The sequence below is a fragment of the Actinomyces minihominis genome (assembly GCF_900187855.1).
In the GTDB taxonomy this organism is placed as follows: domain Bacteria; phylum Actinomycetota; class Actinomycetes; order Actinomycetales; family Actinomycetaceae; genus Scrofimicrobium; species Scrofimicrobium minihominis.
Genome location: NZ_FYEG01000002.1, coordinates 1 through 115,343 on the forward strand (window position 1 = coordinate 1; position 115,343 = coordinate 115,343).

The following is a 115,343-nucleotide window of genomic DNA, read 5'->3' on the forward strand; positions in this document are numbered from 1 at the left end:
CCCACAAGGAGTCCTCCTTGTCAACGACCCACCCCTTATTAACTCTGTGGGAGTTAATAACAGCCACTAACACGCGCCACCACGCCACCAACCCCGATCATAAACACCACGTTCTGGCCTTTATCCCCGAGTTGCGAAACGATTTCGTTACATCTTTGGCGAAGTACAACTGGTCAAAACCGTGGAATGCACCGGGAACGACTTCGATTTCGCAGGGAACACCTGCCTGTCGAAGCCGTCTTGCATACTCGACGTCTTCATTGAGAAAGAGGTCGAGAGTGCCAATCCCGATCCAAGCAGGTGGGAGTCCGCTGAGGGAAACCCGTCGAGCGGGAACTGCGTAAGGTGAGATTTCGGTAGAACCGGAGAGTTCCCCAAGATAGGTGCTCCACCCAAGCCTGTTGCTCGGAGTACTCCACATGCGAAACATTCTTGAGCGATCCTTACTGGGGGATGCTGTCCTATCGTCACGCATCGGATACACCAGCAGCTGAAAGTGGCCCGGACAACATGGAGAGGGGCCGCTATTTCATCGTCTCGTCTTGGTGCGGTTGAAGCATACGACTCAGAAATCGACCAGCTTGTCATTGATGGATCAAAAGTTGGATGGCTCAACCTGCGTGCGTCAAAAATTCAGGACTTACTGGCGCAAAACTGCCATGTTGAGGAACTCGACCTCACCGATGCCACCCTCCGGAGGGTCGCGTTTGAAAACACGTCGGTAGGCACACTGGTGTTACAAGGGGCTCGCAGTCACCACCTCGACCTACGGGGGATGGACTTTGCCACGATCACAGGAGTCGAAGGTCTGAAAGGTGCCCGAATCGGGGAACGTCAACCAGTTGAAATGTTGGCTCTCTTTGCGGATCACTTTGGGATCGAAATCTATGGGCCCTAACCCGGAACTAGGTAGTTGATCAGGTCAATGTGCCACCGAAGCCATTGCAGACCCATTCGAAGGAGAATTGATTTTGAGTCTGTACCCGGCTTCTTCAGTCCACGAAAGTGGCGGGTGTCACCTTATTCGCCGCCAGATCGAAACATTATTGGTATCTTTTCTTTAGACAGAGAAATCACCGTTATCCTACGCTCGATCTACCTGGACCTCGGGATGGCATCTCTAATTCCATGTTTGCAAGGAAGCACTCACAGATCGACATGACTCCAGCGGGGTCGGATTGGGTAATCAGAAATCATGCTTATGTTGGCGCAGTTTGCGGTACTACTAATAGCGATTTTTGTAGGCGCTAGATTTGGTGGCATCGCCATCGGCTTCGCGGGCGGCCTCGGTGTCATTGGTTTGGCGCTTCTCGGGGCATCTCCGGCAGAGCTCCCTCTTGATGTTGTTTCAATCATCATGAGCGTTATCGCTGCAATTGCAGCAATGCAGGTTGCAGGAGGTATGGAGTACCTCATCTACCTGGCCACCAAGATTCTCAAGAAAAATCCCAAGTACCTCAACTTCCTGGCTCCTGCTGTCACTTATGTCATGACCCTTATGGCAGGAACCGGACACACCGCCTACTCGACAATGCCGGTTATTGTCGAGGTTGCCAAGGAAGCAGATATCCCTCCCTCGAGGCCGCTTTCCCTTGGCGTTGTGGCTTCTCAGATGGCGATCACTGCCTCACCAATCTCCGCTGCCGTGGTCGTCTTCTCCACCATGTTGGTTGAGTTCAACACGGGTCTTGAGTACGTCGACCTACTCATGGTTGCAATCCCAGCCACCCTGCTTTCCGTCATGCTAACGCCGCTCATCATGGGGGCTACGGACAAGCTGCGTGGTGCCAAGCCACTCAGCCAAATGCCGATCTACCAGGAACGTCTTGCCGAGGGCTTGGTTCTTCCTCCCCAGCCTGCCGAAGAAAAAGTGATTTCGGGAGGGGCAAAGCTTTCCGTGGGTATCTTCCTAATCGGACTTATCTTTGTCACCACCTATGCCACCTTAATCTCGGACAAACTACAGGTGATCAAGGATCCAATCATGGGACGTGACGGTGCCATCATTGCAACGATGCTCACTGTCGCCATGCTGATTGTCATCTTCTGCAAGCCTGTGGTCGCAGAAATCCTTGAGGCATCCACTTTCAAGTCAGGCATGTCTGCAGCAATCTGTGTTCTCGGTGTTGCCTGGATGGGTATGACCTTTGTCGAGGCCAACATGGGGACAATAGCGATGCTCTCTAGCAACATCCTTCAGGCCACCCCCTGGCTCCTCGCAATCGTACTTATGCTCGGCGCAGCACTGCTGTACTCGCAGGCCGCCACAACCAGGGCTCTCATGCCGCTTGCTCTTGGAGTGGGTGTCTCGGGTGCTGCCGCAATTGCTGCCTTCCCGGCAGTATCTGCGCTCTTTATTCTGCCTACCTACCCCACACTGCTTGCTGCAGTCGAAATGGATGACACCGGCTCAACCAAAATCGGCAAGTACATCTTCAACCATCCATTCATGTTCCCCGGTCTTGTGATGATCGGTGTTGCAGTTGCGATCGGGTTTGGAATCTCTGCGTTCCTTTAGGAAGTACTCTCTTAGCAATACAGGCACCTGACTCTATGTCGGGTGCCTGTATGGTCGAAACATGGAAAATGTGCGGCTAGTTGCCTCTGACCTTGATAGAACCCTGCTGCTGGAGGGCGGCCAGATACCTCCAGGACTCAGTGACTATGTCCGTCGCCTGAATGAGGAAGGTATCGTCTTTGTCCCCGCAAGCGGCCGGCCGCTGGCAACGCTTAAGGCCATGTTCAACTGGCCGGAAGCGGACCTTGCGTTTATCAGCGACAACGGGGCTGTCGTGGCACATGGTGGGGAGATTCTCTACCACTCGGTGCTGTCACCCGAGCACTACCTCGCAATGGTTGAGTCGACGCTGAGGGATACCGATGGGGCACCTGTCCTCTGTGGTTTAGAAAGGACCTACATTCACGAGAGTTTTCGTGCCGATGCCGAATCATTTGAGGTGTATTTCAAAAACATCGTTTACATCGATGATTTCACAGCCATTGATGAGGACGCGGTGAAGTACTCGGTCTACTTCAAGCGTGAGGATGCGCGTGAGGCGATGGAGGAATGTTTCCAACCCAGTTTCGGGGGCGAGCTGGCAGTCACGCTAGGTGGTCCACCCTGGGTCGACATCATGAACAGGGGAATCTCCAAGGGGCACGGAATTGAGATCCTGGGGGAGAAGCTGGGTATCGACCCGTCTCAGATGATGGCTTTCGGAGACACATTTAACGATGTTGAGATGCTTCAGGCCGTAGGGCATTCCTATGCGGTTGCCAATGCGGAGCAAGAGATCAAGGACCTTGCAAATCACCTCACGGCCTCAAATGAGGAGTTCGGTGTCTACAGGGTCCTTGATGATCTTCTTGCGAAGCGCGGTGCCTAGACGAGGTCGAGGTTGGCCGGAAGGTCTGGGAAGGCTTCAGCAACCTTGGGGTGGGTGATTACTCCACCGCTGACATTGACACCGAGAGCCAGGGCTTGGTTCTCAGTGCAGGCCTTCTTCCAACCCTTGTTGGCAAGGTCGAGGACGTAGGGGAGCGTGGCGTTGGTGAGCGCTTGTGTCGATGTCTCTGGGACTGCGCCGGGCATGTTCGCGACACAGTAGTAGAGTGATTGATGAACTGTAAAGGTCGGGTCGTCATGGGTGGTGGGGCGCGTTCCCTCAAAACATCCGCCTTGGTCAACGGCAATATCGACCAGTACTGAACCCGGTTTCATGCCAGCGACCATGGCATCGGTGACCAGCTTGGGTGCCCGCGCACCAGGAATGAGAACCGAACCGATTACCAGGTCTGCGTCACGAATGGCCTCGGTAATGTTGAGGATCGTTGAGGTGCGAGTGCTGATTTGGTGGTTGAAGAGATCTTCGAGTTGCTTGAGGCGCGGCAGGGACACATCCACCACTGTCACCATGGATCCGAGTCCAAGGGCAACACGTGCGGCCTGTTCACCTGCAGCTCCACCACCGATGATGACAGTACGGGCCCGGCGGGTGGCTGTGACACCTCCGAGGAGAACTCCGCGTCCGCCGGAGGGACGCATCAGAAGATAGGAACCGATCTGTGGGGCCAGTCGACCCGCAACCTCTGACATAGGAACCAGGAGCGGCAGGGCTCTGTTAGGCAGCTGCACTGTCTCGTAGGCGATCGCCGTCGCGCCTGAGTTCAAGATAGCTTCGGTGCAGGGGCGGGATGCAGCAAGGTGGAGGTAGGTGAAAAGGACCTGGTCCTTCCGCAGCAGGTGGTACTCGCTGGGAACCGGCTCCTTCACCTTGAGGATCAGATCTGCGTTAGCCCACACGACATCTGCCGAGTCGATGATCGTGGCTCCCGCGGCCGCGTAGCTCTCATCGGTGATTGAAGAGCCCGCGCCGGCTCCGGCCTGGATGAGCACTTCGTGACCCTGGGCGACCAGTTCAACCACACCGTTGGGGGTGATTCCGACACGGTACTCATTGTTCATTACTTCAGTGGGTATACCGACCCGCATGTTGACTCCCTGACTTGGAAACTTCGTAGCTAACTCTAGCCGCTGCGGTGAGAGCCTCTTCACTGGGGGCACTGGTGCCGTTCTTAAGTGCGATCGGGCACCACACCCGGTGGAGGGTGGTGGCGCCCGAACTGCAGCCTTTTGGGTACTAGTCGTCTAGGTCGTAGTACTGTCCGAAGAACTGCGGCTTGAGAAGGTTATCGATCGAGAGAACCTCATCCAGTTGCTCTTCTGAAAGCAATCCACGCTCAAGCACAACCTCTCGGACAGATTTTCCGGTTGCAGCGCATTCCTTGCCGACAATATCGCCCTCATGGTGACCGATGATGTCGTTCAGGTAGGTGACGATACCAATCGAGTTCTCAACATTAGCGCGGCAGATCTCCTCATTGGCGGTGATGCCTTCGATGCACTTGGTGCGAAGGACCTTGGAGCCGGTCTGAAGCATCTCGATCGACTCGAAGAGGCACTGGGCGATGACTGGTTCCATGACGTTCAACTCAAGCTGACCTGCCTCAGAGGCAAAGGTAACCGCCACGTCATTGCCGAACACCTTGAAGCAAACCTGGTTAACGACCTCGGGGATCACCGGGTTGACCTTGGCGGGCATGATGGAAGATCCAGCTTGCATCTCGGGTAGGTTGATTTCGTTCAGGCCCGCTCGGGGTCCCGAAGACAGCAGGCGCAGGTCGTTGCAGATCTGCGAGATCTTGGTTGCTGAGCGCTTCAGAGCAGAGTGAACGGCGACATAGTCGCTGGTGTCCGATGTGGCGGCGATGAGGTTGGCTGACCCCTCAATCCCGAGGCCGGTTACCTCAGCCAGCTTCTCAACCACAACCGGCTGGAAACCGGGGGGAGTGTTCAGACCTGTCCCGATAGCAGTTGCGCCCAGGTTGACCGTGAGCAACAGGTTGGCCTGCTGCGCCAGGTACTCGCATTCTGCGCGGATGATGGAGGCGAAGCCGCTGAACTCTTGCCCGAGAGACATGGGCACAGCATCCTGAAGTTGGGTCCGCCCCATTTTCAACACACGCTTGAACTGGTTGGCCTTGTGGTCGAGCGTGTCCGCCAGGGTCAGTAGTTCTTTGATGAGGTCGTGGACCATGTGGTAGACGGCCAGCCGCAATGCGGTGGGGTAGGCGTCATTGGTTGACTGTGACTTGTTGACATGGTCGTTGGGGTTGATGACGTCATAGTCACCCTTTTCAAGACCAAGGATTTCAAGGGCCAGGTTCGCAATGACCTCGTTCGCATTCATGTTGGTCGAAGTACCCGCGCCACCCTGGAAGAGATCCACTGGGAACTGGTCACGTGCCGTACCCTCGTAGAGTATTTTGTCGCAGGCCTGGGTGATTGCCTTAGCGACCTTCTTGGGGAGGACGCGTGTCTGGCGGTTAGCCAGGGCTTCAGCCTTTTTAACCTCTGCTAGTCCTTTGACAAATGCGGGGTAGTCACTGACGACCCGGCCGCTGATGGGGAAGTTCTCAACAGCTCGTTGAGTGTGGACTCCCCAGTACGCGTCGGCGGGAACTTCCTTGGGACCGAGGAGGTCTACCTCGGTGCGTGTTTCGGACAAATCACTCAGCTCCTTCTGGGTGGAAATGACGCTTTTAGTATTTCAGTCGTCCTGATCTGGGACCCTGGCTTGCCGCCTGTTGAACATCATCGAACATTAGGTCGGCCGGCAGTTTTCTGTTTCGACACAAGCATAGGGAACACCGTCTTTTTTTGGGTCCTGAAAGTACGGGTCCGCCACAGCCAACCCGAAGGTCAGAAGTGGCGGACCAAAGACGCGGCAGTCCGGGAAGGGTTGTCCTGAACTACACGGACGCACCCAGGGTGACAACCACGGAAACCTCAGCTCCCTCTGGCTGCTCCATGATCGGCATCTTTGGGTTCTGCTCAACCCCGTCGACCGTCACGGACGCGACGCCGCGGCTGACATGGTCGGGGTTCCTCACCTCAATGTTGTAGACGGCACCGCGCCACTCACGTCGCACTGAGAAAGCGTCCCACGCCCGGGGGATGGAGGGATCGATGACAAGGCCGTGGAAGCCGGGGCGGATACCGAGAATGTACTTGGTAACCGCGGTGTACATCCAACCGGCGGTGCCTGTAAGCCACGGGTTCTGGGCCTTACCGTAGAGATCGTGGTCGCGACCGTAGATGAATTGGGCGTAAACGTAGGGCTCAGCCCCGCGTACCTCAGCAATATCGTTCTGGTTGTAGGGCGAGATCGCATCGTAAAATGCCACGGCCTCATCACCTCGACCCAGGACGGCCTCCGCAATAATGGGCCATGCGTTGGGATGGCTGAAGATTGAGGAGTTCTCTTTCACCCCGGGATAGACGCGGGTCACGAACCCGACAGAGTCGTCGACCTCGGTGAATGCGGGCCAGTTAAGGTGGGACCCAAACTCGGACCCAAGGAGTTCGCGGACAGAGTCCATTGCCTGTTCGCCATGCTCCTGGGAGGCGATGCCCGCGATGATGGGCCAGGCTTGGTGTTCAAGGAAGATCTTGCCCTCCTTTGCCTCGCTGGTGCCAATCTTCACGCCCTGGTTGGTGTACCCACGGATCCACCAGGCTCCATCCCACAGCAGTGAGTTGGTGACCTCGGTGATGCGATCCAGTTCAGCCTGGTAATGGGCAGCTGCCTGCGCGTCCTGACGTTCCAGAGCCAGCCCTATGAAGTCGCGCAGGGCCCAGGCGTGAAGGAATGTCACCAGAGCGGACTCACCGCCCCCAAGGTTCAGGCAGTCGTTCCAGTCAGCTCGAAGACCAAGGGCCACCCCGTTGTCACCAACGTGCTCAGCAGAGAAGTCAAGAGCAGCCTTGAGGTGCTCGTAGACGGTGGCCGGTGAGCCGTCGGCAAACGGAACAACGAGGTCGAGGAACGAATCATCTCCGGTTTCTTTGACGTACTCGATGACCGTGGGAACGAGCCAAAGGTGGTCATCCGAACAGGCATCATCAAGTCCGTGAATCAGGTCGTCTCCCGACTTGGAAGGAACGATGGTGGGGGACGGGATATCCGGAAGCTCTTCGCGGTCAGGGTCGAAGTCCCGGGGGTCGAACAGGTGCAGTCCGTAGCCCATCGGAGTCTGAGCGCGCAGCAGTTCAATGATCCGCTGTCGTGATTTGGTGGGGTTGGAATGAATCACGCTCATGGCGTCCTGGGCGGTATCTCGGTAACCCAGGCCGTGACGTCCTCCGACCTCGACAAAAGAAGCAAAGCGTGACCAGACGACTGTCGTTTCTGCCTGAAGCAGGGTCCAGGTGTTGATCAGCTCGTTCATTCCCTGGTTCGGGGTGTCAATGCGAAGCCGGTCCCGCTTCTTGGCCCAGTAGTCAAGGAGGCGCTGGAACTCGGCATCGACCTGAGCCGGATCGGAGTACTTCGCCTGGATGTTTCGACCAACTTCATCGCGGGAGCCGTAGCCGGTCATGTAGATGATCCGCTTGCTCTCACCGGGCTGCAGGGTGAACTTGTGCTGTAGCGATGCACAGTGATTCTGGGTGGTCCCGGAAGAGTCGGAGCCCATCCCGCGCTCGACAGCGATGGGGTTGCGCTCTGTGCGGTAGTTACCGATAAAGGGCTCTCGCAACGTGTCGAAGGAGTCGGGTTCCTCCGAGGATGCAAAGTAGTGGAAGGTCCACGGCTCGTAGAAGAAGTCGTACTCAATGATCCCGTCCTCGTATGAGGAGCCGGTCGCATAGAGGGACATCTGCAGGTTTTGGTTGTCGATTTCGATGTGGTGGTAGGAGAACTCGATGTATGAGGCGGTGCTCAGGGTGCGGGGACGGTCACTGTTGTTCTTCAGCGTGACGTCCCAGATCTCGACGGCATCGTCGAGGGGGATGAAGACGGTCTGCTTGGCATCGATCCCCCTGTAGTCCGCTTCGAATCGGGTGTAGCCCATTCCGTGAGCGGCAGTGTATGCGGCCCCGTCCTCATTCATCAGGGTGCGCAGGGGCTTGCCAACCGGCATCCAGGAGATGGACCAAAAGTCACCATCTTCGCTGTCCCGAATGTACACATACTTTCCGGGACCTTCGGGAGAGACCGTGTTCTGGCGGAAACGGGTGACGCGTCCGTGTTCGGGGGACTTGTAATAGGAGTAGCCGCCACCGACGTGGGAAATTACCGTTGCGTAATCCTTGGTTCCCAGGTAGTTGGTCCAGGACTGCGGCGCATCGGGGCGGTCGATGACGTACTCATGGCTGGCGGTGTCAAAATGACCAAAGTGCATGGTGATCTTTCAGAGGTCCAGGTGTTTGGGTTTGCTTTGGTTGGCTAGGCGGTGACGAAACCGCGGAGCCAGGTAAGAAGTTCTTCTGCCTTCTCCGGAGTATCTGCCTCAACGAACATGCGGAGGACGGGCTCGGTGCCGGAGAAACGCAGGAGGGCCCAGTTGTCGTTCTCAAGGAGGATCTTGGTGCCATCGGTGTCGATCACATCGATGACCCTGTAGGGACCGATGTGCGTCAGGGGCTGCGCGTCCAGACGACGCGGAACCTCTAGCCGCATTTCGGGAGTGGCCGGAATGCTCTCTTCTAGGGAGTAGAGACGGCCTGTGATCTCATAGACCAGGTCGAGCAGTTCGGACATCGGCTTTCCGGTTCTGGCCAGCATCTCGGCAACGAGAGCACATGCGAAGATACCGTCCTTGCCGAGGATCCAACCGCGCACTGTGAGGCCACCCGAAGATTCACCCCCGAGGACGGCGTCGATTTCCTGCATGCCTGCTGTGACGTGTTTGAACCCCACCTTGCATTCACGGTGCTCCTCACCGAAGTGATCCGCAAGGCGATCGAGCAGGTGGGTTGTGGCGACATTACGAACGACCCCGCCCTTCTCACCACGGTACTCGTGGAGGTACCAGTAGAGGAGAAGGAGGAGCTCGTTGGAAGTGACGTAGTTACCGTTCTCATCAACGATGCCGATCCGGTCCGAGTCCCCGTCGGTGGCCATTCCGAGGTCGTACTTTCCGTCTCCGGCTTTGATCATCGACATCAGGGTGTGTAGGCGCTCTGAGTCAGGTGCCGGCGCCACACCTCCGAACAGGGGGTTGTGAGCGGAGTGAATGAACTCTGCCTGGACACGCATATCGGAAAGGATGGTGCCAAGAGTCAGCTGGCTGGTGCCATACATGGGGTCAACGGCAACACGCAGGTTTGAACCACGAACGATATCCCAGTCGATGATTTCTTCAATCGCGTCGATGTAGGGATCGGTTAGCGGTGTCTCATCGATGATTCCGGCCGTTCGTGCGAGGTCGAGGTCGAGCGTGACAACGTCCTCGACACGAAGTGCGTTGGCCTCATCTTGATAGCGGTCGGTTTCAGCATCAAGGGGAAGGGAGCCGTCCTCGCGGAACACCTTGACACCGTTCCAGTTCGGTGGGTTATGAGACGAGGTAATGATGATCCCGTATGCGGCATTCTTGTAGGGAGCGGCGAAGGTCACCAGGGGGGTGGGCACATCTTCGGGGAGGAGGTGAACCGGAATGTTGTTCCCTGCGAAGACCTCGGCGGCGGCTTCGGCGGACTCCCGAGAGAGGAACCTCCGGTCGCCCCCGATGACAACACCCTTGGTGTCGATTCCCTGACGTGTCGCCTCATTGGCGATGGCCTGGCAGAGGCGACGAAGGTTACCCAGCGTGTAGCCCTCACCGATAATGGCCCGCCACCCACCGGTACCGAACTTAATGGTGGTGTCAGTGTCCTTCTTGGGGACGAAAAGGCGCTTGAGGACGATGTCAGCGGCCTGCTGCAAACCCTCTTCGGTGTTGATCCCCTGCACCTCATCGGTGTCGTAGATGCGGTAGGTGGCAACACCGTGATCGGCGTTGAGGAAGCTTCGGGCCACTTCCGTGAGGCGGTGTTCACCCCTTGAGGCGAGGGCGTCGATCTTCGCGAGCAGGGTGTCCGGAGCCGCAACGTAGGAACCCACGTTGACCTCGGTGATGGCACGTTCGTCACCCGAGAGGTCCTCGGGTTCGAGGATGGCCTGAATATTGTCGTCCTCGTCCCTTTCGATGCGACCGTAGGGAAGGGGCTGGTTCATCCGTGCTGTGAGGAGGGAGAAGCCGGCGTCTCGAAGGTAGTGGCGGTTCAGCAGACCGCGAAGGGAAGCTGGTCGAAGGAGCGGGGTGTCGGCGTAGGTTACGAGGAGCTGTTCTGTGTCAGCGGGAATGGCCCCACGAGCCGAGGCAACAGCGTGGCCCGTACCGAGCGGCTCGTTCTGGACCACATAGGTGAGGTCGTCACCGAGAATGTTGCGAATCTCGGTATCGTGAGGAGAAACCACGACGATGATTCGTTCCGCCGGAACAACCTGGCGCACGTTCTCTAAGGCCAGCGCAGCAACGGTCGAGTCTGACAGGTTGGCATGGAGCAGTTCTCGAGACTCCTGATCGGCCCCGGCCGCCAAAACAACGGCTGTTGTGTTTGGTCGCTTCCAGTCCTGTTTCGACTCTGTCGCCATCGGCGTCCCCAATCGCTTCTACTCTGATGATGCGGGTATCTCGGCGTGGGGAACGTCGTCATTGGCGATAGGCGTCCTAACCGGTTCCTCACTTAGTTAAGAAGCCTAACAAAAAACTTAGTGGCTTGTCAGTCCGGGAGGACAACACCACCTTCGGGTCCCAGCACGACATCACCGGTGACCCTGGCGCCCGGCTCGAAGCGCCACTTTCCGAGGACCTGGAGTGACGTTGCATCGCGCAGTGAGGGGGCCTGTGGGATGAGGGCCTCAAAGTCGTTAATATGCCCGTAATCACGCTTGTTCAGAGTGATTTCAGGCGTTGAGGTGGTAGTTGCCCGCAGGCTTCCGTCTTCAGAAATGACATAGAGGTCGGAACGTAGCAAAAGAAGCTCGTTGGTTGTTTTCACGGGCAGGAAACGGCTTCGTGGCACCTCGATAGCGGTGGCGTTCTCGAAGACCTCAATGGCAGACCCCATGGCGGTCTCAACCTGGATCACCTGAGGACTGTTTGGATCAGTCACATCAACCGTCTTCGTGTTGCGGATCATCGGTAGTCCCAGAACGGAGCTGCGCTCCTGGAGAGCTGCCTTCAAAGCTGGCAGATTGAGCCAGATGGTGTTGGTGTTGAAGTAGCGGTGGCGGTCGATATCTTCGAACGTCGCAATGTCCTCCGGATCTGTTTGAGCCGACTCGCGAAGAACGAGCGCGCCGTCAGCTATGCGGCGGGCGAGGTGGCCGCCCTTCCGGTCGTTAGGGGTGCGTCGGCAAATCTCCATGGCGAAAGCCGCGCCGGTATCCGCGAACCAGGCCGCTAGGTCAGGGTCCGGTGTGGCGCCAAGGTTGTCCCCGTTGGATACCTGCGCAAACTCAAAACCCTCCCGGATCAGCAGATCAAGCAGACCACTTGTGAGCAGCGAAACGTAGAGGTCGCCGTGCCCCGGGGGACACCACTCAGCCTCTGGATCCGAGGGCCAGGAGACAGGCTCAAGTGTAGAAGCATCAAGGCGGGGTTCTTTGCTCTGCAGGAAGCTCAGGGGAATGCCGTCGATGGCAAGGTCTGCGTACCGGCTCAGGTAGCGAAGAGTGTCGTGGTCGGTGCGATACGAGTTCATAAAGACGAGGGGGAGGCGCGCGTCAAACCTGCTGCGTGCGTAGAGCGTCTGCTTGGCGATGAGGTCAAGAAAGGTCTGGCCCTCAGCGACGGGGAGAAGCGTCTTGGCCCGATCAAGTCCCATGGAGGTGCCGAGACCGCCGTTGAGCTTGATGAGGGCGGTCTTTGCCAGCGCCTCGGCCTGTGCCGAGAAAGGGTAGTGAAGGTCGGTGGATGAGGCCGGGTCCACGTACGGCTCAATGCTCTCCTCTTGGATCAGACCCGCTTCACCCGCCTCTAGAAGCGAGAAGTAGTGGGAGAAAACTTCGATTGCTTCTGCGGCGACGCCCGCATTAGTCATCTTTTGCTGTGCTCTGCGAAGTGATTCAGCGGTCATTGACACCTCCATGCTCAGGGCCAAGGTTAGTTCACTCACTGGACTCCAGCCAGCCTGGGCCCTCAACCTCTTTATGCTCACGGGGTGCCAGGCGGCACCAACGGAAAGTCGAATAACACAGCCGTCTCAATCACTGTCAGGAGAAATGAATGAAGAAGATCGCTTCCCTCGTGTCACTGGGAGTAGCTGGAGCACTGGCGTTGGCTGGGTGCAGCGCATCCCCGTCTGCGAGCTCGGGTCAGTCTGAGTCCCCTGAAGCCACCACCGAGTATGTTGTTGGGATCAGCCAACTTATGGACCACCCCTCGCTGACTGCTGCTGCTGACGGGTTTAAGGCGGCGTTCGAGGACGCGGGTCTGACCGTGAAGTTTGACGAACAGAACGCGAACGGGGACCAGTCGACGGCTGCGTCCATAGCCGGGTCGTTTAAGTCCTCCAAGGTTGATCTCGTCCTGGCGATCGCGACCCCCACCGCACAGGCTGCGGCGCAGGCCATTACGGATATTCCCGTCCTTTTCACAGCGGTGACCGACCCCATTGACGCAGGCCTGGTTGAAACCTGGGAGGCGCCGGGAGGGAACATTACGGGCACCTCGGACGCCAACCCGGTCAGCGAGCAGCTGGCCCTTATCGAAGAGATTGTCCCCGGGGTGAAGACCGTCGGCATCGTTTACTCTCCCGGGGAGGCGAACTCTGTGGTTCAGGTGGGGTGGGCCAAGGATGCTGCAGCCGAACTAGGACTTGAAATCATCGAAGCTCCTGCAATGAGCTCGCAGGATGTGCAGCAGGCGACTGAGTCCCTGGCAGACGTTGACGCCATCTATGTCCCCACGGACAACGTGGTTGTGACCTCCCTCGAGACCGTCCTCCAGGTCGGAGAAACCAAGAAGATCCCGGTGTTCGGAGCGGAGGGCGACTCGGTCGCGCGGGGTGCCATTGCAACCTACGGTCTGGATTACTTCGCGCTCGGGTACCAAACCGGTCAGATGGCAATCTCTATCCTCACGGAAGGTAAAGCTGCCGCGGACATCCCGGTGGCGACCTTGACCGAACCATCCCTTTACCTCAACCTTGGAGCCGCAGAACGCATGGGTGTCGAGGTTCCCGTGAACCTGGTTGAGCAGGCGGATCCGGAAAACATCACCAACTAGCGCAGACTAGAAACAGAGGGCGGGGGACAAACGGTGATAACTGCTGTTGAACTGGGGTTGATCTACGCGATCATGGCGCTGGGGGTCTACTTGACCTTCAGGGTTCTTGAGTTCCCAGACCTGACGGTTGACGGCAGCTTCGCTACGGGTGCCGCGGTCTCAGCGATCCTGATCCTCAATGGAACCAACCCGGTTCTCGCTGTCGCCTCCTCATTCGTGGCCGGGTGCCTAGCCGGAATGGTCACCGGTCTGCTGAACACCAAGGGCAACATTGACGGCCTCCTGGCTGGAATTTTGACGCAGATTGCCCTCTACTCGATCAATCTGCGCATTATGGGAACCTCAAACCTGGGGCTCCTGCGGGCAACGACTCTGTTCACCCCGCTTCGTGAGGGCGGCCAGCTGGGAACCTGGCTTGGACCGCTGATTATTCTGCCGTTTGTCCTGGTGGTCCTTGCCGCCCTGATTTGGTTTCTGCATACCAACGTCGGCCTCGGACTTCGGGCTTCCGGGGATTCACCTGAGATGGTGCGTTCCTTCGGAGTCTCCACCGACCGGCAGAAGATTCTTGGCCTCGCACTTTCCAACGGGATGGTCGCCGTCTCAGGCTCACTTGTCGCCCAGTACCAGGGGTTCGCCGACGTTGGCATGGGAATCGGCATCATTGTGGCGGGCCTGGCCTCCGTCATCATCGGACAGGCCATCGTTGGGCGGGTCACTATTTTTAGGGCTGCCACTGCGGTCGTTATCGGGGCTGTGATCTACCGGGTTGTTATCCAACTGGCGTTGATCCTCGGGTTCAACCCCAACGATATGAAGCTGATCTCTGCCGTCATCGTCGTCCTCGCCCTCCTCATCCCCCAGTGGAGAATCGGTGCCAGGATCCACAGGCTGTTCGGCCTCAAACGTCGTTCTGAGGACGAACGAATGACTGATCGCCTCGTCATGGAAAACGCTGCGTTGAAAGGGGAGGACTGAAATGGTCGCCATGCTGCAACTGGAGTCAATTTCCAAGACGTTCCTGGGGGGAACGGTGAATGAAAGAAGGGCTCTCACCGACATCAACCTCACGCTCGAAGACGGTGAGTTTGTGACGGTGATCGGGTCCAACGGAGCCGGCAAGTCCACCCTTCTGAATGTGGTGGCGGGGTCCATTCGACCCAACTTAGGACGTGTCCAGATCGACGGGAATGATGTGTCCCGGCTCAAGGACTACCAGCGAGCCAAGTATCTGGGACGGGTGTTCCAAAACCCCTCACTCGGAACTGCCCCTCACATGACCATCGAAGAAAACCTCTCGATAGCCCAAAACCGCGGAAAGCACCGCACCTTAGGGGTAGGTGTCACCAAAAAGGACCGTGAGACATATCGGGAGGCGCTCGCGGGACTGCACCAGGGCCTCGAAAACAGGCTGAAGGACTGGGTCGGGTTACTTTCGGGGGGTCAGCGACAGTCCCTTTCACTGCTCATGGCAACTTTCACCAATCCCAAGATCCTCCTCCTTGACGAACACACCGCAGCTCTTGACCCCCAGAGGGCAGAGGTGGTTACCCAGCTCACCGGAGAAATGGTTGCCAAAAACAACCTGACCACCCTGATGGTTACGCACAACATGGAGCAGGCGCTCCGGCTTGGTAACCGGCTGATCATGATGCATGAGGGGCGGATAGTGCTAGATCTGAGCGAATCGGAGAAGGGGAAAACGACCGTCCGCGACCTTCTTGATTGGTTTGAACAGGTCAAGGGAGCGCAGCTTTCGGACAGAACTCTGCTGCAGTGATAATCTGCGGGGTGTCCGTCCGCGATTTTTCGACCGTTACCCTCCGGAGGAAGTCTTTCAATGACGCGCCTCAGCTTTGTTTTCACACTGGCCGCCGTGGCACGGTACCCAATCGCTTCCTCTGAACACCAGAGCTAGTTCGTCAGGACCCAGCGTGGAAGAGTATGTGGAGGTCGCATTCGACCTCGGCTTAGGTGACGAACTTGCTTCTGACACCCCCATGGTCCCGTTGTTTGATCTGGGGGAGGGCGAGGGCGGGCCGACCACTTCGGGCGCAGCACCTTCAAAGCTGATCCAAGAGGTTGAAATCGAAGTGAAGTTTTCCGTCGGCGACAATGTCGGTGCGCTTGACCTTGGGGCAATTGGGCCACTCGGGCATCCCGTCACCAGTGAGCTGAATGCCCTCTACTTTGATACCCCTGATCTGGAGCTTGAGTCAGCGGGGATAGCTTTGCGCCGAAGGTCGGGCGGAAGTGACGCAGGCTGGCATTTGAAGACCGAAGTTTCAAGCTCGGGGCATCGCATTGAGAAGCGATTGCCGATCTCGGGCGCAAGGCCGCCACGCTTCCTGCGCAGTGTGCTTCCCCCTGAGCTACAGTTCAGGCCGCTCATTCCTGTGGCACGTCTCGAGACCCACCGAACTGAGACTCCCGTTCTTTCCTCTCGGCGAAGCATTCTGGCAAATGTCTGTGAGGATCACGTTCGGGTAGATGCCGGCCCCCTTGGCGGGGGTCGTAAGGGGAGCCAGCAGAGCGCCTGGCGTGAAGTCGAGGTCGAACTCGCGGCAGGAGATACTCGTGCCCTCAGCCATATTTCTCGGCTGCTCTTGAATGCCGGCCTCACACCCGCAACTTATGGATCAAAGATCGCGCGAGCCCTGGAAGGCTGGCCTCGAACTTCGGTTTCAGACCTGGGCGGGCACCCCGTTCAGGCAGCTGTTAGACGTTACATAGAGAATCAGGTTGGTGTCATTCAGAGCCTTGAGGAAGGGGTTGCCGAGGGTGAGGGGGAAGCCGTGCATCAGTCACGCGTCGCGGCAAGAAGGCTGAGGTCCACCCTTGACACCTTCTCCACCCTGTTTACCCCAACTGTTGCCGATCACCTCATCGGAGAGTTGCGGTGGTTCGGGCGTGAACTCTCTGCTCTCCGGGATCTTCAGGTTCTTCGAGCGCGCCTGGTCGATGGCACAGCTGCGGCCCTTCCTTCCGATCCCCAGGTGCTTGCATGGCTTCTCTCAGGGGTGGATGCGGCTGCGGATGCGGCTGCAAGTCAGGTTCGAACCGATGTTCTTGGACCTCGCTACGAAATGCTCCAGGACGGACTGGCTGAACTGGTTGATCCGCGCCTGCAAACAGCGAACCTTGGGGGAAGCCGTGCAGATCTCGAAGATATCCTGCGAGCGAGTCCTGCCAAGCCATTGGGCAAAACAATGAAGCGCCTACAGGCTGCTGAAGTTCTGGCCCGGGCACTGCCAAAGAGGCAGACGTTGGATGAGAAGTTACAGCAGGCCCATCTCTGGCATGAGACACGCAAGGCCGCAAAGACTGTCCGCTACGCCTACGAGGCACTTGCCCCAGTTCTTGGGGAGGAGGGGTCCACAAAGGTTCTTCGTTGGCAGGAAGCCACCTCTGCGCTCGGAGAACTGCAGGACACTACTTTTGAGCTGGATGCGATAGGGGAACTGGAACGCGGAGGCGCTATCTCCTCTCCCCAGCTTTCTCCGGAGGGGGTGAGCCGCCTGAAGCAGGTGGCAGAAAAGAACATGGGCGAGCAAATGAGGCTTGGCCGTCGTAGTCTCCTCGCTGCGCTTAGGGCCTAGGGGACCTCGGGGTGATTCGTTGACCGTGAGAAAGTGGAGATGGGCTACGGGACGGGCGTGGGGTGCCGGAGTCTTAGTAGCCGGCTTCAGTCTCTATACCTCCCTGGCTTTTTCAGTGATTCCGCTGCCATCCACAATCATCGAGAGCCAGGAGGGTAGCCCAGAAATCTCCGAAAAGATTGAGGCAGTCTCCCAACCGCGGAAGGTTTCTGCCCTCGACAGGGCCGCGCTTGAGGCCGCTTTGGCGAAGGGTTCAGCTACACGGGAGTCGTACCTTGAGTTTTTTGAGGGCGAAGCAAGGCTGGGATCCCCAAGGAAGCTCCGTGATCTCGAAAGTGCGTTGGAGGAGGCTCAGGAGCTGCTTGATGGTGCTCCGGCTATGCCCGAGGACGTCCTCCAGGTCACCGAAAACATTGAAGTAGCGATTGAGGAGATTCAGAACTACTTCGATAAGCGCAGCCGCCTCCGCTCAGTCATACGCAAGGAGGTGGCTCCCGGGGTCGTAGGGATCTATGCTTCCGACCCACAGTCGAATGAGGTGATCGTGAGTGTGAACCCGGACTTGGAGTTCACTTCTGCCAGCCTTTACAAGCTGTTTGTGGCCTATTCGATGATGCGTGCGGTTGAAACAGGGGAGTGGTCGTGGGCCGACCCGCTGCTCGGATCATGGTCTCTTGAGCGCTGCTTCGATGAAATGATCATCTACTCGGACAATGACTGCCCGGTTGAGTGGCTTGATCGGGTTGGAGTGGAAAGAGTTGACTCTCAAATCAAGGGACTCGGCTTAGAGAACTCGCAGGTGGTTTGGTCCGACATGGTGACAACGGCGCAGGACATGGGCCACTTCCTTGAGCTGATCTATTTCGGGGACATTGTTGACGAAGTCAGCCTTGAGCGGCTTGCAAAAGCAATGGAAAACCAGGAGTATCGCGAGGGCATGCCTGATCAGCTCGATGGTGTCACCGTTCTCAACAAGGTCGGGTTTCTTGAGGATCTGCTTCATGATGCAGGCATAGTTCGATCAAAAAAAGGTGATCTTGTCCTGGTGATTTTGACCTCGGGTAGCTCGTGGGAGACGATTGCGGAGGTCGCCGCAACCATCTACAACTCACTGTAGGTTCCGAGCTTTCGGATGCGGGTGATCTGACACTTCTCAACACCATTCGGGGGACCTTCAGATATGTCGGGCGTTAGCAATCAGTCCCTCGGGGAGACATGGTCACATCGTCGCAGCCTGGCCTACATCCTTGTGCTGGGAGCCCTGACGGCTTTGGGGCCCTTTACAGTCGACATGTACCTTCCTGCCTTTCCCCAGCTTGAAACGGAGTTTGGTGTCGAGGCAGCAGTTGTCCAACTGACCCTGACTGGCACCATGGTGGGCTTCTCGGTCGGTCAGCTTGTCGTAGGACCACTCTCTGACCGATTAGGTAGACGGTACCCGCTGATTCTTGCAACCCTGGTGCACATTGCGGCATCGGTAGGCATTGCCCTTGCTCCCTCCATGGCACTGCTTGGCGTCCTGCGTGTTCTTCAGGGGTTTGGTGCCGCGGCAGGTGGCGTCGTCGCCATGGCTACGGTCCGAGATCTCTTCGCAGGGCGGGCCCTGGTGCGCATGCTCAGTCGAATGGCGTTGGTTAACGGCTTGGCCCCGGTGATTGCTCCGGTTCTTGGTTCCTGGTTACTCACCGTGACCTCTTGGCGAGGAATCTTTTGGGTCCTCGCTGCCTACGGGACGCTGGTTGTGACCGCGGTTGCGGTCTTCATTGTTGAGACACTGCCGCCGCATAGGCGCCAAAGGACAAAAGGCGCCCTGCTTCGTAACTATAAGATTCTCTTCGCGGACCGAACCTACGTGGGAGCCATCTTGATAGCGGCGATGACCTTCACGGGTTTGTTCGCCTACCTGTCAACTGCGCCGTTTCTCTTCCAACAGGTCTACCGGTTCTCGCCAAGTGAGTTTGGCACGCTGTTTGCGGTGAACTCCGTCGCGGTGATTATCGGAGTTCAGACTAGCTCCCGTCTGATGGACTGGTTCCGGATCGGCCCGCAGTGGATCCTTGCTGGGACCACACTTTCCCAGCTTGTCTTGGCACTGACAATCGTTGGCACGAGTGTTGCTGACCTGGGGACGTGGGGCACTGCGATTCCGCTGTGGTTCTTCGTACTGTCCTGCGGGTTTGCATTCCCAGCCCAGCAGGTCATGGCACTGTCCGGTCACGGTGAGCAGGCTGGAACAGCCGCTTCCATCCTGGGAGCGACAAACTTTGGTGTCGCGGGTCTACTCTCACCCATCATCGGCCTCCTCGGCGTAGGAAGCGCCGTACCAATGGGTGCGGTCATGGCCTGTGCAGCGACCCTGGGGACTCTCTTCCTCTGGCTAGTCGTCCGTCCCCGGACAATCTCCGGGCTGCTTGATTAGGAGATGGCCTCGGTCGCGACCTCGACGCGTCCCTCCGCGATAGCCTGGAGATAGTCTCGATAGTCCTTCGCAACCTGCTCAGCGTACTGGGTGCTCCACGACGTGAAAGCTGCATCGATCGCCGCTGAATCTCCCATATAACCACCCACCCAATGGGCGTACGGGCTCTGGGAGTGAGCGCGGGCCAGCATGGTTGCGCAAAGGGAAACGTAGTTCGACAGGCTTTCAAGATCCATTGCCGTGGTGTCAAAACTTCCTTTGGCATCGCGGTACTGACGGCTGTAGAAGGATCGATTTGGCCCTGTGATGTGGCCGAGGAATGGATCGGAAACAGCCTGAAGAATGCGCTGGTGAATCACGATCCTCTGTCCGTCCGTGGCCCCCTCAGGAACAGTCTGAGGCGTGGTGATGTTGGGTTGAGAGAAGTTTTGCACCACTGACTTTCCGGCCTCTTTTACCTGCATGACGAAGCCGTTGCCCTCGGGTGCTGTCAGGGCCACAAGGTAGCAGCGGGTGCCAACGGATCCCACTCCAACCACCCTCATGGCAACGTCCGAAACCTCATAGGTTGACATGAGGAGGCTAATGTCAGGGAGGGTGGTCTCGCGGTACTCAGCAAGGAGCTGCTCAACATAGTGCCGAGGGATGTCGAGGGCATGTGTCAGGATCGGTGGGTTCTCAACAAAACGAATGTAACCCATCTTGTCCGGTTGCATGAGGTGAGCAATGGTCCGGTCGGCATCACGCTTTCGTGCCTTGGCCATGGTCTTGGCGAGTCCCTTGATACCTCCGGTTCGAACCTCATTGGCGATGTCACTTTCATCGACTGAGACGTAGTGCCTCTCAATCGCAGGCAAAGTGAGCATCTCCTGGAACATCTCGCGGTACTGCCGAGCCGCCTTTTCAACCAGCACGCTGGTTGCTTCTGCCGGGAAGCCATTCTCGCGGGCGGCAAGTATTGCTGAGGTCAAGAGACGCTTAACGTCCCATTCCCAGGGTCCCGGGGCGGCCTCATCAAAGTCATTGAGGTCGAACACCAGCCGTCGTTCGGGCGAAGCGTAGAGTCCAAAGTTGCTGATGTGGGCATCGCCGCAAATAACCAGGTGTACATCGGTTTGGGCCTGATGGGACAGATCGTAGGCCATGAGCCCGGCTGACCCACGAAAGAACGCAAACTCGCTGGCGGCCATGCGCTGGTGTCTGATCGGCACCAACTCGGGAATGCGCCCCTCGTCGCGGACCTGGATAGCTTCGGCCGGGTCGCGGTCAACCGGCGTGAACACACCAAGCTCTTTGCGGGGAAACGCCTTCCGGGCCAGTTGACCTCGATTACGTAATGACTGTGCGGACTCGATGGGCATACCCGGGGCTCCTCTATGTGCCAGGGCGGCCAGAGTCGGCCGTTGAGAGAAGTGTAGTCAACCGGCAAATCTGATCAACGGTTTTCCAAGAACTAAGCTATGCCAGACCGAGTCGCTCGATCTCTTGGAAGAGGGGTTGTGTCTCTTCGTTACTTAGAGGTAGGAGCGGGAGCCGAAGTTCGTTCTCAAGTAAGCCGAGCCGGGACATAGCAGCCTTGACCGGAATGGGGCTGACCTGGGCGAAGAGGAGCTTGATCAGAGGGGCAAAGCGCTGGCTCAGCTGAAGGCTCTCACTCCAGTTTCCCTCATCGAAGGTCTGGATAATCTCGCTCATGGCACTGGGTATCAGGTTAGATGCAACAGAGATAATCCCCTGGGAGCCCAGGGTAAGGAATGGGTAGAGCAGGTCGTCGTTTCCTGAGTAAATATCGAGGGTGTCCCCAAAGAGTCTGAAGTCTTCAAGGATTTGGCTCATCGAAGGGTTGGCTTCCTTAAGCGCCACAATCCTCTCGTGTGAAGAGAGTCGGGCAACGGTGGCTGGTTCGAGGTTCAGTCCGGTTCGTGAGGGAACGTTGTAGAGGATGACAGGTCGATCAACCGCATCCGCCACTGCCTCGTAGTGCGCCACCAGGCCGTCCTGGGTTGTCTTGTTGTAGTAGGGCGTGACTGCAAGGAGCCCATTCACTCCCAGGTCACCCATGACGCGACCCGCCTTTATTACCTCGGCGGTGTTGTTACCCCCGATGCCAGCAATGACGCACAGTCCGTCGGCGTTCTTGAGGACAAACTCAACCACTTCACGCTGTTCATCAAATGAAAGTGTTGTGGGCTCTCCGGTGGTGCCACACGCGATAAGGGCTTTAGTGCCGCCTTCGATCTGTGCGCTGAGAGTGCGTTCGAAAGCCTGCCAGTCGATCTTTCCATCACAAAAGGGGGTGACAAGGGCTGTGCCTGATCCTCGAAAAAGCATGGCGCTTCCTTTCGCAGTGGGACTTGCAGGAGCAACTCTAACAACGTGGCCTCGATCGCCCCTACCGTTGTTTAGGATGGCCATCATCCTGTGCGTTACGTAACGGGTTCTCTCGTCGACATTAAGTATGCATATGCATATACTTTAGTCATTGGGGCGCCTCACCTGGCACCCACTTAACCCTGGAGGCCGCAATGCAGTTTGGAATCTTTTCAGTTGGTGATGTCACCCGCGACGCTGTTTCGGGAAAGACCCCCAGTGAGCATGAGCGCATCAAGTCGCTAGTCAACATCGCAAAAAAGACCGAAGAGGTTGGTTTTGAGGTCTTCGGGATCGGGGAGCACCACAACCCACCATTCGCGATCTCCTCACCGGCTGTCTTTATGGCAGCTGTGGGAGCTCAGACGACGAACCTGCAACTGACAACATCAACCACGCTAATTACGACGAATGACCCGGTCCGCATTGCGGAGGAGTACGCCCTTGCGCAGCATCTGGTTGACGGGCGTCTTGACATCATGCTTGGCCGAGGGAACACCGCCCCGGTCTACCCCTGGTTTGGTCAGGATATTCGCCAGGGCCTTCCACTTGCCCTAGAGAACTACAACCTGCTCCACCGCCTGTGGAACGAGGACGTGGTTGATTTTGAGGGGAACTTCAGGACCGGACTACAGGGCTTCACCTCAATTCCACGTCCCATGGATGATGTCGCACCCTTTGTTTGGCATGGCTCTATCCGCACGCCGGAGATCGCGGAACAAGCCGCCTACTACGGTGACGGGTACTTTGCCAACGGCATCTTCTGGCCCATGTCCCACTTCCAGCGCCTCATCGCCCTCTACCGCAACCGTTTTGCGCACTACGGTCACGGCACTCCCGAAGAGGCAATCGTGGGTGTTGGAGCCCAGGTGTTCGTGGGGAAGTCGACCGAACAGGCTCGCCGCGACTACCTGCCCTACTTTGAGGCGTCACCCGTCTACTCAAGTGGACCGTCCCTCGAAGAAATGTCGGCGCAAACTCCGCTCCTCGTCGGTAGCGTGCAGGAGGTTATCGACCGCGTTATGGGCCTTCGAGACTACTTCGGGAACTATCAGCGCCAGATGTTCCTGATTGACCACGGTATGCCCGAGGAACTGGTGCTTGAGCAGCTCGAGATCCTGGGTTCCGAGGTGCTCCCGGTCTTGCGTAAGGAGTACGAGGCCGTGACACCGAAGAACACACCTAGCGCCCCGACCCACGCGTCACTAGTCAAGGCCAAGTACGGTGATGAGCTTCCTCGTCAGCCCCGACCGAACCCCAACCGCGGCGACAATGTTACGGGGACTTCTCCCTACCAGGATAGCGATCCGACCATTCAGGTCAGAATGCCCCGTCTCTAACATTCAATGAGTAAGAAGGAAGCGAGAACCTCTATGGTTGAGAAACTTTCCAGGGACCAGTTGCAGCAGGCATCGGCGACCTGGGAAGCCCTTCTACGGGTCTTTAACAGTCTGAATCGTCAGTTTTCCACGGATGGCTCATTTGATGAACTCCCGATGCGCGAGTACGACATTCTTTACACGCTCGCCAAGGCCGGTGAACCCATGACACAGTCCGAGCTACTCGAGGGGGTTGTCCTCAGCCAGCCAGCAGTTTCTCGAATGCTCAAGAGGCTCGAGTGTCAGGGTTTGCTCGAACGACGTGCTCATCGTGGTGACGGAAGGGCAGCCCTCTTTTCGCTCACCGAGCTGGGCAGGGAAAAGCAAAGAAAGATTGGCAAACTGCACGGCAAAGCCATCGCTCGGCGGCTTTACGAAAATCTAGATGATAGCGAAGCAGTCGAACTTGCCAGGCTGGCACTAAAGCTCCTTGGAAGTCCAAAAGATGAAATGGAAAAGAAGTAATGCAGGCAAGAAAAATCGTCATTGTCAGCGCCGGTACGTCTGAGCAATCAACCACGACCGAACTTGGTGTGATGATTGCTCGTGAGGTTGAACACGAGCTTGAAGCCCAGGGGGTTGCTCCCTCGACTTCTCTCATAAAACTGCGGGACCATGCCCGCGATATTGCGGGCGGCATTGGTTCAGGTATTAGGACAGATAGTCTCAATCAGGCGCTCGACTCACTGATCGATGCAGATGTTGTTATCGCTGCAACGCCTGTCTACAAGGCCGGAATGTCGGGTCTTTTCACGTCATTTTGGGACCTGGTGGACGATGATGCGGTTCTTGGAACGCCCGTCATCTTGGCGGCAACAGCCGGGACACCCCGGCACGGTCTGGTTCCCGATGAACTGATGCGGGGACTGTTTGCCTACCTCCGCTCCATCGCTGTACCAACATCCGTCTTTGCGGCCACCGAAGATCTGGCGGCACCTGCATCGCTACGAAAGAGGTCTCAAAGAGCGGCTGTTGAGGCTGCGGTTCTGGTCTCAGCAAATGTAAGGGAGCAGATTCGGGGCCGATCAGATGGGGGATACAGACGTAGTTTTCGTACCGACGGACATGCTCCGATTGATCCGACTGATTCCCTGGACTTCGACTCCGACCTCATGAAACTTGCTGCCGGTGGTCTAGGATAGAAAAGCATTCGACGAGGGAGAGAGTGACCGGTGGATCCAGCAATCAGACAGGCAATTACGTGGATTACCCTCTGCCTGGCAGTGGTGATGACGCTCTTTACCTGGGTTGATATTTCCGGGGGAGATTCAGGAACAGCAGTGTGGCTCTCTGCTGTTGCCTGGCCGCTGGTGGGTGGACTGAGCGCGTGGGTTCTGGTTAAGAACCCCTACCAGTCACCTGACCGGGAAGACTAGTCCCTACTGCGAACAGCTCAAATTACAATTACAAAGGGAGGAACTTTCACCATGACAATCGTGCGCTACAACCTGAGTGGGTTTTCCAATCTCAGGGATGGTGGGGGAATGTCGGTACCGGGTGGATACATCCGGACCATGCGCCTCTTGCGGTCGGATAACCCAACGGAACTGGACGCGCAGGATGTCTCGTTCCTTCGCGATGCTGACCTTAATGCCGTGATTGACCTGCGAACAGAGTTTGAGGTCCTGTCCGAACCATCGCAGTTCAAGCACCATGGTTTTGCCGTCAAGCACAACTCCATCATGGCCGGCTCTGCTGCATCCATGCTAGAAGGCACCCCGAGCGTAGAGCAGATGTACATGCAGATGATCAAGGACGGTGGTCGCTCTCTCGCCAAGGCTGTGACTGGGGTAGCTTCAGGACTCCGCGGTGGCAGTGTGGTGGTGCACTGCACGGCGGGTAAGGACCGCACGGGAATCGTCATCGCCCTCATTCAAGACCTGCTCGGTGTGGATCGCTCGGAGATTGTTGCTTCCTATGCTTTAACACAGGAAAACCTTCGAGGTCCCTGGGTGGAGAAGATGCAGGCCCAAGTCAAGAAGCTTCTGGGGGAAAAAGAGGCGCAGAAATTGACTCCCCTCATGTCTGACTCACCGCCCCAGGCGATTACGGCAGTCTTTGACCATCTGGACAAGAATTTTGGCGGGTCACTTGGCTACCTGACCCAACATAAGATGGACCCCGCCATTGTGGAGCAACTGAGGGAAGCCTTGGTTCGGCCCTGATCTGACAGCGAAAAGGCCCTCCTGATCACTCAGTGTGGAAGTAGATCAGGAGGGCCCTTTGCCGTGTTAGGAGAGTGCTGCAGCGACCGCAACCTTGAGGGCGGTCTGGAACTTCGTCTCGCGTTCCTCGGCAGTCATGTCTGCGCTGCCGTCGAGGAGGTGATCCGAGACCGTGAGGACCGTGAGGGCCTCTTTGCCATACTGGGCCGCGGTTCCATACATGGCTGCCGCCTCCATTTCGACACCGAGCACACCGTACTGGGCAAGTCCGTCTACCATGCCCGGAACGACGCGATAGAAATGGTCCCGCGAGACGATGGGACCCACGTGAACGGTCTGACCCGCGGGTACTGCGTCATGGGCGGCCTTGACCAGGTTGAAGGATGCCATCGCAGCGTAGTAAATCTCCGGAATACGATTCTGGTTGAAGTTCGAGTCGGTGTGGGCGCCCATTGCAATGACAGTGTCGCCAACTTTGACGTGTTTCGCGATGCCGCCGCAGGTTCCCACCCGAATAATGCGTTCGACGTCAAAGAACTGGAACAACTCGCTGGCATAAAGAGCAGCGGATGGCTGGCCCATACCAGACCCCATAACGGATAGAGGCTTACCATCGACCTCGCCGGTGTATCCGAGCATTCCGCGCACATCGTTGATCAGGCGAGGCTCCTCGAAGAGGAGTTCAGCAATACGCTTTGCTCGCAGCGGGTCACCGGGCATGAGAACCGCGGGGGCAATGTCGCCCTTCTCTGCGCGAATGTGTGGTGTGGCCATAGTTTCCTCCATTGGAAAATCGTGAGCAATGACTGCAGCCATTTCTGCCGCATGCAGTCAGTCTAGTGATGTGTCTGCCGCAGCAAAATGGAACGGTAGCAAGGGTAGGTTAGGTGCATGACAAAATCAGAACGACCCGGCGGCTCTCCCCGCTGGAAACTCGTCGCCTTCGACCTCGATGACACCCTGGCACCCTCGAAGTCTGCACTCCCGGACCGAATGGCTGCGGCGTTACGTCACCTGCTTGATGTGACACAGGTGGCGGTAATCTCCGGGGGAGCTTTTCCGCAGTTTGAGCTGCAGCTGCTCGGCAACTTGAAGGCCAGCCGGGAGCAACTAGAGAACCTCCACTTACTTCCGACGTGTGGAACCAGGTATGCGCGTTTCAGTGGTGGCGAGATTGAAGACGTCTACGATCACCCGCTCAGTGAAGACGATGTGAACAGGGCGATAAGTGCCCTCCAAACCTGTGCACAGGAGCTGGGCCTCTGGGCGGAGAATCCGTGGGGAGACATCATCGAGAACCGCCACTCGCAGATTACGTTCTCCGCCCTCGGTCAAGCGGCCCCGCTTAGTGAGAAGCAGAGCTGGGATCCGGATGGAAGTAAGAGAGCTGCTCTAGCGGCTGCGGTTGCGAAGTTGCTTCCTGATCTCGAGGTGCGTTCCGGAGGTTCGACCTCGGTCGATATCACGGCTCGCGGCATCGACAAGGCTTACGGTATGAACGCCCTCGTCGAGCAAACTGGGATTGCCAAAGAGGACATGCTCTTTATTGGTGACCGTTTGGATGAGGGCGGGAACGACTACCCGGTAAAGGCTGCAGGCTGGGAGACCCTCGCGGTGACCGGTTGGGAAGACACGGCAGAGGTTGTTGAGCAGATTGCGAGCCAGCTGAGCTCCTAGTTGAATGCAGGAACAGAATCGCCCCGGAGAAACCTCCGGGGCGATACTGCACTACTTGGGGAACTCTCCTCGAGCCACCATTGGCTTGGGGGAGCGCCACCTGCGTGCCATCAGCATGCGCGAGTAAAGGTAGAACCATGATCCCCTGGGGATCTGCTCGCCGGGGTACTTCTCAGCGACACGCTTCTTGATCTTGCGCCACACAAAGAAGGACTCGATCAGCGAAATGACCAGCATTCCGTAGAAAAGAACGGTGAGACCGACAATGATGAAGTTTCCTGTGGCGCCGAGCATCGGCAGGAACGAGAACAGAAGCATCCCGCCCAGGAAGATCAACATGGCAGGGAGGAGGAACTCGGCTACCGACCACCGGGCATCGACGTAGTTACGTATATAACGCCTAATGCGTCCCTTATCTCGAACAGGAAGGTAACGTTCATCGCCGGTTTCAAGGGCGATTCGTTCGCGCTCATATGCCTCTGCTCGCTTTTGCTTCGCAATTTGCTTAGCCAACTTGCGGTCATCTGGCACCAGCGGCTTGCGCAGGGCGGCCTCAGCCTCTCGGCGGGTTGGGGTTGGCCGACCTTTTGTACCAGAAGTTGGGCTCGGCTCTAGGTTCTCTTCACTGCTCACGACCCCAAGGCTAACGGAATCTAGCTTTTATTCCCAAGCGGGCGAGCCGGTAGATTACTCCCATGAGTAATTTTGATGAACTAGCCGGTCATGTTGATGCTGGCACATCCGCCCAGATCGACGATCTCTCCAAGATCGTCGCGATTCCTTCCGTTGGGTCCGACCCGAAACACGCCTCAGATCTGCAGCACAGCGCTGAGTTCGTGAAGGATCTTTTTGCTGATCTCGGGTTCGCTGCTCGTGTGTCTCGCTCAGAGATCACGCCCGGCAACTACGGGGCCCCCGCGGTGATAGCGAAGAGCCCCTCGGTGCCGGGACGTCCAACAGTCCTTCTCTACGCCCATCACGATGTTCAACCCGTGAACCCAGACCGTTGGTCATCCTCCCCATTTATCGCTGAGATCAGGGGTGACCGGATGTACGGGAGGGGAACATCGGATGACGGAGCAGGGATCGCCGTTCACCTTGGTGCTATTCGCGCCCTTCAAAGGACTACACCCGACCTCCCCGTGAACATCGTGGTGTTCATTGAGGGAGAGGAGGAGGTCGGTTCGCCCTCGTTCAAGAACTTCCTGGCTGACCACCGTGATGAACTGGCAGCAGACCTAATAATCGTCGCTGACTCGAACAACTGGACCGTTGATGTCCCTGCTATTACCGCGTCATTGCGCGGGGTTGTCACCATTGACGTGAAGGTTGCTGTGCTTGAACATGCGGTCCACTCCGGAATGTTCGGCGGTCCCATTCTCGATGCCGTGACACTCTCAGCACGTTTGATTTCGACCCTGCATGATGCCTCTGGAAACGTCGCTGTACCAGGACTCGGCGGGACACAGAAGGCAGAGGTCGTCTGGGAGGAAGATGATTTCCGCCGCGATGCTTCGGTTCTTCCGGGCTACGAGCTAGCTGGCAGCGCAGATCTCGCTGCGCGTGTGTGGACGATGCCGGCAATAAGTGTGATCGGCATGGATGTCACCTCGGTGTCGGACTCCGCTAACGCGATTATTCCAGAGGCCACATTCAGGCTCAGCGTTCGCACTGTGCCGGGGACGGATTCATCGGAAGTCGCCGCCCTGGTAGAAAAGTACCTGGTTGAGAATGCGCCGTTTGGATGCCGGGTTTCAACAAGTGTTGAAGAGACTGGGCCCTCCTACCTTGCGGATTTGGATAAGGCAGCTGTTCAAGACCTAAGGTGGGCTCTCTCTGAAGCCTGGGGAACAGACGCCGTTGCGATTGGTGTCGGCGGCTCAATTCCGTTCATCGCAGAGTTTGAAGAGGTGTTCCCTGAGGCCGAAGTGCTGGTGACGGGTGTAGAAGATCCCGCCACCAATGCGCACTCCGAGGACGAGTCCCAATCCCTGAAGACCCTTCGCAACGCAACCCTTGCGGAGGCACTTTTGCTCCAGCGTATTGGTAGCAGAGCAATTTGATCTGAGAGCGGAAACACCCCGCTCCCATCCCCTTCCACAGTGACACTCGAAATCGACCCGCGTAAGGTGGATGCAGGGATACCCCTACTTACCACGGAGGTACAGATGTCTGACTTGCTAACAGAGCTGCCAACACACGAGGTCAAGCTCTCAGATAAGGCCGCAGAAAAGGTCAAGATCCTTCTCGAACAGGAGGGCCGACAGGACCTTAGGTTGCGCATTGCTGTTCAGCCGGGCGGATGCTCGGGCCTTATCTACCAGCTCTATTTTGATGAGCGTCTTCTCGATGGGGATGCCGTGGTGGACTTTGACGGCGTCGAGGTCGTTGTCGACCGAATGAGCCTGCCCTACCTTGCCGGTGCCACCATCGACTTCTCCGACACGATCGAGCGGATGGGCTTCACAATCGATAATCCGAATGCAGGAAGCTCCTGCGCCTGCGGCGAATCATTCCACTAGACCGAAAGTTCACTAAGCGGCAAATGATGTCCCCGCATCAAGCGGGGCATCTCTAATTCAGAAGAAGGGTACCGTCAGCATGCGCACGGCACGATTCACCACGCGGGTTGCAGCACTAGCAGTTGCGGCAGCACTTGGCTTGGCAGCCTGTAGCTCCCCGGGCTCAACCGACTCCACCTCTCAGTCCGGACCGGCTTCAGGTAGCGGGGCAGAGTCGGGCTCTGCGAGTGGCCCGGAGGTGGATCGAAACCCCACCGGTGAGCTCCCCGAGATCTCGGGTGCATTTGGTGAGGTGCCTGTGATGACACCCGTCGAAGCTGATCCTCCGAAGGTAATCACCGTTGACACCCTTGAAGAGGGCGACGGTGCGGTTGTGGGCGTTGATGACGTCGTAACCGTGAACTACGCTGGCTTCCTCTGGGATGGCACCCCGTTTGACTCGTCATTCGGGCGCGGCGCTCCCTCCACCTTCTCCCTCAACTCGGTTATCCAAGCTTGGAAGTACGGTTTGGCAGACACAAAGGTCGGGGATCGGGTACTGCTGATTGCTCCACCCGAATGGGGTTACGGCGACCAGGCTAACGGCGATATACCCGCCGGTTCGACCCTGGTTTTCGTAGTCGACATTATCGAGGTGTTTGGATCCGACACCAGCGCTCTCGAGAGCGCGAAGCTAACAGAGACACCCCTCCCTGAAGGTTTGATTGTTGAAGGCGAGCTAGGTGAGGCCCCGGCGGTCTCGTTCGAAGAGGGCGTTGCCTCACCGGAGTCGGAGCAGACCGTTGTGATTGCGGAGGGTGAAGGCCCGGTTATCACGGCGGATGACACCGTGGTCTATCACTACCTAGGAACCTACTGGGGCACGGATGTTGAGGCCGTGTCAACATGGGAAAGTGGTGCGCAGGCTATTCCAGCTCAGGGTTCACTGTTTCTTGGCGAGAAAGTCGGGTCACGGGTTGCCTACGTGTTCCCTAGTACCGGAACCGACCAGCCTGCAATGGTGATGGTGGTCGATATTCTGGCTGGATACAAGCAGTAGCCGTTTACACACCACGGGTGCATCAAGTCAACATGCAGCTGCTTCCATGGGCGGTAGACTGTAATAGGTTTGGATCCGTGCCCAGAAACCTGGGTAGGACGTTGAGGAGAAACTTTTGGACGCTCAGGCAGTGGACGTACTGATCTACTCGGCTAACTCAGAGACCCGCCAGGCAGTAATTGAAGGTACGGGAGTGCGTCCGGGTCGGGACTCAGCACGTCTGAACTGGATCGAAACTGCTACGGCTGCGGGAGCGCTGAAGGCGGTGGCAGATCATCAGCCACCGATCGTTGTGCTCGATGCAGAGACCCCCAAGGTGGGAGGCATGGCTGTTGCACAGGATATTCGCAATGAACTAGAGCTTCCCGTACAGCCGGTGGTAATACTTCTAACTGCTCGTCCCCAGGACCACTGGCTCGCTACCTGGTCAGGTGCTGCTTTCACCATTCAGGCGCCATATGATCCTCTTGAGCTCCAAGAGACGATGGTGGAGGCCCTCAAGTCTACGAGGTAGGCCAATGACGTTATGGCGAGAGTTGGCGCCACGCCTTGCAGGCGGTGAAAGACTTTCCTACGAAGAGAGTCGTCGGGTCATGGCTGAAATCATGGCCGGTGAACTTGGTGAGATTGGTCTGGCCTCATACCTGTCGATGGTTGCGCTCCGGGGAGTGGGGGTGGCTGAGCTGCGCGGACTCGCTGATGAGATGCGAAGTGTGGCAAAGCCGATTGACCTTCCCGAGCGGGTAGTTGACATTGTCGGGACGGGCGGAGATAAGGCCAACACAGTCAACATCTCTACCATGGCAGCCCTGGTCATTGCCGCCGCAGGCTATCCGGTTGTGAAGCATGGCAATAGGGCTTCAACTTCCGCGTGTGGTTCGGCAGACCTTCTCGAAGAACTCGGCGTGGATTTGGACATGCGCAGTTCAGGGATCATCGCCTCGTTTAGGGCGGCGGACATCGCGTTTCTTTTCGCAAACAAGTTCCATCCCAGCATGCGTCACGCAGCCCGAGTGCGCCGTGACCTGGGTTTTCCCACAGCATTCAACATCTTAGGTCCCCTGACTAATCCGGTTCGGCCCGTAGCCTCAGCTGTGGGTGTTGCCCGCCAGGACGCGGCCCCCCTGGTAGCCGGAGTCTTCAGGGAGCGGGGTAGCAGTGCCTTTGTGTTCAGGGGGCTCGAAGTCGGCCTCGACGAACTCAGTCCCGTAGAGAAAGCTCAGGTCTGGGTCGTGGGTGGGGGAGAGATCGCTGAGCTAGTGGTTGACCCCGCCTCTATCCTGGGCCTACCTCGTTGCACCGTGGAAGAACTTCGCGGCGGAGCTGCCGCGCATAACGCCACGGTGGCAAGGGAGGTCTTTAGTGGTGCCGAGGGACCGGTCCGGGACGCTGTTGGTATGAACGCCGCGATCGGGATGATGGCTGGACACGCAGCTGGTCTTCCAGGGCCCCTTGCTGAGATGGGACTTGTTGCCGACTGGTTTTCGGAAGAGAGCTTCGCAGGGGGCCTACGGGCTGCCTACGAAATAGCACAGGTAACCCTGGCCTCGGGAGCCGTAGAGAAGACCCTTAGCAACTGGGTTGAGGTGAGCCGATCGGCCTAGTCGAGGCCGATATGAAAGGCTTCTTCCAGGTCTGTGCTTGAGTAGGCGCGGAACGCCAGGTGGGTCGAGAGAGACGTAATGCCCTTGACCTTTGCTATCCCATCCGAGACAACATCCTCAATATCCTCGTAGTTCGAAACCTTGACCCGGGCGATCAGATCAATGTCTCCGGTAACCGAGTACACCTCAACAACACCCGGTATGTCCGCGATAGTCTGGGCGACTTGGGGGATAGAGTCAACAGCACAGTTCACCATCACAATTGCAGTGATCATGGTGCTCCCTTCTGGTTCATTCGTTCACTTTCTCCAGCCTAATGGGGAACTTGCTGCAACATGACGTAACGTAAGAACCTAGAGTTGTATGTGGTCACCAAACCAATAGAGTGCAGGAGTTGGCGTGGGTTTCTATAACGTGCTTAAAGGTGCTGGCTCGCCTGTCTTGCGTGGGGTTTATCACCCCTGGGTTCGCGGCGCTGAGAACATCCCCAAGACCGGCCCGGCTATCTTGGCTTCGAATCACAATGCAGTCTGGGACTCGATCTTTCTGCCCATGCTCATCGACCGTGAAGTCGTCTTCATGGGTAAGGCCGACTACTTCTCGGGTACTGGCGTGAAAGGCTGGGCAACCAAGAACTTCATGAAGGCGGTCGGGACCATTCCCGTTGACCGCAGCGGTGGAAAGGCTGCTCAGGCAGCGATGAAAGCTGGTCTGGACCGGCTGAACGCCGGAGAGTTGTTTGGAATCTACCCCGAGGGCACTCGCAGTCCGGATGGGCGGTTGTACAAAGGAAAGACAGGCGTGGCACGCCTGGCGCTTGAGTCCGGCGCTCCCGTTATCCCCGTGGCCATGATGGGAACCCACGCCGCCCAACCAATTGGTAAGAAGATCCCTCTCCGAACAGATATCGGGGTGATCATCGGGGAACCTTTGGACTTCTCTCGCTACCGAGGTCTTTCCAAGGATCGCTACATTTTGCGTGCCGTGACTGATGAGATCATGTACAACCTAATGCTGCTGTCAGGGCAGGAGTATGTCGACCTCTATGCAGCCGATGTCAAGGCACAGCTGGCCGCCAGCGGAGAGTTTGACGGACCGGTTCCAAACTCCGCCAAAGTAGAGACCGAGGTCTCTGATGAGAAGTCCGCTGAGTAAAGGACTGTAATCAGGAGCATTGCGGACGTGGTCCCCGACTACGTCCGCTGCTGACCAGCGCCCTTCGACATCGATCCGGTCAGTGTAAAATGAGGGCGATTCAGCATGTAGTTTTCTATGAAAGAGGTTTCAAGGTGAGCGTAAAGCGTGTAGCGATTCTGACAGCCGGAGGTTTCGCACCATGCCTGTCGACCGCAGTTGGCGATTTGATTGAGCGTTACAACGAAATTGATCCCAGCATCGAACTGATCGCGTACCAGCACGGTTACCACGGCCTTTTGACCGGTACCTATGTTGTCGTTGACGAGGACGCACGAAAGAACGCTGCGGTACTCAAGCGTTTCGGTGGCTCACCCATCGGTAACTCAAGGGTAAAGCTTACGAACGCCAAGGACCTGGTCAAGCGTGGTCTGGTTACAGAGGGGCAGAACCCTCTCGAGGTCGCAGCCGACCAGCTCAAGACCGACCATGTGGACGTTCTTCACACCATCGGTGGTGATGACACCAACACCACGGCAGCCGACCTTGCGGCTTACCTTCACGAAAACGGCTATGAGCTGACTGTCGTAGGCCTTCCGAAGACCATCGACAACGACGTGGTCCCCATCCGCCAGTCTCTCGGAGCTGATACGGCGGCCGAAGAAACATCGAAGTTCGCGCAGAACATTATCGGTGAGAACCGAGTTGGACCTCGCACTCTGATTGTCCACGAGATCATGGGACGGAACTGTGGGTGGCTCGCTGCTGCCGCCACCCGAAAGTACCGGGAGTGGCTCGACCAGCAGGCCTGGGTCCCCTCAATTGGACTGTCGCGTGAACGCTGGGATGTTGACGCCCTCTACCTGCCCGAAATGCACTTCAATCTTGACGAGGAAGCGGTTCGCCTGAAGTCAGTGATGGATGAACGCGGCAACGTTAATATCTTCATTTCCGAGGGTGCCGGTGTACCGGAGATTCTTGCTGAAATGGAGGCCAACGGTGAAGAGATTCGCCGGGATGCATTTGGGCATGTCCGCCTTGATGAGATCAACCCGGGCAAGTGGTTCAGCGAGCAGTTCGCAGCTCGCCTCGGAGCCGAGAAGGTCATGGTTCAAAAGTCCGGCTACTTCTCACGTTCTGCCGCATCGAACGAGTACGACCTCCAACTTATCGGTGAAATGGCAGATCTGGCTGTTAAGTCTGCCCTGGAAGGTGTTTCCGGGGTCGTCGGCCATGATGAAGAAGACGGTGACAAGTTGAAGACAATCGAGTTTTCTCGCATCGCCGGCCACAAGGCATTCGATGTCACCTCTCCCTGGTTCGTAGAGATGATGGAAAACATGGGGCAGCCACTGGAAGCTGCTCCGGCAGAGTAGGGCGAACTTGACTAGACCCTGGGAGACGTGGCGCGCCGCAGTGGCGCGCCACCAGCCCGACTATCAGGACTCTGTTGAACTCAACGAGGTCGTCAGTACTCTTCAGCATCGCCCCCCGCTGGTCTTTGCCGGTGAGGTAGACCATCTACGCAAGGAACTGGGTCGAGCAGGACGTCACGAGTCGTTCGTCCTCATCGGGGGTGACTGCGCAGAAACATTCGCTGAGTCCACTGCGAACCAGTTGCGACTCAAGATTCAGACGCTTCTGCAGATGGCTGTGGTGCTCACCTATGGCAGTTCGATGCCCGTGGTGAAAATCGGTAGAATCGCTGGCCAGTACGCGAAGCCACGCTCATCCCCGTTTGAATCGAGGGGTGAGGAGGTTCTGCCTTCCTATCTTGGAGATGCTGTCAACTCTTTCGAGTTCACTGCCGAGTCACGCCTGCATGATCCGAAACGTCTCCTCGATACCTATAATGCATCCGCTGCATCATTGAACCTGATCCGTGCATTCGCCAAGGGTGGTTACGCTGATCTGCGACGTGTTCACGAGTGGAACCGTGGTTTTGCTGCCAACCCTGTCTTTGCGCGCTATGAGCAACTGGCCCAGGAGATTCATCGTGCCGTCCGCTTCATGGAGGCAGCCGGTGCCGACTTTGATTCCCTCAGGCAGGTGGATTTCTACTCATCACACGAGGCCCTGCTACTCGAGTATGAGTCAGCGCTAACCCGTATCGATTCACGTACGGGGCTGCCCTATGACACTTCGGGGCACTTCCTGTGGATTGGGGAGCGTACGCGTGACGCCGATGGCGCCCATGTTGAGCTTCTAAGCCAGGTACGAAACCCCATCGGGGTAAAACTGGGTCCGACCTCGACGGCAGAGGATATCAAGAGGCTGACCGATCGGCTTAATCCCCAGGGTGAAGAGGGGCGGTTGACCTTCATGGCCAGGATGGGTGCCGAAGAGATTGGCTCTGCCCTCCCTCCGCTTCTCGAAGCCACAAAGAGCGATGGACGACCTGTCACATGGATTTCAGATCCCATGCATGGCAACACTATCTCGACTGCGAATGGGTTCAAGACCCGGGACTTCGACACCATTATGAGTGAGGTGAGGTCATTCTTCGACATTCATGATGCCGTAGGGACGGTTCCCGCTGGGCTGCATGTGGAACTGACCGGCGCGGATGTCACCGAGGTCATCGGTGGCTCCGAAGGGCTAGATGATCTGGCACTTGAACAGCGCTATGAGTCCCTGGTTGACCCCCGACTTAATCACCAGCAGTCGCTAGAGATAGCGTTCCAGGTGGCAGAAATGGCCGCCAGGGCAAATGAGGGGCAGACTTCGCAGGCTTCTAGCCCAGATGCCTTTGCTGTCGATGACTGGCATCTTTTTGACACGTCCTCGCAGGCTGGACGCCTACTCTAAACGACGGTAATCGTTACGGTTGAACCGCGTCGCTGAAGCTCCCCTCCACCAGGGCTCTGAGAGCCCACAATGCTGAAGAAGCCGGCGATGCGGTTCACCTCTACCTTGAAGCCAGCCCCCTCGAGGATCTGCCGTGCTTCGTCCTCACTGCGGCCGTACACGTCCGGAACACTAACGTACTCAGGCCCCTTTGAGATGACTATTCGAACGCTGTCCCCACGGAAGAGGGTTTCTCCACCAGCCGGGCTCTGGGTGACGACATTCCCCTCTGCTATGTCGTAGTTGTACTCTTCGGCGACCTCGACCTGGAGGTTGGCAGACTCAATGGCGGCTTCAGCCTCTTCCCTGGGAGTATCGACCACCTGGGGAACCGACATAGGTTGACGGCCCTGGGAAACGATGATGTCGACCGAAGTGTCGTGACGGACGCTTCGTCCGGCTTCGGGGACAGTGCCGATTACAGTCCCGGCGGGAACATCCTCGGACCATTCTTCAATAGTTCGACCAGTCCCTAACCCCTCTTCGCTGAGGGCGCTCTCGGCTTTCCCCGGCTTGAGACCCGACACATCGGGAACATCGAGCATGAGAACGCCCTTGGAGACAGTGATCTGCACATCTTCGCTCTTGTGGACGGATTGGCCTGCGGTCGGGTCCGTCTCGATTACGTACCCTTCGGCCACGGAGTCCGAGTTATCGTAAATTATTATCGAAGCCATGTTGGCATCAGACAGTATCGCCTCGGCATCGACTACGGTCATGCCTGCCACATCGGGAACCTGAAGGTAGGCTCCGGGCCCATACTGCTGCCACCACCACCAGGTACCTAGACCGAGTGCAGCAATCAGCAAGATAATCGTGGTGATGATGAGCCAGCCGCGGGACCTAGCCGTCATATGGGGTGAATCAGGGGCAGCTATCGCACCCGAAGTGTGCACCACGAGTTCCTGCACGGGAAGTACCGAGGTTCTGCCCTGCCTGCTGATCGGCACCGTGATTTCAACCTCGCTGCCAGAATCTTCAGAACCTGCTGTCTGCGGCAGTTCGCGGCGAAGAATCTGGCCGGGAACGGCCTCGCGGGTGTGACGTAGCATCATGATTGCGTCACCTGAACTCGCAGGGCGTTCGACCGGGTTGCGAGAGCAGAATGCGGACACCAGTTCGTCAACTTCGACGGGTAGCCACTCTGTTTTATGTGAGGGGAGGGGTATATCTTCAGATACTCGCGACAGGGCAACCTGGACGGGATTATCGTTCTCACCGGGAAGGTCGGCGGTGAGCATCTCATAGAGCATGACGCCGAGGGCAAAAATGTCAGTCCTCGAGTCCGACCCCCCGTTGAGTGCCACCTCTGGAGCCAGGTAGGCGACAGTACCCATGATGGAGCCGGTGGTGGAGAGGCTAACTTCGGATGCAGCCCGCGCAAGTCCGAAGTCGACGATACGGACCGTCCCATCTGTATCAATGAGGACGTTCTCAGGCTTGAGGTCACGGTGGATTACACCGGCTCGGTGAGCCGCAGAAAGACCTTCGAGGATCTGCTCGGATATATCGAGGGCATCCTCGAGTGTGAGTGGACCGGTCTGCCTAATGAAGGAGCGCAGGTCACCGCCCTCAATTAGCTCCATGACCAGATAGCCCTGGCCCTCGACGACCCCTTGATCGTAGATCGGAACAATGCGGGGATGGGATATCTTGGCTGCCGACCTAGCTTCTCGGCGAAAGCGGGCCGTAAACTGCTCAGACTCTGCAAGGTGGGGGTGCATGACCTTGAGGGCGACGAGGCGGTCGAGCCTTTCATCACGCGCGACGTAGACCGTTGCCATGCCGCCGCGGGCCATGCGTGAGATCACACGATAGCGCTCGTCGATCATCATGTTGATAAGCGGATCGGTGAGCGAGGAGGCGCCCTGGTGGCCAGTGGCTTGCTGATTAGTCATTCACGATCCTTTTCACAGTTGGGATTCTACGTGAACGGGCGATGTATCCGTATCTGGCACACGGGTACTACTCTGGTCCCATGGCTGAAACTCCTGAAGAAATGCTCAAGCGAATCCCGCACATCTCGGTAACCGAAGCTGCTGATCGAATCGGGGTTGAGAAAAGTCGGATAAAGCAACTCGTCAATGAACGGCACATACTCGCACTGAAAAGTCGCGGAGAGCGACGCGTCCTCGAGGAGACACTGCAGGCATTGCCACCAGAGGATCAGTATGTTGCGGAACTACGTCAGCAAGGCAGCAGCGAGCCGCGTTTAGTTCGTGTCACCGATGAACCGCTGGCAACCCTGAGGGGGACCGTTCTACTTCTTGAGGACGGTGGGTACACAAATGAGGAACTTGTGGATTGGCTATGGCGTGACAATCCGTGGTTGCAAGCCCGTCCGATTGACAAACTACGCGAGGGATCACACAAGCAGGTTAACCGCGTAGCGGCAACCGAGTCCTGGTAGACAGGCCCGTCACCGGCTACGAAGAACGGTTTGTCACCGTCCGAATCAGATACCGAACCAGGTCCTTGGCGGAGTCGGGAAGTGCCGCTGCTTCCAGGACCCCCAGGGCTTGAGTTGTCAGCTCACTGATCAGTTGCTCATGCGCTTCATTCCCGAAGTTTCTCAGGGCCCCACGGACCTCCTCGACTTCATCTGGAGAGAGCTCGCTTTGCCCGTAAAGCTCGATGAGACGCTGCGCCACGCTCAGTGGGGCATTCTGCAGTGTGAGGGCTAGGAGTACAGTGCGTTTCCCCTCAACAATGTCTGTCGCGGTGGGCTTTCCGATCTCAGCCTCCTCAGAGAAGGCCCCCAGGGCATCATCACGCAGCTGGAATGCCACCCCGGCTGGCTCAAGCGTCCTCGCTAGGATCTCGAGAACATCCTCACCGGCACCGACGGCCACCGCTCCGAGGACAGCGGGGTGCATGATTGAGTAGCGAGCGGACTTCTGCCGCACGACCTCCATTAGTGTCGCCGTATCGAGGATTTGCAAGCCGTCCTCATTCGCAGATAGCGGAAGGTAGGAGATGCCTGTATCGGCCCACTGGCCCAGAGCCACCTCACCGGTCATGAGGGAGAATCTGCGTGAAAGCTCAAGTCCCTGATTTGTCGTGCTGTATGGCAGTGCACCCGCCAGGGCATTAAATGCCGCTGATAGAAGTAGATCACCTGTCAGCACTGCACCGTCTCGACCGAAGTTCGTTGCGCTTCCCCATAGGTTCTCGCGAGAGTGAAGCTCTGCAAAGTAGACGTGAGGCGTCTTTTGACCGCGCCGCGTATCGGCACCATCGAGCAGATCGTCGTGAACAAGTGCTGATGCCTGGTAGAGCTCAAGTGCGGTTGTCAGAGCTTGGACCCGAGGATCGGAACCGACCGATTCGAGAAGGTGGACCGAGTCGGCATATTCCAGGTGGGAGACCGATGTTGCAGCCGCTGCGCCTATGAGGGCGCATACTGCCCGGAAACGCTTTCCTCCGCTCACGGCTGAGATTGCGGGTTCGTATGCGGAGCCTGCGGCAGAGATGACAACGTCGCGGAAGAAGGCCTCCGCGCTCTCTTCGACGCGTTCGTCGATGTCCGAACGTAGTTGCTCAAGGACCGCGCTGATGGGGGAATCGGTGGTGACAGACATGAATGACACTCTATTAGGGCTGTCAAAACTATGCTGTCTGCAAACCCCAGTGCGCCTTTAGCTCGGTTTGGCAGTATAATTGTAGGAGTCTTCGGCCTCCAGTTGAGGGGCGATCCCATCCGTACACTCTCAGAAAGGCTCCTGCGTGTCTAATACGACCGAAGTAAAGCCAGCAGACACCAAGAAGCCCGCGACCCGTAAGACAGCGGCAGCGGCTAAGGCGACGACCTCAAGCAAGACCACGGTCAAGGCTGCGGGGGAGGAAACTCCTGCCAAGGCTTCAGCGAAGACTACCACTGCCGCAAAGGCCAAGTCTGCAGCCGAGAAGGCACCCATCAAGGCTGCCACGAAGGCTCCCGCGAAGAAGGCTCCTGCAAAGCGGACACCCGCCAAGACTGCCGAGGTAGGCGAGGCCGAGAAGGCTCCCGCCAAGAAGGCACCCGCCAAGGCTGCCACCACGAAGGCACCCGCTAAGAAAGCACCCGCCAAGAAGGCGCCTGCAAAGCGGACACCCGCCAAGGCTGTAAAGGAAGCGATTGAACCCGAAGAGGCTCTTGAGGATGTAGAGCTGGAAGAAGACGAAGAGATCGAAGTTGACGTCGATGACGTTGAGGACGATGAGGGCGAAGAGTCTGACAAGGATAAAGAGGAGCCTGAGGAAGAGGCCCGGGCTGAGAAGCCCAAGGCACCCGTTCGTGGCTTCCTCGTCTCCGACTCAGATGATGCCGATGAGCCGGTTCAACAGGTCACCGTCGCAGGTGCGACCGCGGATCCTGTCAAGGACTACCTGAAGCAGATTGGTAAGGTCTCCCTCTTGAATGCAGAGCAGGAAGTTGACCTAGCACGCCGTATCGAAGCCGGTCTTTACGCTGACTACAAGCTGAAGGAAGACGGAGCCCTGATGAGCTCACGTGAAAGGCGCGAACTCACGCAGCTTTCAGCGGACGGTCAGAATGCAAAGAACCACCTCCTCGAAGCGAACCTGCGCCTGGTCGTGTCGCTTGCCAAGCGTTACACGGGGCGGGGAATGCAGTTCCTTGATTTGATTCAAGAAGGGAATCTGGGTCTGATTCGTGCGGTTGAGAAGTTCGACTACATGAAGGGGTACAAGTTCTCGACCTATGCCACCTGGTGGATCCGTCAGGCTATTACACGGGCGATGGCTGACCAGGCACGAACCATCCGTATCCCAGTCCATATGGTAGAGGTCATCAACAAGCTCGCGAGAGTCCAGCGTCAGATGATGCAGGACCTCGGTCGTGAACCCACACCCGAGGAGCTTGCTCTTGAACTAGACATGACGCCTGAGAAGGTAGTTGAGGTTCAGAAGTACGGACGTGAGCCAATTTCCCTTCACACCCCGCTGGGTGAGGACGGCGACTCTGAGTTCGGCGACCTGATTGAGGACTCCGAGGCCGTTATACCTGCCGATGCTGTTTCCTTCACGCTGCTCCAGGAGCAGTTGCACCAGGTTTTGGACACACTGTCAGAACGCGAGGCGGGGGTTGTGTCTATGCGGTTTGGGCTTGGCGATGGACAGCCTAAGACCCTGGATGAGATTGGAAAGGTTTACGGGGTTACCCGTGAGCGAATTCGCCAGATTGAGTCAAAGACGATGAGCAAGCTTCGTCACCCGTCGCGCTCGCAGGTGCTGCGCGACTACCTCGACTAGAGGGAACTTCAAGTGCAGTAGGGGCCGGTTCGAAACTCGAACCGGCCCCTACTGCAATCGCGGATCGTCCGCCCCAAAGGATCTAAGAGTCCATCTGATCGCGGTCATCCTGAAGGAACAGTGCCACGCCCTCGAGTGCATCGAGGTGCTGGTTGGCGTGGTGGGCGCAGAACAGAAGTTCCGATGCTGGGAGGACAGCCCTAACCCACGCGCGGGCCCCACAGGAATCACAGCGGTCGGTTGCATCGAGCTCTCGCTTGGAGAGGTTTGGCAACAGATCCGGGATAATCGGGTTGATAGTCGTAGCGTTCATATCCACATAGAACCATGATGCGCCGCCTTTTTGAACTGCCGTCCCAACTCTTTCGCCAATGGCACAACGGTGTCAGCCAGTGATTTCATTCCAACGGGACACTTCGCACAGCCCCGCGTTCCGGTGTTGTCGGAGGGACGTCCTATCATCATCTAGTGAGCTCGAACCAGAAGAACAATGAGACCAGCGGATACTCGGCTCGTCACCTGACGGTGCTCGAGGGGCTTGAGGCAGTCCGAAAGAGACCCGGCATGTACATCGGGTCCACAGACCAGCGCGGCCTTATGCACTGTGTCTGGGAAATCGTTGACAACGCGGTTGATGAGGCGCTTCAGGGAGAGTGCAGTCGAATTGAAGTGACGTTGCACAGTGATCGCTCGGTGTCCGTTTCGGATAACGGACGGGGCATCCCGGTTGATCAGGTCCCGGGGGTCGGACTCTCCGGCGTCGAGGTGGTGTTCACGAAGCTGCACGCTGGAGGTAAGTTCGGCGGATCTTCGTATGCATCTTCCGGTGGGCTTCACGGCGTGGGTGCGTCGGTGGTCAATGCATTGTCAGCCCGTCTTGACGTCGAGGTCGATCGTGCCGGAAAGACCCACAAGATGAGTTTCCAGCGGGGTGAACCCGGTAGGTTTACCGACGGTGATGCGCCCCATCCAAACGCGCCTTTCACGGCTTTCCAAGAGGCAGAACCCATCGCGGTGGTGGGAAAGGTCAAGCGTGGGGTCAGTGGGACCAGGGTGAGGTTCTGGCACGACTTTCAGATTTTCCCTGCCTCTGAGACTTTTTCTTGGGAGGCCTTGACGGCCAGGGGAAGACAGACCGCGTTCCTCGTCCCCGGGCTGACGATCGTTCTTCGAGATGAAAGGGAAGCGGAGCCGACAGAGGAAGAGTTCTGCTACAGAGGTGGGATCTCCGACTACGTTGACTTCCTATCGGTTGACCGGGGTGTCACCGATACCTGGCGCATAACCGGATCCGGAACCTACGAAGAGACGGTTCAGCAGCTTGATGAAAATGGTCATCTCCGCCCCGCCACCGTGCAGAGAACCTGTGAGGTCGATGTGGCATTGCGGTGGGGGGTTGGCTATGAGACTGAAATTAGGTCGTTCGTCAACATCATTGCGACTCCAAAAGGGGGGACGCACATTCAAGGATTTGAGCAGGCCCTGCTTAAGGTCCTCCGCGCCAATGTTGAGAAGCAGTCGCGTCGCCTCAAGTTGACGGCCAAGGACGGCAAACTAGAGAAGGACGACATACTGGCCGGCCTTACCGCGGTTGTCACGGTCCGTCTGCCAGAACCACAGTTCGAGGGGCAAACCAAAGAGACCCTGGGAACCCCACAGGTTAGGCCGGTTGTTCTGCGGGTCATCTCCAAGTGGCTTGAAGAGAAGCTTGCCAAGACCGGTCGTGGTGATAAACAGGAGAACCAGGCACTGATCGATAAACTCGCCGGAGAGATGAAGGCAAGGGCATCTGCTCGCCTTCACAAAGAAATCTCCCGACGAAAGAACGCACTGGAGACCTCATCGTTACCGGCCAAACTAGCAGATTGCCGGACCACCGATGTGGCCCGAAGCGAGCTTTTCATCGTCGAGGGTAACTCGGCTCTTGGAACTGCCAAGGCGGCGCGCTCCTCAGATTTCCAGGCTCTGTTTCCCATTCGGGGAAAGATCCTCAACGTCCAGAAGGCTTCTACTTCAGACATGCTGGCCAACATTGAGTGCGCCAACTTGATCCAGGTCATCGGTGCTGGTTCCGGGCGCACCTTCGACGTGGATGCTGCAAGGTACGGCAAGATCATCCTGATGACAGATGCCGATGTCGATGGGGCGCATATCCGCACCCTGTTGCTGACACTGTTCTTCCGCTACATGCGTCCGATGGTGGAAGCAGGGCGTGTCTTTGCGGCAGTTCCTCCGCTCCACCGGATTGATGTTCCGGGGAGGGGACGCGGCAAGACAGAGGTTATCTATACCTACTCCGAAGCTGGCCTCCAAGAAGAGTTGAAAAAACTCTCTGCGCAGCGACGCAAGTACAAGGAGCCAATTCAGCGTTACAAGGGTCTTGGAGAGATGGATGCGGACCAACTCGCAGAAACCACGATGGATCCCGCATCCCGCAGACTGCGCCGCGTCACACTGAAGGATGAAGAGGCCCTGCGGGAAGCTGAAAGTGTGTTTGAGCTACTCATGGGTTCCGTGGTGGCACCGCGCAAGCAATTCATCGTCGATGGAGCACGCTCCATTGTCAGGGATCGGATCGACGCCTAAGCCAGGTTTCGCCATCAGCCCAGAATCACACTATGTGCTGGCGCAGTTGAGGAATGGGCTATTCTGAATTAGTGAATGAAGATCAGGACCACTTGCCGTTGGAACTCCCCGGCGTTGCTTGGGAGCCACTGATTTCAGAACACGCTGCACCCCTGTCTGAGTTGCTCGCTCTCATTGAAGAGTCTGAGGGAGTGCCGTACAGAACCTCCGAAGCTGAGATAGCAGAGATCTTCGCGAAAGGTGGTCAATGGAATGGCGTGGCTGGCTTTGACGTCAATGGCAGCCAGAAGATGGTGGCATTTGGCTATGTTGAGCTGGCGCGAGGAAGTTCCGAGCAGGTGGTTTGCCAGGGCGGAGTTGCCCCTAGGGCTCGGGGCAACGGCATCGGTTCATCACTTCTAAAGTGGCAGACTAAAGCCGGTTCGAAACTCGCTCACGAAGAGTTCAGACAAAATGGTGGACGATTGACGCACACCATCCACGAGGGCGACACCGAGTTCCTCAGCGCGCTCGAGCAGATGGGGTACACCTGGGAGAGTTCTGCTGTCGAACTGCGCTGCGTGGTAGAACGATGGCGACGCGCAGAGGCTGCTCCGACCTACTTTGAAGTCGTTCCCTGGACCCCCGACCTCGACGATGCAACCCGACGAGCATTCAATCAAGCGCAGAGTGAGCTGGGTCTTGAAAACCTTAGGGCAACCCAGGACGACTGGCGCATGATCAATGCCGGTATCCGTCGAGACTGGTCGTTTGTAGCTCTCAGCCGTGAGGGAGACCGGCCGAGGGTGATCGGCTTTATTTCCGTCGGCGGATACGAACAGGACTGGGAGGCTCTTGGCTGGAGAGAGGGCGTCTTGCAGATTGCGGCTGCATTCGGGTCCAAGGACCGCGACAAGCTCCTTAGCGAGCTGGTCAACCATACTGCTGAAGCCCTAGTGGCCGATGGGATCGACAAGATCAGTGTCACGCTAGATCCGGAAGAGGATGAAGCCTCGATGAGGTTCTACCGAGATCACGGATTTGAGATCTCCTCTTGGTTCCACACCTACTCGCTGCGTGTAGCTCCAGAATCCTAAGACAAGCAGAAGTAACACGCAGCGAGTGGAACGCTCGCTTAGGTTAGGGATTCGACGACGGACTGAAGCTGAAGTCCGGAGCCATCTCGTTTGCCCGGTTCTGATGAAAGCGGAACGACAGTTCCCGATGAGGTCGCTGCCACGGGCATGAACGGACCGGCCCAGCCTAACCTCAGGTGGCTCTCATTCCTCAGGAACCTGTGGCAACGCACCCCCATGGTTGCGCGCCCCTTGGCGGGGAACTCCACCAGGGGAGTGAACTTGGCGGAGCCGGGGAATGTCCCAGGAATGCCATCTTTTGGCTCTGTAATCGTGGCGACGACGGCTGTTGCTACCTCTTCGACGGTCGCGAAGAAGATTGCCTCATCACCGGAAGCTAGTTTGATACCCGCAATTCCCCCACCGGCTGGTCCCTGAGGGCGCACCGAGTCAATGGGGAACTTGAGAAGTTGGGCCGACCTGGTAATGAAAACTGCAAAGTCGGTGGAGTTACTGTTGGATGCCCCCACTACGCGGTCACCTCCCTCAAGGGTGATGACCGGCCAGGAGTCGCGGTTAGTGGGCCAGTCGGGGCGCACCCTCTTGACCACACCGAAGCTGGTTCCAAGTGCAAGGACCTGGTCGGTAGCCTGCGAGACAACCCCCACGGGTTCCACGCCGCTCGGCACAGTTTCCTGGATAATTTCGGTGACGGAAACGGTTCCAGCCAGTGACTGTCCGAGGTCGGACCGCACGAGGGCCGGAAGGGTCTCTACCGCAACGCGGCGGGCAATGCCATCGGAGAAGACCACGATCACCTGGCCGCGGGTGGTGGATTCTCCCCACGAACGGAAGTGGTCACTCTCTCCTGCGACAGGTGGGGCCGGAGGTTCACTACCGGGGATCCGCGCGATTCCGCCCTCGGGTGTCAGGACCACGATGCACGGCTCGTCTGGAATCTCCAGGTCGGAGCCGAGGGCGGCCGGGCTAACGGACTGCGCATCCTCGGAAAGGAGGACGGTACGTCGCGGCGACTTCACGGCGGCAGCCGTTGCTTCGAGATCGTCCGCCACCTTCTGTTCGAGGAGCTGACGGGATCCCGCGATCGCCCGAAGCCTGTCGAGTTCATCCTCGAGTTGGTCACGTTCGCTCTCAAGCTCCAGTCGCGAAAACTTGGTGAGGCGTCGCAGACGAAGCTCCAGGATGTAATTTGCCTGAATCTCAGTGAGGTCGAAGGCGATCTGGAGGCGCCCACGGGCCTCGTCGACATCGCCGGAGGATCGGATGATGGCGATGACGTCGTCGATGTCCAGGATGGCCCGCAGGAGGCCTTCAACGAGGTGGAGGCGCTCTTGCTTCCTCTTGATGAGGAACATGGTTCGTCTCAGCGTGACGTCGAGGCGGTGGTCAATGAAGACCCGCAGGATATCGGCCAAGGTCATGGTTTTAGGTTGGCCTTCGACAAGTGCCACCGCGTTGGTCGCGAAGGACTCTTCAAGTGGGGTGTGCTTGTAGAGGAGGGCGAGGACGGACTCCGGGTTGAAACCATTCTTAACGTTGACAACCATTCTCAGACCATGCTCACGGTCGGTCAGGTTGGAAACAGCCGAAATTCCCTTGATTTTGCCGGCGTTGACTCCATCCTTGATCTTCTCGATCACCCTTTCGGGACCGACCATGTAGGGCAGCTCCGTGATGACAATCCCCATGCGACGCGCAGATACTCGTTCAATGGAAGCCTTCGCACGAACCTTGAAGATTCCGCGCCCAGTCTCATAGGCCTCCTCGACGCCCTGGAGGCCCGGGATGATCCCTCCGCCCGGGAAGTCCGGCCCGGGGATGAATCGCATCAACTCACGGTTGGTGGTGTCCGGGTGTCGAAGCATATGCAACGCCCCACGGAGCGCCTCTGCTGGGTTATGGGGGGGAATCGATGTCGCCATGCCGACTGCGATGCCTGAGGCTCCGTTGACCAGAAGCGAGGGGAAGTCAGCAGGAAGCACATCGGGCTGTTGAAACTGGTTGTCGTAGTTGGGTACAAAATCGACTGCGTCCTCATCCAAACCGTCGGTGAGAAGTGCAGCCGAGGGAGCTAAACGTGCCTCCGTGTAGCGTGCTGCCGCGGGACCATCATCAAGTGATCCAAAGTTTCCGTGGCCGTCGACTAGGGGAAGCCTCAGGTTGAAGTCCTGTGCCAGTCTGACCAGGGCGTCGTAGATCGGGGCATCGCCGTGAGGGTGCAGCTTGCCCATCACCTCGCCGACAACACGTTGGGACTTTACGTGGCCACGATCAGGGGTAAGGCCCATCTTATGCATCTGGTAGACGATGCGACGTTGCACCGGTTTTAAGCCGTCGCGCGCGTCAGGAAGCGCCCTCGCATAGATCACCGAGTAGGCGTACTCCAGGAAGGAATCACGCATTTCCACCGAGACATCAATGTCATCGATACTGTCTGCCTCATTTTCACCGACCACGTTAATTGCCATGGGGGCCATTATTGTTGAGTTTGGGCGGTCACCCGACCACCCACGCCTACGAAGGATGAGACAGCCATGACCAGTTTCGAGAAGGTTCGATCTCTAGGCTTCCACGCCGACCTGATCGAACGCCTACTTCGGCAGGTCAATGCTGGCCATCTGCCGGAACACTGTCTGTTCCAACTGGAGACAACCTTTGACGACCAAGCCGTCTTCCGCCACTTTGACCTCATTGGTCTTCGTGACTCACTCCTCACCGCAGTTCACGTCGATGAGCTGGCAGACGGAGTGCGGTGGTATCTGAATCTGATCCACGTCCGGCAGATTACCGGGCTTGAACTGGGAAGTGCGTCCGTTCCGAGCCGAATGCTTCCTGAAGAGGAAGTAGTGCTTCCGGGGCAGCAGATGGAGGCCGTGCTACCGGGTTTGACGGTGGTTCTCTCGTTTGCCACCCATCGAAGTATCGCGATGGAGCCAATGCACTGTGATGATCCTGATTGCATGGCTGATCACGGGATGATTGGTTCACAGAAGGACGACGGACTTGTGATGAGTTTTGGGGTGCAACCCGAGAGCTCAGGTGAGGACGATGCCATGACCTTTGTCGGAGCACTTTCGATGAGGCTCGGTGAGCAGTAATGCAGATCGAGAGCACAGCCTTCACGAAGCCCCTCCCAGAGGGCGTCATCGCACCGATCCCTCCACCCACACCGTGGATCGGTGATGTCCTTGAAGCTGCCGCCTATGCCGGCACGGGGGGAGAGTTTGTCGCGAGTGGACGTGCGGAAGCTTCCGCGGATCAGTTTCGCCTTGAGAAGGGGCTCCCGGTCGTGGTGGTCCTTGCCGACGGGCTCGGCCTCAACCAGCTAATGGACAAACTGGGACACGCCCCAACCCTGCGCAGCCTCCGAAGTGAGCCGGTTCGCGCCCAGACGGTGGCGCCATCAACTACCTCTGCGGCTCTCACGACCCTCGCCACAGGACGGGTGCCGGGCGCAACTCGGATGGTCGGATACTCGGTGCGCCACGGAGACGGCGTGATGAACCTGCTCCAGTTTTCCCCCGGGGTAAGCGGGCGAGAGTGGCAACCCGAACCCACTATTCTCGAGCGAATGACCGCCCGAGGCGTTGACTGTGCGATTGTGACTGACCCCCGTTTTCAGGATTCCGGGCTGACGGGGGCTGCGATGCGAGGAGCCCGTTTTGTGGGGGCCCAGGACCTCGCCTCACGGTTTGGTCGCGCGGTGGGGGAGGCGCGCCGAAAGACGCCGCTCACATACGTCTACTGGTCGGGCATCGATAAGGTCGGCCATGGACACGGGCCGAACTCCCATGCCTGGAGCGCTGCGCTGGAGGACTTTGACATGGAGATCCGCAGCCTGATCAGCTCTGTTGGTGATCGCGCTCAGGTCCTGCTCACGGCTGATCACGGGATGGTCGAGGTCGGTCAACGCGTTGATATCGCAAGCGTTCCCATCCTCGCTGAAGGGGTTGAGCTGGTTACCGGTGAGGGGCGGGCCGCACACATTCACGCATTTCCGGGTCAGTCTGAGTCTGTCGAGCAGCGCTGGCGTGACTACTGGGGAGACCGGGCATGGATCTTCAATCGCCAGCAGGTTCCCCAGATTATCGGGGACGGGCCCGGACTGAGCCTGCTCGGCGACCTCCTGGTCATGCCGGATGGTGATGCTGTAGTGGGTGACTCAAGGACCCAGTCACCGTCGGCTCTGTTTATGCCCGGGGTCCACGGATCGCTTACAGAAACCGAGATGGGGATCCCTGTTTGGCGCCTCTGCTAGTTCCCCCGTGAGCCAAAGACAATTTCGTCCCAGGAAGGCATGGGCTTGCGGCCACGCTTCTTCGAACTCTCAGTTGGCTTCGGGGAAGCATCTTCACCCTCATTTGGGTCCCTATCGGGTGGCGTATTGGCGTTGGTAGAGGAAGCGCTCCGTTCCTCGGGTTCCACCTGATCAACGTGTCCGAGGGCTGCTGGAGCCGGACTGGGTGGTGCCACAACCGGAGAGATGATGGGGACCGTTTCTACCTGCTCATCTTCACCCTCAAAGCCCATCATCACGGGTTGACGACGACCACGGGCGGCACTGAGGCGCTTAAGAAGTTGCTCTTGGCGCTCAAGCAGGATGTCGTCCTCATCGGAGAATGGATCAACCGTTGAGCTCGCGACTGGAGGGAACAGTGCGCGGACGGTTTCGGGCGTCCTAGTCGTTTCCGTGAGCTCTCGAGCTGTGTCATCACTGGCAGTGGCGAGATCTGTCGCTTCTGCTAGTGTCCACATTGCGGACTTTTCGATGTCGTCCTCGACAAAAACAACCGAGACCTCCCATGCCCCTGAGTCGCGCTTGGAGGCAGTCCATCTCAGTTCTTCCGTGTCGACCCCGCGCTCAGCCAGACGGTCAACCACAAGGTCGCCAATGGTCGGGGAGTCGGGCTCATTTCCGACGGGGGAGGACAGGGCACGGTCGATGGCGCGCATGATCTCAGCGCGAACCGGCCCCTCGAAACGCCGGACGCGTTCAATATCGGTTCCGGTTTGCTCGTTGATCTGGATCGCAGTTAAGCCTTCTCTCAAGAGGGCTTGGATTTCCCGAGGGGTGAGTCGTCGCTGAGGTGAATCGGGGACCACCTCAAGGGTCGATCCCCGCAGGATCGACGAGGTCAACATCTCGGTTAGGGGCGCAACAAACTCACGTCCGTCCCCATCCCGAAAGAGAAGAGCATCACTTCCTGCATCGCGTCCCACAAACTCAAGAACAATCATGTGTCCCACCTTTCCCGACTACATGGTGCCAAACTCCCCACCATCCCGATGGATGCTGTGGGGCGTGTTCAGAAAGCGGATGGAACTGAACCACCAATGGTGTTACTATCCCCGCGGTTGCCCATCCTGGTAATCCGAGCCGCAGTTCGAGCGTGAAAGGACACTAATGGCTACCGACTACGATGCCCCGCGTAAGTCTGAAGAGGATATTTCAGAGGACTCTATCGAGGAGCTGAAGTCACGCCGAACCGATATTGGTTCGAATGACGTTGATGAGGACGAGAATGAAGCGGCGGAGAGCTTCGAGCTCCCGGGCGCGGACCTCTCGAAGGAAGAGCTCACCGTGCTGGTTGTCCCAGCGCAAGAAGATGAGTTCACGTGCGTCTCGTGCTTCCTTGTAAAGCACACTTCTCAGCTTTCACCTGAGAGCGAACCCGGCGCCCCGATGTGCCTCGATTGCATGGCCTAGGGAGCGCGCATCATGGCACTGTTCCGGCGTAGGAGCAAGCGAACCGAGGAGGGCTCTGCCCGGGCCCCCGAGGCGTTTGCATCGGACCGTGAAGAACGCCCAGAACTGCCTCGTCGTGGCCCAAGGGATTCGGGTGGAGAGCCCGTACCCGCCGGCTATGTGGACCTGGGAGCGGTCTATGTACCGCGTTTGCCGGGCCTGCAGCTGAGGGGCAAGTTTGAGGCCGATAAGACAACCCTGTTCCGCATGCTGCTCGTCCTCGGAACCTCCGGGGTCACCGTCAGTGTTGCCGCGGCTCCCAAGTCGGGTGGGGCGTGGACAGAACTCTCGGAGCAGATCGAGACTTCGATTGTTGGAGCCGGTGGTTCGGTTGAGAGGGCTGAGGGGCCGTACGGAACTGAGCTTCATGCTCGGGTCGCAGCGGTCCTTCCCGATGGAACCCGAGGTTTCTCTCCGCTTCGAATCATCGGTGTTGAGGGGCCACGCTGGGTGGCGCGTCTCGATATAGCCGGTGCAGCTGCGGCTGGTGACAACGCGCAGACTGAAGCTTGCGAAGCGCTGATTGACCAGTTGATCGTGAACCGTGGGGATTCGCCCCGCATTCGCTTTGAGGTTCTCCCACTCAGTCTTCCTCGCGATGCCGCGGCTCTAGATGAACCTCGCTGATCTTCGCCGCCGCTTCTTCCCCTCCGCTGACGAAGTGAAGCTCTCTGAAGAAGAGTTGCTTCCACTTGAGTCTTGCGACCTCAGCCCCGATCGCCGACCGATCGCCAAGTGCCCGCTTCGCCAAGTTTGTACGATCGCCGGTCTTGTGACAGAGATCAAGGTGGAGCAGACCCCAGCTGGCGGGACTGTTCACCTGATTGTCGAGGACGAGGATGGAGACGAGCTCGTTGCAGTGTGGCACGGCCGCGAGAGCATTCCCGGTGCCACTATCGGTTCGGTACTAGAACTCAAAGGCACACTGACGCGCTCCCATGATTCTCTTCGCATGCTGGAACCGTCCTACACGATCATTTGGCGCCAGGACTTCTGATGACCACGGAAGGTGACAGGTATATGTCCCAGGAAACCTCCTCGTTAGAGGGACCCGCCAATGCCGACTCAGAGGGTGTACAGCCCGCGCCCCTTGGTGGCAATGGCGGTTGGGTCAAGCAGCTTGATCGTGAAGAGTTCTCTGTCGTTGACTCCATAGGGGGGTGGCGGGGGGCCGTAGAGTCCTTGGCTCCCGGTCTAATTTTTGTTGTCGCCTATGTTGCATCGCGTGATCTTTTTTGGCCCCTTGTCCTCTCGGGCGGACTAGCAGCTGTCTTCGTGGTGATTCGCCTGTTCCAGCGTTCCTCCCTTTCACAGGCATTTGCGGGGATGTTTGGTGTCCTGATAGGAGTGGTTTGGGCTGCCCTATCCGGGCAGGCCGAGAACTACTTTGCGTGGGGACTCATCACAAACGCGGCCTTCCTGGTGGCGATGTTGATCTCTCTGATAGTGCGGCGTCCAGCGCTGCTCCTTCTCATGGAGTTTGCCATCGGGCTGCCGGCAGACTGGAAGAGTGCTGAATGGGCGCCTCTTCTGCGGAAGCGGGCAACCTACGCCACCTGGGTGTGGGTGCTTGTCTTCGGACTGCGACTCGGGGTTCAGGCCCCGCTCTACTTCGGTGGTCAGGTCGTGGGCCTGGGGGTCCTGAAACTGGTCATGGGTCTGCCCCTGTTCGCGGTTGCCGGTTGGTTGACCTGGGTTCTCCTGCGCGGTTTTGCTCCGGTTGCCAGCAGAGAGGCCGGGGAGGGGCAGGTGGAGAACCTTGCGGAAGCCGCTGAGAAAGAAGTCGAGGCTGATTGAGGCCGACCTCTTCTAGCGGATCAAGGTCTCTAGGTCTGCCAGGGCAGGCTCACTGTTACGCCCGCATATAACGATCAGTTGGTCACCGACCTCGACCTCGGCAACGTCTTCGGGCGCAACAGTTTCTTCCGCCCGGATGACGGCACCCAAGATCAAGTCGCCAGGAAGCTGGATGCTGCGGGGTTCCATTCCAATCACGGTGGAGTGACGCGGAACCTCAACCCTGTAGACGGAGGCGGTGGAGCTTCCCAGTGCCATGAGCTGAATCATGTCGCCTCCCGATACGGCCTCTTCAACCAGGGCGGTGAGAACTCTCGGAGTTGAGGCCAGGACATCGACACCCCAGCTCTCGTTGTACATCCATTCGTTTGCCGTGTGGTTGGCGCGGGCGATAACCTGCGGAACTCCAAACTCAGTCTTGGACAGTAGTGAGACCACGAGGTTCACCTTGTCGTCTCCGGTGACGGCCGCGACAGCATCGACTTCGCGGGCACCCGCCTCCTCCAGCTCGGTGGGTGAGCAGGCATCTGCGAGGACCCAGTCGGCCTCGGGAACCAGCGTCACTTTGATTGCATCGGGATCGCGGTCAACGATAGTCACGTGGTGGCCGTTCCCAATTAGTTGGTTAGCGGTGGCACGTCCGACTGCCCCGGCTCCGACAACGAGAATCCTCATAGGTGCTCCCTAACTCAGTTAGCCGTATTTGGGTTGTGGGCCAAAATATCTCGGATGCCGGCATTATCGGTACCGTCGGTTCCGAGAATCAGCAGATCATTCTCTTGTACCACGTAGTTCTGACGGGCAGGAACGACCCGGGAGAGACGCGATACGAAAGCCACTCGGGCTCCGGTGAGCTCTTCAACCTTGGAGAACGGCTCCCCGTACCAGGCTTCAGAGGGACGTACAGCCATGAGTAGCACGGCTCCGGTTGGGTCTGTCCAAACAACTTCCGCATTCGGTGGGACCATCCACTTGAGCACCGCGGTTGCTGTGCGTCTTGTAGAAGCGACGGTCGGGATACCGAGCCTTTCGTAGAGCTCGGCTCTTTCCGGGTCGGCGATTCTAGCCACCACCCGATCAATCCCGAACAGTTCGCTAACGGTTCGGGTGGCAATGATATTTGAGTTGTCACCGTTGGACACGGCAGCGAAGGCATAGGCATCCTGGATGTGGGCCTTCTTCAACGTGGCGCGATCAAAGCCGTTGCCGTGGATACGCTGTCCCGAAAAGTCCGGGCCGAGCCGCGTGAAAGCGCTGGTCCTGATGTCGATGATTGCGACTGAATGGCCCTGGGCATCCAGTTCGTCGGCGAGCATCGCTCCGACCCGCCCACAGCCCATAATTACGAAGTGCACAGACCCAAACTACCACCGCCAACCACCCGCATGGCAGGACTGTACTCTTGGAGGAACGGTCTTCTCCCCAATCCGGGTGAAGGCTGAAAGTGATTCTCAGAAGGAGCCCCCATGGAAGCGTCCCAGCCCACGATCGAAACGGTGACCTTGGGGAAGCCCGTGCACGGCGGGGCCTGCCTGGCTCGCTCCGGCGATGGACGGACCCTCTTCGTTCGCGGGGGCCTGCCGGGAGAGACGGTGCGGATTGCTCTGACATCGGAGCATAAGAAGTTCGCCTGGGCCGATGTGACCGAGGTATTGGAGCCATCGGTTCACCGTGTCCCTCACGTGTGGCCGGAGGCCGAGGCCGAAGGGGTCGGCGGAGTTGAACTCGGGCATGTCGCCCCCTCGTACCAGAGGGAGTGGAAGTCCGAGGTCCTTGGTGAGCAGCTGCAACGGATAGGGGGAGACAGGGTCGTTGCGCAGGTGCGCGCGGTGACCGGAGCCTCAGAGGATGAACCCCTGGTGGTCGTTGAGCCGACACCGGGAGACTCAGCCGGCGGAGATCTGCTTGGTCGACGCACCAGGGTACAGCTGGTGATTGACGAACAGGGACGCCCCGGTATGCGTCGCTACCGCTCCCACGATGTGGTCCCACTGACCGAACTTCCCATCGCAACCGGTGGTCTCAAGTCCCTGAAGGTTCTTGAAAAGCCCGCGTGGAAGAAACGCTGGACAGCGGGGGAGCGCATTGCCCTGGAAGATCCCAATGGTTCGGCTCCCGTCCTCGTCAGCTCAACTGGCGTGTTCACGGGGCCGGGAACATTTGGACCGCCAAAGTCCACCTGGATCGTTACCGCTGCCGGTCGCACGCACAGCTTCTCTGTGCGACCAGGTTCCTTTTGGCAGACCCATGTTGAGGCACCGGCCGTTCTGGTGGAAGCTGTTTTAGAGGGCGCCCAGGTGCGCCCCGGTGATGTGGTCGTTGAGCTTTATGCTGGTTCAGGTCTGTTCTCTCGTTTCATTGCCGATGAACTTGAGGGGGGACAGCTATTGACCCTCGAGGGCAACAAGAGTGCGGTCAAGAGCGCAGGGAAGGTCCTTGAGCCTGAGATTGAGTCTGGGCGCGTCCAGGTGTTTCAGGGCCGGATTGACGGCAAGGCCGTTGCCGAACTGGCGGAAGCTTCCGGATCTCCTATCGATACGATCATCCTCGACCCACCGCGTTCCGGAGCTGAAAAGGCGGTTGTGGAAGCACTTTGCGCAACCGAGGCCTCCCGGGTCGTGCTGGTTTCCTGCGATCCGGCATCGGGAGCCAGAGATCTGTCTGACTTTGTGTCAGGCGGGTTCCGCATCGAGTCGATTCGTGCCTGGGACCTCTTCCCCCACACCCACCACTTCGAGATCGTTACGACACTGGTCCGTGACTAACGTCCCAGGGCGGGTTCGAGGACAAAGGATACTGTCCGGACCTTGCTTTTGATCATCACGGGGGCCTTTCCTGCGATATCTTGGTTACGTACCACGACCAAAGGAGGGCCCTGTGGCAAACATGGACTCGTTTAACGCACGTGCAACACTGACCGTAAACGGTAGTGATTACAGTTACTATCGCTTGGATTCGGTCCCCGGAGTTGATCGGCTTCCATACTCACTGAAGGTGCTTGCGGAAAACCTGCTACGTAATGAAGACGGCGAAAACATCACCGCCGACCACGTTCGCGCCATTGCTGGTTGGGATCCAAACGCCCAACCAGAAGATGAGATTCAGTTCACGCCTGCCAGGGTGGTGCTCCAGGACTTCACCGGAGTGCCCTGCGTTGTCGACCTCGCGGTGATGCGTGAGGCTTACGAGGCCATGGGAGGTGACCCGGAGAAGATCAACCCGCAGGTGCCCGCAGAGTTGGTCATCGACCACTCCGTTCAGATAGATGCCTTTGGATCTAACCTTGCCTTCGCCCGTAACGTTGAGCGAGAGTACGAACGCAACGGAGAGCGTTACCAGTTCCTGAAGTGGGGACAGCAGGCCTTCTCAGACTTCAAGGTGGTTCCGCCGGGAACCGGCATTGTCCACCAGGTCAACCTTGAGTACCTCTCACGCGGGATCTTTACTGAAAAGCGTGACGGTGAGGTGCTGGCATACCCGGACACCTGTGTCGGTACCGACTCCCACACCACCATGGTCAACGGCATGGGGGTTCTCGGCTGGGGTGTCGGTGGTATCGAGGCCGAAGCAGCCATGCTGGGACAGCCCATTTCAATGCTCATTCCCCGCGTCGTTGGCTTCAAGCTCACCGGTTCGATCCCAGCGGGCGCAACCGCCACGGACGTCGTCCTCACGATTACCGAGCTTCTTCGTAAGCACGGGGTGGTCGGAAAGTTTGTTGAGTTCTATGGCGACGGCGTGGGGGCTGTTCCCCTCGCGAACCGTGCCACCATCGGTAACATGTCCCCGGAGTTTGGTTCGACCGCTGCCATGTTCCCCATCGATCAGGTCACGCTGGACTACCTGTACCTCACCGGTCGTTCTGAGGAGCAGGTCGCCCTCGTCGAAAGCTATGCCAAGACCCAGGGCCTGTGGCACGATCCCAGCCGGGAAGTGGAGTACTCCGAGTACCTTGAACTGGACCTCTCGACGGTCGTTCCGTCAATCGCCGGACCCAAGCGCCCCCAGGACCGCATCCCGTTGACGGAGGCCAAAGAGTCCTTCCGAGGCAGTGTTCCCTCGTATGTCAGCGAACCTGACCGTATCCATGAGACGGAGTTGGATGAGGCGCTTGAAGGTACATTCCCGGCCTCAGATCCCGTGCAGCCTACCGATAACTCTGATGATGACGGCTCTGCACCGGCCCGGCCGGCCGACAGCGCCAGCCGCCCGCACCGTCGGGTGGAAGTCACCCTTGAGAACGGCAACAGCGTGGAACTTGACCACGGAAAAGTCGTCATTGCATCAATCACTTCGTGTACCAACACCTCCAACCCTTCGGTCATGCTGGCTGCCGGTTTGCTGGCTCGTAAGGCCAATGAGCGTGGACTCAAGGTCAAGCCCTGGGTAAAGACCTCGATGGCCCCGGGTTCCCAGGTTGTTTCGAACTACTACGACCGCGCGGGTCTTTGGCCGGATCTTGAGGCACTCGAGTTTTACCTGGTTGGTTATGGTTGCACCACCTGTATCGGTAACTCCGGCCCTCTGCCAGAACCTGTTTCAGAGGCAGTCAACGAACATGACCTGGCAGTGGCATCAGTGCTTTCAGGCAACCGGAACTTCGAGGGACGCATTAACCCCGATGTAAAGATGAACTACCTGGCCTCACCGCCACTGGTTATCGCCTACGCCCTTGCGGGGACAATGGACTTTGACTTTGCAAGTGAACCGCTTGGTCAGGACCGCCATGGAAAGGATGTCTTCCTCGAAGACATTTGGCCCTCACCCGAAGAGGTCCAGGCAACCATTGACTCCAGCATCGACCGTGACATGTTCCTTCAGGACTACGCCGATGTGTTTGCTGGCGATGAGCACTGGAGAGAACTGAATGCTCCGGAGGGGGCAACCTTTGCCTGGGAAGACGATTCCACCTACGTGCGTCGTGCCCCGTTCTTCGAAGGAATGCCTGATGTCCCCGAACCCATCCAGGACATCCATAATGCCCGGGTTCTTCTGAAGCTGGGGGATTCGGTCACCACTGACCACATCTCGCCAGCGGGGTCCTTCAAGGCCGATTCTCCGGCCGGTCAGTACCTTCTTGACCGCGGAGTGGCAGTTCGGGACTTCAACTCCTATGGTTCCCGACGCGGCAACCATGAGGTCATGATGCGAGGCACCTTCGCCAACATTCGTATTCGCAACGAAATGATCCCGGGCGTTGAGGGCGGATTCACCAAGGACTACACCAGGGAGGACGCTCCCGTTGCCCCGGTGTTCAATGCAGCCCAGAACTACCTTGCCGAAGGGACACCCCTGGTTGTCCTGGCAGGTAAAGAGTACGGTTCGGGTTCATCGCGAGACTGGGCCGCCAAGGGTGTGGCTCTCCTCGGAGTTCGTGCGGTGATCACCGAGTCATTCGAGCGCATTCACCGTTCGAACCTGATTGGCATGGGAGTCCTTCCTCTTGAGTTCCCAACCGGAGAAGATCGCAACTCCCTTGGTCTTGATGGGACCGAGATCTTCAACATTGTTGGGATGGAGAAGTTCAACGAGGGCGTGACTCCCAAGACTGTCGCAGTGACGGCCACCAAGGAGGACGGCTCAGTCATCGAGTTCGATGCTCGCGTTCGTGTCGACACTCCGGCCGAGCGAGATTACTTCCGTAACGGAGGCATTCTGCAGTACGTCCTCCGCAGCCTTAAGGCCAAGGAGCTAGCGGACGCCTAACGCAGTACCTACTAGGAAGGCCTCCCCCTGGAGATCTATCCAGGGGGAGCCCTTCTACTTAGCTTCTTACCAGTCAGCCATCCGTGCAGCTACCTGTTCCAGTTAGCAATCTCAACCTTGATGTCGGAGGTGGTCTGAAAACCCCAAATTTCGCCATAGAAGGCCAGCTCCGTGTCCCAGGCAGTACGGATGGATCGGTCCTGCGCGTAAGAGTGACCTTCCTCTTCAAAGACCACGAGTGCGACCGGCTTACCCTCTTGTTTTAGCGTCTCGACGGCTTTCTCAACCCGTTCAACTGGAGCCAGGTGATCCTTGCCACCGTGCATGAAGAGAACGGGAGCGTTGACCTGTTCGATGTGTTCGAGGGCGTTCGCTTCAGCCCAGGCCGCGTCCTCAAGATTGTACGAACCCACCAGGCGACCGGGGTAGTTCTTTTCAAACTTATGGGCGTTGGCGGCCAAATCTCGAATATCAGGGGTACCCGCAAGCGCGACGGCACCGGAGAACAAGTCCGTCTTCTCGATCGCGTGAAGTACGGTAACCACCCCGAAGGATTCGCCGCGAATCGCAATGCGTCCGGCGTCTACCAGACCCTCTGCTATCAGGTGCTTCACTCCACTGACGATGTCGGCTACATCGCGGGTGCCCCAGTGGCCTGAGATTTGGCTTCGATAGTTTCGGCCAAATCCGGTGGCTCCGCGGGGGTTGGGTTTCAGTACCGCAAACCCCCGGCTGGTCCAGAACTCAACTGCCATGTCGATTCCCGGGTGGGCTGCCATTGTCGGCATCGGGTTGACTGAGACGAGTAGTGGAGGGAGCTCAGTCTCAGGGGCTTTGAAGTTCTGGTTGGTAGGCATGAAAAGGAGCCCGTGACCGCGGGTGTTGTCATCGTTTTTCCATTTCACATTTTCGACTCGGGAAATGAATCCCGGATGTACCTCCACCTCGGTGGAGGGGCGAACGACGACTGGTTCGCCATTCTTCACCTCGATGATCGAGGGTGGTTCAATCGCGGAGTCGCCGAGGAAGATGACCCGCCCGCTGTCTGAGGCCACATTGCCGACCGGCCACCAGCCGAGGGGCCATTCTTCAAGGAGTCCGTTATCGAGGCGAATCGTTCCCAGGTGTCGGGTTCCGTCCTTTGCCCAGGTGCAGACCAGGTGGTCGTTGTCGAGGTTGTCGTAGGTGTGGGAGCCCAGTTTCCAGTGGGGTTGTGAGAAGGCTTGGTTCGCGGGGTGGAGCGCCCTGGTGCGAAGTCGTGTCTGCCAGGCGTCGGAGGGTTCGCCCTCACGAAGCTCAAAGCCTTCGGTTCGGTACAGGTTTGCCCAGCCGGTGGAGTCATCGGCGTGAATGAGGTCGTTGTCAAGGGTCCACCGTGGTTCGTAGACGCAGACGTCCTTGTGGTCGACGAGGACGACGTCGGAGAGGTAGTCACCAAATTCGCTGAGTGCGCCCACGTGAAGTTGGGATTGGGTCCACGGCATCTCCGGGTGGTTCCAGGTGATCCAAACCAGTTTTGAGTTGTCGTGGGAAAGTCCGGGGGAGGATACGAAGTCTGTTCCCTCAAAAATGGTGCGGATGAGGTCGGGGTTGCGAGCGGCAGAACCATCAATGGGGATGGACACCAGTGTGGACACGGGTTCCCGGCCCTCGGCTTCTCCGCTTCGGTCTTCGCGTACCGCGTAGACGAGTCCACGGGAGAGATCAAGCTCAAAGTCTCCGTAGACGCTGTCGGAAAGTGGTGTCAGCGGAACCACGGCGCGTCTGCGGTCAGAGACGCGGAAAGCGTAAACGCGGTTGTCGTTCCCATCGGAGAAAACCAACTGTCCATCGCGGACTGCATAGGCGCGGCCGCCACGTCCGTGTACATCAGTGGAGACGTTGATGAGGCGGGAACCTTCAAGGAGGGGAAGGACCTCCATGGTCTGGCCCATGGCATCGCGACGGAGAAGGACAGACCTGCCTTCCCGTCGTGGGTTGTCTTCCACCCAGTAGATATCTGGCCCATCGAGTCGTAACTGGGTGATTACCACGGTTCGTTCGGTGAATGATTCGGGGGTAACCGGAGAGGTCCACGTCCCGTATGCGGCAGTTTCCTTGGCCATTCGTCCTCGTCCTAAGTGTCGGCTTGGCTGCTCTGGCAGGCAGAAAGATCCAGGCTACGTTGGTTTCGAGCTCTCTGCCTCCCGTCATTCTACTCGGGCACACGCATTCGGTAGAATGTCTGAATGACTGAAATGATGGACCGCTCCGGACAGTCGGACCAGATGCGTTACCCCCTTTTGTCCCGGGTGACTACCCCCGCCGATCTATCGGCTTTTACATCTGCCCAACTGGTGGGGTTGGCACAGGAGATTCGGGCCTATCTGATTGAGTCGATCGCCAAGACCGGTGGTCACCTTGGTCCGAATCTCGGCATTGTTGAGGTGACGCTTGCCATTCACAGGGTGTTTGAGTCTCCGAGGGACACGATCATCTGGGATACGGGGCATCAGGCCTACATCCACAAGCTACTCACCGGACGCCGCGATTTTTCTAACCTACGGCGCCAGGGTGGCCTGTCGGGCTATCCGTCGCGGGCAGAGTCTGACCACGATGTAGTTGAGAACTCGCACGCCACGACTGCTCTGTCGTGGGCTGACGGGGTCTCCAAAGAAAAGCAACGCATGGGTGTTCCCGGGACCACCGTTGCCGTGATAGGTGACGGTGCGCTGACGGGTGGAATGGCCTGGGAGGCTCTCAACAACATCGCCCAGGACCCGCGCCGCCCGCTGGTGATCGTCATGAACGATAACGGGCGTTCCTACGACCCAACCATCGGGGGATTGGCGAAGATTCTTGACGCCATGCGCACCTCTCAGGGGTACGAGGAGACGCTGCGGCGGGGTAAGTCAACCCTGCTCGGCCTCGGAACCATGGGGAAGCGAACCTACGGGGCACTACACGGCCTGAAGGCCGGGCTCAAGGATGTCTTTGCCCCCCAGGCGATGTTTGGGGACCTGGGGTTGAAGTACATCGGCCCGGTTGACGGTCATGATGAGGTCGCCCTTGAGTTGGCCCTGGAACGCGCTAAGTCATTTGGTGAGGCCGTAATTGTCCATGCCATCACCGAAAAAGGTCGAGGTTACAGCCCCGCCGAAGAGGACATTGCCGACCGTTTTCACGCTGTCGGAGTCATTCACCCGGAGACGGGTCTCCCGGTGGCGCCGGCACGCTTTGGCTGGACTAAGATCTTTGCCGAACACCTGCTGAAATCTGCCGAGAAGGACCCAAGAATCATCGGTGTGACTGCAGCCATGATGGCGCCGGTGGGCTTGCAACCCCTGGCGACCAGGTTCCCCGGCAGGGTCATCGACGTCGGCATTGCTGAGCAGCACGGGTTCACCTCTGCTGCTGGAATGGCTTTCGAGGGCGCCCACCCGGTGGTCTGCGTCTACGCCACCTTTATGAACCGAGCATTTGACCAGTTGCTGATGGACATCGCGCTACATCGGGAACCCGTGACCGTCGTCCTCGATCGGGCTGGCATCACCGGCGATGATGGTGCTTCCCACAACGGAATGTGGGACCTGTCCCTGGCCGCGATGGTTCCGGGACTTCGCGTGGCCGCCCCGCGCGACGGAAAGTCCCTTCGGGAAGAACTGACCGAAGCCCTTCAGGATCAAAGTGGCCCAACTCTTCTGCGCTATCCCAAGGGTCAACCACCCGCAGATATTCCAGCTCTTCGCGCAGCTGCCGGAGGCGACGTTGTTTTTGAACGTAGCGAACTCGACCTCCCCGAAGGAGAGGCGGCTGCCTCAATCCTTATCGTCGCTGCTGGTTCTATGGTTCCAGCTGCGATTGAAGCGGCTAAACGCCTGGTCCATGAGGGGTATCCCGTCACGGTGGTCGATCCCCGTTGGGTCCTGCCGGTTCGGGACGAGCTCGTGGAACTTGCTAAACAGTTCGACACGGTTGTTTCTGTTGAGGATGGAATCGAAGTCGGCGGCATGGGCAGTGAACTGAGTCGACTGAGCACTCGCGCCGGGGGCCCGCCAGTCCACGTCCTCGGGGTTCCCCGCAACTTTTTCCAGCACGCGTCGAGGGCTTCAATCATCGAGGAAATCGGCCTGGATGCAGAGGGAATCTACCAGTCTGCTCATCGGGCTGGGGCTATGGTCCTAGGCGTAAATGGAAGGCGACCTAAGGCACAGGGGAAGACCTCAAGAATGGCATGATCCGGCGGAACATGACGCTTGTGAGAGTTTCCATCACCCTGCCTGCTGCCGTTTGATCGAAGGGCAACCTAAGCTGGGAGGCAGAGCGGGAGACCTCCGCCTGCTGTCAAGTTCCAGGAGCAATGAAGACATGACCATTTTTGTCGAGTCAACCGAAACCGCCACAACAGGCGCATGGAGGGGATTCGAACCGGGCCTGTGGCAAGACTTTGTTGATGTTCGCGACTTTGTGCAACTCAATTACACCCCCTACGAAGGGGACGCCACCTTCCTCGTTGGCCCGACCGAGCGTACCACCCGGGTTTGGGACACCCTTTCTGGGATGTTCCCCGAAGAGCGCGAAAAGGGTGTCTACGACATCGACACCAAGACGCCGGGTCGCATCGATAGCCATGCCCCCGGTTACATCAGTGAAGATGACAACCTGGTTGTCGGCCTGCAGACAGACGCACCCCTCAAACGAGCCATGATCCCCAACGGTGGTTGGCGAATGGTTGAGAACTCACTGAAAACTTACGGCTATGACGTCGACCCTTTCGTTCGAGAGATCTTCACTCACTACCGCAAGACCCATAACCAGGGTGTCTTTGACGTCTACCCGGATTCGGTTCGCAAGGCACGCTCGTCCCATATCGTCACCGGTCTTCCTGATGCATACGGCCGAGGCCGAATCATCGGCGACTACCGCCGCGTTCCCCTCTACGGTGTTGACCGTCTGATCCAGGCCAAGAAGGCTGACAAGGCTGAACTCAATGCGCGATTCTCAGAGGACGGCATCATTCAGCAGCGCGAGGAGCTCGCGGAGCAGATCCGTGCCCTCGAAGAGCTCAAGGCCATGGCGCAGTCCTACGGGTTCGATATTTCTGGGCCTGCGACCACTGCAAAGGAAGCCGTTCAGTGGCTCTACTTTGCATACCTCGCTGCGGTCAAGGAGCAGAATGGTGCAGCGATGTCGCTGGGCCGTACCTCCACCTTCCTGGACCCCTACTTCGAGCGGGACCTCGCAGAGGGAACCATCGATGAGGTCGAAGCTCAGGAAATCATCGACGACTTTGTCATCAAGCTGCGAATCGTCCGCTTCCTGCGCACCCCGGAGTACGACGCGCTGTTCTCAGGTGATCCCACCTGGGTCACCGAAACCATCGGTGGTAACGGTGAGGACGGCCGTACCCTGGTCACCAAGAACTCGTTCCGCATGCTCCAGACCCTGAACAACCTGGGGCCTGCGCCCGAACCCAACCTGACGGTTCTCTGGTCGGAGAAGCTGCCGGAGGGATTCAAGGAGTTCTGCGCCAAGGTCTCAATTGAAACTTCAGCGATTCAGTACGAGTCCGACTCGCTGGTGCGTGGATCATGGGGAGATGACGCCGGCATTGCCTGCTGTGTCTCGGCCATGAACATCGGTAAGCAGATGCAGTTCTTCGGAGCACGCGTCAACCTCGCCAAGGCCCTCCTTTACGCCATCAACGGTGGCAAGGATGAGCTGTCAGGTAAGCAGGTCGCCCCACCCACCAGCCCAGTGACCACAGACGTCCTCGAGTATGAGGATGTTATGCAGAAGTTTGACGTGCTGATGGACTGGCTTGCCCGAACCTACGTTGACGCATTGAACTGCATTCACTACATGCACGACAAGTACGCCTATGAGCGCATTGAAATGGCCCTGCATGACAGCGAGATCCTGCGGACCATGGCCTGCGGTATCGCGGGTCTCTCGGTCGCAGTCGACTCTCTGTCCGCCATCAAGTACGCCAGGGTGACCCCGATTCACGACGAGAACGGCATCATCGTTGACTACAACGTCGAGGGCGACTTCCCGCACTTCGGAAACGACGATGACCGCGTTGACGCCATTGCCGTTGAGCTGGTTGAAACGTTCATGGATAAGATCCGTCAGTATCCGACCTACCGCGGGTCAACCCACACCCAGTCGGTCCTGACAATCACATCGAATGTTGTCTATGGCAAGCACACTGGTAACACCCCGGATGGCCGTCGTAAGGGCGAACCATTCGCACCGGGAGCCAACCCGATGAACGGCCGTGACCGCCACGGAATGCTTGCCTCTGCACTGTCGGTAGCGAAGCTTCCCTACGATGCGTCACAGGACGGTATTTCCCTGACCAACACGGTCGTCCCCTCGGGACTGGGACGTACTGAGGACGAGCAGGTCAAGAACCTGGTCGGCCTGCTGGACTCCTACATGGGTGAGGGCGGGTTCCACATGAATGTGAACGTCCTCAACCGGGACACACTTGAGGACGCCATGGAGCACCCGGAGAACTACCCGCAGCTCACAGTGCGTGTTTCGGGTTACGCGGTGAACTTTGTTCGCCTGACCCGCGAGCAGCAGAAGGACATCATCAGCCGTACCTTCCACGATCGCGTCTGATTAGACACTTGGGCCCGGCGTTTCGTCGGGCCCAAGCTTTTTCCACAGAGAGGCCGGTCCAGGCAAGTGGTGAACAGAGTTGCCGACGGAGTTACCGGAGAGTTCGCTCCGGCTCCGGCTGACCACCCGTTCCATCGTCCTTCGGGAAAGGGAATCGGTGGACTCGACCCACTCGGTGAGGTCGAACGGCGCGAACAGGCCGCCATGATTCACGCTGGAGAGTTGCTTTCGGTTCACTCCTGGGAACTGGTGACTGCGGTCGATGGTCCCGGAACCCGCATGACAACCTTCCTTCAGGGCTGCCCGCTGTCATGCCTCTACTGCCATAACCCCGACACAATGGATATGCGCCGCGGGACTCTGGTGCCAACGGATGAACTCTGCGAACGCATCTACCGCTACCGGCGCATCTTCGCCCGAACCGGGGGAGGGATCACCCTGTCCGGTGGAGAACCACTCATGCAACCTCGGGGCCTCAGCAAGATCCTTCAGTTTGCCAGGGACAACGACATTCACACCGCTATTGACACCTCGGGGTACCTGGGCCACCGCTGTAGCGATGAGATGCTGGGGAACCTCAACCTGGTTCTGCTCGACATCAAGTCGGGGCTACCGGAGGTTTACCGCAAGACCACCAATCAGGACCTAGAGCCAACCCTGGTGTTCGCCGATCGACTCGCCCGAGCCGATATTCCCGTTTGGGTGCGCTTCGTGCTGGTTCCCGGACTGACCGATGACCGCGACAACATTGAACGGGTCGCTGAGATTGCCTCAACGATTCCCTCCCTAGAACGCGTCGAAGTGCTTCCCTTCCATCAGATGGGACGCGACAAGTGGGATGTTCTTGGTTTCAAGTATGAGCTGGAAGACACCAAGCCGCCCTCGGTTGAAGTGACCGAGCAGGCCCGCGATATTTTCCGCCGCCGCGGAATCAACACCTTCTAGAACCCCGCTAGAAACTACGGGAAGACTTACGCCGCAGCTGCTGCACGGTCGCCTTCGAGACCGCGGGCATCAACTCACGGACCTGCCAGCTCCGAGCACCGGCCTCGATAAGCGCCGACTCCAAGTCGCCCTCAAGTTCCCACCAGGCAACCTGACGCTGCACCTTTGGTTCGAGGACGACCTCCGGTTGAACCCCAAGCGGCGAGGCGGCGCGCTTGGCCAAGTCACGTAGGGTCTGCAGGCGCTCCCAGGCGACCGGATCGGTCCTCTTCCAGGTTGCGGCTGCAGGAACATGGTCTGGATCTTGCGGAACCCGCATCGAAGGGAGCTCTGACTCAGGGAGGGCGCGAGCTCTCGAGATAGCTCTCCACCACTGATCGGTGTACTTCCGCGCCCTCGTTCTGCGGAACTGCTCTATAGAGGTCAGTCGAGCCTTCGACTGGGGGTTCTCAAGCGCAGCGGCAACGATGCCGGCCGTGGGAAGAATTCTCCCGGGAGCCGTGTCAAGGTCCCGGCCAATCTGATCTCGGGTCGTCCACAGCTCACGGGCTATCGCCAGACCCAGCGGGGTGCGGACCTTACCGAGTCCCTTGGTATCGCGCCAAGTTACCTCACGGGGAACAAGAGGGTGGGCAAGCTCGTGTGCAAACTCTTCTTCAGCCCAACCCAAACGTCCAGCGTCCTCGAGACGCAGAGTCATATCTTCGAGAAGTTCGGGAAGGAGTTCTACGTCGAGGGCGGCATAGCGCAACCAGTCGATGGGGAGGGGACGCAGCGACCAGTCCTCATTCTGGTGGCTCTTTTCAAGGCTGATTCCAAGGACGTGCTCAGTGACTGCGCCGAGCGAGAAATGCTCGAACCCGAGGAGCTTGGCGGCAATTTCCGTGTCAAATATCGCCGGAGCAGTCAGGCCCAACTGCGTCATGCAGAGCAGGTCCTGGTCAGCTGCGTGAAGGATCCAGGGACCGGTCATGGCAGGGGCGAGAATCGAAAGATCTGGGAGCTTGAATGAGTCAATCAGGAACGAACCAACGCCCTCTTTCCTCAACTGGACCAAGTAGGCGCCACCCCCGTAGCGGTACCCCTGGGCACGCTCGGTGTCCACAGCCGTCGGAGCGTCGTTCTGGGAGAGCGCACGGGCTGCCTCAGCGAGGGCTTGAGGTGACTCTATAAGTTCGGGAATGCCCTCTTTGGGTGAGCGCAGCAGGCGTGCAGCAGACTCTGACTCTTCCACTAGCTCAGCTACCTCAGTGCGCACTTGCTGCACGGGCTTGGCAGTGGGGGTCCTCTTCGGTACAGGAACGGGATGAACCGGTTCCTGGAACAGGGGACTACTTGACATGGGGACGTCCAATACGTGTTACTCCGTGAGGCATGGCACCGCAGTTCTGCCTGAGGGCCTCTGACCAACCCTGAAAGTCAGCCGAGAGGTCTGAGGAAGACGCGGTCCAGGAACACCGAAGATCGGCATTCAACTGGGATCCCTTCAACTCTAGGCCGCCGAAGGTCTGAGAGATCTCACGTGTGACTGTTCCAACGCAGGCGAGAGCGTCGGCTCCGGCCTCCTCCAGGCTGTGGATGAGGGTTGCCCAGATAACCTCACCAAGAAGGGGGTCCGTTGCCTGGTCATCATCGATGCTCATTCGGGCCTGGCCAACCAGGCGGAAGCTGCCACCCCACACGTCTTCCTGCGTGGGGTCATAGAGAATCACCATCGTCGCCCTACCTAGAGGTTGCTCGCCGATCTCCTCGGCGGTCTCGACCTCGACCGCAGCGGCCCAGGGGGCCAGGTGTGACGGGGCTGGGACTTCGCGAAATCGTAGGGTTGGATCAACTTCCGAGTCGCGCAGTGAGTGCAGCGCAGCCACAAACTCCTGTGGTGGAACAGTTTGATTCACACTGCTAACTTTACGTTTTCAGAGGAATATTCGACGGAACCACGCCGATAGCTCAGGGTTGAACTGCGGTAACGTTGTTCCTTCAGGAGGTACCATGACCACTTCGCAGGTAGTAATCAGACCAACTACGGCCCAGGAGATGCGAGACCACGCCGTGGCGGCGCAGGTTAACGTCCCTATCGAGCAGACCTGGGTGTGGGCTGAGTTTGAAGAGACCTTCCCCGATCGGCAGCTAGTGGGTTTTTTCTCGATAGCGTTCAACGGCGAGGTCGTCGCGATCCTCGGCATGACAGAGTACCGGTACCACGGTTTCAATTTCCTCTGGTGTAAACATGGGCCCACCTGGCTTGTTGATCCGACTGAAGAGCTAGAGCGTGCGGCACTTCAAGCACTCATCAAGTGGATCAAGAGAAACAATCGCGGGGTGGCATTCTTGCGTCTGCACCTTGAGTTTCCAGGTCCGGACGCGTTTCCTCCCATGCAGATCACCACGTATGACCAGACCGTCGTAGTTAGGTTGTCCGAGGACGAGGACGAACTGATGGCAGGCTTTAAGAAGCGTGCCCGTACCAAGGTACGCGGAGTTATCAGGAAGACTCCGGTGGACCTGGCGGATGAGACGGACCAGGCTGCAGAGGACTTCTCACCTTATTTTGAAATCATGGCTGAGACCGCCGATAGGCAGGGGTTTACGCCGTGGCCGCCCTCGGTTTATGAGAACATGCTGCGAACCTTGAAACGAGAGCATTCACGCCTCTACGCCGCTCGCGTTGACGGCGAGCTTGTAGCGTTCGCTATCTTCACTCTTTCGGGTCAGGAAGCGGTCTACTACTACGCCGCAGCGACTGAGAATGGTCGCGCTCACGAGGCGTCGATCCAGGTCCTGCACCATGCCTTCAAGGAACTCGGCGCGGAAGGTCTCACGACGATGGACCTGATGGGAGTCGGCTCTGAACTGGCACCATCGCTCCACACCCTCACACCTTTCAAAAGTGGCTTCGCTCCGGACATCACCCAGGTGCCTCCGGCTTTTGACGTGCCTGTCAACCGGGCCCGATTCAGGATGCTCGAACTACTTCGAGAGGGAAAATCCAAATTAGACACGCTGAAGGACCGCGTTTCAGAACGTGAAAAAGGCGACTAGCGCTCAGTTTGGCACCCTCGATAAGCGCTGATAGAGTTACTCATGCTTCACCCCCCCAATGGGGCGGAAAAGCAATGCGGACATAGCTCAGCTGGTAGAGCATCACCTTGCCAAGGTGAGGGTCGCGGGTTCGAATCCCGTTGTCCGCTCGGGCCGTTGGCGCAGCGGTAGCGCGCTTCCCTGACACGGAAGAGGTCACTGGTTCGATCCCAGTACGGCCCACTAGAAGGAAGAGGTCCCGTCTCGTGAAAACGAGGTGGGACCTCTTTCGTATCTCCGAGTGGGGGGCGGGCTCCCTTAACGGACTGCCCCGCCCCTCCCAGAATCCGGTCCTACATCACCTCTGAGTGATGTGCCTTGAACTTGCGATAGTAGTTATAGGTCTGGCCCAGAACGATAGCCTTGCGCCTGAGGTTCTTCTCAATCGGGGAGCGAAGTGGGTTCACCACCCGGTGCTGCCTGACAAGGGAGCGAACCCTGGAGAGCAGCCCCCGGTCCGTGACGTACTTCGTGATCAGAGAGACGGGGACGAGGGTGTAGAGGGCTGCCCGCACGGCCTCGACAGCTTCCTGAGGACGCCCCTCAACCAGATCTGTTGCCATGACAGTCATCGGGTTCTGGCCGGCCGCTACGACATAGTAGGAGTTGCGGCCAATACGCGGGTTAACCTCAAGGAAGTAGGCGATACCATCCCTTGGATCAACCTTGATGTCGAAGTTTGCGAACCCGGTGTAGTTGCCCGCCTTGAGGATCTTTTCAGCCTGATCCCACATCTCCGGCAAAGCCTGGGTTATCATGGCGACCGGGTTGCCAATCATCGTGGGGGAGGGGTCCTGGAGGAGGACGTGCGCGGAGCTGCGCAACTTGACCATTCCGGCAGAATCAACATAGAACGTGAGGGAGCGCATCTGCTCATCACCTCCCGGTATCAACTGCTGAACCAGGAACTTATCCCTGAAACCCGCACCCCGCAGGCTGACCCACATTGAATCCAGTTCCTCGGGCGTCTTAATGAACCAGATTTTTTTCTTACCGGGGAAAGAGACCTTCTCGTACTCGCTTCCCGATGAGGCCTTGGCAACCACGGGGAAGGGGATATCGATCGTTGGGGCAACCCAGCCCTCATCCGGGCCGTCGCAGTCAACCACCACTGTTTTCGGGGTGGCTATGTCCAGCTCTTCGCAGACCTTCGCAAAAGAGTCCTTCTCGCAGAGGAGATCAATGGTCTCTAAGGTAGGGGAAGGAATCGTGTAATCGACCTCGAGAAGACTGCGGTGCCTAGCAAAGAACGTTACAGCCCCGTCAGAGTTCGCAAGAAGGAGCAGGTGTCGATCAGGGTGGCGCTGCGCTATCTCACGCAGGTGGTTCAGGCGGATCTCATCACTCGCACCAGGCTCAATGTGTTCAACGTCAAAGAACACCGAATCGGTGATCAACTGAACGGGGTCGTTAGCCAGGCATAGCGCACGTACCCCGAATGCCTCAAAGCACTCCAGTCCCAGGGCGTAGGCACCCGCGTCACCGCCAAGAATCACGGGCAAAACTGAACTCGTTGCGCTGGGGCGCCCCACTCTAGTCATCTGTTTCCTATCTGACAGTACCGGTGTAGATCAACGTGTTGACTCTGCGCCACGTCCTCGACAAACAGTATCCGCCTAACCTTCGCCCCGTGAAATACCCGTACGGCAAGCCCTCCAATTTGCTCCAGAGTGCCGTTTCCGAGTAGTCTCAGACCTCGTGATTAGCTCTCTTTCGGGTGCTAGTTGCGGACGTAGCTCAGCTGGTAGAGCATCACCTTGCCAAGGTGAGGGTCGCGGGTTCGAATCCCGTCGTCCGCTCTCTCAAGAGTTGAACCTGACGGTGTCAGACAGCGAATGAGACCAGGTGGGTTGACCGAGAGGATAGGTAGCGGCCTGCAAAGCCGTCCACACGGGTTCGAATCCCGTACCCACCTCGGGCCATTGGCGCAGGGGTAGCGCGCTTCCTTCACACGGAAGAGGTCACTGGTTCGATCCCAGTATGGCCCACCGCAGTATTGCAATGAAAAGTCCCGGTCGATGAGGCCCAAAATTTGTCTCTGGGGGCCATTATTTCGAGACTTTTTTCGAAGATCTGGTAGAAAAGAATAGGTCTCCAGCGGGCATCCAGGCGAAGTTGAGCGTGCTAGTCGGCGCGGATGTTTACCCAGTTGTCCTCAACTAGCGTCCGTATGCTGAGATTAGACTTGAGACGGCACACCAGTGTGTATGGTCTACTTCACATGGCAAGTTTGTCAAGCACCTCGTCACAGATCGCGCCGTACTCCTCCTCGAACATCCACGCATAGTCGCCCAGCGCGTCCTCGCGGGTGTAGTCGCGGTACTTGGCGACCTCGTCGATGAAGAACAGCAAGAGAACCTTAACGCCCGACACTGGTCGACGGCAGAGAAACCTACCGGTGAATAGGCGAGAGTGCTGGGCATATGTTTTGAACCTCTCGGCGTCCGCCATTGTCACCGCCTGGGAAGAAAAATGAGGACCGGCCCTTCCGGCCAAATATCAAGACTGCGACTTGACCTCGGCTAGACAAATCGTGGAGTTGTCCCACTGGGTGGGGGCAACCTCTCTGGCCTGCCTTCAACCGCTCAATAAGCGGTTTCGAGTTCGGAGACATCGGTGGACCGGTCAAAAACTGGCGTGAAATGTTCGTTCAGGTGCTCGGGGAACTGGTCCGCATCGACCGAGCAAGAGTTTTCGAGCGCGCAAAAACAGGTGCTTGGTATCACTTAGGACCAAACAGCTCTGCCCCGCCCGGATTCTCGGAAGTGACTCCTGATTTGAGTGTGTTTGTTGAGAGTTCAACCCACTCGAAACTCAGCATGTTGCGCAACCTTTTCGAAACCCTCACCATCGATCCGGATGAACTGGTGTTTACAATGCACCGCACGACCGGCGAGGCGAGTGACGAATCTTCTCCACACCCGCAGCCCGAGGACGAGCTAGTGTTACTCGCTACATCAGCGGTTACAGCCAGCACTGAAGGTTTTAGCGATGCGGTAAAACGCATATCGGACGAGTTTGTCAGTCTGTTTGGAGACCGGCGCGTGGCCGATCCTAGAAGCGTCCTCGGCGAGTTCCCAGCTGTATTTGCCGCAGGCCTGGCAGACAGAGAAACCGTCACAGAGGCAGAGGTCAACGCGTTGATCAGTAGCCTGATCGATACATCTGAGTCGGTGGATCCGGCCCATCTGTGGCGAGCACTTAACGATGGCACGGTCTTGAGCTGGTTAGAAAAAATGGCGTAGATCGGCACGTAGACATACAGTCACCACACACAGGCTCGTCACCGCGAAGTGAGCTCCAGTTCGACCAGTGGAACCATTTCCGCGAGCTGATCTCTAATTCAATGATCAGTTGGCTGCTCGGAATGTAGTCTCGACGTAAAAGGGCGGCATGGCTGCCGTCAACCGGATAACGATGAAAGCCGAATAAAGCTCCCCGTCCTCGATCCAAGAAAGGACACTTAACGGAATGGCTGCACCCCTGGGTGTGGGCGACCCTATTGATTTCGACGTTCGGACCTTCGCGAATATCTTGAAGAAATTGCCCACGCGCACCCCCATCTCAGACAAATTCGAAGGTGTGTCTTCTCAGAGAGGTGGGGCAGCGCGTAACTGGCAGCGGGAGAAGATGGTCGGATGGTTTCGCGACCAAGCCACTCTGGGGTTTGGCGCCTATTCCCGTGAAAAACCTAATTATTCTGCGCGTACCACCTGGCAGCGCCTTGCCTACCCCGGGGGAATGATCTGGATAGCTGAAGCACTCGGCGTCCCTGGGGACGTCGTCGAAGCTGCCGTTGCGGGGGTGAATGCGCAAACAGATAAGCGCCGCCGATGCGGGGTGATTCGCTCGGACATCCCGTGGGAAATGATTGCTGAGAGAGCCTATGAACTCCAATAGAATCTCCGCTCACCGATCCGCCCGCTGTGGGTGACTAGGGAACGACAAACGCTATGAAGAAGTGGATCCTAAAAGACCCATCATCGGTCCAAGCCTTGTTTCCCACTGAGCGTCGAGGGATTTACGTCCTGCACTTCGAAAATGGGGAGCAGTACGTGGGTCAGACGGAGAACATCGTGGCGCGTTACGCGCAGCACCGCCACGGCTCTGGCCACCATGCTCCGTGGGAGGACGTGGTCGCCATCGAGTTTCTCCACGTCCCTAAGGGCAAACTGGACCCGATCGAACGGGAGTGGATCCGTAACCGACGGCAGCAGGTGATCTTACGGAATAAAGCGTTCAACTTTGGGCATGCGCAACCGTCGGTCTTAGACCCGTTCGTTCCGATCGAGGCGCAAGAGCACTGGGCTACAGGTCAAGCCAGCTATGACGTTGCCCCCTTTGTCGAAGCGCTCAAGGGAGGCTGGGGGCGCGAGCGTCCCAGGCTCGCGGTCGCCGCTTTCGGCCGACAGAAGCTACCGGATGGTCGGATGGTGTGGGAGGCGGTCGTTGACGAACTGGCCCAAGTGGTTGCGGACGTCATCCCGAACGCGATTGAGACAGAAGGGAAGTTCTGGAGCCTGTCGGACTCCCCAAGTACCAGTGGTGGCAGATTCGCAACGCTCAACGTTGGTGTACTAGAGCTCGCGTTCTTCCCCCGCGTTAAATCCGAGGCTCAAGTTGGAAGCCTAGACGAGAGCAACGGCCTAACGTGGATCCTGAACGCGGAGGAGGAAACTTTCATACCTTATGAGGAAGTGACGCCACGCTTCAAAGACGACGAGGCAATCGGTTACATGGCGGAAATCGCGGGGATGCCGGTGGGGTTCTTCCGTATTCCTGAGTATTATTCGGTGCCAGTTGACCGGGTAGAGATGCCACTTGGTGCTTTCGGCGTCCAGGTGTTAAGCCCGTCCGAACGTGATGGCGTTCGGAGGTTAGCGATCCACATGATGCGGTCCGGCAGTTTGGGAGCGAACCAGCGCTCTCACAGCCGCGCCCTAACACGCCTGGTTTACGAAAGGATTGTTGAACGCGCAATGTCGTCTAGCTGATTTGAGATGTCGGCAAAGTCTTGGCGCAGGTCAAGGGTTTGTACGTGGATCTGGTTGCCATCTAGTTTCCAAGTGACGCTCGGTTGGACCTCGTGTTCCGTCCTCGCATAAAGCAGCATTCCCGCTACGCGCTTGCCAGGTTCGGTAGCTTCCTTGTTCTTAACGTAGGCGAAGATCTGGTACAGGTTCGCAGAGTGGACCGTGCGCTTGTCAAAGCGTTCCTGCGTGCTCTTGGAATAGTACTTCGCACCAATAATTAGGGACCCTTCTGCACCAGTGAGGGTGATATCGCTTCGCATGACGTGAATTGGCCTGGGTTTAGTTCCGACCGGTTTTCCTGTCAGCCGGTTGGTGACAGAAGCGTCTCGGTCTCAGCGTAGTATGCCTGCTCGACTTCGGCCGGGGTGCGCATGTCGAGTTCCCCGTGAAGTCGTTCATGGTTCCACCACCACACGTACTTAAGGGTCGCGAGCTCGACCTGCTCAACGGTCCGCCATGGCCTTTGCTGACGAATAAGCTCGGTTTTGTAGAGATTGTTGACCGCCTCAGCCATCGCGTTGTCGAACGAATCCCCGACGGTTCCGGTCGAGGGAACAGCGCCGAGTTCTTGGATACGGTCGGTATAGACCATGGCGGTGTAGTTAGACCCGTGATCAGCATGATGGATGAGCCCGTCGAGCCGGCCGCCTGACTGCCATGCCGCCATATCGAGTGCTTGCATCGGCAGAATCTCTGACTTCAGTGTCGAAGCAACGTTCCAACCCACGATCCTGCGCGAGTACACACCCGTGACGAACGCGACATACGCGAACCCGGACCAAGTAGCGACGTAGGTCACATCGCACACACAGAGATTGCGCGGCCCATCAGCGATGAATCTCCGGTTCACGAGATCAGCAGGCAATGCCAGCGCCTTGTCGGGGCGCGTGGTGAATACCCGCTTCGATTTCCGCACCCCGCGCACCCCGGCGAGCCGCATCAGACGCTCGGTCTGGTCGCGGCCGATCTCCCACCCCTCACGCTTGAGCAGCGCGTGCATCTTCCGTCGCCCGTACACGCTGTAATGCTTCGCGTGGAGGCGCTGAATCTCGGACACGAGCAACTTGTCACGGAGCCGTCTCACCGAGGTCGGCCGCGACTTGGCTGCCCGGTAACCACGCGAGGTGAGAAACCCACGAACTGCCGTCCTGAGCGTACGGCAGAGGAACTCGACCCCGAAACGATCACGATGCTCGTCGATGAACTGGATCATATCGTTCGTGGCCGGTCGAGTTCCTTCGCGAAAAACACGCTCGCAGCTTTAAGAACCTCGTTGGCCTTCTTCAGCTCGGCGTTCTCGCGTCGCAGACGTCGGTTCTCTTCGGCCATATCGCTCGTGACGCCGGGTCTCACGCCGGTATCGATGTCGTAGCGGCGCTGCCACACTCTCAGCGTCTCCGGGCTCACTCCAAGGAGGCCGCCGACGTGTCGGCAAGCGGCGGTCAGCGATTCATATTCGGGGCGGGCCTCGGCAAGCATGCGGAGCGCACGCTGACGAAGTTCGGGGTCGTATTTGCTTGGCATCGTAGTTCCATCCTTATATACAGATCGGAACTAAACCCAGGCCAATTCACGTTTGGTGTTGCCGTGAACTGACCCCTACTCGCTGGAGATCGCTGTCTATGAAGAGGGAGTTATCCCATGTTGGTGTCGACACTGACGCTAGACGTAACGGTGACAGGGCCAGAGTTGCGTCACGTGAGATTGGTCGTCCGTCTTCTTTTGGGAAAGGCCGGACATGCAACAGCGGGACGCAGTTAAGGGCGAAACAAGTTCCAAACGTTGGTCTTTTAGACGGTCCACTTTTTGGGCGGCCATGCCGGGATCGGACCAGTGACCACTTCTGTGTGAAGGAAGTGCGCGGTAGCTCCGTGTAGAGCTGGGGTTTCACTGGGTGTGCTGTTTCGAGCGATGGGCACGTCCACCACCCTCTTCGGTGTGTGGACGTGCCCATTCGTGTTGCTGCTCCCTCTACTCGGTGACGATACCGGAGGGCTTGACGTACTCCACGTCCTCGGCGCCGTAACCGATGCGTTCGTAGATGGAGGGTCGGTTACGTTTCAGCCACTGTGCCCAGAGGGTGCCAAAGAGGCCGGGGGCGACAACCAGGGCTGGGAGTAGGAAGGTGAGAAGGTCAGGCTTTTCCTGCTCAAGCAGAACGTTGAAGTTGACAACGATCAAGAAGAACACCGCGGCCAAACCCACGAAGGCGATGGCTGGGGCGATGAAACGGGGGAAAAGACCAACGTCAGTCTTGGTCTTCATGAAGAAGCCAATCAGCGACAGCGAAGTCAAGGCCATCAGCATGACGAGGCCGAGGGCGCCCGTGTTGGTCAGCCAAGAGAACAGGGTGACAACAGGGTAGAGGTTACCTAGTTCCGAGCCGTTCCCAGCCACTGCGAAGCCCAGAATGACGACGGTGGCGATCAGGGTCTGACTTAGAGAGCCAGCCCAGGGAGCGTTCGACTTCTCGCCGACCTTGGCAAGCACAGAAGGCAGAACCTGCTCCCGTCCCAAGGAGTAAAGGTAGCGGGCCACCACATTGTGGAAGGCAACCAGGGCAGCGAAAAGGCTGGTGATGAAAAGGACCGAAATGATGTCAACAACAATGACCCCCATGTGGGAGGCGACGAAATCAAAAAGAAGGGGAGGACCGGCCTCTTCAACGGGAATCCCCCCTTCGATCCTGTCGGGACCAACCGCAATCGCCAGAGCCCACGAGGAAATGGCGTAGAACGTACCGGTGATGATGACGGCGATAAAGGTGGCGCGAGTGACGGTACGACGCGGGTCTTTCGCTTCCTCAGAGTAGATGGCGGCCGACTCAAACCCCATGAAGGCAGCAATACCAAAGGCCAGGACAGCGCCAATCCCGGGGCTGAAAAGGGCGGCCGGTTCGATGGGTCGGGCGGTGAAGCCCTCAGCGGGGTTCGCGAAAGCGATGACATCGAAAATGATCACGAGGACGAACTCGAAGAGGACGATAATGCCCAGCACCTTGGCGGAAACATCAACACTGTTAATGCCCAGGTAAGCGACGATGACGATACCAACCAGGATGGGCAGCCACCAGGGGATAGAGATCCCGAACCAACTGTTCACCAGTTCGGAAACCTGGAAACCAAACATGCCGTAGATACCAATCTGCATGAAGTTGTAGGCAACGATAGCGACGAAAGAGACGCCGACACCGAACGGTTTGCCAAGGCCGCGGGCAGCGTAAGCATAGAAGGCACCCGCGTTGGTGATGAAGCGGCTCATCGCCGTATAACCGACTGCGAAAATCGCCAGAATGAGGGCGAGGAGCACGTAGGCGGCAGGCAGGGCCGAGTTAGCAGTGACAGAGTAGGCGGTGGTTGCCCCACCAACAACTACGAGCAGAGGGGCAGAAGCCCCGATAATCATGATGACGATGGGGAAAACGCCGAGACGACGTTCGGGGGCTTTCCTTGCCCCCGTGGCGCTGGTGCCGCTTGCGGGCCGCGCCTTGGTTTCTTGACTCATGTTTGACTTCCTTGTCGAAGCGGCCCGGCCGCTTTGTTACCCACACCTCAGTTGGGTGGCATGACGGAAAGGCTAATGGGGAACAGCTTGGGACTTTTGTCTCACAGCGCACACCTGTTGACTGCCAACGCAGGCTTCCTTGCTGTCCTCCGCAGAAGGTGGGGGTGAGACTGCCCACCATGGCGTATGTTTACGCAGGTCACAACTGGTTTCGCTACTCCGTCCTCGGCAATCTAAGCGTCTGTAGCGGCGTTTCGGAGCCGTTGACCCTCAGCGCAGCCCAGACCTAGCCTGCTTGCAACCCACAGGAACCAATGGAGGTAAACATGGGAAGCAAGAACCTAGAGAAGACGGTAGCCATCGTTGGAGCTGGCTTCGCGGGACTGGTCGCAGCGCGCGAACTGGAAACCGTTGGCATCAAGACAGAGATTTTTGAGGCCCGTGACCGCATCGGCGGTCGGGCTTGGACCGAGGACCGCATGGGACACACCCTGGAAATCGGCGCCACCTGGGTGCACTGGATGCAGCCCTTCATTTGGACAGAGATCAAGCGCTACAAACAGGGCATCTACCCCAGCCCTGTCGCCGAACAGGCACTGTGGCTCACCGGAGGGGAAGTCAAGGAAGGCACCGAAGCGGAACTGGACGCCCTCCTCGAGCGTCCTCAGGCAGCCATCTTTGAAGGTTCCCGCGAGTTCTTCCCCTACCCGCACGACCCGCTCCACATCCTGGAGGGCGACGATGAGGAGTTGATTGCCCGCTTCAAGGCTAAGGACCAGGGCAAGGTGCTCGATGTTCTGCGTGAAGGTGACTTCACCCAGGAGGAGATCGACCTGGCGGATGCCTACTGGTCGGCTGGCTACATTGGTTCCACCGACACCGCCTCGCCCCTGATGGCGATGCACTGGGCGGCTCTGTCGGACCACCGCCTCGGCCTCCTTGACGAGCAGACACTGCGCTTCAAACTTAGCAATGGCATGAAGGGCATTTACGAGGGGATTTACGAGGACGTGCGAGGCGATGTCCACCTCAACTCCCCGGTCAAGAAGATCGACCACGGCGAAGACAGTGTCGAACTCACCCTGGCTGATGGCAGCACCTTCAGAGCAGACGCGGTGATCGTGACGGTTCCCCTGGGTGCCATGAAGACCATCGAGTTCAACCCACCCCTAAACCAGGAGCGTCAGGATCTGGTCGAAGAAGGCTTCAACTCGACCGGCGTCAAAGCGTGGATCAAAGTTGAGGGTCACCACTCCGTCCTCGCCTATGCCCCCTCGGGAAGTCCGCTAGCACTCATTCGTTCGGAGTATTTCCTCGACGATGGAACGACCATCCTGGTAGGTTTTGGTTCAGATCACAGCAAACTCGACCTCAGCAATGTTGCTGCCGCCCAAGAAGTTATCAGCCAGTGGCGCCCCGACCTCAAGGTCGTCGACGTGACCGGCCATGACTGGGTGGCTGACCCCTGGTCAGGACAGGCCTGGTCAACACTGAAGTCCGGACAGTTTATCAACGGTTGGAGCATGTTCCGAGGAAGCGACTCGCGCCTCCGGTTCGCGGGAGCTGACTGGGCGGAAGGCTGGAACGGGGTGGTTGTGGACGGTGCAATTGAAACCGGCATTACCACTGCGCGGGACCTCATCGACGAGTTCCGGGCAGAAGAGAAGTAGCCGGAATCTAGCGGTCGGAGGGTCTGGTTTGGGACTGCAGCCCATGGACTTATCACAGTTCAAGAAGGCACTGGGGGATTCCTTCGTGCCGCTGGACGTGGAGGCGCAGACTGCCCAGACCTTCCGCGGGCAACTGCAAACTCATTCCAGCGGGAAGGTGCACTTCACGATTGTCGAGGGCGATAGCCACACGGTGATCCGCACTCCCTCTCTAATCTCGCAGGGCCGCGAGAACTTCTACAAAGTGGCCCTGCAGTTAGAAGGTGGCGGTCACGTGGCCCAGGGCAAGCGGGAAGTCAGTTTGAACCCCGGCGCCCTCACCCTCTACGAAACCGGCCACCCCTACACGCTGGAGCTGCTCGATGGCTCCCGAACCTTCGTCATGATGGTCCCAACTTCGCTGGTGCAGATTCCACGGGAATCGGTGAGCGAACTGGTCACCCTTCGTCTTGACGAGGCCGGGAGCCTCGGCTCCCTAGTCACCTCTCACCTTCATAACCTGGCAGCCTCGCCGGGACTGATCTCAGGACCCGCCGGGGGACAGTTGACGCGGGGCACCTTGGATCTGCTGCTCGCCCTCCTCAGCGGAGAGCTGGCGGTAAGGACCGTGGTGGTCACGCCCCGCCAGGAACTGTTCAAGGAAATCCTCTACTACCTTGAGGACAACCTGGCCCAACTCGACCTCACCAGCCAGATGGTGGCGAACGCACACTTCATTTCTATCCGCACCCTCCAGGACCTCTTCCAGGAAAACGGCACAACAGTCTCGGCATGGCTTCGCAACCAGAGGCTGGAGAAGTGCCGAGAGGAACTCCTCGACCCCGCCCACTCCGATCGTTCCGTCGGTCTGATTGCCAGCAGGTGGGGGTTCCAAAACCCGGCTCACTTCAGCCGGGTCTACCGCGACAAGTACGACGAGACGCCCAGCCAAACCCGCTCCAAGAGGTGGGAAAACCTGGTCGTCACCCACTAACTAGAAGCAACATCAGTCTCATTGAAAGGCCCCACCATGCAAACTTACGAAGAACTCCTCGATGCTGTTGTCGCCACCGACGGCGACACCGTGACCATCCTGGCCCCCGCCACCGAGCAGCCGATTGGCGACGCACCCTGGCATGACGAGGCCGAACTGGAGGCCGCGATTGCGCGGGCGCAGGCTGCGCAGCCGGCCTGGGCGGCGCTATCCAGTGCAGAGCGAGCCGACTATCTGAACCGAGCGGCGGACGCGATTGAGGCTGCTGCCGAACCCTTGGCGCAGTTGCTGGCCCGCGAGGTCGGTAAGCCTCTCGGCGGCGCCAACGCCCGTTTCGAGGTCGGGGCATCGGCCAACTGGCTGCGCGCTACTGCTGCCCAGGAGGTGCCGGTGGAGACCCTGGTAGACGACGGGGAAACCTACGCGGAACTGCACTACCGCCCCATCGGGGTGGTCGGGGCGATCACCCCGTGGAACTGGCCCATGATGATCGCGACCTGGCAGATCGCCCCCTCGCTGCGGGTGGGGAACACGGTGGTCATCAAGCCCAGTGAGTACACCCCCTTCTCCGGCCTCGCTCTGGCTGCGGTCATCAACCAGGTACTTCCCGAGGGCGTCCTCAACGTGGTGGTTGGTGACGGCGAACTGGGCGCTGCCATGACCGCGAACCCAGCTTTCGGGAAGATCATGTTCACCGGGTCGACGGCCACGGGAACCAAGATCATTGAGTCCTCAGCGGCGAACATCACGCGCCTCACCATGGAGTTGGGAGGCAATGATGCGGGAATCGTCCTTGCCGATGCGGATCCGCAGCAGGTTGCGGGCGACATCTTCTGGGGTGCGTTCCTTAACACCGGTCAGACCTGTGCGGCGCTGAAGCGCCTCTACGTTCATGACGACATCTACGACCAGGTTGTCGACGCGATCGCACAGGTGGCGAAGTCTGCGCCCATGGGGGACTCGCTGGATGAGGATTCTCTGCTCGGCCCAGTCCAGAACAAGCGCCAGTGGAAAATCGTTGACACCCTTGTCAAGTTAGCGGTTGAGAGCGGGGCGCGTGTGGTGGTGGGTGGCAACCCGGATCCGGATGCCACCGGATACTTCTACCCCGCCACCATCGTCGCCGACATTGATCCAGAAAATGCCCTGGTGGTGGAGGAGCAGTTTGGGCCTGCCCTTCCCATCGTGCGCTACTCGGACATTGAGGACGCGCTGAGGTGGGCAAATGCGCTGGACGTGGGGCTGGGAGCGTCGGTGTGGGGCAGCGATCGCGCCGAAGCACTCAAGGTGGCAGAGCGGATGGAGGCGGGCACCGTGTGGATCAACAAACACGGCGCGGTGCACCCCTTCATTCCGTTCGGGGGCACGAAGCGCTCCGGGTACGGGATGGAGTTCGGGGTTGAGGGCTTGAAGGCGGTTTCGGTGCCGCAGGTCATCAACGGCTGAAACTAGTTGGGCGCCCGGCCTCTCCCCTCGGTTTGGGGTGGGGGTCGGGCGCTCAACTGTCTAAGCAGACTCGCGGACGATGAGTTCGGTGGGAAGGTAGATGACCTGAGGTGGCAGGGTGGGTTCTGCGAGGCGCCGCTCAAGCAGCATCGCCATTTGGCGCCCCTGCTCCACCGGGTCTTGGTGAACGGTGGTCAGGTAGGGATGAGACGAGACAGCCATTTCGGAGTCATCGAAGCCAACCACCGCGACGTCCCCAGGAACACCAAGCCCCGCCTCTAGGAAGACGTCAATAGCGGCGCGGGCCATAAGGTCGTTGGCTGCAAAGAGCCCATCAAAAGGCTCCCCGGCGGCAAGCAGCTCGCGGGCAGCCGCGGCGCCGCTGTTGAAAGAGAAGTCGCCAACCACAATGGGACCACGGGTCCCACTTGCCCCAGTCACTTCCAGGAAGGCGGCAAGGCGGTGATTGGCAGCAACCATGTCATCAGGACCGGAGATATGCGCGATGCGCTTGCAGCCGCGGGCAACGAGAAGTTCTACTGCGGCATGAGTCGCCCCCGCATTGTCAACGTCAACGTAGTCGGCATCCACAATGCGCTCGGGCGGGCGCCCCCCGTAAACGACGGGGATGCGGGCCGACAGTGCTTCACCGAGCCGCAGATCACCGTGGTGGGAGAAGACAAAGATGCCGTCTGAACGTCCTCCGCCTAGCGACGCGAGGACCTTGGAGTAGGACTGCTGTGAGGTGACAATCAGGTTCAAGACAAGGTCGGTTTGGCACAGGTAAGACTCGAGGCCCTGGACCAGCGAACCAATGAAGGGGTCATTGAAGAAGGTAGAGACGTCCTCGGGAATCAGAGCGCTGACGGTCGAAGCCTTACGGGAGGCCAGGGACTTGGCCTGGTAGTTGGGGATATAGCCCAGCTCTTCAACGGCCGCCATGACGCAGGCAATCGTTTCAGCGCTAACGTCAGTAGCGCCGTTGATGACCCGGGAGACCGTGGAGCGGGAAACGCCAGCGCGTCGCCCCACCGACTCCAGGGTCACCGGACCAGGGAGCTGCCTAATCGGCTCGGGCATGGTGGTAGGACCACTGGGCGGGGTGAACATAGTTCCTCACCGTAGTCGAAGTTAGACAAGGTCGGGACGAGGGTTCGAGCTCTCCCGGCCACTAACCAGCGTCCCCTGGCGTATGAGCAGGCCCGCTTGCGGAACCATATCGAGGGCGCGTGCGGCAATAATCTTGGCATAGGCACGCCCTGACTGCTTGATGATGCGCCGCTGGGTTTCGTAGTCAACGTAGACGAGCCCGAAGCGCTTGTTGTAGCCCCAAGCCCACTCGTAGTTGTCCATCAGCGACCAATACATGAAGCCATTGATATTGACACCTCTATCCAACGCATCGAGGACTGCACCGAGGTGGGACTCCAGGTAGGCGGTTCGTTCAGGGTCCAGGACGGCGGCTCCCGGCGTGACCTCGTCGTCGTAGGCGGCGCCGTTCTCGGTGACATAGAGGGTGACCCCGGCATCTTTGGTGTACTCGTTGTGGAGGCGCTCCAGCAGATCCGTCAGCATGAGAGGGTCAACGTCCCAGTTCTGTGCCGTCTTCGGGAGGAGGGCGTCGAGTGTGACGAAGTCGCGGGAAGCACGCATCGGGTTGGTGACCGGGCGCGTAAGGGGGGCACCCCCACTGGGGGCCAGGTTGATCTCGGTGACGCCCTGCTGGGTGAGGAAGTCTGGCACCTTCAGGGCTGAAGCGACAAGGTCCCCCTGGTAGTAGTTCACCCCCAGGGTATCGATGGGAGTCGAGATGGTGGACAGGTCGCCGGGGCGGACGGCATCCTCGAAACTCGTGACAGCCGCGGGCTCAACGTTGGCAAGTTCAGCAATGATGTCGCGGGGGTAGGCACACCGAAAGAGGGGATCGAGGAACCAGCGGTTCATTTGCCCATCGACCAGACGTGCGGCGCGTTGGTCGCCCGCGCTTTTGGGGTCCAGGGGCTGAGCGACCGTGAAGTTGAGAGTGAGGCCAAGCTGGGCTTCAGGGTCAACAGCGTTCAAAGCCTGGGCGGCAAGGCCGTGTCCGAGAAGGAGGTGGTGGCTGGCAAGAAGCCCCTCAGTGAGACTCCGGTGACCCGGGGCATGTTCGCCGCCGGTGTAGCTAAGGAACGAAGAACACCAGGGTTCGTTGAGGGTCGTCCAGACGCGGACCCGATCATGGAGGGCATCGTGAACGGTGAGGGCGTAGTCGCGGAAGCGGTAGGCGGTGTCACGGTTAGGCCAGCCACCCTCGTCCTGCAGGGCCTGCGGCAGGTCCCAGTGATAGAGGGTGAGCCAGGGCAAAATATCGGCCCGCAAGAGCTCATCAACCAGTCGGCTGTAAAAGTCGAGGCCCTTCTGGTTGACGTGCACACCGTCCGGGCAAACCCGCGCCCAAGAGGTGGAAAAGCGGTACGTCTGCAACCCCAGTTCCTTCATGAGGGCGACATCCTCACGGTAACGGTGGTAGTGGTCGCAGGCCACCGCACCGGTCTCCCCGTTGACAATGGCACCGGGCACCCCTGAGAAGACATCCCAGATCGAAGGACCACGCCCATCCTCGTCAACGGCGCCCTCAATCTGGTAGGCGGCGGCAGCAGCACCGAGGAGAAAGTCCTTCGGGAAGGGCCGAGGTGTCCCTGTTCGGGCGCCCTCAAGGGATGCAATCAGGTTGGAAGTCATCGGTATCAGCCTTTCACGGCGCCTTGCATAATCCCGGAAACCAACTGTTTACCAGCGAAGATAAACAGGACCAGCAGGGGGAGGGTGGAGAGAAAAACGCCTGTCAGAACAAGCGAGTAGTCCTTGAAATGGGCGGACTGAAGCAGGGACAGGGCAACGGGTAGCGTCGGGTTCTGCTTGTCCAAGATGATGAAGGGCCAAAAAAAGTTGTTCCACGAGGACACGAAGGTGAACAGGCCCAGCATCGCCGCGGCCGGTCGCGCGGCGGGAATCCCAACGGAGAGGAAGGTCCGGAAGGAACTAGCCCCGTCAACACGGGCGGCCTCGACAAGTTCATCCGGGACGGTCTGCTGAAGGTACTGGGTCATCCAGAAGACGCCGAACGCACTGGTCATGGCGGGCACAATCACCGCGCCCATCCTCCCGGTCCACCCAATCTCAGCGAAGAGAAGGTAGAGGGGGACGACCCCCAACTGGGCTGGAACGGCCATGGTGCCGATGGTGAAGATGAGTAGCACCCGCGAGCCCTTGAAACGCAACTTCGCGAAAGCCCACCCCGCCAAGGTGGAGAAAAAGACGACCGAAACCGCTATCAGCGCAGAGGAGTAGAGCGAGTTCCAAAGGGCGCGCCAGAACTGCACGGACGGGTCGCTAATGATGGAAGCGGCATTCTCTAGGAAGTTACCGCCGGGAAGCCAACTCATGTTGGGGTCATAGATGGCGTGGGAATCCTTTGAGCCAATTAGGAAGGACCAGTAGAAGGGGAACATGAAGGCCAGAATGACAGCGCTAAGGATCCCATAGATCCACCACGGGGGCCGATTCAAGTGCCGGATGCGGCGACGTCCTCGCTTGCGGGCTGGGGCGTCCTCGATAAGGACTTCCGGAGTAGCAAGTGGCGTGGGATCGATGGCGCTCACTGTTTACCTCCTTGGGTCTGTTGCGCGAGCTGCTGGCGCTGTTCTTCTTTGACTTTGGCGAGGGCGGCTTTGGCGCGGGCACGGCGTTCCTTGCGGGTCAAGCCGTCCTTACTTCTGGCGTCTGCCACAGCGGAGCGGGTAACGAAAAGATTGAGGACACCGATGGCGAGGATGAGGATGAGGAGCAACCAGGCAATGGCGGCGGCGCGGCCGAAGTTCCACTCGCCCCAACCCGTGTTGTAAAGCAGGAGGGTGATTGTGAGCCACTGGTTGTTGTTGCCGCCGGTACCGGTCTGGTCGTACATGCGTGGTTCATCAAAGATCTGGAGGCCGCCGATGGTCGAAGTGATGATGACGAAGATCAGGGTTGGCTTCAGGGAGGGGATCGTAATGGAGAAGAACTGGCGGATCTTGCCAGCGCCGTCGACGGTGGCGGCCTCGTAAAGATCCCCGGGGACCGCCTGCATAGCGGCGAGCAGGATCAGGGTGTTGTAGCCGGTCCAACGGAAGTTGACCATGGTGGCGATGGCTACATGACTCCAGAAAGGGCTGACATGCCACAGGATCGGTTCGATACCAATGTGGGAAAGCAGCATGTTGACGGTGCCGTACTTGTCGGAGAATAGGTTAGAGAAGATCAGGGCTACTGCGACGGGGGCCATCACATAGGGGACGAGGACGCCCATACGCCAGAAAGTCTTGGCACGCAGATTTTGGTCGAGGAGGGCGGCCAGGACGACCGCCATGATGACCTGGGGGACTGACGAGAGCAGGAAGATGCTGATGGTGTTGCGCAACGCCTTCCAAAACTCGGGATGGCTGAGGACATACTGGTATTGCGCGAACCCCACGAACTCACCGCTGTTGCGGACTAGATCCCAGTCCATGAACGAGATGACGGCGGTGTAGGCGATGGGGAAGAGGCCAACGGCAATGAACACGAGGAAGAAGGGCGAGATGTACAGGTACGGCGAAAGTTTGACGTCCCACTTGCCGAACTTGTCGCCGAACCCCACCCGCCGCGGGGTGCGGGCTGGTTTGCCCGAACCCCGCTTTGGTTGCACACTTTGTGGGGCCACGATGCTAGAAGGCTTCGACCTCAGAGACGAACTGAGCCCAAGAGGTGGCTGGGTCTTGCTGTCCGTCTTCGGTGCGGGAGAGGGCGTCCTGGAAGGCCGTCATTACCTTGAAGTACTGCGGGCCTTTGAAGGGGCTAACAGTAACGGCCTGGGCGCGGTCGGAGAGAATCTTTCCGATAGGGGCGTCGTTGAAGAAGGGGTTGACTGCATCAAGCAACTCAGGCGAAGAGAGGGCATCGACCTGGGACGGGAAGGTGCCGATGTTCATGAATGCTTTGAGTTGCGTTTCTGGGGAGCTCAGCCAGGAAGCCAGTTCCTGAGCAGCCTCAACGTTCGCGCCATTAGCGGGAACCGTGAGGTAGGAGCCACCCCAGTTACCTCCGCCGTTCGGGAAGACATTGGCAATGTCCCAGTCAGCGTCGGGGGCGGCGCCCTCGACAATGCCGAGGAACCAGCCCGGGCAGAGGGTTACGGCAAAGGCGCCGTTCGCGAAGCCAGCCATCCAGTCATCTGACCATTGGGTGAGCTTGGCGGACTCGGTAGCCGATGCGGCGGTGATCTGGTCGAAGGTATCCTTCACTTCAGGGTTGGTGGTGGCGATGATTTCACCGGTCTCGGGGTCTTCAAATGCTGCCTTGTACTGGTTCAACATGCCCTGGGCTATCGCACCTGCGGAGTCATAGAAGGCGGTCCCCGACGCGGAGACGTACTGGCTTCCAACATCGAAGAAGTGAGTCCAGTCTCCGTCGAGGAGTTCGGCGACTTCCTCGCGGTCGGTGGGCATTCCAGCATCACCAAAGAGGTCGGCGCGGTAGCAAACGCCCTCGGGGCCGATGTCGGTACCGTAGCCGATTAGGTTGCCCTCAATGTCAGTGGCAGCTTCTACCTTCCAGTCGAGCCAGCGGGCTTTGAGGTCGTCAGGGACAGGAGCGAGAAGGTCGGCGTACTGCATGACTTCGGGGAGCCAGTCAACTTCGACAGCTTCGACATCGGCAAGTCCGGTCTTACCGAGTTTCTGGAAGTAGTTGGCGCGAGCATCGTCAGAGGTGGCGGCACGGTTGTGGATGACCTTCACGCCGGGGTGGGCGTCCATGTACTCCTGGAGGAGCTCGTCGGTGTAGCCAAACTCGTTGAAGGTGGCGACCGTCAACGTGATGTCAGAGGTGGCGCCTTCGGTGGTCGTTCCGTCGCTCTCAGTCTCAGTCTCCTTGGTGGGGACGGTGCCGGAGGAGCAGGCGGAAAGTACCAGGGCTGCGGCGGCGAGGACAGAAGCCCCGCCTGCCGCCTTGGATAGTGTTTTGTGGAACATCTTCACGTCCTTGTGCTGGGTGGCCTGAAGGCCACAATGGGGTCGGCTCTAGCGAGCGCGTGGGCCGGGAGCGCTCCCGAACCTTGATCTTGACCCTACCGGGAGCGCTCCCGGTGGCAAAAGAATTTCTAAGTCACAGTTCTGTAACGATTGTGATTGTGGGCTGGTCGGTTTGGGGGTAGGGCATTGATGGGGTTGGCGGCGCTCGGTCCTTCCAGTTTGGTGCGGTCGCAAAGTGTCGGAGGGCGGGTTTAGTCTGCTTTTATCGAACAGGTGTTCTAGAGGTTGGTAGAGGGAGGGGGTCATCGTGACATTGCAAACGCCACCGTTACGTGGACTCACATAGGCGCGATGCGCTCTTGACTCCTTGCCTTCGGCCGAACAACTGGCTTCCGCCCCGGATGCGGAGATACTTGCAATGGCGCGGGGTGCGGCGGCGGCGCTGAAGCAGCTGGAGGCGTTGGGGGTGGCGTGCGCGGGGATCCTTGATCGGCGTTTCAGTCAAGGCCGGCTCAAAGATGCTGTGAACCTTGGGTTTTCAGGGGCGGCGCAACTGGTGCGTAGTCTGACCGGCTCCTCGATGGCAGAGGCACGTTCTCGGGTGCGGTTGGCTTTGACGGGTGTGCCGGATGGGCCAAGGCAGGCTCCTCGTTTCCCGTTGGTCGCGGCCACGCTTGCGATGGGAAAGATCAATGAGCAGTCGGCATCGTTGCTCTCCACCACCTTGATGCGGCAAGACTACCGTTCGGGAGGATTCTCACCTTGGAACTACGGGACTATCTGAAGATTTTCCGGCAGAGCTGGGTGTTGATCCTCGTCTCTACGCTGGTTGTGACCGCGCTCTCCGCAGTATGGACTGTGGTCCAGACACCTTCCTATAAAGCCACCTCGCAGCTTTATGTCTCGGTGCGCGCTGGGGAAACCTCGCTGGGAGAGATGCAGCAGGGCACGAACTATGCCCGTCAAGCAATCGATAGCTACATTGAGGTCGCTCGAACCTCGATCGTCATGGATCGGGTCAGTGAAGAACTTGGGGGCGAACTCAGCCCTTCCGCACTGGCAGGCCGAGTGACAGCGACCTCCCCGAAGAACACCGTCCTCGTCGACATCTCAGCAACTGATTCGGATCCGGATAGGGCGGCCCTGATCGCCAACACCACCTCATCAGTCTTTGCAGACGTGGTGGTGAACCAGCTCGAGCGACCGTCCGAAGGAGCCCCTGTAAGGGTTCAGATTGACGTAGTCCAAGCGGCTAAGGTCCCCTCTGCACCACTGAGTCCCAACCCCACGCGTAACCTCACTTTGGGCTTCCTGCTTGGACTGATGGCTGGTTTGGGTTTGGCTGTCCTGCGCTCCGTCCTCGATACCCGGATCCGCACCCGCGACGACATTGCTGCAATCACCTCGGCTCCGGTACTGGGTCGCATCGCCTTTGATCCAGAAGCCGCAAAACATCCGCTCCTGGTTCAGCATGATCCTTTGAGCTCGCGGGCCGAAGCGTTCAGAACCTTCCGCACCAACCTTCAGTTCCTCAAGGTTGAGGGCAACCCACACAGTTTTGTCTTCACCTCGGCTGGTGCATCCGAGGGTAAGTCGACCACCGCAGCTAACCTTGCCATCACCATTGCGCAAGCAGGCTCCACCGTCTGTATCGTCGATGGAGACCTCCGTAAACCCCGCGTGGCTGAACTGTTTGGCGTCGAAGGGGGAGTGGGTGTTACTGACGTCCTCATCGGCAAGGTTGCACTCGCAAATGCTGTCCAGAAGTGGGGCCAGCCCAACCTCTTCGTTCTTCCAGCAGGACACCGACCCCTCAACCCCTCAGAACTCCTGGGCTCAAGGGAAATGGAAGAACTTCTCAGAGAGCTGGAGAGGAACTTCGACTTCGTCATTGTCGATGCCCCTCCCGTCCTTGTCGTTACGGACGCGGCCCTGATCGCCAAGGGCGTCGGGGGCGCGCTAATGGTCACCGCAGTCGGCCAGTCACGTCGTGATGCGCTTGATGAAGCTCTGAACACCATGGGTGCCATTGATGCCAACGTCCTCGGAATCGTCATGACCAAGGTGCCAACCAAGGGCCCCGATGCCTACTCCTACAACACCTACTACACCCAGCCGGAAGCGAGCGGACCCAAGTGGCAGAAGCCAGGGCACGCAGGCACAATCGTTGGGGCGCAGCGTCGCCGTTAGGGTTGTTCCGATGTTCCGCATCACCACTGTTTGCACCGGTAACATTTGTCGCTCACCGCTAGCAGAGTTACTGCTGCGAGCGGACTTACCGGCCACTCACTTCTCCATTTCCAGTGCTGGAGTTATGGCTGTCCCCAACGGGCAGGTTCCTGACCAACAGCTGAAGATTGGTAAGGACCTCGGCCTGACTGACCTGGCGCGCCACCGAGCCCGCATGGTCACACCCGGACTTATTGGAGCTTCCGACCTCATCCTGGCGATGTCCCGCAGGCACCGCCGCAAGCTGGTTCAGATGGACCCGCAGGCCGTGCGTCGTATCTTCACCTTGCGTGAGTTCGCACATCTGGCAGAGTACGTCACCCCGGAGGATGTCGAAGCGCTGCTGGACACCGATGTTCTTTCTGCAGCCGTCGAGGCGGTGGCGCGGATGCGGGGAATGGTACCCCCACTGGAATCCCCTGACGAGCTGGACATTGTTGATCCGTTCAAGCAGTCCAAGGACATTTACCGAGCCTCTCGCGACCAACTCCTTCCGGCAGCCGAAACAACAGCCGCTTACTTTACTGGCATCCTCGATATCTTCAGAGAGTCACACCCCCTCACTGAGCCGAACATAGTCAGCCAGGGGATCCCTAAGATCAGTCACCTTCCCAAGCGTTCTGAGCTGCGCAAACGGATGAAGTTTGGTCGCTCCCGCTAGGGCTTGGCTGAGGGCGGAAACTCTAGCGTTGCCGATGTAGCTGCCTGATCCAGTCCGCGCTGAGGACCAGGACACCCAGCCAGATGATGCCGGTCGCTATCCAGCGGGCTGGCTCCATCACTTCCTTGAAGATAACCACCCCGATGAACATCTGCAGAATCGGGCCGATGTACTGAAGCAGCCCCATGACCGCGAGGGGCAGGCCCCGTGAAGCACGTGCGAAAAGCAAGAGCGGTATCAAAGTGATGATGCCAGCGCCGACTAGCAAGCCCAGGTGAACGATTACCTCTAAGGATCCGGCCGGTCCTAGAAGCACGAAGTAGAGGGGAAAGAACCCCCACATGACGTAAACCAGAACGCCGAGCCCCAAAGATTTGCGGTCGATGTCTTGCACTAGGTGAGGATACCTTTCATGAGAGGGTGGTCCCATGGCTGAACTTCACGAACTGACGGCGCTGGAGCAGCGCACACTACTGGAAAAGGGCGAAATCGGTCCGGTAGAACTGACCTCGCATTACCTGGAGCGTATTGAGAGAATCAACCCCACCCTTCACGCCCTCACCACAGTCACCCCGGACCTAGCACTGGAACGTGCGGCTTCACTGGAAAAAGCCGTTGGCAGCAAACATTCCTCCTCACGCATTGAGTCGCCCCTGTGGGGGATGCCATTTGCGGACAAGGACCTCAACGATCGCGCCGGGGTTCGATCCACCTACGGCTCGCGACTCACCGCGGACTTCGTGCCTGAGGCGTCCTCACAAATCGTGACTGACATGGACGCGGCCGGTGGGGTGTCTCTGGGAAAGAGTAGCGTGCCTGAGTTTGGGTTCCCTGCCTACTCGGAGAACCTGTTGCCTGAGGGCTTCGCCCTCAACCCCTGGGATTTGAGTCGTGACCCCGGGGGAAGTTCATCTGGAGCAGCGGCAGCCGTTGCTGCTGGCATACTTCCTTTCGCTCCGGGGAACGATGCTGGCGGATCGGTCAGAATCCCTGCAGCTGCCTGCGGGCTGGTCGGGCTGAAACCGTCACGAGGACGTGTTCCCGGGGAGTCCGGACTAGGGGCTCTCGCGGGACTGCCAACCGGCGGCCCCATTGCTCGCACCGCAGCGGATGCCGCCTTGCTGCTAGACGGAATGGTGAGGGGGCAAAACCGGTATGCGGTTCGTGCCCCCAATCCCCGGGGACTGCCGGCAACGGGTTCCTACCTTGATGCGCTCCAGGGCGATAGCGGACGTCTCAGGATTGGCTGGAACATGTGGTCGCCGTGGGCCACCGATTACGAGATTGCGGTTGATGCTGAGGTCGAGGAGGTCTTCCGGGGGGTTCTCAGGATCGTCTCCGAGATGGGACATTCCGTTGAAGAAGCCGTGCCCACTGCTTGGCCCAGCTACGTCGACAGCTTCAGGGCCGTGTGGATGTCCAGTGCCGCAAGCCTGCCTTTCCCAGATGAGGCGCTCGGTCTGCTTGAACCGCTCACCTCCTGGCTGGTCCAAATGGGGCGCGCCCGCCCGGCCGCAGATCTTCCCCGGGCACTGGCAAATCTCAGCGCCTTTGAGGCGCAGATTATTGAGGACTACCAACCCTTTGACATCATTCTGACTCCCGCGCTGGCGATGACGGCGCGACCCCTGGGGTGGTTTGATAAGGAGGACGGCGACCTCAACTTCATCCAACAGTGTCAGTTCACACCGTTCACCAGCTACGTGAATGTAACCGGGCTTCCCGCCATCTCACTGCCGGCAGGGATGTCCCGTCCGCAAAACGGAGTCTCCCTCCCCATCGGTGTTCAGGGGATTGGGCGGCCCGGAGATGAGGTCACGCTGTTGAGACTGGCAGCCGACCTCGAACAGGTACTGAGCCCAAACGTTACGTCTCCGGGTTTGGCGCCGCTGTACAGATAAGAGTCCGGACTGTTTGTGACCGGAAAAGAGAACTCCACTAGGATCAACTTGGCCCACATCCCCGGAGGAAGAGTCGGAGAGGGGCGTGCACAGCAAACTACAGGAGGTGCGGTGCTCGAGATCCGACCGATCAGCGTAGATGAACTGCGTCAAGCACAAAGTGGTCTTGACGGGCGAGTTCCAGTTGAACAGGCACCGGCTTGGGAAAAATTCGCGGCTGCCCTGCACCACCCGTTGGTGGAGCGGCTTATGTGGCTCGAGGACGGACGCCCCGTCGCGGTTGCCACCCTCTATCAGCATGAGGTTCGCGGCGCCAAGTTCCTCTGGGCTAGGCGGGGACCGGTGTGGAGCAAGCAGCCAACACCTGAACGTGAGCAGGAGGCACTGGATCTTCTTCGTGCCTATGTTTCCTCAAAACATAAGGACATCGTCTTCATCCGGCTTCACGCCTGGTACCAGCAGGAGATTCTTCACACCCCCATGCGCGTCCTCGGCTATGACCGCACGGCGATCATCGATGGGGCCCGCGGAAACCGAGAGGCCGCACTGGCTGCGATGCCGTCGGTGGGACGCAAACTTGTACGCCGGGCAAAGAAGCTCTTTGGTGAGGCGGGCGGGACGATCTCGGAAGAGACCGGTCTCAGTCGCGAAGACTTTACGGAGTTCTACGGGCTGCTGGTAGAGACCGCAGAGCGTGATGGCTTCACTCCCCATGAAGAGGCCTACTACTGGAACATGCTCTCTGCTCTCGGCCCCGAGCATGCTCGACTCTTCTCGGCACGAGTGGATGGGCAGTTGGCCTGCTGGGACCTGGTCATTGTGAATGGAAAGAACATTGGCGCCCTCTTTGGGGCTTCCTCAGCCATCTCCCGTGACACCCGCGCAACCATCCTCCTGGACTTCGAGGTGGCCTGCATGCTCGCGGAAGAAGGCAAAGGTGGTCTTGACCTCATGGGAGTGCACTCGCCGTCGGCTCCCGGCCTCTACAGCGTGGGGCGCTACAAGCTGCAGTTTGTGCAGAACTATACGGATGTGGCGGGGTTGTGGGAGATGCCGGTGAAGCCTGCGGTCTACGGCTCAATACGTGCCGCACTGCGGGGCAGATCTGCCTGGCGTTCAGCCTCTCGCCGCCTGCGACTACTATTAGACCGGTCGGGTGAAAGGCGCCCGAACTAGATTCCTGATGCTGGGGGAGAAGTGGCAGCTATTACGGTAAGTGTTGACGGAGGCTCCCAGGAAGTCGAGCTCGGCACAACGGGTCTTGACCTCTACGGCAAGCAGCGTTCGGTCGTGGCCATGTTCCTTGATGGTAAAGAGGTTGATCTCGCTACCGAACTGCCCGACGGAGGAGTGGTGGAAGCAATCACCATCGACTCCCCGGAGGGTTTGGCAATTGTGCGCCACAGTGCTGCCCACGTCCTCGCCCAGGCCGTGCAGGATGTGAACCCCAAGGCAGATCTCGGGATCGGTCCCCCAATCACCGACGGGTTCTACTACGACTTCGGTGTCGATGAGCCCTTTACCCCGGAAAACCTGCGCGCCCTCGAAAAGGCAATGGCACGGATTGTCAAAGAGAACCAGACTTTCCGTCGCCGAGTCGTCACAGAGGAAGAAGCTCGTCTCGAGCTAGCCGATGAACCCTACAAACTAGAGCTCATTTCGGACAAGTCTTCGGCCAGTGAGGACGATGGTTCCGCGGTTGAGGTCGGTTCCGGCGACCTCACCATCTACGACAACCTTCGTCGTAACGGCGAAACCGCTTGGAAGGACCTGTGCCGCGGTCCTCACGTTCCTTCGACCAAGTACATCGGGAATGGCTTCGCCCTGACGCGTTCATCTGCCGCCTACTGGAGGGGAAGCGAGAAGAACCCCCAGCTGCAGAGGATCTACGGCACAGCCTGGGCAACGAAGGACGAACTTCGCGCCTACCAGGAACGAATCGCAGAGGCAGAGCGTCGTGATCACCGACGGCTCGGTTCCGAACTCGACCTCTTCTCGTTCCCCGATGAGATTGGTTCGGGTCTGCCCGTGTTCCACACCAAGGGCGCGGCAGTTCGCATGGAGATGGAAGACCACTCTCGCCGACAGCATCTAGCAGGTGGCTATGACTTTGTCTCCACCCCGCACATCACCAAGGGTGAGCTGTTTGAGCGCTCCGGCCACCTGGCCTGGTACAAGGACGGGATGTTCCCCCCGCTGCACGTCGACCAGGTGGTTGACGAGGAGACCGGTGAGGTGATCAAGCCCGGGCAGGACTACTACCTGAAGCCTATGAACTGCCCGATGCACTCCCTGATCTTCTCTTCGCGCGGGCGTTCTTACCGCGACCTCCCGATGCGACTCTTTGAGTTCGGAACGGTCTATCGCTACGAGAAGTCCGGTGTGGTTCACGGCCTGACTCGCGCTCGAGGGTTCACCCAGGATGACGCCCACATCTACACCACCCGCACTCAGATGAAGGAAGAGATCCGTGAGGTTCTTGAGTTCATCTTGCAGCTGCTGCGTGACTACGGCCTCAATGACTTCTACCTTGAAATGTCAACCAAGGACCCGGTCAAGTACGTGGGTTCCGATGAGATTTGGGAAGAGGCCACCTCCACCCTTCGTGAGGTGGCTGAAGAGTCCGGCCTCGAGCTGGTAGAAGATCCGGGAGGGGCAGCTTTCTACGGGCCCAAGATTTCCGTTCAGGCAAGGGATGCCCTGGGACGGACCTGGCAGATGTCCACTATCCAGCTGGACTTCAACACCCCGGAGCGCCTAGACCTGGAGTACACGGAGGCCGATGGATCACGCCAGCGACCCGTGATGATCCACCGTGCCCTTTTCGGTTCCATCGAGCGATTCTTCGCGATTCTGCTTGAGCACTACGCGGGGGCATTCCCCATGTGGCTTGCTCCCGAACAGGTCCGGCTGATTCCGGTCGCTGACGCATTCAATGAGTACCTAGAAGAAGTGGCCCAGCAGCTGAAGGCCCTGGGTATTCGTGCCTCTGTGGACACCTCTTCTGACCGGTTTGGAAAGAAGATCCGCAACGCCTCGAAGGACAAGGTTCCCGCCGTCCTGATCGCAGGTGGTGAGGACGAGGCCGCCGGGGCGGTTTCGTTCCGTCTGCGTGGTGGCGAGCAGATCAACGGCATTCCGGTCCCAGTTGCCGTCGACGCGATCGTCAAACACGTGCGTGAGCGCCGCAATGACGATGACATCGTCCTCGCGGTTAACTAGGCGGTGGGCGTGACAGAGAAGGGGACGGAAAAGTTCGGTCCGGTGGGGGTTCCCGATGCCTTCCAGAGGCTGTGGACACCGTATCGAATGGTCTACATTGATGCCGGGCCCACCAGGGAGCAGGCGCCATGCCCCTTCTGTGTCGCACCTTCGCTGACCGATGAGGAAGCCCTTATCGTCCACCGCGGGGTCTCCTCATACGTGATTCTGAACCTCTATCCCTACAACTCTGGCCACCTCCTGATTTGCCCCTACCGCCACGTCGCGGACTACACGGATCTGACCGATGAAGAGCGCACGGAAGTAGGACTCCTCACGGCCGCAGCCATGCGAGTGGAAAGGGCCGTGTCAAATCCCCAGGGCTTCAACCTGGGAATGAACCAGGGACCCGTGGCCGGAGCGGGAATCGCCGCTCACCTTCACCAGCACGTAGTTCCAAGGTGGGGTGGGGACGCAAACTTCTTCCCGATCATTGCCCAAACCAAAGCTATTCCACAGTTGCTCGGTGATGCCCGATCGCAGCTGGCTGAGGCATGGGAGAACCACTCCGGACTGTCTGACGAAAGAGGACAAAACTAGTGCTGGGCAACCATGGACGCTCGATTACCCAGATTATCTTCACCCCGGTGGCCAGGGTTCTGGCACGCATGGGAGTAACTCCAAACATGGTCACCTATGGCTCTGCCATAGTGGTTGCTGGACTGTCATTCGGTCTTCTTGCCCGGGGTTACCTCGCCCTCGGCGGCATCCTGCTGGGAATCGTGCTCTTCGCCGACTCCATCGACGGTGTCCTCGCCCGCATGACAGGTACCTCGTCCAAGTACGGTGCATTCCTGGACTCGACCATGGACCGAATCACGGACGGTATCGTCTTCGGATCACTTCTCTGGTGGGCCATTGTCGGACTTCCAGACGGGGCTATTCGAACGGTCACCATTGTCTCGGGGATCATCTGCATGGTCGCCATTGGCGTGGTGCCCTACGCGCGGTCACGAGCAGAGAACTTCGGCGTCATCGCAAAGGTGGGCATTGCTGAGCGAACGGACCGCCTCATCGTAGCCCTCGTCGGCGCTGGTTTTACAGACTTCGGACTACCCGAGGTCCTTTTCCCCATCGGGATGACCTGGGTTGCGTTTGCCTCCTGTGTCACCGTCGTCCAGCGCATGGTGGTCACCCACCGGGCGCTTGGAACCGAGGAGTTGGAGAAGCCATGAACACCGGGAAGCTATACCGGAGGGCGTGGCGGCTACTCCCGTTCGTGCCGCGTCCCATCGTCTACGGGGTCGCCCATCTTGCCGCCGATATCACCTGGCGACTAAACGGGGCCTCCGTCCAACAGATGCGGAAGAACTACTCTTCGTTTACCGGCTCAAAAGTACCCGAGTCGATGGTCCGCGAGGGGGTGCGCTCCTACTTTCGCTGCTACGCCGAACAGTTCACTCTTCCCGGCCTCAGCGGCACAACCATCAACGAGATCTGTGTCTACCCGGGTGTCGATGAGGTCAAGCGTTACATCGACGACGGCCCCCTGGTGCTCGCGCTAACACACTCAGGGAACTGGGATATGGCCGGAGCTTGGTTCTGCCACAACGGGGGAGAGATCCTGACGGTGGCTGAGAAACTCAATCCGCCGGAACTTTTTGATGCCTTCGTTGAGTTTAGAAACTCGCTTGGCATGGAGATCATCGGGGTTGCTCCAGGTGAACATGTCTTTGGGCAGCTTAGGGAACGCGCTCAGGGACGTCACCTTCTGGTTCCACTACTAGCCGACCGGGATATCTCCGGAAGTGGTGTTGAGGTCGAACTGGGAGCCAGTAGAGCCCTGGTGGCTGCGGGGCCCGCGGCTCTCGCCGTCGCCCTCGACCGACCACTGATCGCCGGCTTCATTTCCTACCGTAAGGAAAAGGGCAAATGGCGGATGATTTTCCACTTTACGAAAGCGATCCCTCGTCCCCAGGTCAGAGAGGGAGAGTCCGTCGTTGAAGAGTGGACCAAAGCCTGGGTGGCTGCACTTCAGCCCGCTATGACTGATCATCTGGTTGACTGGCACATGATGCAGAAGGTGTTCGTCCACGACCTGGACCCGAAGCGACTTGCTCGGGCCCGCGAACGCGAAGCCGCAGCTCGACGCACCCAAGAAGAAGAGGACGCAGGATGAGGATCGGAATCGTCAGCCCCTACTCCTTTGATGCCCCGGGAGGGGTACAGGTTCACATCAATGACCTGGCAAATGAGTTAGAGAGACGCGGACACTTTGTCTCGGTTCTAGCTCCATCTGAAAGCGAGAACCACCCCTCGTGGCTGGTCCCCGCGGGTCCCGCCGTTGCTATTAGGTTCAACGGTTCTGTGGCACGCCTTTCCTATGGGCCGAGGGCATCTGCAAAGACCCGCAGGTGGTTAGAGGAGGGCGATTTCGACGTCGTCCACATCCATGAACCAGGCACCCCCTCGCTTGGCCTTCACGCCCTAACGAACGCCAAGGTGCCGGTGGTTGCAACATTCCATTCCGCGATGGACCGCTCCAAGATCCGTTCGTTGACCGCGCCCCTCGTGCGCCCCCTCTTTGAGAAGATCGCCGGACGCATCGCCGTTTCCGCCGAGGCCCGTCGGACACTGGTGGAGCACCACTCCGGAGACGCAGTGGTGATTCCGAATGGTGTCGAGACGAAGCACTTCCGCGAGGCCGAGCCAACTGAGGCCTGGGCGGCCACTCCGGAGGCGCCCGTCATCGTGTTCCTGGGACGCCTTGATGAGCCTCGGAAGGGGCTCCCCATCTTTGAGGGGGCGATAGAGCCGATTCTTGAGAGGTTCCCGGGTGTTCGATTCCTGGTCGCAGGGCGAGGCGAAGCCGATGTCCTGACCGGGGTTCTTGAAAGGCATCCGGGCAGTGTCACGCTGATCGGTGAGATCAGTGATCAAGAGAAGGCTTCGCTACTGGCAGGGGCAACCATCTACATTGCACCCCAGACGGGCGGAGAGTCCTTTGGAATCGTCCTCGTCGAGGCAATGGCTGCTGGCACCGCCGTGGTGGCCTCAGATATTCCTGCCTTCGCAGCCGTCCTCGACGATGGCAATGCCGGCGCACTCTTTGCGAACGAGGACTCTAACTCTCTAGCAAAAACTGTCATCACACTTCTTGAGGATCCTGAGAGAACGGCCGGGTTGGCGAAGGCCGGTCAGGATCGTTCAGCCCTCTACGACTGGGGGACAGTGACCGATCAGATCATGACCGTCTATGAGGAGGTCATTGACTGGGGGGCTAAACCGACGACTGGAACCGCCTATGAGGCCGTTCGAACCAAGATCGGCAGAGCCGGCAACCAATGACGGTCTGGATGTGGCTGGTAGCAGCGGGAGGGGTATTACTTGTGGCACTAGTTGGCCTAGCATGGACGTATGGGGCGCGCCTCGACAGACTTCACCGACGCATTGCATCGGCCCGTCTGAGTTTGGATCGACACCTGGTGAAGCGTTCAGCCGAAGCGGTCCGGCTGGCGGCTTCAGGAGCACTTGCAGAGGATGCTGCAGCCGGACTTCACGAGGCCGCAACGGACGCCCTGGCCGCGGCAGAGTATCCTCTGGCTTCCGACTCACTAGGTGGTTTTGCTCGCCAGGGTCGAGGAAGTGGCGCGGAGAGCCACGTACGACTGCTTCGCGAATCTCGCCTGTCCCAGGTGCTTCGTACGACTCTGACTCCCGAGGTTCGCCAACAGTTGGTTGAGTCCCCGCTGACAAAGACCCAGCTTGATCTGCTGGATAACGCTACCTACAGGGCGCGCGTCGCGCGTACCCTGCACAACCAGGACGTTGCCAGTGTCCAACGACTGAGGGCGAAGCCCATCGTCCGGGTCCTTCATCTCAGTGGACATGCACCCATGCCGGAGTTCGTCGACCTCGATGACCAGTAGCGAGTCGCAACCCTGGCAGCGCTACCGCCTTTCCGCCCAGCAGTCTGAACGCGAGGGGGAGGGACACCTTCTCGACCCGTCATCACCGTTTCAAGAACACAGTTCAGAGGCCGCCGGTCCACCTAAACGTCCTGCGCGGTGGTGGGACCGTCTCAGACTGAGCAGGTCCGAAACGGTCATCGTCGTCGTTGCTATCATCGGGATCATATCTTCCACCTTGGTCCTGTTCGGATCGACGGGTACCCGTAACACCGGGGTCTTTGGGCTCATTGCTCTCCTACCCCTGGCTCTTGTTTCCTGGCTTCTGCTCAGTTCAGACCGGATTGCACCACTTCCTCGCCGCTACTTTCTACTTGCGGTCCTCTGGGGAGCAGGTGTCGCCACCGCTACTGCCGCCATGATCAACACGGCTCTGTACTCTGACTTCATCCTTTATCTTGGCGATGTTGCCGAGGCCGAGACGCTCGCCAGTGTCCTAGTCGCACCTTTTTCAGAGGAGATCCTCAAGGGGGTGGGGGTCGTCCTCATCCTGATTTTGTGTCGGCCCTACGTGGTATCTGTTGCGAACGGTGTAGCTGTCGGCGGACTTGCCGGAGCCGGGTTCGCCTTCACTGAGAACATCCTCTATTTCGCGAATGCCCAGGCGGAGGGTTCCACCTCGCTTGGAATGACCATTTTTGCTCGCGCGGTGATGAGTCCGTTTGTGCATCCGCTTGCGACCTCGTTCATCGGTCTGGGTGTGGCGGCTGCGATCCTGGGGCCGCCCGGGGGATGGAGTCGCACCTGGCGGGTGACGCTAGGGTGGGTAGCCGCGGTTTTGGCGCATGCCATGTGGAATGGCCTCGCCAGTCTGGGGACAACCTGGATCATCTTCTATCTCCTGATTGAGATGCCACTGTTCGTCGGATGGCTCGTCTGGGTGACGCGACGCCCCCGCAAGCAGATGGCCCTGCTGCCGCTGGGACTCGCGCCCTACGTTTCTACCTCTTGGATCTCTGCCCAGGAGGTCCACATGGTTAGCAATGCTGTCGCGCGCCGCCATGCAAGGAAGTGGGGTCGGCGCACGGGTCGCACCGCCTCTAAGGCCCTTCGCATCTATATGATCGCCGCCGGTCGACTTGGGTTGGAGCAACTGCAAATGGAGAGGTTCGGCGCCAACCGGGCCAGGGCGCAGGTAGCCCAGGACTCTCTGTCACAGATTATTGCGGCCCGCGACATCTTCCTCGAGCAGGGGAATCTCGTCGCCCTCGGTGAAAGGCTGCCAAGATGACTGATTTGGGGCCGGAGTGGGTCCTCGATGAGGACGGGGTTCCCAGCCGTCAAGCAGCGCGGTTGCTTATCTTTGACCCCGAAGGAAACGTCCTCCTAATCCGCGGTCATGACACCCATGACGTTGATCATTCCTGGTGGTTTACGGTCGGGGGAGGACTGGAGCCGGGAGAGGCTCCCCTCCTGGGGGCGATTCGGGAGGCCTACGAGGAAACCGGGTACATCTTTGAACCCGACCTTGTCGAAGGTCCCATTCTTCACCGCAGGGGAGAGTTTAGGTTTCGCAACGTCATCGCCCGCCAGGAGGAGCTGTTCTTCCTGGCGCGTATCAACCAGGTTCGGCCGTCGCTTTCCTTCCAGCAGCTCACCGCCCTCGAGCTTGAGACCCTTGATGAGTTCCGCTGGTTTTCACCGCAGGAACTCTTCGCTATGGCCGAGGTCGAGACCGTCTACCCGATCTCTCTTCCCGCCCATGTTGCCGCTTGGTCGAAGGGTTGGGATGGAAGCCTGGTGGAGTTGGCCGAACAGGATGACGGGTGGGTCCGCGACCCCGATCCCAGGTAGCCCTCAACACACCCAACCGGCGTTTTCACCATAAGGCGGTAGAATCACTTCGGATCTTTAACTGGGAGGCACAATCATGGCCGGTCACTCAAAGTGGGCGACAACGAAGCATAAGAAGGCAGCAATCGATGCGAAGCGCGGAAAGCTTTTTGCGCGACTCGTAAAGAACATTGAGGTTTCCGCGCGAAACGGCGGAGGTGATCCGGCAGCCAACCCCACCCTCTACGACGCAATCCAGAAGGCTAAGAAAAACTCTGTTCCGGCTGACAACATTGATCGTGCCCTCAAGCGCGGTTCTGGTGCAGAGTCAGGTGGGGCTGATTGGCAGAGCATCATGTATGAGGGCTATGGACCGAACGGCGTGGCCTTACTCATCGAATGCCTCACGGATAACAAGAACCGGGCAGCATCTGAGGTTCGCGTAGCCCTAAGTCGCAACGGCGGCAACCTGGCCGACCCGGGTTCGGTCTCCTACCTGTTTGCACGCACCGGAACCATCGAGGTGCCGGCTGAGGGCCTAGACGAGGACGTCCTCTTTGAGGCTGCCCTCGAAGCTGGGGCTGACGATGTTGCCCACCACGGGGATGTCTTCCACATCACCTGCTCTCCTACGGATCTGGTAGCAGTGCGTACCGCCCTGCAGGATGCGGGAATCGACTACAACTCTGCGGAATCAGAGTTCCAGGCTTCGGTCGAGGTGCCGGTAGATCTAGAGGGAGCCCAGAAGGTTCTTCGTCTCATCGACGCACTAGAGGACTCCGACGACGTGCAAAACGTCTACTCCAACGTTGATATCTCCGAAGAGGTCGCGGCTGCCCTAGAGGAAGAAGACTAGGAAGCTGTGCGTGTCCTGGGGATCGATCCGGGTCTGACAAGGTGTGGCATCGGGGTCGTCGAGGTCGATGACTCTCGCCATGTTCGTCTTGTTGCAGTCGGGGTTGCGCGCAGCAGCCCCGACCTGGCCACCCACTTCAGGCTCCGTGATATCGCCAACTCGATCAGGGATGCCATTGTGAAGTATCAGCCAGAGGTCGTCGCCATCGAACGGGTTTTCACCCAGGACAACCTTCAGTCTGTCACTCCCACCACCCAGGTGATGGGAGTCGCGATGGCCGAAGTCGGGAGGGCGGGGCTACCCATGGCGGTTTACACTCCCTCTGAGGTTAAGGCGGCTGTAACCGGAAACGGTCGGGCCGATAAGGCGCAGGTGCAACACATGATCGCCCGTGTTCTCTCACTTACCGAGCTCCCCAAACCCGCCGATGCCGCGGACTCCCTCGCAATCGCAATCTGCCATGCCTGGAAGGGTACCGGCCTCCTTGGGGGTGGAACCGACAGCCTGATCGAGGTTTCTCTTTCAGGCAAGGTCTCAGCCAAGGGACAGCTAACGCCAGCCCAACGCATTTGGGCAGAAGCACAGGCCAAGCAGAAGAGGAAGGGTGCTGTTGACCCCAGGCGGCACGCACCGCAGAACTAGGTTCGCGACGCCACAGGTGGAAAGAGACCCAAAAAGTCGGCACACCTTGGTATCGTACGTATGTTCGAAAGGGGACGTGTGATTGCATCATTGACGGGTTCGGTCCTGGGCTCAGGGATCGGCTGGGTCCACCTGGGTGTAAACGGTGTCGGTTTTAGAGTCGAGGTTCCGCAGTCGGCTCGGGTCGCCCCCCACGGGGCTGAGGTTACGCTGTACACCAACCTCATTGTTCGTGAGGACTCTCTTACCCTCTATGGCTTTGATCAGCCAGACGACCGTGATGGATTTGAGGTTTTGATGTCTGTTTCAGGTATCGGACCGCGCCTCGCCTTAGCTGCCATCGATGCCATTGGGCTTTCTGCTCTGCAGCGCGCAGTTGCATCCCAAGACCTCACTACCCTGCAGAAGATACCGGGCGTGGGCAAGAAGACAGCTCAGCGAATGGTCCTTGAGATTGGTGAGAAACTCGGTGCCCCCACAGTTGAGGCCGGGGTGGAACCCGCTGCAGGTGCCACGGATTCTGCGACACGAGCCTCTGTTGCAGTGGCGTTGGAACAGCTTGGTTGGCAGCGTTCACTGGTAGAGCGAACTCTCGATGAGCTTCCCGAAGAGTACCTGGACACAGAGTCGATGCTAAGAGCCGCACTCTCAACTTTGGGGGCACAGCGTGGCTTCTGATATCCAAGACTTTGACTACGGTGACATTCCAGCTGAAGCTCCAGCAACCAGTAGGATCGTCGCCCCTGACTCGGATGAGATAGAGAGGGCTGCTGAAGCTGCGCTTCGTCCTCGAACACTCAATGAGTTCATAGGGCAGCCTGCAGTTCGGGCCCAGCTCAGCGTGGTTCTCGATGCGGCCCGGGGTAGGGGGGAGCCCGCCGATCATGTTCTTCTAGCCGGTCCCCCAGGACTGGGCAAGACAACCCTGGCAATGATCATCGCCTCCGAGATGGGTTCATCTCTGCGGCTCACGTCAGGGCCCGCGATTCAACATGCGGGCGACCTGGCGTCGATTCTCTCTGCTCTTCAACCCGGAGATGTCCTCTTCATTGATGAGATCCATAGGCTCGCCCGTACCGCCCAGGAGATGCTCTATCTGGCGATGGAGGACTTCCGGGTCGACATCATCGTTGGTAAAGGGCCCGGGGCCACCTCAATCCCCCTGACCCTTCCACGTTTTACCGTCGTCGGGGCCACCACCCGCTCAGGCATGCTGCCCGCACCTCTTCGCGACAGGTTTGGCTACACGGCTCACCTCGAGTTCTATTCACCCGAGGACCTTCATGCAGTTGTGACTCGAAGTGCTTCGCTGCTCGGCAAGCAGATCCAGCGTCAGGCAGCCACTGAAATCGCGGGCCGATCCCGCGGCACACCACGAATCGCCAACCGCCTTCTGCGCCGCGTCACGGACTACGCCCAGGTGGCGGGGGAAACAGATGTCTCACAGGCCAGTGCACATGCTGCGCTCGAACTGTTCGAGGTCGATCGTCTCGGCCTCGACAGGCTGGACCGGGCGGTCCTGGAAATTATGTGCCGAAACTACGGCGGGGGACCGGTGGGTCTGTCGACCCTGGCTCAAACCGTCGGCGAAGAAGCGGAAACAATTGAAACGGTTGCCGAACCCTATCTGGTTCGTCACGGCTTCATAATTCGCACCTCTCGAGGTCGGGTCGCCACCCAGAAGGCCTGGCAGCACATCGGTCTGCGACCACCAGAAACGGATGCCCTGTTAGGCGTATAGCGTATTCCGGGTCGCGCCCCCGTTATTTCGCACATAAGATAGCCGGTCGGGTTACTCAAAGGCCTGTCGTTCCCCTAGACTCTTGAGGTCTAAAGTTTTCCAATGAAAGTAGGTCCGCCGTGGGTCCAGAACTTCTCCTGTTTATGGGTGTCCTGGTTGTTGGCATGTTCGTGATGAACTCATTTGCCAAAAAATCACAGAAGAAGCGCCAGGACGAGCAAGAGCGGACCATGCGTGAGCAGATGGTTCCCGGGGCCTGGGTTCAGACCTACTCCGGTTTCTTCGGTCGCTTCGTAGACATCGACGGAGACGTAGTTATTCTCGAAACCCCCAGCGGAGAAGAGACCTACTGGCTGCGTGCTGCGGTCCGTGCGGTTACCGATCCTCCCTTTGAGCAGATCGCGGACCCGGCGGAAGAAGATCACACCGTGGATCTTGATTCCACTGATCACGACATAATCGATCAGACAGATGAAGGCGACCAGGACTCAACCGAAGAGCCCAAGAACTAACAGCTCACTCAAGCTTCGCAGATAAAGGTCCATACCTTGGCAACAAAAACCAATCGTCCAGGCCGGACACTGCTCTCACTGCTCATCGCCGTCGCGGTTGCAGTGGGAGCATTGGTCGTCGGTCACTTCACCCAGGGGGCAGGTTTCACCCCGAAGCTCGCCCTCGATCTAGAGGGTGGCACCCAGGTCATCCTGACCCCCAAACTTGAGGCTGGTTCAGAGTCCCGTGCGGTGACCGCAGAGGACATGAATGAGGCCATCGCCATCATCCGCCAGCGTGTGGATGCTTCAGGCGTGGCAGAAGCCGAGATCTCCACCCTGGGATCCAACAACATCGTGGTCTCGATTCCCGGTGAAACCGATGAGTCCATCCTCAACCTGGTGCGAACTTCAGCAACCATGCGTTTCCGCCCGGTGCTGCAGGTTCTCTCACCAACTGCACTTGATACCTCTCAGATTCCCCAGAGCGAGACCGAGCTGGCAGCGATGACAGCTGAGGAGCTTGCCGACACTCTTGCCGATATCAACGGTGACGGAATCATCTCAGACGAGGTCGAGGGGACACCTGAGAACAACTCGGACACAGCCTGGGTAACCGAGGCCCTGACCAGGGATGCTCTACTTCTTGATTGCACCGACCCCGCCAACCTCGCGGGAGAGATCACCGATGATCCAGCCAAGGGCATGGTTGCCTGCAGTGTTGAGGGCGATACCAAGTACATTCTCGGTCCGGTCGACATTGAGGGTACCCACCTTAAGAGTGCCTCAGCAGGAATGGAAACCAATGCGGCCGGGCAGACCACCGGCCAGTACGCCATCTCGCTGGAACTCGATGGGGAAGGGACGAAGCTGTTCACCGAGGCATCGAACCGCCTCTACAACTTCTCTGCTACCGATCCGACACGAAACCGCTTCGCGGTTGTCCTCGACGGTAATGTCATCATTGCCCCGTCGATGAATGTCCCAATTACCGACGGACGAGCCAGCATCACAGGTAACTTCACGGCGGCGGAAGCCATGGACCTGGCCAATCAGCTCCAGTTCGGTTCACTTCCACTGAACTTCGAAGTCCAATCTGAACAGCAGATTTCAGCGACTCTCGGAGTCGATCACCTTGAGAAGGGTCTTTGGGCCGGTCTCATCGGACTGATCTTGGTCGTCCTCTACATGGCCTGGCAGTACCGCGGCCTCGCCCTTCTGTCAGCCGGATCCCTGGTTGTCGCCGCAGGTCTCACGTATCTGATCATCACTCTTCTTTCCTGGACTATGGGTTACCGCCTCTCACTTCCGGGCGTAGCGGGTTTGATCATCGCGGTGGGCATTACCGCGGACTCGTTCATCGTCTACTTCGAACGTGTTCGCGATGAGGTAAGAGACGGCCGCCCCCTCGATCTTGCCGTCGAAGAGGGATGGTCGCGTGCCAAGCGCACGCTGGTCATCTCTGACATGGTCAACCTCGTAGCCGCGGGCGTCCTCTACGTTCTTGCGGTCGGTGGGGTGCAGGGCTTCGCCTTCACCCTTGGTATAACCACGATTGTCGACCTCATTGTCGTCTTCCTGTTCACCCACCCGATGATGTCCCTGCTGGTGCGCACGAAGTTCTGGGGAGGTGGACACCGACTTTCAGGTCTGGATCCACAGCACCTCGGAGCAACGAACGCAGCCACCTACAGGGGGCGCCTCAACCTGGGTTCGGAAGGCCGGACTAAGCCACGGGGCGGCGCATCTGAAGCAACCACGGGATCCAATGCTCCTGCAGCACAGGATGACAACGGCAAGCAGCTGTCACTTTCAGAACGTCGTCGACTCGCTGCCGTATCGCAGACGAATGAGGCAGATGCGGGGGAGTCAAGCAATGATTAGTTTTTCTCAGTGGGGTAATGAGCTCTACTCAGGCAAGCGTTCCTACAACATTGTTGGTCGGGGTAAGCGTTACCTGATGGTCGGCCTTTCGTTGATGGTCATCTCCATCATCTTGCTCGCGGCTCGTGGACTGAACCCATCGATTGAGTTCTCAGGTGGTAGCCAGTTCATCGTCACGGGTGCACCGGGAGCCAGCCAGAAGGTTGCCTACGACACGCTCGCCGCAGAGGGATTGAAAGAGAACATTCGTGTTTCATCGCTGGGTACGGACTCTATTCGGATCCAGACGCAAAGCCTGGATACCGCCCAGACGAAAACCCTGCGTGCTGATCTTGCCGATGCCTACGGGGTTGCCCCGGACGACGTGCAGACTAACTCGGTTGGCGCAACCTGGTCGCAGGACGTGACGAAGAAAGCCATTCAATCGATTGTCATCTTCGTCCTCCTCGTGGCAGTAATCCTGACAATCTACTTCCGTTCATGGACGATGTCGGTAGCCGCTCTCGTTGCACTTGCCCACGACCTCGTCATCACCATCGGGTTCTTCGCCCTGGTCCAGGTCGAAGTCTCGCCCGCAACGGTTATCGGCTTCCTGACAATTCTTGGCTACTCGCTCTACGACACCGTGGTGGTCTTCGATAAGGTTCGTGAGCTGACGGCTAACTTCCAGGAGCAGCGCCGCTACACATATGGGCAACTGGTTAACCTTGCGGTCAACCAGACCCTGGTTCGCTCCGTGAACACGTCTGTGGTGGCCCTTCTACCGGTTGGTTCCATTCTCTTCATAGGCTCGCTTCTGCTCGGCGCGGGAACCTTGACAGATATCTCTCTGGCCCTGTTTGTCGGCATCGTCGTGGGCACATTCTCCTCGATCTTCATTGCTGCTCCTGTACTCTCAATGCTGCAGGGCAAACGGGAGAAGACCCGGGCGATTGATACCGCGATCACCGAGGCGCGAAGCAAGACCGTCGAAGATGGTTCAAAACACCAGGACGAGGCCGTGGTGGTTGGAACTCGCAACTTAACACCCGGCAGGCACCTCGGTCAGAGTGCTCAGCCAAAACGTAAGCGTAAGGGGAAGTAATGACCACCTCTAAGGAAATTGCAGAGCGCGTTGAATCAGCCATTGGCCTGATTCCCGGGTTCCCCCAGGAGGGCGTCCTGTTCAGGGACATTACCCCCCTGATTGCTAACGGACCGGTCTTTGCAGAGCTCACCCATTACCTAGCCGAGAAGTACCGCGGAAAGATCGACTATGTCGCGGGCCTTGAGTCAAGAGGTTTCATCCTCGCCGCGCCGATAGCGGCAGAGCTTGGTATCGGCATGATCACGCTGCGCAAGGCCGGAAAGCTTCCGCCCCCTGTCGTCGGCATTGACTATGCCCTTGAGTACGGCACAGCGCGCCTCGAAGTGCGTCCTGAGACCGTCCCGACCGGGGCAAGGGTCCTCATCGTTGATGACGTCCTCGCTACCGGTGGAACAGCCGCGGCATCCATCGCACTGATGGAACAGTCCGGCGCCAATGTCGTGGGAATCTTCTTCCTTCTTGAACTGGTGGATCTCAATGGTCGCACCCAGATTGAGGACGAAGAAATTGACGTTCTGATCAAGGTTCATGAAACCGACGAGGTAGGAGCCTAGCACTAGGACTATCATGGCCAGATGGAGGAAATCGAGGTAGTCGAAGGTCCCAAGGCAACACCGTCAGGTTCGTTAGTTCGATCCGGGTTGGCTTGGTTCTCTTCGCGCGGGCGCGCTGCAATTCCAGAGATTGAACCACTCATTAGAGCGGTCAAGGCGCACCACCCTCGTGCCAGTACGGCTGAGATAGAGCGGGCTTACAGAACCGCTGAGAAGTGGCATGAGGGGCAGTTCCGCAAGTCGGGTGAAGCATATGTGACTCACCCGGTTGCGGTCGCCACCATTCTGGCTGAGATAGGCATGACCCCACCCACGTTGGTGGCAGCATTGCTTCACGACACGGTTGAGGACACCGGCTACACCCTTGAAGAGCTGTCTGCGGACTTCGGTCCAGAAATAGCTGCGATGGTGGATGGGGTCACCAAGCTGGACCGCATCCGCTACGGGGATTCAGCTCAGTCTGAAACCCTGCGCAAGATGATTGTCGCGATGAGTCGCGACGTTCGGGTGCTTCTCATCAAACTCGGGGACCGCCTCCATAATGCGCGGACGTGGAAGTACGTCTCATCGGGCTCAGCGAAGAGCAAGGCCCGTGAAACCCTCGAGATCTATGCCCCCCTTGCGCACCGGCTGGGGATGAACACGATCAAATGGGAGCTTGAAGAGCTTTCATTCCAGACCCTGTACCCCGATATCTATGAAGAGATCGACCACCTCGTTAGCGAGCGCGCTCCTGAGCGTGACAAGTACCTGGACGATGTGCTGGGTCAACTCGAAGAAGACCTTCGCCACGCCAAGATCAAAGGTGCTGTGACGGGACGCCCCAAGCACCACTACTCGATCTACCAGAAGATGATTGTCCGCGGTAAACAGTTCGACGACATCTACGACCTGGTTGCTGTGCGTGTTCTGGTTGAGTCAGTAAAAGACTGCTACGCCGTGCTCGGGGCCGCACATGCGCGCTGGAACCCCATCCCGGGCCGCTTCAAAGATTACATCGCGATGCCGAAGTTCAACCTCTACCAGTCGTTGCACACCACGGTGATCGGTCCGGAGGGTCGTCCCGTCGAGCTGCAGATCCGCACCAGAGAGATGCACGAGCGCGCAGAGTTCGGGGTTGCCGCGCACTGGCGCTACAAGCAGGCTCCGGGCACAGCTCAGCCTGAGTCTGACCGCATGTCGCCCAAGGAGCAGATGGACTGGGTCCGCCTTCTTGTTGAGATGGAAAAAGAGACGGGTGATCCAGAGGAGTTCCTCGACTCCCTCAGGTTTGAGATCGCCGGTGATGAGGTCTATGTCTTCACTCCCCGGGGCCAGGTCATTGTGTTGCCTCCCGGGTCGACACCGGTCGACTTTGCGTACTCCGTGCACACCGAGGTAGGACACGGAACAGTGGGAGCCCGCGTCAATGGACGCCTTGTCGCCCTGGACACCAAACTGGAGTCCGGGGACATGGTTGAGATCATCACGGCTCAGCAGGGCAAGGGAATGCCCTCGCAGGACTGGTTGAAGTTTGTCGCCTCCTCTAGGGCAAAGTCGAAGATCAAGGCATGGTTCCAGCGCGAACGGCGCGAGGAAATGGTTGATCTTGGCCGTGGACACATTGCCAAGGCCATGAAGAAGCAGAATCTTCCCCTTCAGCGCCTCATGACGCACAGTGCGGTTCTTTCTGTGGCAACAGGTATGGGGTTGAAAGATATCTCCGCCCTCTACGCCGCTGTAGGCGAGAATCATGTCTCAGCCCAGCATGTCGTCACCCGGCTGGTAGAGATCCTTGGTGGCGACGCGGGGACCGAGGAAACCCTTGCCGAGGCGGTTACCCCTGGACTCGCCCGTCCCACCCTCAGCTCGAACCAGGGTGAGGCTGCGGTAACGGTCTCGGGTCTCTCTTCAAACGAAGTGTGGGTCAAGCTCGCGAGGTGTTGTAAGCCGGTACCCGGCGACGACATCATCGGGTTCATCACCAGGGGAGAGGGAGTCTCCATTCATCAGAGCAACTGTGTGAATGCGCAGCATCTGATGAAAACCAACCCTGAACGAATGATTGACGTCAAGTGGGACGTCGACCAGTCCGGTAGCCAGTATCTTGTTGAGGTCGAAATCAAAGCACTCAACCGCCCCGGCCTGCTCAATGAGTTGTCCAAGGTCTTCTCTGACCACAGGGTCGACATTATCTCCGGGACGATGAACTCATCCGGTGACCAAATTGCAACCGCGCGTTTCACCTTCGGACTCCCTGGAGTTGGTTACCTGGATCAGGTCCTCAACAGTCTTCGGCGAGTTGACGGGGTGTTTGAGGCGTCTCGGGTTCTCGGAACTCTCCGGAGCTCCGACTCGTAACCTCCGATTCCCGAACACTGTTTTTCATCCCCGATGGGTGGGAAAAACCGTTCCAACTCGATTCGGGATGCAAACGGGCTAACCGGCACCGTGAACTGCGCGCTAGTATGGCGTCTGTGTGGCTTTTACTCCACCCAACGCGCAAACGATCGCCAATCTACTTGGCCTAACTCTTGAGGATTTCTTTGACTGAGCAAGCAAAGCCCCAGGTACCTGAAGCAAACCAGCCCGCTGCTGAGAAGAACGAGCCACAGCCTGTTTTGACAGTCGACTTCGGTTACACCGATGCCGCTGGCAATGTCTGGGTCAAAGACGGCGAGACGGATCGAATCATCGGGGCCTACCCGGATGGCCTACCCGAAGATCCATTCGCCCTGTACACCCGTCGCTTCGAAGACCTCGTGGCCACAGCGAACCTCTTTGAGGCACGGATGCCCCAGTTGACATCCAGGGACCTTGATTCGACTCTGAAGTCGCTTCGAGAGCAGGTCCAGATGCCATCGGCGATCGGCGATCTTCCGGCCCTTCGGGCCAGGGTCGAAGAGTTCGGTAAGCAGGTAGCGGAACGCAAGGAAGCACTACGCATCGAGCGCGCGGCCGCGAAAGAGACGATGCTGGCCGAACGCACAGCCCTTGTGGATGAGGCCGAGGCGATTGCAGCTCAGCCCGCTGAACGTACCCAGTGGAAGAACTCCGGCGCACGCCTCCGGGAGCTGCTCGATCAGTGGAAGCACCTCCAGCAGCAGGGTCCCCGCCTCGACAAGGCAGATGAGGATGCCCTCTGGAAGCGATTCTCTGCCGCCCGCACGACTTTTGATCGGGGACGCCGTCAGTACTTCTCGGCACTGGACCAGAGGCAGTCTGATACGAAGGCTACCAAGGAGCGGCTTATCGCCGAGGCTGAAGCTCTGCAGAACTCCACCGCGTGGCGTGACACCGCCGCAAAGTACAGGGACCTAATGGCCCAGTGGAAACAGGCCGGTCGCGCCTCCCGTAAGGAAGACGATGCCCTCTGGGCAAGGTTCCGGGCAGCACAGCAGGTGTTTTTCGATTCACGGCGGAGCTTTGAGGCCGCGGTTGACGAAGAGTTCGGAGCAAATCTCGTCCTCAAGGAAGAGCTTGCACTTCAGGCTGAGGCCCTCTTGCCCATCACCGATATTCCCGCCACCAAGAAGGCCCTCGGAGACATTCAGGAAAAGTGGGAGAGCATCGGCCAGGTCCCCTCTCGGGATCTGGGACGGATCGAAGGTCGCCTTCGTGCGGTAGAGCGTGAGCTACGCGAAGCTGAGCAGAAGGAATGGCAGAAGTCGAACCCTGAGACTCGGGCGCGCGCCGGAAGCATGCTCGCCCAGCTCGAGGCTTCAATCGCAGAGCTGACGGCCACCAAGGCCGCCGCTGAGGCAGCCGGTGACAAGAAGCTGGCGGAAGAGACTGATAGTGCCCTCAAGGTCAAGGTTCTTTGGCTTGAGCAGATCCAGTCTTCAATCGAGTAGGTGCTAAAGCCATTGCGTATTGAAGTAGTCCCAGCATCACTGTTCGATGCGAACTGCTACGTCATGTGGTTGAACGGCGGCCAGGAGGCACTGGTTGTGGATCCTGGCCCCGGCACAACCTCCGGCGTAGAGGCGATCCTCGAACGTGAAGGGTTGAGGGTCGGAGGGGTCCTCCTGACCCACGGTCATGTTGACCATGTCTGGGAGGCTGCGGCTGTGGCAGGGGAGAGGCCGGTCTACATTCCTGAGCCCGATGTTGCCCTCATCGATGACCCCATCTCACGCCTGGAAATGAGGGCATCGGCGCTTGGCCTGGGCGAGTGGTCTTACCCGGCCGATGTCCGTCCCCTTGGCTCCGAGACCTTTAGTCCCATTGAGGGTTTGACGATGAGGGTGGTTCCTGCTCCCGGTCATTCTCCGGGCTCATCGATCTTTCTCTTCAGCCCAACTGCCGCCGAAGCTCCGATGGCTCTTTCCGGTGACGTAATCTTTGCCGGCTCTGTGGGCAGAAGCGATCTGCCAGGAGGGGATGATGCGGTGATGCAAGAGACTTTGCGAACCCTGGCGGATGTCCTCGACCCGGCCACACTCCTGCTGCCCGGACACGGTCCGCAGACCCGCTGGGGAACCGAACTGCAGTCCAATCCATTTGTGCTTCGCGCTAGGCGTCGCCGCTAGGTTAACGGAAGAGTTGTCTTGAGCAAGAAGTCGATCTCCGGGTTTCCCGAACTGCTCCCTGCCGAGCGGGCCACCGAAGCACTGGTTGAGGACCGTCTGCGCGCAGTGTTTGAACTTCACGGTTTTGCTGGCATCCAGACCCGTTCCGTCGAGCCACTTATCGCGCTGGAAGCAAAGGGAGAAACTTCAAAGGAAGTCTATGTTCTGCAACGCCTCCAGTCGGCGCGAGCAGGTGGACCCATTGCTCTGCGAAGCGACACCCTGGGACTGCACTTTGACCTTACGGTTCCGCTGGCACGGTACGTGCTGGCGAACTCTAACTCTCTCACCTTCCCGTTCAAGCGATACCAGATCCAGAAGGTGTGGCGCGGGGAGCGTCCTCAAGAGGGCCGTTTCCGTGAGTTCACCCAGGCCGATATCGACATCGTCGGGCAGGGAGATCTTGCGCTCCACCATGAGATTGAAGCAGCCGAAGTCATGCTTGATGCGCTGGGTTCACTTGACATTGGCCCTGTCCTGATGGAGATCAACAATCGCCACCTTCTCCAGGGAATTGTAGAGTCCGCTGGAATTTCGGACTTTGAGGGCACTCTTCGCGCTCTCGATAAGTTCGACAAGATCGGCGCTGAGGGTGTTGCCAGGGAACTTGGGGAAATGGGTCTCAACCCAGCCCAGATTAACGTCCTCATCAAGACCGCAGAGATTAGCGTTCAGACCGGGCGTGAGCTTCGTGAGCGGGTCGGGGAGCTGAACCTCGACCAGGCCCCTATCGAACGCGGCCTCGAAGAGCTCTCCGAAGTTCTTGATCACCTGCAGGACTACGCTCCCGGACAGGTCCGTGCATCGCTCCGCATCGCTCGTGGTCTCGATTACTACACCGGTACCGTCTACGAGACGGTGATCCCGGGGTACGAGGGTTTTGGATCAGTTTGCTCCGGCGGTCGTTACGATCAGCTTGTCTCCGATGGGCGCCGCACATTCCCGGGTGTGGGGCTCTCAATCGGAGTCTCCAGGCTGGTTGCCCTGCTCCTTTCGCAGGGGATCCTGCAGCCCGGTCCCGCCAGTCCAGCCCAGGTCCTAGTGGCTGTTTCCGACGAGGGAGCACGGGACCAGTCCGTCTCGGTCGCCCGCGATCTGCGTCGACGAGGAATCTCCGCTGAAGTTTCACCAAATGCTCAGAAGTTCGGCAAGCAGATTCGTTTCGCCGACCGCCGGGGCATCAGGAACGTCTGGTTTATTGCCGAGGACGGCTCCCACTCCGTGAAGGATATAGTTTCGGGCGAGCAGGTGGACGCAGATCCGAAGACCTGGGTTCCCTAACTCGCCCGAAGCTAACGCCGTGCTTGCGGCAGATGTGCCTAGTGTCGGGGGCGCCCAGACTTCTTAGCACCCCGACGCTCAGGCGACCTGTCCTTTCGGTCAAATGACCGCTCGGAGCCACGACCACCACGGCCACCCTCGTAAGAACGTTCCTGGCGGGGACCGTCGTCTACGGAGATCTTCAACCTGCGTCCGGACACCTGGGCCCGGGTCAACTTCTGGATCTGGTGGTCAGTGAGCTTCTCAGCAACCTCGACGACGCTGAAGTTTGGGTAGATGTTGATCTTGCCGAGGTCGGCTCCGCGCAGTCCGGCCTCACCGGTCATAGCTCCGACAATGGCCTTGGGGGAGACCCCGTCCCGCTTGCCGACCTCAAGTCGGTAGCGATTCTGCAGGCTGCCTCGAACCTTCTTCGAGCGGGCAGCACCACCGGCGCCCCCGTCAAAGGCCTCAGACCTGTTGAAGTTGGCATCCATGCGTTCACGAGCGCTCTCAGAGGCATTCTGCATGGTGGTGGGGACAGCGGCATCAAAGAGAAGGCTTGCGGCGATCTGGCGGAAGTCCAGTCCTGCGGCCTCGGCGGCGTTCAGGGCGGCGTCAATCGCGGAGGTGTCGGGACGTGTTGGTGCTCCGTCATCACCAATCAGGGTTTCGAGAACACGGCGTGCCCGGGTATCAATGATTTCCTGGCTGGT

At 58.6% G+C, this 115,343-nt stretch carries 103 protein-coding genes and 5 tRNA genes (1 of these 108 running past the window's edge); 75 read left to right on the top strand and 33 right to left on the bottom strand.

What is annotated here, in order from left to right; genetic code table 11:
- Positions 1–97: 97 nt before the first annotated feature.
- Positions 98–484, bottom strand: coding sequence for an alpha/beta hydrolase fold domain-containing protein (locus CS903_RS09690; protein WP_370737634.1), 387 nt, complete (start codon positions 482–484; stop codon positions 98–100).
- A gap of 12 nt (positions 485–496) precedes the next feature.
- Between CS903_RS09690 and CS903_RS02060 the strand changes: the two genes are divergently transcribed.
- The 3 genes from CS903_RS02060 to CS903_RS02070 all read left to right on the top strand — a co-directional run bounded on the left by CS903_RS02060 (position 497) and on the right by CS903_RS02070 (position 3,386).
- A complete protein-coding gene (locus CS903_RS02060) occupies positions 497–898 on the top strand; it encodes a hypothetical protein (RefSeq protein ID WP_099331905.1) in 402 nt (133 codons plus the stop codon).
- Between the two features lie 297 nt (positions 899–1,195).
- Positions 1,196–2,518, top strand: a complete 1,323-nt coding sequence (locus tag CS903_RS02065) for an anaerobic C4-dicarboxylate transporter (protein ID WP_099331906.1) — start codon at positions 1,196–1,198, stop codon at positions 2,516–2,518.
- A 61-nt stretch (positions 2,519–2,579) separates the two neighbouring features.
- Positions 2,580–3,386 carry an HAD family hydrolase gene (locus CS903_RS02070; protein ID WP_099331907.1) on the top strand — a complete coding sequence of 269 codons (807 nt, stop codon included), beginning with the start codon at positions 2,580–2,582 and terminating at the stop codon, positions 3,384–3,386.
- Here the strand turns inward: CS903_RS02070 and ald are convergent.
- From ald to CS903_RS02095, 5 genes are all read right to left on the bottom strand, one after another.
- Positions 3,383–4,492, bottom strand: coding sequence for an alanine dehydrogenase (gene ald, locus CS903_RS02075; protein ID WP_099331908.1), 1,110 nt, complete (start codon positions 4,490–4,492; stop codon positions 3,383–3,385). The genes CS903_RS02070 and ald overlap by 4 nt on opposite strands.
- Positions 4,493–4,640: 148 nt before the next feature.
- On the bottom strand, positions 4,641–6,068 hold the full coding sequence (gene aspA, locus CS903_RS02080) for an aspartate ammonia-lyase (protein WP_099331909.1): 1,428 nt from the start codon (positions 6,066–6,068) through the stop codon (positions 4,641–4,643).
- A 244-nt stretch (positions 6,069–6,312) separates the two neighbouring features.
- Positions 6,313–8,745: a glycoside hydrolase family 94 protein gene (locus CS903_RS02085; RefSeq protein ID WP_099331910.1), complete on the bottom strand. Its 2,433-nt coding sequence runs from the start codon at positions 8,743–8,745 to the stop codon at positions 6,313–6,315.
- 44 nt (positions 8,746–8,789) lie between these two features.
- On the bottom strand, positions 8,790–10,982 hold the full coding sequence (locus tag CS903_RS02090) for an NTP transferase domain-containing protein (protein ID WP_099331911.1): 2,193 nt from the start codon (positions 10,980–10,982) through the stop codon (positions 8,790–8,792).
- A 128-nt stretch (positions 10,983–11,110) separates the two neighbouring features.
- On the bottom strand, positions 11,111–12,469 hold the full coding sequence (locus tag CS903_RS02095) for a UTP--glucose-1-phosphate uridylyltransferase (protein WP_099331912.1): 1,359 nt from the start codon (positions 12,467–12,469) through the stop codon (positions 11,111–11,113).
- Positions 12,470–12,618: 149 nt separating this feature from the next.
- Here CS903_RS02095 and CS903_RS02100 point away from each other — a divergent pair, with 149 nt between their 5' ends.
- The 6 genes from CS903_RS02100 to CS903_RS02125 all read left to right on the top strand — a co-directional run bounded on the left by CS903_RS02100 (position 12,619) and on the right by CS903_RS02125 (position 19,638).
- Positions 12,619–13,620: an ABC transporter substrate-binding protein gene (locus CS903_RS02100; RefSeq protein ID WP_099331913.1), complete on the top strand. Its 1,002-nt coding sequence runs from the start codon at positions 12,619–12,621 to the stop codon at positions 13,618–13,620.
- Positions 13,621–13,653: 33 nt separating this feature from the next.
- Positions 13,654–14,598, top strand: a complete 945-nt coding sequence (locus tag CS903_RS02105) for an ABC transporter permease (protein WP_099331914.1) — start codon at positions 13,654–13,656, stop codon at positions 14,596–14,598.
- Between the two features lie 10 nt (positions 14,599–14,608).
- Entirely contained in the window at positions 14,609–15,400 is a 792-nt protein-coding gene (locus tag CS903_RS02110) for an ABC transporter ATP-binding protein (RefSeq protein ID WP_099332235.1), read from the top strand.
- A 154-nt stretch (positions 15,401–15,554) separates the two neighbouring features.
- The gene (locus CS903_RS02115) at positions 15,555–17,219 is read left to right on the top strand and encodes a CYTH and CHAD domain-containing protein (RefSeq protein ID WP_129587564.1); all 1,665 of its coding nucleotides are present in this window, start codon (positions 15,555–15,557) and stop codon (positions 17,217–17,219) included.
- A gap of 25 nt (positions 17,220–17,244) precedes the next feature.
- Complete coding sequence (locus tag CS903_RS02120) at positions 17,245–18,336, top strand: serine hydrolase (protein WP_129587565.1); 1,092 nt, start codon at positions 17,245–17,247, stop codon at positions 18,334–18,336.
- A gap of 63 nt (positions 18,337–18,399) precedes the next feature.
- Entirely contained in the window at positions 18,400–19,638 is a 1,239-nt protein-coding gene (locus CS903_RS02125) for a multidrug effflux MFS transporter (protein WP_099331917.1), read from the top strand.
- Here the strand turns inward: CS903_RS02125 and CS903_RS02130 are convergent.
- Positions 19,635–20,999 carry a DUF2252 domain-containing protein gene (locus CS903_RS02130; RefSeq protein WP_099331918.1) on the bottom strand — a complete coding sequence of 455 codons (1,365 nt, stop codon included), beginning with the start codon at positions 20,997–20,999 and terminating at the stop codon, positions 19,635–19,637. The two genes, CS903_RS02125 and CS903_RS02130, sit on opposite strands and share 4 nt — an antisense overlap.
- Positions 21,000–21,096: 97 nt before the next feature.
- On the bottom strand, positions 21,097–21,969 hold the full coding sequence (gene dapA / locus CS903_RS02135) for a 4-hydroxy-tetrahydrodipicolinate synthase (RefSeq protein WP_164996646.1): 873 nt from the start codon (positions 21,967–21,969) through the stop codon (positions 21,097–21,099).
- Positions 21,970–22,163: 194 nt separating this feature from the next.
- Between dapA and CS903_RS02140 the strand changes: the two genes are divergently transcribed.
- The 5 genes from CS903_RS02140 to CS903_RS02160 are packed head-to-tail and all read left to right on the top strand — an operon-like array spanning position 22,164 to position 25,552.
- Positions 22,164–23,348, top strand: coding sequence for a CE1758 family FMN-dependent luciferase-like monooxygenase (locus CS903_RS02140; RefSeq protein ID WP_099331920.1), 1,185 nt, complete (start codon positions 22,164–22,166; stop codon positions 23,346–23,348).
- A 33-nt stretch (positions 23,349–23,381) separates the two neighbouring features.
- Positions 23,382–23,852, top strand: a complete 471-nt coding sequence (locus CS903_RS02145; protein ID WP_164996647.1) for a MarR family winged helix-turn-helix transcriptional regulator — start codon at positions 23,382–23,384, stop codon at positions 23,850–23,852.
- On the top strand, positions 23,852–24,529 hold the full coding sequence (locus CS903_RS02150) for a CE1759 family FMN reductase (protein WP_099331922.1): 678 nt from the start codon (positions 23,852–23,854) through the stop codon (positions 24,527–24,529). The genes CS903_RS02145 and CS903_RS02150 overlap by 1 nt, the downstream gene beginning before the upstream one ends.
- Before the next feature lie 30 nt (positions 24,530–24,559).
- Complete coding sequence (locus tag CS903_RS02155; protein ID WP_099331923.1) at positions 24,560–24,763, top strand: hypothetical protein; 204 nt, start codon at positions 24,560–24,562, stop codon at positions 24,761–24,763.
- Between the two features lie 51 nt (positions 24,764–24,814).
- Positions 24,815–25,552: a tyrosine-protein phosphatase gene (locus CS903_RS02160; RefSeq protein ID WP_099331924.1), complete on the top strand. Its 738-nt coding sequence runs from the start codon at positions 24,815–24,817 to the stop codon at positions 25,550–25,552.
- Between the two features lie 66 nt (positions 25,553–25,618).
- On the opposite strand, the gene deoD is transcribed toward CS903_RS02160, so the two are convergent.
- Positions 25,619–26,326 carry a purine-nucleoside phosphorylase gene (deoD, locus tag CS903_RS02165; protein WP_099331925.1) on the bottom strand — a complete coding sequence of 236 codons (708 nt, stop codon included), beginning with the start codon at positions 26,324–26,326 and terminating at the stop codon, positions 25,619–25,621.
- 117 nt (positions 26,327–26,443) lie between these two features.
- On the opposite strand from deoD, the gene CS903_RS02170 reads away from it, so the two are divergent.
- The gene (locus tag CS903_RS02170) at positions 26,444–27,229 is read left to right on the top strand and encodes an HAD-IIB family hydrolase (RefSeq protein ID WP_099331926.1); all 786 of its coding nucleotides are present in this window, start codon (positions 26,444–26,446) and stop codon (positions 27,227–27,229) included.
- A 51-nt stretch (positions 27,230–27,280) separates the two neighbouring features.
- Here the strand turns inward: CS903_RS02170 and CS903_RS02175 are convergent, their stop codons facing one another.
- Entirely contained in the window at positions 27,281–27,862 is a 582-nt protein-coding gene (locus CS903_RS02175; protein WP_099331927.1) for a DUF3043 domain-containing protein, read from the bottom strand.
- Between the two features lie 62 nt (positions 27,863–27,924).
- On the opposite strand from CS903_RS02175, the gene CS903_RS02180 reads away from it, so the two are divergent.
- From CS903_RS02180 to trpD, 5 genes are all read left to right on the top strand, one after another.
- Positions 27,925–29,292 (top strand): M20/M25/M40 family metallo-hydrolase, encoded by a 1,368-nt coding sequence (locus CS903_RS02180; RefSeq protein ID WP_099331928.1) that lies wholly within the window; start codon positions 27,925–27,927, stop codon positions 29,290–29,292.
- Positions 29,293–29,397: 105 nt separating this feature from the next.
- On the top strand, positions 29,398–29,751 hold the full coding sequence (gene erpA, locus CS903_RS02185) for an iron-sulfur cluster insertion protein ErpA (RefSeq protein WP_099331929.1): 354 nt from the start codon (positions 29,398–29,400) through the stop codon (positions 29,749–29,751).
- A gap of 79 nt (positions 29,752–29,830) precedes the next feature.
- Positions 29,831–30,790 carry an FKBP-type peptidyl-prolyl cis-trans isomerase gene (locus CS903_RS02190; RefSeq protein ID WP_099331930.1) on the top strand — a complete coding sequence of 320 codons (960 nt, stop codon included), beginning with the start codon at positions 29,831–29,833 and terminating at the stop codon, positions 30,788–30,790.
- Positions 30,791–30,905: 115 nt separating this feature from the next.
- Positions 30,906–31,304: a response regulator gene (locus CS903_RS02195; protein ID WP_099331931.1), complete on the top strand. Its 399-nt coding sequence runs from the start codon at positions 30,906–30,908 to the stop codon at positions 31,302–31,304.
- Between the two features lie 4 nt (positions 31,305–31,308).
- Positions 31,309–32,394, top strand: coding sequence for an anthranilate phosphoribosyltransferase (trpD, locus tag CS903_RS02200; protein ID WP_099331932.1), 1,086 nt, complete (start codon positions 31,309–31,311; stop codon positions 32,392–32,394).
- On the opposite strand, the gene CS903_RS02205 is transcribed toward trpD, so the two are convergent.
- Complete coding sequence (locus CS903_RS02205) at positions 32,391–32,669, bottom strand: Lrp/AsnC family transcriptional regulator (RefSeq protein ID WP_099331933.1); 279 nt, start codon at positions 32,667–32,669, stop codon at positions 32,391–32,393. The genes trpD and CS903_RS02205 overlap by 4 nt on opposite strands.
- 124 nt (positions 32,670–32,793) lie before the next feature.
- Between CS903_RS02205 and CS903_RS02210 the strand changes: the two genes are divergently transcribed.
- From CS903_RS02210 to CS903_RS02220, 3 genes are all read left to right on the top strand, one after another.
- A complete protein-coding gene (locus CS903_RS02210) occupies positions 32,794–33,549 on the top strand; it encodes a lysophospholipid acyltransferase family protein (RefSeq protein ID WP_099331934.1) in 756 nt (251 codons plus the stop codon).
- A 134-nt stretch (positions 33,550–33,683) separates the two neighbouring features.
- On the top strand, positions 33,684–34,904 hold the full coding sequence (locus CS903_RS02215; RefSeq protein ID WP_099331935.1) for a pyrophosphate--fructose-6-phosphate 1-phosphotransferase: 1,221 nt from the start codon (positions 33,684–33,686) through the stop codon (positions 34,902–34,904).
- A 7-nt stretch (positions 34,905–34,911) separates the two neighbouring features.
- On the top strand, positions 34,912–36,336 hold the full coding sequence (locus tag CS903_RS02220) for a class II 3-deoxy-7-phosphoheptulonate synthase (protein ID WP_242491714.1): 1,425 nt from the start codon (positions 34,912–34,914) through the stop codon (positions 36,334–36,336).
- Here the strand turns inward: CS903_RS02220 and pknB are convergent.
- Positions 36,333–38,273 carry a Stk1 family PASTA domain-containing Ser/Thr kinase gene (gene pknB, locus CS903_RS02225; protein ID WP_099331937.1) on the bottom strand — a complete coding sequence of 647 codons (1,941 nt, stop codon included), beginning with the start codon at positions 38,271–38,273 and terminating at the stop codon, positions 36,333–36,335. The two genes, CS903_RS02220 and pknB, sit on opposite strands and share 4 nt — an antisense overlap.
- 80 nt (positions 38,274–38,353) lie before the next feature.
- On the opposite strand from pknB, the gene CS903_RS02230 reads away from it, so the two are divergent.
- Positions 38,354–38,785: an Rv2175c family DNA-binding protein gene (locus CS903_RS02230; RefSeq protein ID WP_129587566.1), complete on the top strand. Its 432-nt coding sequence runs from the start codon at positions 38,354–38,356 to the stop codon at positions 38,783–38,785.
- A gap of 16 nt (positions 38,786–38,801) precedes the next feature.
- Here CS903_RS02230 and CS903_RS02235 read toward each other — a convergent pair whose 3' ends face one another.
- A complete protein-coding gene (locus tag CS903_RS02235; RefSeq protein WP_099331939.1) occupies positions 38,802–39,956 on the bottom strand; it encodes a polyprenyl synthetase family protein in 1,155 nt (384 codons plus the stop codon).
- A 145-nt stretch (positions 39,957–40,101) separates the two neighbouring features.
- Between CS903_RS02235 and CS903_RS02240 the strand changes: the two genes are divergently transcribed.
- Positions 40,102–41,628 carry an RNA polymerase sigma factor gene (locus CS903_RS02240; RefSeq protein WP_099331940.1) on the top strand — a complete coding sequence of 509 codons (1,527 nt, stop codon included), beginning with the start codon at positions 40,102–40,104 and terminating at the stop codon, positions 41,626–41,628.
- Positions 41,629–41,710: 82 nt separating this feature from the next.
- Here the strand turns inward: CS903_RS02240 and CS903_RS02245 are convergent, their stop codons facing one another.
- Positions 41,711–41,941, bottom strand: a complete 231-nt coding sequence (locus tag CS903_RS02245) for a DUF7455 domain-containing protein (protein ID WP_207203727.1) — start codon at positions 41,939–41,941, stop codon at positions 41,711–41,713.
- Between the two features lie 155 nt (positions 41,942–42,096).
- On the opposite strand from CS903_RS02245, the gene CS903_RS02250 reads away from it, so the two are divergent.
- Both CS903_RS02250 and CS903_RS02255 read left to right on the top strand, forming a co-directional pair.
- Positions 42,097–44,214 (top strand): DNA gyrase/topoisomerase IV subunit B, encoded by a 2,118-nt coding sequence (locus CS903_RS02250; protein WP_099331941.1) that lies wholly within the window; start codon positions 42,097–42,099, stop codon positions 44,212–44,214.
- Positions 44,215–44,285: 71 nt separating this feature from the next.
- Entirely contained in the window at positions 44,286–45,290 is a 1,005-nt protein-coding gene (locus tag CS903_RS02255) for a hypothetical protein (RefSeq protein ID WP_099331942.1), read from the top strand.
- Between the two features lie 38 nt (positions 45,291–45,328).
- Here CS903_RS02255 and CS903_RS02260 read toward each other — a convergent pair whose 3' ends face one another.
- Positions 45,329–47,767: a DNA gyrase/topoisomerase IV subunit A gene (locus CS903_RS02260; protein WP_370737635.1), complete on the bottom strand. Its 2,439-nt coding sequence runs from the start codon at positions 47,765–47,767 to the stop codon at positions 45,329–45,331.
- A gap of 57 nt (positions 47,768–47,824) precedes the next feature.
- On the opposite strand from CS903_RS02260, the gene CS903_RS02265 reads away from it, so the two are divergent.
- A complete protein-coding gene (locus CS903_RS02265; protein ID WP_099331943.1) occupies positions 47,825–48,388 on the top strand; it encodes a DUF5998 family protein in 564 nt (187 codons plus the stop codon).
- The gene (locus CS903_RS02270) at positions 48,388–49,548 is read left to right on the top strand and encodes an alkaline phosphatase family protein (protein ID WP_099331944.1); all 1,161 of its coding nucleotides are present in this window, start codon (positions 48,388–48,390) and stop codon (positions 49,546–49,548) included. Before CS903_RS02265 ends, CS903_RS02270 begins: the two co-directional genes overlap by 1 nt.
- Here CS903_RS02270 and sepH read toward each other — a convergent pair.
- Positions 49,545–50,528: a septation protein SepH gene (gene sepH / locus CS903_RS02275; protein ID WP_099331945.1), complete on the bottom strand. Its 984-nt coding sequence runs from the start codon at positions 50,526–50,528 to the stop codon at positions 49,545–49,547. The genes CS903_RS02270 and sepH overlap by 4 nt on opposite strands.
- Before the next feature lie 166 nt (positions 50,529–50,694).
- On the opposite strand from sepH, the gene CS903_RS02280 reads away from it, so the two are divergent.
- Genes CS903_RS02280 through CS903_RS02295 form a run of 4 tightly spaced genes read left to right on the top strand, consistent with a single transcriptional unit; the run spans position 50,695 to position 52,833 of the window.
- The gene (locus tag CS903_RS02280) at positions 50,695–50,997 is read left to right on the top strand and encodes a DUF4193 domain-containing protein (RefSeq protein WP_099331946.1); all 303 of its coding nucleotides are present in this window, start codon (positions 50,695–50,697) and stop codon (positions 50,995–50,997) included.
- Between the two features lie 12 nt (positions 50,998–51,009).
- Positions 51,010–51,663 (top strand): DUF3710 domain-containing protein, encoded by a 654-nt coding sequence (locus CS903_RS02285; RefSeq protein ID WP_099331947.1) that lies wholly within the window; start codon positions 51,010–51,012, stop codon positions 51,661–51,663.
- Positions 51,650–52,033, top strand: coding sequence for a hypothetical protein (locus tag CS903_RS02290; protein WP_099331948.1), 384 nt, complete (start codon positions 51,650–51,652; stop codon positions 52,031–52,033). Before CS903_RS02285 ends, CS903_RS02290 begins: the two co-directional genes overlap by 14 nt.
- Complete coding sequence (locus tag CS903_RS02295) at positions 52,033–52,833, top strand: DUF3159 domain-containing protein (RefSeq protein WP_099331949.1); 801 nt, start codon at positions 52,033–52,035, stop codon at positions 52,831–52,833. Before CS903_RS02290 ends, CS903_RS02295 begins: the two co-directional genes overlap by 1 nt.
- Before the next feature lie 12 nt (positions 52,834–52,845).
- Here CS903_RS02295 and CS903_RS02300 read toward each other — a convergent pair whose 3' ends face one another.
- Both CS903_RS02300 and CS903_RS02305 read right to left on the bottom strand, forming a co-directional pair.
- Positions 52,846–53,508, bottom strand: a complete 663-nt coding sequence (locus CS903_RS02300; RefSeq protein WP_099331950.1) for a potassium channel family protein — start codon at positions 53,506–53,508, stop codon at positions 52,846–52,848.
- A 14-nt stretch (positions 53,509–53,522) separates the two neighbouring features.
- On the bottom strand, positions 53,523–54,173 hold the full coding sequence (locus tag CS903_RS02305; protein ID WP_099331951.1) for a potassium channel family protein: 651 nt from the start codon (positions 54,171–54,173) through the stop codon (positions 53,523–53,525).
- A gap of 126 nt (positions 54,174–54,299) precedes the next feature.
- Between CS903_RS02305 and CS903_RS02310 the strand changes: the two genes are divergently transcribed.
- Together CS903_RS02310 and CS903_RS02315 are read left to right on the top strand one after the other, a co-directional pair.
- Positions 54,300–55,598 (top strand): class I SAM-dependent RNA methyltransferase, encoded by a 1,299-nt coding sequence (locus CS903_RS02310; RefSeq protein ID WP_099331952.1) that lies wholly within the window; start codon positions 54,300–54,302, stop codon positions 55,596–55,598.
- A gap of 112 nt (positions 55,599–55,710) precedes the next feature.
- On the top strand, positions 55,711–58,539 hold the full coding sequence (locus CS903_RS02315) for an aconitate hydratase (RefSeq protein ID WP_099331953.1): 2,829 nt from the start codon (positions 55,711–55,713) through the stop codon (positions 58,537–58,539).
- 89 nt (positions 58,540–58,628) lie between these two features.
- On the opposite strand, the gene CS903_RS02320 is transcribed toward CS903_RS02315, so the two are convergent.
- Complete coding sequence (locus CS903_RS02320) at positions 58,629–60,644, bottom strand: alpha/beta hydrolase family protein (protein WP_099331954.1); 2,016 nt, start codon at positions 60,642–60,644, stop codon at positions 58,629–58,631.
- Positions 60,645–60,767: 123 nt separating this feature from the next.
- On the opposite strand from CS903_RS02320, the gene dxs reads away from it, so the two are divergent.
- The 3 genes from dxs to pflA all read left to right on the top strand — a co-directional run bounded on the left by dxs (position 60,768) and on the right by pflA (position 66,093).
- Positions 60,768–62,756, top strand: a complete 1,989-nt coding sequence (gene dxs, locus CS903_RS02325; RefSeq protein WP_242491716.1) for a 1-deoxy-D-xylulose-5-phosphate synthase — start codon at positions 60,768–60,770, stop codon at positions 62,754–62,756.
- A 130-nt stretch (positions 62,757–62,886) separates the two neighbouring features.
- Entirely contained in the window at positions 62,887–65,148 is a 2,262-nt protein-coding gene (gene pflB, locus CS903_RS02330; RefSeq protein WP_099331955.1) for a formate C-acetyltransferase, read from the top strand.
- A 66-nt stretch (positions 65,149–65,214) separates the two neighbouring features.
- Positions 65,215–66,093: a pyruvate formate-lyase-activating protein gene (gene pflA / locus CS903_RS02335; RefSeq protein ID WP_099331956.1), complete on the top strand. Its 879-nt coding sequence runs from the start codon at positions 65,215–65,217 to the stop codon at positions 66,091–66,093.
- 7 nt (positions 66,094–66,100) lie between these two features.
- Here the strand turns inward: pflA and CS903_RS02340 are convergent, their stop codons facing one another.
- Together CS903_RS02340 and CS903_RS02345 are read right to left on the bottom strand one after the other, a co-directional pair.
- Positions 66,101–67,435: an HRDC domain-containing protein gene (locus tag CS903_RS02340; RefSeq protein WP_099331957.1), complete on the bottom strand. Its 1,335-nt coding sequence runs from the start codon at positions 67,433–67,435 to the stop codon at positions 66,101–66,103.
- The gene (locus tag CS903_RS02345; RefSeq protein WP_099331958.1) at positions 67,425–67,991 is read right to left on the bottom strand and encodes a DUF3000 family protein; all 567 of its coding nucleotides are present in this window, start codon (positions 67,989–67,991) and stop codon (positions 67,425–67,427) included. The genes CS903_RS02340 and CS903_RS02345 overlap by 11 nt, the downstream gene beginning before the upstream one ends.
- Positions 67,992–68,085: 94 nt before the next feature.
- On the opposite strand from CS903_RS02345, the gene CS903_RS02350 reads away from it, so the two are divergent.
- The 3 genes from CS903_RS02350 (at position 68,086) to CS903_RS02360 (ending at position 69,357) form a co-directional block, all read left to right on the top strand.
- Positions 68,086–69,135, top strand: coding sequence for a lipid II:glycine glycyltransferase FemX (locus CS903_RS02350; RefSeq protein ID WP_099331959.1), 1,050 nt, complete (start codon positions 68,086–68,088; stop codon positions 69,133–69,135).
- Between the two features lie 76 nt (positions 69,136–69,211).
- Positions 69,212–69,284, top strand: a tRNA-Gly gene (locus CS903_RS02355).
- A 1-nt stretch (position 69,285) separates the two neighbouring features.
- Positions 69,286–69,357, top strand: a tRNA-Val gene (locus CS903_RS02360).
- 110 nt (positions 69,358–69,467) lie between these two features.
- Here the strand turns inward: CS903_RS02360 and CS903_RS02365 are convergent.
- Positions 69,468–70,715 carry a carboxylate--amine ligase gene (locus CS903_RS02365; protein ID WP_099331960.1) on the bottom strand — a complete coding sequence of 416 codons (1,248 nt, stop codon included), beginning with the start codon at positions 70,713–70,715 and terminating at the stop codon, positions 69,468–69,470.
- A gap of 185 nt (positions 70,716–70,900) precedes the next feature.
- Here CS903_RS02365 and CS903_RS02370 point away from each other — a divergent pair.
- From CS903_RS02370 to CS903_RS02380, 3 genes are all read left to right on the top strand, one after another.
- A tRNA-Gly gene (locus tag CS903_RS02370) sits at positions 70,901–70,973 on the top strand.
- 45 nt (positions 70,974–71,018) lie between these two features.
- A tRNA-Cys gene (locus CS903_RS02375) sits at positions 71,019–71,089 on the top strand.
- A gap of 1 nt (position 71,090) precedes the next feature.
- Positions 71,091–71,162 (top strand) — tRNA-Val (locus CS903_RS02380).
- A 229-nt stretch (positions 71,163–71,391) separates the two neighbouring features.
- Here CS903_RS02380 and CS903_RS02385 read toward each other — a convergent pair.
- Positions 71,392–71,625, bottom strand: a complete 234-nt coding sequence (locus CS903_RS02385) for a hypothetical protein (protein WP_099331961.1) — start codon at positions 71,623–71,625, stop codon at positions 71,392–71,394.
- A gap of 191 nt (positions 71,626–71,816) precedes the next feature.
- Here CS903_RS02385 and CS903_RS02390 point away from each other — a divergent pair, with 191 nt between their 5' ends.
- The 3 genes from CS903_RS02390 (at position 71,817) to CS903_RS02400 (ending at position 74,168) form a co-directional block, all read left to right on the top strand.
- Positions 71,817–72,419 (top strand): hypothetical protein, encoded by a 603-nt coding sequence (locus CS903_RS02390; protein ID WP_099331962.1) that lies wholly within the window; start codon positions 71,817–71,819, stop codon positions 72,417–72,419.
- Between the two features lie 337 nt (positions 72,420–72,756).
- Positions 72,757–73,074 carry a hypothetical protein gene (locus CS903_RS02395; protein WP_129587567.1) on the top strand — a complete coding sequence of 106 codons (318 nt, stop codon included), beginning with the start codon at positions 72,757–72,759 and terminating at the stop codon, positions 73,072–73,074.
- A 53-nt stretch (positions 73,075–73,127) separates the two neighbouring features.
- Positions 73,128–74,168: a GIY-YIG nuclease family protein gene (locus tag CS903_RS02400; protein WP_099331964.1), complete on the top strand. Its 1,041-nt coding sequence runs from the start codon at positions 73,128–73,130 to the stop codon at positions 74,166–74,168.
- Here CS903_RS02400 and CS903_RS02405 read toward each other — a convergent pair.
- The 3 genes from CS903_RS02405 to CS903_RS02415 form a co-directional block, all read right to left on the bottom strand.
- Positions 74,129–74,467: an McrC family protein gene (locus CS903_RS02405; protein ID WP_099331965.1), complete on the bottom strand. Its 339-nt coding sequence runs from the start codon at positions 74,465–74,467 to the stop codon at positions 74,129–74,131. The two genes, CS903_RS02400 and CS903_RS02405, sit on opposite strands and share 40 nt — an antisense overlap.
- Positions 74,468–74,508: 41 nt before the next feature.
- Positions 74,509–75,731 (bottom strand): IS3 family transposase gene (locus CS903_RS02410; protein ID WP_099331966.1). Its coding sequence is split into 2 segments (ribosomal slippage): positions 74,509–75,446 and positions 75,446–75,731, totalling 1,224 coding nucleotides; the frame shifts between segments, so codons are not numbered across the junction.
- Positions 75,732–76,178: 447 nt separating this feature from the next.
- Positions 76,179–77,711 (bottom strand): APC family permease, encoded by a 1,533-nt coding sequence (locus CS903_RS02415; RefSeq protein WP_207203728.1) that lies wholly within the window; start codon positions 77,709–77,711, stop codon positions 76,179–76,181.
- Positions 77,712–78,037: 326 nt separating this feature from the next.
- On the opposite strand from CS903_RS02415, the gene CS903_RS02420 reads away from it, so the two are divergent.
- Genes CS903_RS02420 through CS903_RS02430 form a run of 3 tightly spaced genes read left to right on the top strand, consistent with a single transcriptional unit; the run spans position 78,038 to position 81,800 of the window.
- Positions 78,038–79,381 carry an NAD(P)/FAD-dependent oxidoreductase gene (locus tag CS903_RS02420; protein ID WP_099331967.1) on the top strand — a complete coding sequence of 448 codons (1,344 nt, stop codon included), beginning with the start codon at positions 78,038–78,040 and terminating at the stop codon, positions 79,379–79,381.
- A gap of 43 nt (positions 79,382–79,424) precedes the next feature.
- Positions 79,425–80,354, top strand: a complete 930-nt coding sequence (locus tag CS903_RS02425; RefSeq protein ID WP_099331968.1) for an AraC-like ligand-binding domain-containing protein — start codon at positions 79,425–79,427, stop codon at positions 80,352–80,354.
- A 36-nt stretch (positions 80,355–80,390) separates the two neighbouring features.
- Positions 80,391–81,800, top strand: a complete 1,410-nt coding sequence (locus CS903_RS02430; protein WP_099331969.1) for an aldehyde dehydrogenase family protein — start codon at positions 80,391–80,393, stop codon at positions 81,798–81,800.
- A gap of 60 nt (positions 81,801–81,860) precedes the next feature.
- Here CS903_RS02430 and CS903_RS02435 read toward each other — a convergent pair whose 3' ends face one another.
- The 5 genes from CS903_RS02435 to CS903_RS02455 are packed head-to-tail and all read right to left on the bottom strand — an operon-like array spanning position 81,861 to position 87,829.
- Positions 81,861–82,880 carry a LacI family DNA-binding transcriptional regulator gene (locus tag CS903_RS02435; protein WP_164996648.1) on the bottom strand — a complete coding sequence of 340 codons (1,020 nt, stop codon included), beginning with the start codon at positions 82,878–82,880 and terminating at the stop codon, positions 81,861–81,863.
- 51 nt (positions 82,881–82,931) lie between these two features.
- Positions 82,932–84,521 (bottom strand): glycoside hydrolase family 1 protein, encoded by a 1,590-nt coding sequence (locus CS903_RS02440; protein ID WP_099331971.1) that lies wholly within the window; start codon positions 84,519–84,521, stop codon positions 82,932–82,934.
- 5 nt (positions 84,522–84,526) lie between these two features.
- Complete coding sequence (locus tag CS903_RS02445) at positions 84,527–85,441, bottom strand: carbohydrate ABC transporter permease (RefSeq protein ID WP_099331972.1); 915 nt, start codon at positions 85,439–85,441, stop codon at positions 84,527–84,529.
- Complete coding sequence (locus CS903_RS02450) at positions 85,438–86,520, bottom strand: carbohydrate ABC transporter permease (protein WP_242491717.1); 1,083 nt, start codon at positions 86,518–86,520, stop codon at positions 85,438–85,440. The genes CS903_RS02445 and CS903_RS02450 overlap by 4 nt, the downstream gene beginning before the upstream one ends.
- A 4-nt stretch (positions 86,521–86,524) precedes the next feature.
- Positions 86,525–87,829, bottom strand: coding sequence for an ABC transporter substrate-binding protein (locus CS903_RS02455; RefSeq protein ID WP_099331974.1), 1,305 nt, complete (start codon positions 87,827–87,829; stop codon positions 86,525–86,527).
- Between the two features lie 367 nt (positions 87,830–88,196).
- Here CS903_RS02455 and CS903_RS02460 point away from each other — a divergent pair, with 367 nt between their 5' ends.
- Genes CS903_RS02460 through CS903_RS02470 form a run of 3 tightly spaced genes read left to right on the top strand, consistent with a single transcriptional unit; the run spans position 88,197 to position 90,719 of the window.
- Complete coding sequence (locus tag CS903_RS02460; protein ID WP_129587569.1) at positions 88,197–88,613, top strand: hypothetical protein; 417 nt, start codon at positions 88,197–88,199, stop codon at positions 88,611–88,613.
- Positions 88,592–90,019 (top strand): tyrosine-protein kinase domain-containing protein, encoded by a 1,428-nt coding sequence (locus CS903_RS02465; RefSeq protein WP_099331976.1) that lies wholly within the window; start codon positions 88,592–88,594, stop codon positions 90,017–90,019. Before CS903_RS02460 ends, CS903_RS02465 begins: the two co-directional genes overlap by 22 nt.
- A gap of 10 nt (positions 90,020–90,029) precedes the next feature.
- A complete protein-coding gene (locus CS903_RS02470) occupies positions 90,030–90,719 on the top strand; it encodes an arsenate reductase/protein-tyrosine-phosphatase family protein (RefSeq protein WP_164996649.1) in 690 nt (229 codons plus the stop codon).
- Between the two features lie 22 nt (positions 90,720–90,741).
- Here the strand turns inward: CS903_RS02470 and CS903_RS02475 are convergent, their stop codons facing one another.
- On the bottom strand, positions 90,742–91,113 hold the full coding sequence (locus tag CS903_RS02475) for an EamA family transporter (protein ID WP_099331978.1): 372 nt from the start codon (positions 91,111–91,113) through the stop codon (positions 90,742–90,744).
- A gap of 34 nt (positions 91,114–91,147) precedes the next feature.
- Here CS903_RS02475 and CS903_RS02480 point away from each other — a divergent pair, with 34 nt between their 5' ends.
- The 22 genes from CS903_RS02480 (at position 91,148) to hisS (ending at position 114,648) form a co-directional block, all read left to right on the top strand.
- A complete protein-coding gene (locus CS903_RS02480) occupies positions 91,148–92,620 on the top strand; it encodes an amidase (protein WP_099331979.1) in 1,473 nt (490 codons plus the stop codon).
- 111 nt (positions 92,621–92,731) lie between these two features.
- Positions 92,732–93,796: a lipid II:glycine glycyltransferase FemX gene (locus CS903_RS02485; protein WP_242491718.1), complete on the top strand. Its 1,065-nt coding sequence runs from the start codon at positions 92,732–92,734 to the stop codon at positions 93,794–93,796.
- A gap of 21 nt (positions 93,797–93,817) precedes the next feature.
- A complete protein-coding gene (gene thrS, locus CS903_RS02490; protein ID WP_099331980.1) occupies positions 93,818–95,842 on the top strand; it encodes a threonine--tRNA ligase in 2,025 nt (674 codons plus the stop codon).
- 3 nt (positions 95,843–95,845) lie between these two features.
- A complete protein-coding gene (locus tag CS903_RS02495; protein WP_370737636.1) occupies positions 95,846–96,421 on the top strand; it encodes an HIT family protein in 576 nt (191 codons plus the stop codon).
- Positions 96,421–97,056, top strand: a complete 636-nt coding sequence (pgsA, locus tag CS903_RS02500; protein WP_099331981.1) for a phosphatidylinositol phosphate synthase — start codon at positions 96,421–96,423, stop codon at positions 97,054–97,056. Before CS903_RS02495 ends, pgsA begins: the two co-directional genes overlap by 1 nt.
- Entirely contained in the window at positions 97,053–98,000 is a 948-nt protein-coding gene (locus CS903_RS02505; RefSeq protein ID WP_099331982.1) for a phosphatidylinositol mannoside acyltransferase, read from the top strand. The genes pgsA and CS903_RS02505 overlap by 4 nt, the downstream gene beginning before the upstream one ends.
- Positions 97,997–99,169: a glycosyltransferase family 4 protein gene (locus tag CS903_RS02510; protein ID WP_099331983.1), complete on the top strand. Its 1,173-nt coding sequence runs from the start codon at positions 97,997–97,999 to the stop codon at positions 99,167–99,169. Before CS903_RS02505 ends, CS903_RS02510 begins: the two co-directional genes overlap by 4 nt.
- A gap of 41 nt (positions 99,170–99,210) precedes the next feature.
- Positions 99,211–99,750 carry a hypothetical protein gene (locus tag CS903_RS02515; RefSeq protein ID WP_129587571.1) on the top strand — a complete coding sequence of 180 codons (540 nt, stop codon included), beginning with the start codon at positions 99,211–99,213 and terminating at the stop codon, positions 99,748–99,750.
- Positions 99,740–101,020, top strand: a complete 1,281-nt coding sequence (locus CS903_RS02520) for a PrsW family intramembrane metalloprotease (RefSeq protein ID WP_164996650.1) — start codon at positions 99,740–99,742, stop codon at positions 101,018–101,020. Before CS903_RS02515 ends, CS903_RS02520 begins: the two co-directional genes overlap by 11 nt.
- A complete protein-coding gene (locus CS903_RS02525) occupies positions 101,017–101,583 on the top strand; it encodes an NUDIX hydrolase (protein WP_099331986.1) in 567 nt (188 codons plus the stop codon). Before CS903_RS02520 ends, CS903_RS02525 begins: the two co-directional genes overlap by 4 nt.
- Positions 101,584–101,659: 76 nt before the next feature.
- Positions 101,660–102,418: a YebC/PmpR family DNA-binding transcriptional regulator gene (locus CS903_RS02530; RefSeq protein ID WP_099331987.1), complete on the top strand. Its 759-nt coding sequence runs from the start codon at positions 101,660–101,662 to the stop codon at positions 102,416–102,418.
- A 6-nt stretch (positions 102,419–102,424) separates the two neighbouring features.
- Positions 102,425–103,060 carry a crossover junction endodeoxyribonuclease RuvC gene (gene ruvC / locus CS903_RS02535; RefSeq protein ID WP_099331988.1) on the top strand — a complete coding sequence of 212 codons (636 nt, stop codon included), beginning with the start codon at positions 102,425–102,427 and terminating at the stop codon, positions 103,058–103,060.
- 78 nt (positions 103,061–103,138) lie between these two features.
- Complete coding sequence (gene ruvA / locus CS903_RS02540) at positions 103,139–103,738, top strand: Holliday junction branch migration protein RuvA (RefSeq protein ID WP_099331989.1); 600 nt, start codon at positions 103,139–103,141, stop codon at positions 103,736–103,738.
- 25 nt (positions 103,739–103,763) lie between these two features.
- Entirely contained in the window at positions 103,764–104,801 is a 1,038-nt protein-coding gene (ruvB, locus tag CS903_RS02545; protein WP_099332242.1) for a Holliday junction branch migration DNA helicase RuvB, read from the top strand.
- Positions 104,802–104,920: 119 nt separating this feature from the next.
- Positions 104,921–105,313 carry a preprotein translocase subunit YajC gene (yajC, locus tag CS903_RS02550; RefSeq protein ID WP_099331990.1) on the top strand — a complete coding sequence of 131 codons (393 nt, stop codon included), beginning with the start codon at positions 104,921–104,923 and terminating at the stop codon, positions 105,311–105,313.
- A gap of 36 nt (positions 105,314–105,349) precedes the next feature.
- The gene (secD, locus tag CS903_RS02555) at positions 105,350–107,176 is read left to right on the top strand and encodes a protein translocase subunit SecD (protein ID WP_099331991.1); all 1,827 of its coding nucleotides are present in this window, start codon (positions 105,350–105,352) and stop codon (positions 107,174–107,176) included.
- On the top strand, positions 107,169–108,260 hold the full coding sequence (secF, locus tag CS903_RS02560; protein WP_099331992.1) for a protein translocase subunit SecF: 1,092 nt from the start codon (positions 107,169–107,171) through the stop codon (positions 108,258–108,260). The genes secD and secF overlap by 8 nt, the downstream gene beginning before the upstream one ends.
- On the top strand, positions 108,260–108,817 hold the full coding sequence (locus CS903_RS02565) for an adenine phosphoribosyltransferase (RefSeq protein ID WP_099331993.1): 558 nt from the start codon (positions 108,260–108,262) through the stop codon (positions 108,815–108,817). The genes secF and CS903_RS02565 overlap by 1 nt, the downstream gene beginning before the upstream one ends.
- 21 nt (positions 108,818–108,838) lie before the next feature.
- The gene (locus CS903_RS02570) at positions 108,839–111,157 is read left to right on the top strand and encodes a RelA/SpoT family protein (RefSeq protein WP_099331994.1); all 2,319 of its coding nucleotides are present in this window, start codon (positions 108,839–108,841) and stop codon (positions 111,155–111,157) included.
- Positions 111,158–111,342: 185 nt separating this feature from the next.
- Complete coding sequence (locus tag CS903_RS02575) at positions 111,343–112,650, top strand: DUF349 domain-containing protein (RefSeq protein ID WP_242491720.1); 1,308 nt, start codon at positions 111,343–111,345, stop codon at positions 112,648–112,650.
- A gap of 12 nt (positions 112,651–112,662) precedes the next feature.
- Positions 112,663–113,328 (top strand): MBL fold metallo-hydrolase, encoded by a 666-nt coding sequence (locus tag CS903_RS02580; RefSeq protein ID WP_099331996.1) that lies wholly within the window; start codon positions 112,663–112,665, stop codon positions 113,326–113,328.
- A gap of 18 nt (positions 113,329–113,346) precedes the next feature.
- Positions 113,347–114,648: a histidine--tRNA ligase gene (gene hisS, locus CS903_RS02585; RefSeq protein WP_099331997.1), complete on the top strand. Its 1,302-nt coding sequence runs from the start codon at positions 113,347–113,349 to the stop codon at positions 114,646–114,648.
- Between the two features lie 38 nt (positions 114,649–114,686).
- Here hisS and CS903_RS02590 read toward each other — a convergent pair whose 3' ends face one another.
- Positions 114,687–115,343 carry the final stretch of a DEAD/DEAH box helicase gene (locus tag CS903_RS02590; protein WP_099331998.1) on the bottom strand. Its footprint extends 1,146 nt past the window's final position, so the window shows 657 of its 1,803 coding nt (coding positions 1,147–1,803); its start codon lies beyond the right edge, outside the window — the gene reads right to left on this strand; its stop codon occupies positions 114,687–114,689.

Excerpts from the sequence above, each read along its gene's own strand:
- trpD (WP_099331932.1), top strand. The coding sequence starts at position 31,309 with ATGACGTTATGGCGAGAGTTGGCGCCACGCCTTGCAGGCGGTGAAAGA.
- pknB (WP_099331937.1), bottom strand. The coding sequence starts at position 38,273 with ATGACTAATCAGCAAGCCACTGGCCACCAGGGCGCCTCCTCGCTCACC.
- sepH (WP_099331945.1), bottom strand. The coding sequence starts at position 50,528 with ATGATTGTTCTTGAGTTTGTGGGACGCGATGCAGGAAGTGATGCTCTT.
- CS903_RS02280 (WP_099331946.1), top strand. The coding sequence starts at position 50,695 with ATGGCTACCGACTACGATGCCCCGCGTAAGTCTGAAGAGGATATTTCA.
- CS903_RS02145 (WP_164996647.1), top strand. The coding sequence starts at position 23,382 with ATGGTTGAGAAACTTTCCAGGGACCAGTTGCAGCAGGCATCGGCGACC.
- ald (WP_099331908.1), bottom strand. The coding sequence starts at position 4,492 with ATGCGGGTCGGTATACCCACTGAAGTAATGAACAATGAGTACCGTGTC.
- CS903_RS02340 (WP_099331957.1), bottom strand. The coding sequence starts at position 67,435 with ATGTCAAGTAGTCCCCTGTTCCAGGAACCGGTTCATCCCGTTCCTGTA.
- CS903_RS02310 (WP_099331952.1), top strand. The coding sequence starts at position 54,300 with ATGGAAGCGTCCCAGCCCACGATCGAAACGGTGACCTTGGGGAAGCCC.
- CS903_RS02525 (WP_099331986.1), top strand. The coding sequence starts at position 101,017 with ATGACTGATTTGGGGCCGGAGTGGGTCCTCGATGAGGACGGGGTTCCC.
- CS903_RS02305 (WP_099331951.1), bottom strand. The coding sequence starts at position 54,173 with ATGGGCTGTGGGCGGGTCGGAGCGATGCTCGCCGACGAACTGGATGCC.
- CS903_RS02110 (WP_099332235.1), top strand. The coding sequence starts at position 14,609 with ATGCTGCAACTGGAGTCAATTTCCAAGACGTTCCTGGGGGGAACGGTG.
- CS903_RS02350 (WP_099331959.1), top strand. The coding sequence starts at position 68,086 with ATGACCACTTCGCAGGTAGTAATCAGACCAACTACGGCCCAGGAGATG.
- CS903_RS02420 (WP_099331967.1), top strand. The coding sequence starts at position 78,038 with ATGGGAAGCAAGAACCTAGAGAAGACGGTAGCCATCGTTGGAGCTGGC.
- CS903_RS02440 (WP_099331971.1), bottom strand. The coding sequence starts at position 84,521 with ATGACTTCCAACCTGATTGCATCCCTTGAGGGCGCCCGAACAGGGACA.
- CS903_RS02470 (WP_164996649.1), top strand. The coding sequence starts at position 90,030 with ATGTTCCGCATCACCACTGTTTGCACCGGTAACATTTGTCGCTCACCG.
- CS903_RS02480 (WP_099331979.1), top strand. The coding sequence starts at position 91,148 with ATGGCTGAACTTCACGAACTGACGGCGCTGGAGCAGCGCACACTACTG.
- dxs (WP_242491716.1), top strand. The coding sequence starts at position 60,768 with ATGACTGAAATGATGGACCGCTCCGGACAGTCGGACCAGATGCGTTAC.
- CS903_RS02160 (WP_099331924.1), top strand. The coding sequence starts at position 24,815 with ATGACAATCGTGCGCTACAACCTGAGTGGGTTTTCCAATCTCAGGGAT.
- CS903_RS02085 (WP_099331910.1), bottom strand. The coding sequence starts at position 8,745 with ATGCACTTTGGTCATTTTGACACCGCCAGCCATGAGTACGTCATCGAC.
- CS903_RS02530 (WP_099331987.1), top strand. The coding sequence starts at position 101,660 with ATGGCCGGTCACTCAAAGTGGGCGACAACGAAGCATAAGAAGGCAGCA.
- CS903_RS02415 (WP_207203728.1), bottom strand. The coding sequence starts at position 77,711 with ATGAGTCAAGAAACCAAGGCGCGGCCCGCAAGCGGCACCAGCGCCACG.
- CS903_RS02130 (WP_099331918.1), bottom strand. The coding sequence starts at position 20,999 with ATGCCCATCGAGTCCGCACAGTCATTACGTAATCGAGGTCAACTGGCC.
- CS903_RS02430 (WP_099331969.1), top strand. The coding sequence starts at position 80,391 with ATGCAAACTTACGAAGAACTCCTCGATGCTGTTGTCGCCACCGACGGC.
- CS903_RS02070 (WP_099331907.1), top strand. The coding sequence starts at position 2,580 with ATGGAAAATGTGCGGCTAGTTGCCTCTGACCTTGATAGAACCCTGCTG.
- CS903_RS02365 (WP_099331960.1), bottom strand. The coding sequence starts at position 70,715 with ATGACTAGAGTGGGGCGCCCCAGCGCAACGAGTTCAGTTTTGCCCGTG.
- CS903_RS02065 (WP_099331906.1), top strand. The coding sequence starts at position 1,196 with ATGCTTATGTTGGCGCAGTTTGCGGTACTACTAATAGCGATTTTTGTA.
- CS903_RS02435 (WP_164996648.1), bottom strand. The coding sequence starts at position 82,880 with ATGCCCGAGCCGATTAGGCAGCTCCCTGGTCCGGTGACCCTGGAGTCG.
- CS903_RS02510 (WP_099331983.1), top strand. The coding sequence starts at position 97,997 with ATGAGGATCGGAATCGTCAGCCCCTACTCCTTTGATGCCCCGGGAGGG.
- CS903_RS02270 (WP_099331944.1), top strand. The coding sequence starts at position 48,388 with ATGCAGATCGAGAGCACAGCCTTCACGAAGCCCCTCCCAGAGGGCGTC.
- CS903_RS02300 (WP_099331950.1), bottom strand. The coding sequence starts at position 53,508 with ATGAGGATTCTCGTTGTCGGAGCCGGGGCAGTCGGACGTGCCACCGCT.
- CS903_RS02100 (WP_099331913.1), top strand. The coding sequence starts at position 12,619 with ATGAAGAAGATCGCTTCCCTCGTGTCACTGGGAGTAGCTGGAGCACTG.
- CS903_RS02190 (WP_099331930.1), top strand. The coding sequence starts at position 29,831 with ATGCGCACGGCACGATTCACCACGCGGGTTGCAGCACTAGCAGTTGCG.
- erpA (WP_099331929.1), top strand. The coding sequence starts at position 29,398 with ATGTCTGACTTGCTAACAGAGCTGCCAACACACGAGGTCAAGCTCTCA.
- CS903_RS02295 (WP_099331949.1), top strand. The coding sequence starts at position 52,033 with ATGACCACGGAAGGTGACAGGTATATGTCCCAGGAAACCTCCTCGTTA.
- deoD (WP_099331925.1), bottom strand. The coding sequence starts at position 26,326 with ATGGCCACACCACACATTCGCGCAGAGAAGGGCGACATTGCCCCCGCG.
- CS903_RS02400 (WP_099331964.1), top strand. The coding sequence starts at position 73,128 with ATGAAGAAGTGGATCCTAAAAGACCCATCATCGGTCCAAGCCTTGTTT.
- CS903_RS02405 (WP_099331965.1), bottom strand. The coding sequence starts at position 74,467 with ATGCGAAGCGATATCACCCTCACTGGTGCAGAAGGGTCCCTAATTATT.
- CS903_RS02260 (WP_370737635.1), bottom strand. The coding sequence starts at position 47,767 with ATGGCCCCCATGGCAATTAACGTGGTCGGTGAAAATGAGGCAGACAGT.
- CS903_RS02565 (WP_099331993.1), top strand. The coding sequence starts at position 108,260 with ATGACCACCTCTAAGGAAATTGCAGAGCGCGTTGAATCAGCCATTGGC.
- pflB (WP_099331955.1), top strand. The coding sequence starts at position 62,887 with ATGACCATTTTTGTCGAGTCAACCGAAACCGCCACAACAGGCGCATGG.
- secF (WP_099331992.1), top strand. The coding sequence starts at position 107,169 with ATGATTAGTTTTTCTCAGTGGGGTAATGAGCTCTACTCAGGCAAGCGT.
- CS903_RS02505 (WP_099331982.1), top strand. The coding sequence starts at position 97,053 with ATGAACACCGGGAAGCTATACCGGAGGGCGTGGCGGCTACTCCCGTTC.
- CS903_RS02455 (WP_099331974.1), bottom strand. The coding sequence starts at position 87,829 with ATGTTCCACAAAACACTATCCAAGGCGGCAGGCGGGGCTTCTGTCCTC.
- CS903_RS02570 (WP_099331994.1), top strand. The coding sequence starts at position 108,839 with ATGGAGGAAATCGAGGTAGTCGAAGGTCCCAAGGCAACACCGTCAGGT.
- CS903_RS02140 (WP_099331920.1), top strand. The coding sequence starts at position 22,164 with ATGCAGTTTGGAATCTTTTCAGTTGGTGATGTCACCCGCGACGCTGTT.
- CS903_RS02090 (WP_099331911.1), bottom strand. The coding sequence starts at position 10,982 with ATGGCGACAGAGTCGAAACAGGACTGGAAGCGACCAAACACAACAGCC.
- CS903_RS02205 (WP_099331933.1), bottom strand. The coding sequence starts at position 32,669 with ATGATCACTGCAATTGTGATGGTGAACTGTGCTGTTGACTCTATCCCC.
- CS903_RS02095 (WP_099331912.1), bottom strand. The coding sequence starts at position 12,469 with ATGACCGCTGAATCACTTCGCAGAGCACAGCAAAAGATGACTAATGCG.
- CS903_RS02320 (WP_099331954.1), bottom strand. The coding sequence starts at position 60,644 with ATGGCCAAGGAAACTGCCGCATACGGGACGTGGACCTCTCCGGTTACC.
- CS903_RS02230 (WP_129587566.1), top strand. The coding sequence starts at position 38,354 with ATGGCTGAAACTCCTGAAGAAATGCTCAAGCGAATCCCGCACATCTCG.
- CS903_RS02245 (WP_207203727.1), bottom strand. The coding sequence starts at position 41,941 with ATGAACGCTACGACTATCAACCCGATTATCCCGGATCTGTTGCCAAAC.
- CS903_RS02385 (WP_099331961.1), bottom strand. The coding sequence starts at position 71,625 with ATGGCGGACGCCGAGAGGTTCAAAACATATGCCCAGCACTCTCGCCTA.
- CS903_RS02390 (WP_099331962.1), top strand. The coding sequence starts at position 71,817 with ATGTTCGTTCAGGTGCTCGGGGAACTGGTCCGCATCGACCGAGCAAGA.
- CS903_RS02170 (WP_099331926.1), top strand. The coding sequence starts at position 26,444 with ATGACAAAATCAGAACGACCCGGCGGCTCTCCCCGCTGGAAACTCGTC.
- CS903_RS02180 (WP_099331928.1), top strand. The coding sequence starts at position 27,925 with ATGAGTAATTTTGATGAACTAGCCGGTCATGTTGATGCTGGCACATCC.
- CS903_RS02285 (WP_099331947.1), top strand. The coding sequence starts at position 51,010 with ATGGCACTGTTCCGGCGTAGGAGCAAGCGAACCGAGGAGGGCTCTGCC.
- CS903_RS02150 (WP_099331922.1), top strand. The coding sequence starts at position 23,852 with ATGCAGGCAAGAAAAATCGTCATTGTCAGCGCCGGTACGTCTGAGCAA.
- CS903_RS02425 (WP_099331968.1), top strand. The coding sequence starts at position 79,425 with ATGGACTTATCACAGTTCAAGAAGGCACTGGGGGATTCCTTCGTGCCG.
- CS903_RS02265 (WP_099331943.1), top strand. The coding sequence starts at position 47,825 with ATGACCAGTTTCGAGAAGGTTCGATCTCTAGGCTTCCACGCCGACCTG.
- dapA (WP_164996646.1), bottom strand. The coding sequence starts at position 21,969 with ATGCTTTTTCGAGGATCAGGCACAGCCCTTGTCACCCCCTTTTGTGAT.
- CS903_RS02235 (WP_099331939.1), bottom strand. The coding sequence starts at position 39,956 with ATGTCTGTCACCACCGATTCCCCCATCAGCGCGGTCCTTGAGCAACTA.
- CS903_RS02290 (WP_099331948.1), top strand. The coding sequence starts at position 51,650 with ATGAACCTCGCTGATCTTCGCCGCCGCTTCTTCCCCTCCGCTGACGAA.
- CS903_RS02520 (WP_164996650.1), top strand. The coding sequence starts at position 99,740 with ATGACCAGTAGCGAGTCGCAACCCTGGCAGCGCTACCGCCTTTCCGCC.
- CS903_RS02125 (WP_099331917.1), top strand. The coding sequence starts at position 18,400 with ATGTCGGGCGTTAGCAATCAGTCCCTCGGGGAGACATGGTCACATCGT.